At 49.6% G+C, this 115,343-nt stretch carries 101 protein-coding genes, 1 tRNA gene and 1 other RNA gene (1 of these 103 running past the window's edge); 47 read left to right on the top strand and 56 right to left on the bottom strand.

Annotated elements, in window-relative coordinates; all coding sequences use genetic code 11:
• Positions 1–147, bottom strand: partial view of a lysophospholipid transporter LplT gene (gene lplT, locus FEK47_RS00540; RefSeq protein ID WP_135487341.1) — the start only. It extends 1,047 nt beyond the left edge of the window; only the first 147 of its 1,194 coding nucleotides appear in the window; its start codon is at positions 145–147; its stop codon lies off the left edge, out of view.
• Positions 140–2,299, bottom strand: coding sequence for a bifunctional acyl-ACP--phospholipid O-acyltransferase/long-chain-fatty-acid--ACP ligase (aas, locus tag FEK47_RS00535; protein ID WP_130207748.1), 2,160 nt, complete (start codon positions 2,297–2,299; stop codon positions 140–142). Before aas ends, lplT begins: the two co-directional genes overlap by 8 nt.
• 585 nt (positions 2,300–2,884) lie before the next feature.
• On the opposite strand from aas, the gene galR reads away from it, so the two are divergent.
• Entirely contained in the window at positions 2,885–3,916 is a 1,032-nt protein-coding gene (gene galR, locus FEK47_RS00530; RefSeq protein ID WP_130207752.1) for an HTH-type transcriptional regulator GalR, read from the top strand.
• A 6-nt stretch (positions 3,917–3,922) separates the two neighbouring features.
• Here the strand turns inward: galR and lysA are convergent, their stop codons facing one another.
• Positions 3,923–5,185, bottom strand: a complete 1,263-nt coding sequence (gene lysA, locus FEK47_RS00525; protein ID WP_135405597.1) for a diaminopimelate decarboxylase — start codon at positions 5,183–5,185, stop codon at positions 3,923–3,925.
• 121 nt (positions 5,186–5,306) lie between these two features.
• On the opposite strand from lysA, the gene lysR reads away from it, so the two are divergent.
• The gene (gene lysR / locus FEK47_RS00520) at positions 5,307–6,224 is read left to right on the top strand and encodes a DNA-binding transcriptional regulator LysR (RefSeq protein WP_130221484.1); all 918 of its coding nucleotides are present in this window, start codon (positions 5,307–5,309) and stop codon (positions 6,222–6,224) included.
• A 4-nt stretch (positions 6,225–6,228) separates the two neighbouring features.
• Here lysR and ygeA read toward each other — a convergent pair whose 3' ends face one another.
• From ygeA to FEK47_RS00490, 5 genes are all read right to left on the bottom strand, one after another.
• On the bottom strand, positions 6,229–6,921 hold the full coding sequence (gene ygeA, locus FEK47_RS00515; protein ID WP_135487340.1) for an amino acid racemase: 693 nt from the start codon (positions 6,919–6,921) through the stop codon (positions 6,229–6,231).
• A gap of 118 nt (positions 6,922–7,039) precedes the next feature.
• A complete protein-coding gene (gene araE, locus FEK47_RS00510; protein ID WP_130207760.1) occupies positions 7,040–8,458 on the bottom strand; it encodes an arabinose-proton symporter AraE in 1,419 nt (472 codons plus the stop codon).
• A 324-nt stretch (positions 8,459–8,782) separates the two neighbouring features.
• Entirely contained in the window at positions 8,783–9,544 is a 762-nt protein-coding gene (gene kduD / locus FEK47_RS00505) for a 2-dehydro-3-deoxy-D-gluconate 5-dehydrogenase KduD (RefSeq protein WP_130258075.1), read from the bottom strand.
• Positions 9,545–9,572: 28 nt separating this feature from the next.
• Positions 9,573–10,409 (bottom strand): 5-dehydro-4-deoxy-D-glucuronate isomerase, encoded by an 837-nt coding sequence (kduI, locus tag FEK47_RS00500; protein WP_130207764.1) that lies wholly within the window; start codon positions 10,407–10,409, stop codon positions 9,573–9,575.
• Positions 10,410–10,687: 278 nt separating this feature from the next.
• Positions 10,688–11,875, bottom strand: coding sequence for an acetyl-CoA C-acetyltransferase (locus FEK47_RS00490; RefSeq protein WP_130207766.1), 1,188 nt, complete (start codon positions 11,873–11,875; stop codon positions 10,688–10,690).
• A gap of 254 nt (positions 11,876–12,129) precedes the next feature.
• On the opposite strand from FEK47_RS00490, the gene FEK47_RS00485 reads away from it, so the two are divergent.
• The 5 genes from FEK47_RS00485 (at position 12,130) to FEK47_RS00465 (ending at position 18,076) form a co-directional block, all read left to right on the top strand.
• Positions 12,130–13,359, top strand: coding sequence for an amino acid permease (locus FEK47_RS00485; protein WP_064529821.1), 1,230 nt, complete (start codon positions 12,130–12,132; stop codon positions 13,357–13,359).
• 460 nt (positions 13,360–13,819) lie between these two features.
• Positions 13,820–14,452 carry a helix-turn-helix transcriptional regulator gene (locus tag FEK47_RS00480; RefSeq protein ID WP_130207770.1) on the top strand — a complete coding sequence of 211 codons (633 nt, stop codon included), beginning with the start codon at positions 13,820–13,822 and terminating at the stop codon, positions 14,450–14,452.
• Between the two features lie 342 nt (positions 14,453–14,794).
• Positions 14,795–15,610, top strand: coding sequence for a transcriptional regulator (locus tag FEK47_RS00475; RefSeq protein WP_135487339.1), 816 nt, complete (start codon positions 14,795–14,797; stop codon positions 15,608–15,610).
• A complete protein-coding gene (locus tag FEK47_RS00470) occupies positions 15,597–16,079 on the top strand; it encodes a hypothetical protein (protein ID WP_135487338.1) in 483 nt (160 codons plus the stop codon). Before FEK47_RS00475 ends, FEK47_RS00470 begins: the two co-directional genes overlap by 14 nt.
• A 590-nt stretch (positions 16,080–16,669) precedes the next feature.
• Positions 16,670–18,076, top strand: a complete 1,407-nt coding sequence (locus FEK47_RS00465; RefSeq protein ID WP_138183063.1) for a winged helix-turn-helix domain-containing protein — start codon at positions 16,670–16,672, stop codon at positions 18,074–18,076.
• Between the two features lie 164 nt (positions 18,077–18,240).
• On the opposite strand, the gene FEK47_RS00460 is transcribed toward FEK47_RS00465, so the two are convergent.
• Together FEK47_RS00460 and actS are read right to left on the bottom strand one after the other, a co-directional pair.
• Positions 18,241–18,314, bottom strand: a tRNA-Gly gene (locus FEK47_RS00460).
• A 78-nt stretch (positions 18,315–18,392) separates the two neighbouring features.
• Entirely contained in the window at positions 18,393–19,151 is a 759-nt protein-coding gene (gene actS / locus FEK47_RS00455) for an amidase activator ActS (protein WP_130217906.1), read from the bottom strand.
• A 367-nt stretch (positions 19,152–19,518) separates the two neighbouring features.
• Between actS and xdhA the strand changes: the two genes are divergently transcribed.
• Genes xdhA through xdhC form a run of 3 tightly spaced genes read left to right on the top strand, consistent with a single transcriptional unit; the run spans position 19,519 to position 23,181 of the window.
• Positions 19,519–21,816: a xanthine dehydrogenase molybdenum-binding subunit XdhA gene (gene xdhA / locus FEK47_RS00450; RefSeq protein WP_138183062.1), complete on the top strand. Its 2,298-nt coding sequence runs from the start codon at positions 19,519–19,521 to the stop codon at positions 21,814–21,816.
• A gap of 10 nt (positions 21,817–21,826) precedes the next feature.
• Positions 21,827–22,705: a xanthine dehydrogenase FAD-binding subunit XdhB gene (xdhB, locus tag FEK47_RS00445; RefSeq protein WP_130207782.1), complete on the top strand. Its 879-nt coding sequence runs from the start codon at positions 21,827–21,829 to the stop codon at positions 22,703–22,705.
• The gene (gene xdhC / locus FEK47_RS00440) at positions 22,702–23,181 is read left to right on the top strand and encodes a xanthine dehydrogenase iron sulfur-binding subunit XdhC (protein WP_130207784.1); all 480 of its coding nucleotides are present in this window, start codon (positions 22,702–22,704) and stop codon (positions 23,179–23,181) included. The genes xdhB and xdhC overlap by 4 nt, the downstream gene beginning before the upstream one ends.
• Positions 23,182–23,221: 40 nt before the next feature.
• On the opposite strand, the gene FEK47_RS00435 is transcribed toward xdhC, so the two are convergent.
• On the bottom strand, positions 23,222–25,000 hold the full coding sequence (locus FEK47_RS00435; RefSeq protein ID WP_135385564.1) for a sigma-54-dependent Fis family transcriptional regulator: 1,779 nt from the start codon (positions 24,998–25,000) through the stop codon (positions 23,222–23,224).
• A gap of 478 nt (positions 25,001–25,478) precedes the next feature.
• Between FEK47_RS00435 and ygeW the strand changes: the two genes are divergently transcribed.
• The 5 genes from ygeW to arcC are packed head-to-tail and all read left to right on the top strand — an operon-like array spanning position 25,479 to position 31,609.
• On the top strand, positions 25,479–26,666 hold the full coding sequence (gene ygeW / locus FEK47_RS00430; RefSeq protein WP_001360948.1) for a knotted carbamoyltransferase YgeW: 1,188 nt from the start codon (positions 25,479–25,481) through the stop codon (positions 26,664–26,666).
• 58 nt (positions 26,667–26,724) lie between these two features.
• The gene (gene dpaL / locus FEK47_RS00425) at positions 26,725–27,921 is read left to right on the top strand and encodes a diaminopropionate ammonia-lyase (protein ID WP_135405592.1); all 1,197 of its coding nucleotides are present in this window, start codon (positions 26,725–26,727) and stop codon (positions 27,919–27,921) included.
• Positions 27,922–27,978: 57 nt separating this feature from the next.
• On the top strand, positions 27,979–29,190 hold the full coding sequence (locus FEK47_RS00420) for a YgeY family selenium metabolism-linked hydrolase (protein ID WP_064529812.1): 1,212 nt from the start codon (positions 27,979–27,981) through the stop codon (positions 29,188–29,190).
• A 53-nt stretch (positions 29,191–29,243) separates the two neighbouring features.
• Positions 29,244–30,629, top strand: a complete 1,386-nt coding sequence (gene hyuA / locus FEK47_RS00415; protein ID WP_135487336.1) for a D-phenylhydantoinase — start codon at positions 29,244–29,246, stop codon at positions 30,627–30,629.
• Positions 30,630–30,676: 47 nt separating this feature from the next.
• Complete coding sequence (gene arcC / locus FEK47_RS00410) at positions 30,677–31,609, top strand: carbamate kinase (RefSeq protein WP_130207792.1); 933 nt, start codon at positions 30,677–30,679, stop codon at positions 31,607–31,609.
• Positions 31,610–31,828: 219 nt separating this feature from the next.
• On the opposite strand, the gene yqeB is transcribed toward arcC, so the two are convergent.
• On the bottom strand, positions 31,829–33,454 hold the full coding sequence (gene yqeB, locus FEK47_RS00405; RefSeq protein ID WP_135487335.1) for a selenium-dependent molybdenum cofactor biosynthesis protein YqeB: 1,626 nt from the start codon (positions 33,452–33,454) through the stop codon (positions 31,829–31,831).
• Positions 33,455–33,501: 47 nt separating this feature from the next.
• Positions 33,502–34,272, bottom strand: coding sequence for a selenium cofactor biosynthesis protein YqeC (gene yqeC, locus FEK47_RS00400; protein ID WP_135487334.1), 771 nt, complete (start codon positions 34,270–34,272; stop codon positions 33,502–33,504).
• Positions 34,273–34,364: 92 nt separating this feature from the next.
• On the opposite strand from yqeC, the gene mocA reads away from it, so the two are divergent.
• The 8 genes from mocA (at position 34,365) to ghxQ (ending at position 47,696) form a co-directional block, all read left to right on the top strand.
• Positions 34,365–34,943, top strand: a complete 579-nt coding sequence (gene mocA, locus FEK47_RS00395; RefSeq protein ID WP_135487333.1) for a molybdenum cofactor cytidylyltransferase — start codon at positions 34,365–34,367, stop codon at positions 34,941–34,943.
• A 322-nt stretch (positions 34,944–35,265) separates the two neighbouring features.
• Positions 35,266–38,364, top strand: coding sequence for a putative selenate reductase subunit YgfK (gene ygfK / locus FEK47_RS00390; protein WP_135487332.1), 3,099 nt, complete (start codon positions 35,266–35,268; stop codon positions 38,362–38,364).
• 2 nt (positions 38,365–38,366) lie between these two features.
• Entirely contained in the window at positions 38,367–39,695 is a 1,329-nt protein-coding gene (ssnA, locus tag FEK47_RS00385) for a putative aminohydrolase SsnA (RefSeq protein WP_135487331.1), read from the top strand.
• 50 nt (positions 39,696–39,745) lie between these two features.
• Positions 39,746–40,525 (top strand): molybdopterin-dependent oxidoreductase FAD-binding subunit, encoded by a 780-nt coding sequence (gene ygfM, locus FEK47_RS00380; RefSeq protein ID WP_135487330.1) that lies wholly within the window; start codon positions 39,746–39,748, stop codon positions 40,523–40,525.
• Positions 40,522–43,392 (top strand): molybdopterin-dependent oxidoreductase Mo/Fe-S-binding subunit, encoded by a 2,871-nt coding sequence (locus FEK47_RS00375; protein WP_138183061.1) that lies wholly within the window; start codon positions 40,522–40,524, stop codon positions 43,390–43,392. The genes ygfM and FEK47_RS00375 overlap by 4 nt, the downstream gene beginning before the upstream one ends.
• Before the next feature lie 166 nt (positions 43,393–43,558).
• Positions 43,559–44,959 carry a xanthine/proton symporter XanQ gene (gene xanQ / locus FEK47_RS00370; protein ID WP_130217932.1) on the top strand — a complete coding sequence of 467 codons (1,401 nt, stop codon included), beginning with the start codon at positions 43,559–43,561 and terminating at the stop codon, positions 44,957–44,959.
• Positions 44,960–44,976: 17 nt separating this feature from the next.
• Positions 44,977–46,293, top strand: a complete 1,317-nt coding sequence (guaD, locus tag FEK47_RS00365; protein ID WP_130208049.1) for a guanine deaminase — start codon at positions 44,977–44,979, stop codon at positions 46,291–46,293.
• Positions 46,294–46,328: 35 nt separating this feature from the next.
• Positions 46,329–47,696: a guanine/hypoxanthine transporter GhxQ gene (gene ghxQ / locus FEK47_RS00360; protein ID WP_135487328.1), complete on the top strand. Its 1,368-nt coding sequence runs from the start codon at positions 46,329–46,331 to the stop codon at positions 47,694–47,696.
• A 33-nt stretch (positions 47,697–47,729) separates the two neighbouring features.
• Here ghxQ and FEK47_RS00355 read toward each other — a convergent pair whose 3' ends face one another.
• Together FEK47_RS00355 and ygfT are read right to left on the bottom strand one after the other, a co-directional pair.
• A complete protein-coding gene (locus FEK47_RS00355; protein WP_130221466.1) occupies positions 47,730–48,218 on the bottom strand; it encodes a 4Fe-4S dicluster domain-containing protein in 489 nt (162 codons plus the stop codon).
• Entirely contained in the window at positions 48,218–50,137 is a 1,920-nt protein-coding gene (ygfT, locus tag FEK47_RS00350) for a formate-dependent uric acid utilization protein YgfT (RefSeq protein WP_135487327.1), read from the bottom strand. Before ygfT ends, FEK47_RS00355 begins: the two co-directional genes overlap by 1 nt.
• Positions 50,138–50,573: 436 nt before the next feature.
• On the opposite strand from ygfT, the gene uacT reads away from it, so the two are divergent.
• From uacT to idi, 3 genes are all read left to right on the top strand, one after another.
• Positions 50,574–52,022 (top strand): urate/proton symporter UacT, encoded by a 1,449-nt coding sequence (gene uacT, locus FEK47_RS00345; protein ID WP_138183060.1) that lies wholly within the window; start codon positions 50,574–50,576, stop codon positions 52,020–52,022.
• A gap of 1 nt (position 52,023) precedes the next feature.
• Positions 52,024–52,149 carry a hypothetical protein gene (locus FEK47_RS00340; protein WP_130217940.1) on the top strand — a complete coding sequence of 42 codons (126 nt, stop codon included), beginning with the start codon at positions 52,024–52,026 and terminating at the stop codon, positions 52,147–52,149.
• A gap of 122 nt (positions 52,150–52,271) precedes the next feature.
• Positions 52,272–52,820, top strand: coding sequence for an isopentenyl-diphosphate Delta-isomerase (gene idi, locus FEK47_RS00330; RefSeq protein ID WP_135487326.1), 549 nt, complete (start codon positions 52,272–52,274; stop codon positions 52,818–52,820).
• Between the two features lie 219 nt (positions 52,821–53,039).
• Here the strand turns inward: idi and lysS are convergent, their stop codons facing one another.
• The 5 genes from lysS to xerD form a co-directional block, all read right to left on the bottom strand.
• Positions 53,040–54,557 carry a lysine--tRNA ligase gene (gene lysS, locus FEK47_RS00320; protein WP_135487325.1) on the bottom strand — a complete coding sequence of 506 codons (1,518 nt, stop codon included), beginning with the start codon at positions 54,555–54,557 and terminating at the stop codon, positions 53,040–53,042.
• A gap of 9 nt (positions 54,558–54,566) precedes the next feature.
• A protein-coding gene (prfB, locus tag FEK47_RS00315; protein WP_096179399.1) for a peptide chain release factor 2 occupies positions 54,567–55,665 on the bottom strand; the annotation gives its coding sequence in 2 pieces (ribosomal slippage) (positions 54,567–55,589 and positions 55,591–55,665; 1,098 coding nt in all).
• Between the two features lie 90 nt (positions 55,666–55,755).
• Positions 55,756–57,489: a single-stranded-DNA-specific exonuclease RecJ gene (gene recJ / locus FEK47_RS00310; RefSeq protein ID WP_135487324.1), complete on the bottom strand. Its 1,734-nt coding sequence runs from the start codon at positions 57,487–57,489 to the stop codon at positions 55,756–55,758.
• Between the two features lie 5 nt (positions 57,490–57,494).
• Positions 57,495–58,205, bottom strand: coding sequence for a bifunctional protein-disulfide isomerase/oxidoreductase DsbC (gene dsbC / locus FEK47_RS00305; protein ID WP_130207826.1), 711 nt, complete (start codon positions 58,203–58,205; stop codon positions 57,495–57,497).
• Positions 58,206–58,229: 24 nt separating this feature from the next.
• The gene (gene xerD, locus FEK47_RS00300) at positions 58,230–59,126 is read right to left on the bottom strand and encodes a site-specific tyrosine recombinase XerD (protein ID WP_064529792.1); all 897 of its coding nucleotides are present in this window, start codon (positions 59,124–59,126) and stop codon (positions 58,230–58,232) included.
• 111 nt (positions 59,127–59,237) lie between these two features.
• Between xerD and fldB the strand changes: the two genes are divergently transcribed.
• Positions 59,238–59,759 carry a flavodoxin FldB gene (gene fldB, locus FEK47_RS00295; protein WP_130207828.1) on the top strand — a complete coding sequence of 174 codons (522 nt, stop codon included), beginning with the start codon at positions 59,238–59,240 and terminating at the stop codon, positions 59,757–59,759.
• Between the two features lie 39 nt (positions 59,760–59,798).
• On the opposite strand, the gene FEK47_RS00290 is transcribed toward fldB, so the two are convergent.
• A complete protein-coding gene (locus FEK47_RS00290; RefSeq protein ID WP_135487323.1) occupies positions 59,799–60,206 on the bottom strand; it encodes a protein YgfX in 408 nt (135 codons plus the stop codon).
• Positions 60,187–60,453: an FAD assembly factor SdhE gene (gene sdhE, locus FEK47_RS00285; RefSeq protein WP_000354046.1), complete on the bottom strand. Its 267-nt coding sequence runs from the start codon at positions 60,451–60,453 to the stop codon at positions 60,187–60,189. Before sdhE ends, FEK47_RS00290 begins: the two co-directional genes overlap by 20 nt.
• Positions 60,454–60,704: 251 nt before the next feature.
• On the opposite strand from sdhE, the gene ygfZ reads away from it, so the two are divergent.
• Entirely contained in the window at positions 60,705–61,685 is a 981-nt protein-coding gene (ygfZ, locus tag FEK47_RS00280; RefSeq protein WP_135487322.1) for a tRNA-modifying protein YgfZ, read from the top strand.
• 433 nt (positions 61,686–62,118) lie between these two features.
• Here the strand turns inward: ygfZ and FEK47_RS00275 are convergent, their stop codons facing one another.
• A complete protein-coding gene (locus FEK47_RS00275; protein WP_130217956.1) occupies positions 62,119–62,778 on the bottom strand; it encodes a hemolysin III family protein in 660 nt (219 codons plus the stop codon).
• Between the two features lie 163 nt (positions 62,779–62,941).
• Positions 62,942–63,253, bottom strand: coding sequence for a N(4)-acetylcytidine aminohydrolase (gene yqfB / locus FEK47_RS00270; RefSeq protein ID WP_138183059.1), 312 nt, complete (start codon positions 63,251–63,253; stop codon positions 62,942–62,944).
• A gap of 44 nt (positions 63,254–63,297) precedes the next feature.
• Between yqfB and bglA the strand changes: the two genes are divergently transcribed.
• The gene (gene bglA / locus FEK47_RS00265; protein WP_138183058.1) at positions 63,298–64,731 is read left to right on the top strand and encodes a 6-phospho-beta-glucosidase BglA; all 1,434 of its coding nucleotides are present in this window, start codon (positions 63,298–63,300) and stop codon (positions 64,729–64,731) included.
• Positions 64,732–64,787: 56 nt separating this feature from the next.
• On the opposite strand, the gene FEK47_RS00260 is transcribed toward bglA, so the two are convergent.
• From FEK47_RS00260 to gcvT, 4 genes are all read right to left on the bottom strand, one after another.
• Entirely contained in the window at positions 64,788–65,531 is a 744-nt protein-coding gene (locus tag FEK47_RS00260) for an SDR family oxidoreductase (protein WP_135487320.1), read from the bottom strand.
• Between the two features lie 233 nt (positions 65,532–65,764).
• A complete protein-coding gene (gcvP, locus tag FEK47_RS00255) occupies positions 65,765–68,638 on the bottom strand; it encodes an aminomethyl-transferring glycine dehydrogenase (protein WP_138183057.1) in 2,874 nt (957 codons plus the stop codon).
• A 118-nt stretch (positions 68,639–68,756) separates the two neighbouring features.
• Positions 68,757–69,146, bottom strand: coding sequence for a glycine cleavage system protein GcvH (gene gcvH / locus FEK47_RS00250; RefSeq protein ID WP_001295377.1), 390 nt, complete (start codon positions 69,144–69,146; stop codon positions 68,757–68,759).
• A 22-nt stretch (positions 69,147–69,168) separates the two neighbouring features.
• Positions 69,169–70,263, bottom strand: a complete 1,095-nt coding sequence (gene gcvT, locus FEK47_RS00245) for a glycine cleavage system aminomethyltransferase GcvT (RefSeq protein WP_135487319.1) — start codon at positions 70,261–70,263, stop codon at positions 69,169–69,171.
• Between the two features lie 288 nt (positions 70,264–70,551).
• On the opposite strand from gcvT, the gene FEK47_RS00240 reads away from it, so the two are divergent.
• The gene (locus tag FEK47_RS00240) at positions 70,552–70,635 is read left to right on the top strand and encodes a hypothetical protein (protein WP_123057965.1); all 84 of its coding nucleotides are present in this window, start codon (positions 70,552–70,554) and stop codon (positions 70,633–70,635) included.
• A 72-nt stretch (positions 70,636–70,707) separates the two neighbouring features.
• On the opposite strand, the gene ubiI is transcribed toward FEK47_RS00240, so the two are convergent.
• The 4 genes from ubiI to ygfB are packed head-to-tail and all read right to left on the bottom strand — an operon-like array spanning position 70,708 to position 75,037.
• Positions 70,708–71,910 carry an FAD-dependent 2-octaprenylphenol hydroxylase gene (gene ubiI, locus FEK47_RS00235; RefSeq protein ID WP_135487318.1) on the bottom strand — a complete coding sequence of 401 codons (1,203 nt, stop codon included), beginning with the start codon at positions 71,908–71,910 and terminating at the stop codon, positions 70,708–70,710.
• Between the two features lie 22 nt (positions 71,911–71,932).
• Positions 71,933–73,111 (bottom strand): 2-octaprenyl-6-methoxyphenyl hydroxylase, encoded by a 1,179-nt coding sequence (ubiH, locus tag FEK47_RS00230; protein ID WP_135487317.1) that lies wholly within the window; start codon positions 73,109–73,111, stop codon positions 71,933–71,935.
• A complete protein-coding gene (pepP, locus tag FEK47_RS00225; RefSeq protein WP_135487316.1) occupies positions 73,108–74,433 on the bottom strand; it encodes a Xaa-Pro aminopeptidase in 1,326 nt (441 codons plus the stop codon). The genes ubiH and pepP overlap by 4 nt, the downstream gene beginning before the upstream one ends.
• Before the next feature lie 25 nt (positions 74,434–74,458).
• Positions 74,459–75,037, bottom strand: a complete 579-nt coding sequence (gene ygfB / locus FEK47_RS00220) for a UPF0149 family protein YgfB (RefSeq protein WP_001295378.1) — start codon at positions 75,035–75,037, stop codon at positions 74,459–74,461.
• 167 nt (positions 75,038–75,204) lie between these two features.
• Between ygfB and zapA the strand changes: the two genes are divergently transcribed.
• The 3 genes from zapA to FEK47_RS00205 all read left to right on the top strand — a co-directional run bounded on the left by zapA (position 75,205) and on the right by FEK47_RS00205 (position 76,382).
• Positions 75,205–75,534, top strand: a complete 330-nt coding sequence (gene zapA / locus FEK47_RS00215; protein ID WP_001276008.1) for a cell division protein ZapA — start codon at positions 75,205–75,207, stop codon at positions 75,532–75,534.
• Positions 75,535–75,575: 41 nt separating this feature from the next.
• Positions 75,576–75,759, top strand: a non-coding RNA gene (gene ssrS / locus FEK47_RS00210) — 6S RNA.
• A 20-nt stretch (positions 75,760–75,779) separates the two neighbouring features.
• Complete coding sequence (locus FEK47_RS00205; protein ID WP_130258052.1) at positions 75,780–76,382, top strand: 5-formyltetrahydrofolate cyclo-ligase; 603 nt, start codon at positions 75,780–75,782, stop codon at positions 76,380–76,382.
• Positions 76,383–76,406: 24 nt separating this feature from the next.
• On the opposite strand, the gene fucO is transcribed toward FEK47_RS00205, so the two are convergent.
• The 10 genes from fucO to rpiA all read right to left on the bottom strand — a co-directional run bounded on the left by fucO (position 76,407) and on the right by rpiA (position 85,653).
• On the bottom strand, positions 76,407–77,558 hold the full coding sequence (gene fucO / locus FEK47_RS00200) for a lactaldehyde reductase (RefSeq protein WP_135487329.1): 1,152 nt from the start codon (positions 77,556–77,558) through the stop codon (positions 76,407–76,409).
• A gap of 56 nt (positions 77,559–77,614) precedes the next feature.
• On the bottom strand, positions 77,615–77,881 hold the full coding sequence (locus FEK47_RS00195) for an HPr family phosphocarrier protein (protein WP_135487315.1): 267 nt from the start codon (positions 77,879–77,881) through the stop codon (positions 77,615–77,617).
• A gap of 33 nt (positions 77,882–77,914) precedes the next feature.
• On the bottom strand, positions 77,915–78,568 hold the full coding sequence (locus FEK47_RS00190; RefSeq protein ID WP_135487314.1) for a class II aldolase/adducin family protein: 654 nt from the start codon (positions 78,566–78,568) through the stop codon (positions 77,915–77,917).
• 20 nt (positions 78,569–78,588) lie between these two features.
• The gene (locus tag FEK47_RS00185; protein ID WP_138183056.1) at positions 78,589–80,646 is read right to left on the bottom strand and encodes a BglG family transcription antiterminator; all 2,058 of its coding nucleotides are present in this window, start codon (positions 80,644–80,646) and stop codon (positions 78,589–78,591) included.
• Positions 80,647–80,687: 41 nt separating this feature from the next.
• Entirely contained in the window at positions 80,688–82,055 is a 1,368-nt protein-coding gene (locus tag FEK47_RS00180; protein ID WP_135487313.1) for a PTS transporter subunit IIC, read from the bottom strand.
• A 31-nt stretch (positions 82,056–82,086) separates the two neighbouring features.
• Complete coding sequence (locus tag FEK47_RS00175; RefSeq protein WP_064529775.1) at positions 82,087–82,365, bottom strand: PTS sugar transporter subunit IIB; 279 nt, start codon at positions 82,363–82,365, stop codon at positions 82,087–82,089.
• Positions 82,366–82,385: 20 nt separating this feature from the next.
• Positions 82,386–82,868 carry a PTS sugar transporter subunit IIA gene (locus FEK47_RS00170; protein WP_135487312.1) on the bottom strand — a complete coding sequence of 161 codons (483 nt, stop codon included), beginning with the start codon at positions 82,866–82,868 and terminating at the stop codon, positions 82,386–82,388.
• 339 nt (positions 82,869–83,207) lie between these two features.
• On the bottom strand, positions 83,208–83,267 hold the full coding sequence (gene ibsC, locus FEK47_RS00165) for a type I toxin-antitoxin system toxin IbsC (protein WP_071524576.1): 60 nt from the start codon (positions 83,265–83,267) through the stop codon (positions 83,208–83,210).
• 239 nt (positions 83,268–83,506) lie between these two features.
• On the bottom strand, positions 83,507–84,739 hold the full coding sequence (gene serA, locus FEK47_RS00160; RefSeq protein ID WP_130217979.1) for a phosphoglycerate dehydrogenase: 1,233 nt from the start codon (positions 84,737–84,739) through the stop codon (positions 83,507–83,509).
• A 254-nt stretch (positions 84,740–84,993) separates the two neighbouring features.
• Complete coding sequence (gene rpiA, locus FEK47_RS00155; RefSeq protein WP_000189743.1) at positions 84,994–85,653, bottom strand: ribose-5-phosphate isomerase RpiA; 660 nt, start codon at positions 85,651–85,653, stop codon at positions 84,994–84,996.
• A gap of 392 nt (positions 85,654–86,045) precedes the next feature.
• Between rpiA and argP the strand changes: the two genes are divergently transcribed.
• From argP to scpC, 5 genes are all read left to right on the top strand, one after another.
• Positions 86,046–86,939 (top strand): DNA-binding transcriptional regulator ArgP, encoded by an 894-nt coding sequence (gene argP / locus FEK47_RS00150; RefSeq protein WP_000828349.1) that lies wholly within the window; start codon positions 86,046–86,048, stop codon positions 86,937–86,939.
• 203 nt (positions 86,940–87,142) lie between these two features.
• Positions 87,143–89,287 carry a methylmalonyl-CoA mutase gene (scpA, locus tag FEK47_RS00145; protein WP_135487311.1) on the top strand — a complete coding sequence of 715 codons (2,145 nt, stop codon included), beginning with the start codon at positions 87,143–87,145 and terminating at the stop codon, positions 89,285–89,287.
• Positions 89,280–90,275, top strand: coding sequence for a methylmalonyl Co-A mutase-associated GTPase MeaB (gene meaB / locus FEK47_RS00140; RefSeq protein ID WP_138183055.1), 996 nt, complete (start codon positions 89,280–89,282; stop codon positions 90,273–90,275). The genes scpA and meaB overlap by 8 nt, the downstream gene beginning before the upstream one ends.
• Positions 90,276–90,285: 10 nt before the next feature.
• A complete protein-coding gene (scpB, locus tag FEK47_RS00135; RefSeq protein ID WP_130258048.1) occupies positions 90,286–91,071 on the top strand; it encodes a methylmalonyl-CoA decarboxylase in 786 nt (261 codons plus the stop codon).
• A 25-nt stretch (positions 91,072–91,096) separates the two neighbouring features.
• Positions 91,097–92,575: a propionyl-CoA:succinate CoA transferase gene (scpC, locus tag FEK47_RS00130; protein ID WP_130217987.1), complete on the top strand. Its 1,479-nt coding sequence runs from the start codon at positions 91,097–91,099 to the stop codon at positions 92,573–92,575.
• Here scpC and FEK47_RS00125 read toward each other — a convergent pair.
• The 3 genes from FEK47_RS00125 to argO all read right to left on the bottom strand — a co-directional run bounded on the left by FEK47_RS00125 (position 92,572) and on the right by argO (position 95,107).
• On the bottom strand, positions 92,572–93,468 hold the full coding sequence (locus FEK47_RS00125) for a LysR family transcriptional regulator (protein WP_135487310.1): 897 nt from the start codon (positions 93,466–93,468) through the stop codon (positions 92,572–92,574). The two genes, scpC and FEK47_RS00125, sit on opposite strands and share 4 nt — an antisense overlap.
• 170 nt (positions 93,469–93,638) lie before the next feature.
• Positions 93,639–94,379, bottom strand: a complete 741-nt coding sequence (locus FEK47_RS00120) for an oxidative stress defense protein (RefSeq protein ID WP_064529765.1) — start codon at positions 94,377–94,379, stop codon at positions 93,639–93,641.
• Positions 94,380–94,471: 92 nt separating this feature from the next.
• Positions 94,472–95,107, bottom strand: coding sequence for an arginine exporter ArgO (gene argO / locus FEK47_RS00115; protein ID WP_130217989.1), 636 nt, complete (start codon positions 95,105–95,107; stop codon positions 94,472–94,474).
• Positions 95,108–95,321: 214 nt separating this feature from the next.
• Between argO and FEK47_RS00110 the strand changes: the two genes are divergently transcribed.
• Positions 95,322–96,251 (top strand): hypothetical protein, encoded by a 930-nt coding sequence (locus FEK47_RS00110; RefSeq protein ID WP_135487309.1) that lies wholly within the window; start codon positions 95,322–95,324, stop codon positions 96,249–96,251.
• Between the two features lie 54 nt (positions 96,252–96,305).
• A complete protein-coding gene (dctP, locus tag FEK47_RS00105) occupies positions 96,306–97,349 on the top strand; it encodes a TRAP transporter substrate-binding protein DctP (protein ID WP_135487308.1) in 1,044 nt (347 codons plus the stop codon).
• A gap of 41 nt (positions 97,350–97,390) precedes the next feature.
• Here the strand turns inward: dctP and mscS are convergent, their stop codons facing one another.
• The 4 genes from mscS to epd form a co-directional block, all read right to left on the bottom strand.
• A complete protein-coding gene (gene mscS, locus FEK47_RS00100; protein WP_130217995.1) occupies positions 97,391–98,266 on the bottom strand; it encodes a small-conductance mechanosensitive channel MscS in 876 nt (291 codons plus the stop codon).
• Between the two features lie 190 nt (positions 98,267–98,456).
• A complete protein-coding gene (gene fbaA / locus FEK47_RS00095; RefSeq protein ID WP_000034372.1) occupies positions 98,457–99,536 on the bottom strand; it encodes a class II fructose-bisphosphate aldolase in 1,080 nt (359 codons plus the stop codon).
• Between the two features lie 141 nt (positions 99,537–99,677).
• Positions 99,678–100,841 (bottom strand): phosphoglycerate kinase, encoded by a 1,164-nt coding sequence (gene pgk, locus FEK47_RS00090; protein ID WP_130217997.1) that lies wholly within the window; start codon positions 100,839–100,841, stop codon positions 99,678–99,680.
• Positions 100,842–100,890: 49 nt separating this feature from the next.
• Positions 100,891–101,910 carry an erythrose-4-phosphate dehydrogenase gene (gene epd / locus FEK47_RS00085; RefSeq protein WP_096121752.1) on the bottom strand — a complete coding sequence of 340 codons (1,020 nt, stop codon included), beginning with the start codon at positions 101,908–101,910 and terminating at the stop codon, positions 100,891–100,893.
• A gap of 371 nt (positions 101,911–102,281) precedes the next feature.
• On the opposite strand from epd, the gene FEK47_RS00080 reads away from it, so the two are divergent.
• Genes FEK47_RS00080 through FEK47_RS00060 form a run of 5 tightly spaced genes read left to right on the top strand, consistent with a single transcriptional unit; the run spans position 102,282 to position 105,358 of the window.
• Positions 102,282–102,713, top strand: coding sequence for a PPC domain-containing DNA-binding protein (locus FEK47_RS00080; RefSeq protein ID WP_135487307.1), 432 nt, complete (start codon positions 102,282–102,284; stop codon positions 102,711–102,713).
• Positions 102,714–102,735: 22 nt separating this feature from the next.
• A complete protein-coding gene (locus FEK47_RS00075; protein WP_135487306.1) occupies positions 102,736–103,314 on the top strand; it encodes an ECF transporter S component in 579 nt (192 codons plus the stop codon).
• Complete coding sequence (locus tag FEK47_RS00070) at positions 103,315–104,022, top strand: energy-coupling factor transporter transmembrane component T (RefSeq protein ID WP_138183054.1); 708 nt, start codon at positions 103,315–103,317, stop codon at positions 104,020–104,022.
• Complete coding sequence (locus FEK47_RS00065) at positions 104,010–104,687, top strand: energy-coupling factor ABC transporter ATP-binding protein (RefSeq protein ID WP_135487303.1); 678 nt, start codon at positions 104,010–104,012, stop codon at positions 104,685–104,687. The genes FEK47_RS00070 and FEK47_RS00065 overlap by 13 nt, the downstream gene beginning before the upstream one ends.
• Positions 104,681–105,358, top strand: a complete 678-nt coding sequence (locus FEK47_RS00060; RefSeq protein WP_135487302.1) for a sulfate/molybdate ABC transporter ATP-binding protein — start codon at positions 104,681–104,683, stop codon at positions 105,356–105,358. The genes FEK47_RS00065 and FEK47_RS00060 overlap by 7 nt, the downstream gene beginning before the upstream one ends.
• Here FEK47_RS00060 and FEK47_RS00055 read toward each other — a convergent pair.
• Genes FEK47_RS00055 through cmtB form a run of 6 tightly spaced genes read right to left on the bottom strand, consistent with a single transcriptional unit; the run spans position 105,330 to position 110,684 of the window.
• Positions 105,330–106,043 carry a nucleoside/nucleotide kinase family protein gene (locus FEK47_RS00055; RefSeq protein WP_135487301.1) on the bottom strand — a complete coding sequence of 238 codons (714 nt, stop codon included), beginning with the start codon at positions 106,041–106,043 and terminating at the stop codon, positions 105,330–105,332. The two genes, FEK47_RS00060 and FEK47_RS00055, sit on opposite strands and share 29 nt — an antisense overlap.
• Complete coding sequence (gene fumE, locus FEK47_RS00050; RefSeq protein ID WP_135487300.1) at positions 106,040–106,549, bottom strand: fumarase E; 510 nt, start codon at positions 106,547–106,549, stop codon at positions 106,040–106,042. The genes FEK47_RS00055 and fumE overlap by 4 nt, the downstream gene beginning before the upstream one ends.
• Before the next feature lie 21 nt (positions 106,550–106,570).
• A complete protein-coding gene (glpX, locus tag FEK47_RS00045; RefSeq protein ID WP_135487299.1) occupies positions 106,571–107,536 on the bottom strand; it encodes a class II fructose-bisphosphatase in 966 nt (321 codons plus the stop codon).
• Positions 107,533–108,810, bottom strand: a complete 1,278-nt coding sequence (locus FEK47_RS00040; protein ID WP_135487298.1) for a zinc-binding dehydrogenase — start codon at positions 108,808–108,810, stop codon at positions 107,533–107,535. Before FEK47_RS00040 ends, glpX begins: the two co-directional genes overlap by 4 nt.
• 14 nt (positions 108,811–108,824) lie before the next feature.
• On the bottom strand, positions 108,825–110,213 hold the full coding sequence (gene cmtA / locus FEK47_RS00035) for a PTS mannitol transporter subunit IICB (protein WP_135487297.1): 1,389 nt from the start codon (positions 110,211–110,213) through the stop codon (positions 108,825–108,827).
• A gap of 27 nt (positions 110,214–110,240) precedes the next feature.
• Positions 110,241–110,684, bottom strand: a complete 444-nt coding sequence (gene cmtB, locus FEK47_RS00030) for a PTS mannitol transporter subunit IIA (protein ID WP_135487296.1) — start codon at positions 110,682–110,684, stop codon at positions 110,241–110,243.
• Between the two features lie 377 nt (positions 110,685–111,061).
• Between cmtB and FEK47_RS00020 the strand changes: the two genes are divergently transcribed.
• On the top strand, positions 111,062–111,970 hold the full coding sequence (locus FEK47_RS00020; RefSeq protein ID WP_135405561.1) for a prohibitin family protein: 909 nt from the start codon (positions 111,062–111,064) through the stop codon (positions 111,968–111,970).
• Between the two features lie 219 nt (positions 111,971–112,189).
• On the opposite strand, the gene tkt is transcribed toward FEK47_RS00020, so the two are convergent.
• Positions 112,190–114,181: a transketolase gene (tkt, locus tag FEK47_RS00015; protein WP_000098613.1), complete on the bottom strand. Its 1,992-nt coding sequence runs from the start codon at positions 114,179–114,181 to the stop codon at positions 112,190–112,192.
• 277 nt (positions 114,182–114,458) lie between these two features.
• Here tkt and loiP point away from each other — a divergent pair, with 277 nt between their 5' ends.
• Entirely contained in the window at positions 114,459–115,217 is a 759-nt protein-coding gene (gene loiP, locus FEK47_RS00005) for a metalloprotease LoiP (protein WP_130218025.1), read from the top strand.
• Positions 115,218–115,343 lie beyond the last annotated feature (126 nt).

Genomic DNA, 115,343 nt, shown 5'->3' with positions numbered 1-115,343 from the left:
CCAGTCTGGGTAGAACTGCGCTTTCAGTAGCGCCAGAGTGGCAAACAGCAGCGCGTTATCGCCAAACGCAGAGAGAAACTGCGCGGCAATAACTGCTTTCATTCCCTTCGACCATAGCGAAGTGTTAGTGTGCACTGACTCACTCATCGTGTTTTTCCGCTTCGTCTACCCAACTTTTCAACGTGACAAAGTCAGGCTTGCCGCTACCCAGTAATGGCATCTGTTTCAGATAGCGAATGTCACGCGGTACGGCAAGTTCCGGTACGCCGTGCTCGCGGGCGTATTGCTGTAGTTTATCGCGCGTCAGTTCGCTGTCTGTAGTGAACAATACCAGCGCCTCGCCTTTACTGGCGTCGCTCTTAATCGCGGTGGCATGGACTTTATCTGGAGAAACACCAAGTGCCAGTTGTTCCACCATTTCCAGTGAAACCATCTCTCCGGCAATTTTGGCGAAGCGTTTTGCCCGCCCCTGAATCTGCACAAATCCCTGTTCATCAAAACGCACGATATCGCCAGTGTCATACCAGCCGCGCTCCATCTCACCGTGGATGTTCTCAGCCGTTGGCACTTCCAGCACGCCTGGTTTCTCTACCCGCAGGTAGCCGTTCATTATGTTCGGCCCTTTTAGTTGCAGGCGACCACCTTCTTCAATACCCGGAACCGCCAGCAGACGTGCATCCATCCCCGGCAAAATGCGCCCGACGGTGCCGGGTTTCGCTGCCATCGGTACGTTGATGGACACCACTGGCGCGCATTCAGTCACGCCGTAGCCTTCAAGAATACGCAGGCCAAATTTATCCTGCCAAAGTCGTTTGGTGCTTTCTTGTAGTTTCTCCGCGCCAGCCACCACATAGCGTAGACGATAGAAGTCATACGGGTTGGCGAAGCGCGCGTAATGACCAAGGAAGGTCGAAGTGCCGAAAAGCACAGTACAACTGCGGTCGTACACCAGTTCAGGCACAATGCGGTAATGCAATGGACTGGGGTAAAGGAAGACTTCTGCGCCCGTCAGCAGGGGCGTAAACAAGCCAACAGTTAAACCAAAGGAGTGAAACAGCGGTAACGCCGACATAAAGCGATCGTTGGTGGTGAAATCGGCAATCGTTTTAATCTGCTCGACGTTCGCCAGAATGCTTTTATGGCTATGGACGACGCCTTTCGGATGGCCTTCAGAACCGGAGGTAAAGAGGATCAGCGCCTCTTCTTCTGGCTGCTGTTTTACCTGTGCCAGACGCGGCATCAACAGATGGGCGAAGATCCACACTTTGTCGGCAGTGGTGACATCCGCTTTTAAATCTTCCAGATACACCCAGCGTACCTGAGTCAGCTGCTCCGGCAGATGCCAGAGTTTGCCTTTGTCGAGGAACTGGCGGGAAGTGAAGATAGTTTTGATTTCGGCGGCAGTAATAGCACTGGTCAGCCCTTTTACCCCGGCGGTGTAGTTCATCATTGCCGGAATACGGCGACGGGCGATGGCCCCAAAAATCACTGCCGCACTAATGCCCGCATTGGGCAGCATTAAGCCGATTCTTTCCCCTTCAACGCTATATTTTTCGAGGATGCGACCAACAAACAGTGTTTTAGTGAGCAACTTGCGATAGGTATCTGGGGTAAAGTTGACGTCTTCGACACACTTTTTCCTGGCCCCAAAACGGTACATTGCGCTCAGTAGTGATTCGTACAGCGTTTCACGTGGGCGTACCGCCATACGCGCTTCCATCATAATTTGGTGCAGCATTTCCCCCGCGATTTTACGGCGGTCACGGGCGCGCGGCGCATCTGGCATCGGCACCTGCGTGGGAGGCAAAATATGCAGATGAATTTGCGGGAACAAGCGCCGTTTAACCAGACCTTTCAGGCGACTGAAGTGCGTAAGCTCCGCCCCTTCAATTCGCACCGGAATAACCGTCGCGCCTGACTTCGCCGCCACAAAACCGGCGCCATCGTAAATTTTCATCAGCGAACCGGTGGTCGTGATGCGCCCCTCCGGGAAAATCACTACCGGACGGCCTTGTTCCACCAAACGAACCAGATGTTTGATTGCCATCGGCTGTGTCGGATCGAGAGGAACGAAGTCGATAAATGATTTCAACCAACGCATATACCACTGCTGGCTGATGGAGGTGTAAACAGCAAACACCGGGCGAACGGGTAAAAATAGCGCCAACAGAATGCCATCAATAAAAGAGACGTGATTGGGCGTGATAAGAACGCGCTCGCCCTTCAGCGCCTGGGTGTCACCTGTCACGCGAACGCGGTACAGAGCAAGGCACAAATTTCGAAAAAAGCTAAAAAGCATTTCAACTCCCTTTGCTCATTATTCATTAAATGCGAATGCGGTGAGATTACACGAGATGAAGAGCTCGAGCGATAGTAAAGTCGGTGCGAAAAAAAACCTGCGCATCCGCGCAGGTTGGTGCAAGAGACAGGGTACGAAGAGCGTACCGAATAATCTCACCAATCAATACCTCTGGGATCTTGATTGTGGTCCGCACGACGACGCTTCGCCAGCGAGAAAAAGCAAAGGAATGAAGGGAAATGCAACGAGGTGTGTAAATTGTCGGTTACTGTTACAGATTTGCGACAGGCAAAAAAAACCTGCGCATCTGCGCAGGCTGGTGTAATTCATGTGCTCAACCCGAAGTTGACTTCACCTATCAATACCTCTGGGATCACCACTTTATCAACCTGTAGACAAATGCCACCAGCAGTCAATCGCAACAGCGTTTCGCAAAGTGTAACCAAAGGTTTGCAATCTCTTTTTTTCCTTACGTATTCTCGTTTCGCGCACACTTCCCACGCTGAAATCACAACGCCCCTTGAACCAACGGGCGTTTTCCGTAACACTGACAGAATGTAAGCGTTTACCCACAAAGGTATTTTCATGGCGACCATTAAGGATGTAGCCCGACTGGCAGGCGTTTCAGTCGCCACCGTTTCCCGCGTCATTAATAACTCTCCAAAAGCCAGCGAAGCTTCTCGTCTGGCTGTGCATAGCGCAATGGAATCTCTGAGTTATCACCCGAACGCTAACGCCCGCGCGTTGGCTCAACAGACCACTGAAACGGTTGGCCTGGTCGTTGGTGATGTTTCCGATCCGTTTTTCGGTGCAATGGTGAAAGCGGTCGAACAGGTGGCTTACCATACCGGTAATTTCTTATTAATTGGCAACGGTTACCACAACGAACAAAAAGAGCGCCAGGCCATTGAGCAGTTGATTCGCCATCGCTGCGCCGCGCTGGTCGTCCATGCCAAAATGATCCCGGATGCCGATTTGTCCTCATTGATGAAGCAAATACCCGGCATGGTGTTAATCAACCGGATCCTTCCGGGTTTTGAGAGTCGTTGTATCGCTCTGGACGATCGCTACGGTGCCTGGCTGGCGACACGCCATTTAATTCAGCAGGGTCATACGCGCATTGGTTATCTCTGCTCTAACCACTCTATTTCTGATGCCGAAGATCGTCTGCGAGGGTATTACGATGCCCTTGCCGAAAGCGGTATTCCTGCTAATGATCGGCTGGTGACTTTCGGCGAACCGGACGAAAGCGGTGGCGAACAGGCGATGACTGAACTGTTGGGAAGAGGCAGAAATTTTACCGCCGTGGCTTGTTATAACGACTCAATGGCGGCAGGCGCGATGGGCGTGCTCAATGACAATGGGATTGATGTACCGGGTGAAATTTCGCTGATTGGTTTTGATGATGTGCTGGTGTCACGTTATGTACGCCCACGGCTGACCACGGTCCGTTACCCAATAGTGACAATGGCGACCCAGGCTGCAGAACTGGCATTGGCGCTGGCGGATAATCGCCCACTGCCAGAAATCACCAACGTCTTTAGTCCTACGCTGGTACGTCGCCATTCAGTTTCAACACCGTCGCTGGATGCAAGTCATAACGCAGCCAGCGACTAGCCGCGATTAAAGCAACTCGAGCGCCAGTAATTCCTCAATGGTCTGGCGGCGGCGAATCAGCCGCGCCTGACCATTATCAAACAGAACTTCTGGCAACAGTGGGCGACTATTGTAGTTAGATGACATTGACGCACCATATGCGCCGGTATCATGCAGCACCAGATAATCGCCCGCCTTCACTTCCGGTAAGGCACGGGTTTCGACATTCCCCCCTTCCTGCTGGGTAAAGACATCGCCCGATTCACATAATGGCCCTGCGACAACGGTTTCCACCGTTGGCGCATGTTCAAGAGAGCGACCATCAGCCGCCAGCGCGCTAATATGGTGATAACTGCCGTACATTGCCGGGCGCATCAGATCGTTAAATCCAGCGTCAACCAGCACAAAGTGGCGACTCCCCATTTGTTTGACGCTCCGCACCTGGGTAATTAACACACCAGACTGCGCTACCAGGAAGCGGCCCGGTTCGATTTCCAGTTTCACAGGGTGACCGAGATGGCGGGCGATTTGCTCACGCGCGGCATTCCACAGACCATAATAATGTTCAGTATCAACCGCCTCTTCTCCCTGCTGATACGGAACAGAAAGCCCGCCCCCCGCAGAAATAGCCTGTAAATCCTGACCGAATTCGATGACCTGATGCACCATCGCGCCACACACCTGCTCCAGATGCGCATAATCAACACCAGAACCGATATGCATGTGAATGCCAACCAATTGCAGATGATGACGTTGTATGACTTCCAGCGCGGCCGGAAGATCGGTATACCAGATGCCGTGCTTGCTGTTTTCGCCACCGGTATTGGTTTTTTGGCTATGACCGTGACCAAAGCCTGGGTTAACGCGCAGCCATACCCGATGCCCTGGCGAAACCTGGCCTAGTTGTTCGAGCATATCAACGGAGCCGGCGTTTACTGGAATTTGTAATTCACTGACGCGATCGAGCGTCGCCTGATCGATAACATCCGCAGTAAAGACAATGTCATCGGGATGCGTTTGCGGATTATATCCCGCCGCCAACGCGCGTTCGATTTCCCCCAATGAGACGGAATCCACTTTCACGCCCTGTTCGCGCATTAAGCGCAAAATATGGATATTGGAACAGGCTTTCTGCGCGAAGCGCACCACATCAAACTGTTTCAGCGCTGCAATCTGCCGACGAATAATTTGCGCATCGTAGACCCACACCGGGCAGCCAAATTCTGAGGGCAAACGCAGTAGATTTTCGGCGGTGAGATCGGTATCGGGGCTGAACAGTGAATGTGGCATAACAAACTCCAGATAAGTGCTTTTTTATGATTACGCCACATCATAAAAAGAATAAAAAATATCGATTTATGTCGAGTCTATGCAAAAATGATATGGATTACCGGATTGCGAGAGAGCGCCAATGGCCGCCGTTAACTTACGTCATATTGAAATTTTTCATGCGGTTATGACCGCCGGCAGCCTGACTGAGGCGGCACAACTGCTGCATACTTCACAGCCAACCGTCAGCCGCGAACTGGCGCGCTTTGAAAAGGTGATCGGATTGAAACTGTTTGAACGCGTACGCGGTCGATTACACCCTACCGTTCAAGGGCTGCGTCTGTTTGAAGAGGTTCAGCGCTCCTGGTATGGGCTGGATCGCATCGTCAGCGCCGCCGAAAGTCTGCGCGAGTTTCGTCAGGGAGAACTGTCTATTGCCTGCCTGCCGGTCTTTTCGCAGTCTTTTTTGCCGCCGCTGCTACAACCGTTTCTGGCCCGTTATCCTGAAGTCAGCTTAAACATTATCCCGCAGGAATCGCCGCTACTTGAAGAGTGGCTTTCGGCACAGCGTCATGATCTCGGACTCACCGAAACGCTGCATACACCTGCGGGTACGGAACGTACCGAATTACTGTCTTTAGATGAAGTGTGTGTTTTACCGCCAGGTCATCCGCTGGCGGTAAAAAAGGTATTAACACCGGAAGATTTTCAGGGTGAGAACTACATCAGCCTTTCCCGTACTGACAGCTATCGCCAGCTGTTGGATCAGTTGTTTAGTGAGAATCAGGTTAAACGACGCATGATAGTAGAAACCCATAGCGCCGCGTCAGTTTGCGCGATGGTACGGGCGGGGGCGGGAGTTTCGGTAGTTAACCCGCTCACCGCTCTGGATTATGCGGCAAGCGGATTAGTGGTTCGACGGTTCAGTATTGCGGTTCCCTTCACCGTCAGCCTGATTCGCCCCCTGCACCGCCCGTCATCAGCACTGGTGCAGGCATTCAGCAAGCATTTACAAACCGGTTTACCAAAACTGGTTGCTGCTCTTGAGGCTATTTTGTAGCGAATTACGACAGCATAAAGGCTACTGCATCCTCGGCATGAATAGCTGCAGTATCAAACACAGGCAGAACACTGCGCTCTTCTGGCACCAGTAAACCAATTTCCGTACAGCCAAAAATGACGCCCTGCGCGCCCTGTTCTGCAAGGCGAGCAATCACTTGCGCATAATAAGTGCGTGATGTTTCGCTAAAATGCCCCAGACACAGTTCTTCAAAAATAATCTGATTAATTTTCGCCCTTTCATCCGCTTCAGGGATCAGACAGTCGATGGAAAATTGCGCCGCCAGTCGCCCACGATAAAAATCCTGTTCCATGGTGTAGCGTGTACCCAGCAGCGCCACGCGAGTCATTCCGGCACGGGTAATTGCACGTCCAGTGGCATCCGCAATATGTAAGAAAGGCAGTGAACAACGGGATTCGATAGCATCCGCTACTTTGTGCATCGTATTGGTACATAACACAATGCCTTCAGCCCCCGCCCGCTGTAAGCCAAGCGCCGCTTCAGCCAGAATTTCTCCTGCTTTGTCCCACTCCCCGCGACGTTGACACTCTTCTATTTCATGAAAATCAACGCTATGTAGTAGCACTTGCGCCGAGTGAAGCCCACCAAGTCGCTGTTTAATGCCTTCATTTATCAGACGATAGTAAGGAATAGTGGATTCCCAGCTCATACCCCCTAGCAGACCAATTGTTTTCATTCCTTTCTCCTGACTTGTGAGTTAATGCTGCAAGGCTGAATAAGGAACTCAACGGCCTGGCGCCTGATCTCTATTAGCGAAAAAAAGGCCGGATGTACAGCACATCCGGCCAGAGACATCAGATGCCAATATTTCTCAACTTCTCGCCTGCCATCAGTTTGCGTTCGATATGTTCCAGCGTGACATTCTTGGTTTCCGGAATGAGCCAGAAGGTAATACCCACAAACGCAATGTTCAGCGCGGTGTAGAGCCAGAACGTACCGGCAGCACCAATGCTGTCGAGCAGCGTCAGGAAGGTCGCGCCGATAATCATGTTCGACACCCAGTTCGTGGTGGTCGAACAGGTAATACCAAAATCGCGGCATTTCAGCGGCTGAATTTCAGAGCACAGGATCCACACCACTGGCGCGGCACTCATCGCATAACCGGCAATACACATCATCGTCATGCCAACAGAGAGCCAGGACAGGCCACTGGAAGCCGTGCCGTTATCAAACTGCATCAGGCAATAGCCCAGCACCAGAGTGCCTAACGCCATCACGCTGAAACCAATTTTCAGTGCCGGTTTACGCCCGGCTTTATCTACCGTAAACACCGCAATGAAAGTAGCAAACATAAAGGTTAGCCCCACGACCAGAGTCGCAATCATCTGCTGTTCGGTCGTCGTAAAGCCCGCCATTTTGAAGATGCGCGGCGCGTAGTACATGATGATGTTCATACCGGTAAATTGTTGCATCGCCTGCAACAACATACCGAGGAATACCGCACGACGGACGTTACGGTTGATTTTAAACAGCGCCCAACCGCCCTGTTTTAACTTCAGGCTTTCACGAATTTCGTTAAGTTCTTCTCGCGCTTTTTCTGATGTATCGCGCAGCATACGCAGCACTTCTTCCGCCTCGATATGACGCCCTTTCTCCGCCAGCCAGCGCGGGCTATTTGGCAGGAAAACAACCAGAATAATCAGCAGGACTGCCGGTAAGGCAAGAACACCTAACATTGCACGCCAGTTACCGCTATAGCTGAATGCCGTGTCGGATAAAAACGCCAGCACGATGCCCAGCGTTACCATCAACTGGTACATACTGATCATCTTGCCACGTACATTTTCACTTGCCATTTCAGAGAGGTACAGTGGAGCTGTATAAGAGGCAATCCCCACGGCAATACCAAGCACCACACGAGCGGCGATTAACATTTCTACGCTGGTCGCAAAAGCTGACCCTATCGAACCGAGCACAAACAGGATAGCCCCTGCCATCAAACTGTATTTACGTCCCAGGCGGAACGACAGCCAACCATTGAACAGCGCACCAATTGCCGCGCCGAGCATCATGCTACTGACCACCCATTCCTGCAATCGACTGGTTAGCACAAAGTGATCGGTAATGAACGGCAACGCTCCGGCGATGACCCCGATATCAAGACCGAATAACAATCCTGCGACCGCAGCAGCTACCGAAACAAACATATTCATACGACGCGTATCTCGCAGAGGACGCGGCGTTAAAGCAGATTCCGTATTGATAGTAACCATTTTTTTCCTGCCAGCAGAGAATAAGACATAGTGAAAAAATACGTGAACAACTCATTCTGGTGTCAGGTCGGAATCAGTATAAATATGGATTAAATTGCTACGACATGCGGTTATGTGATGGATATTCCAATTTTCAAATTAAGTAAAATTATTAACGTTATTATTAACTACCTAATTTTAAAGCAGATAAAACTCATAAAGTTTATTAATTGATAATTGATATGGATTTTTTCATAACCGAGATATGGATTATGATGATCTACAGGTATAAAAAACCCTGCCATACTGAATGAACGGCAGGGTCATAAAAGTGAATTGAGTAAATTAACGCGCCAGCCAGCCGCCATCTACAGCGATGGTATAACCATTCACATAGTCTGAAGCACTGGAGGCAAGGAACACCACTGGCCCCATCAGATCGCTCGGCAATCCCCAACGCCCTGCCGGGATGCGGTCAAGAATTTCCGCACTACGCTGTTCATCAGCCCGCAGTTGTTGGGTATTGTTGGTCGCCATATAGCCCGGAGCAATCGCATTAACGTTGATGTTATGTTTTGCCCATTCGTTCGCCATCAGACGGGTCACGCCCATCACGCCGCTTTTTGATGCGGTATACGAAGGTACGCGGATCCCGCCCTGGAATGAGAGCATGGACGCGATATTGATAATCTTGCCGCCGTTGCCCTGTGCGATGAAGTGTTTCGCCGCCGCCTGGGACATGAAGAATACACTTTTGATGTTCAGGTTCATCACATCGTCCCAGTCTTTTTCACTGAAATCGAGTGCATCTTCACGGCGAATCAATCCGGCGTTATTGACCAGGATATCAATATGGCCGAACTCTGCTACCGCACGATCCAGCAATGCAGGAATGCCATCAATCTGACGTAGATCGGCGGTCAGGCTTAAAAAACGACGCCCCAGCGCCGTGACCTGTTCAATGGTTTCTGTCGGTTCAACGATATTAATGCCGACGATATCACAGCCCGCTTGCGCCAGTCCCAGCGCCATCCCCTGCCCCAGTCCTGTGTCACAACCAGTGACTACCGCGACTTTACCATCAAGAGAAAATTCTTTTAAAATCATGATAATACCTTATTCATTTTGCCCGCAACTAGCGCAGGTCTTTAACGGCAACGTGGTCCATATCATCGAAGACCTGGTTTTCACCGACCATGCCCCAGATAAAGGTATAAGCTTTGGTCCCTACGCCGGAGTGGATAGACCAACTCGGGGAAATGACTGCCTGCTCGTTATGCATCACAATGTGACGCGTTTCTTGCGGTTGCCCCATCATGTGGAAAACGCAGGCGTCATCATCCATGTTGAAATAGAAGTAAACTTCCATCCGACGCTCGTGGGTGTGGCATGGCATGGTATTCCACAGGTTTCCCGGAGCCAGCTCCGTTAGCCCCATGCTCAACTGGCAGGTTTCCAGCACATCTGGCACAAAATATTTGTTAATTGTGCGACGATTACTGGTGATGTTATCGCCCAGCGTAACCGGAGCGACTTCAGCCGGGGTCACTTTTTTAGTGGGATACGTCGTATGAGCAGGTGCGCAGTTGTAATAAAACTTCGCCGGAGTGGCACTATCAATGCTGGCAAAGACCACTTCTTTTGCACCTTTGCCAACATAGAGAGCGTCGCGGTGACCGATTTCGTAGCATTGACCATCGACGGTAATCGTACCAGCGCCGCCAATATTAATAACGCCCAGCTCGCGACGCTCCAGGAAGTAGCTCACGCCCAGTTGTTTTCCAACTTCCCCGCCAACAGAAACCGTTTTTGCTACCGGCATAATGCCGCCAACAATAATGCGGTCAATGTGGCTGTAAACCATCGTGTACTCATCCGCGACGAATACCTTTTCAACCAAAAATTCATTGCGCAGCCCCTGTGTATCCAGCGTTTTTGCATGCGCACTGTGGATGCTCTGTCTTACGTCCACATCAACCTCCGATAATCATTGAACTGTAAAATTACAACGATTGTGAAACATCGTTTCGTTTTATTCTTTAAAGGATGATATGCCTGCACAGTGCGCTTTTCAATCAAAAATAAAACATTGTTTCATTTTTCGATAAGGGATTGAGAAAAGTGTCGCGTCGATCACGAATAAGTCAGGTGAAGGAAAAACTCAGAGTCTATGGGGTATGTGCGCAGACGTGCCAACCATCATCATGAAATGGCTTGATGGCGGCAGATGTTTAACGAATAGAAAGGAATTTAGATCGGGTCGTCACGTTCAATAGTTAACGCCACGCCCTGACCACCGCCAATACAAAGTGTAGCCAGCCCTTTACGCGCGTTGCGTTTTACCATTTCATGGACCAAAGAAACCAGAATACGGCAACCGGATGCGCCAATCGGGTGACCCAACGCAATTGCGCCACCGTTAACATTGACCCGACGTTCATCCCATTCGAGCATTTTGCCAACGGAAAGCGCCTGCGCGGCAAACGCTTCATTAGCCTCAATAAGATCGACATCAGAAAGCTGCCAGCCCACACGCTCAAGGCAACGGCGAGTCGCATATACCGGAGCAATCCCCATCAGCGCAGGATCAACACCAACACTGGCAAAGGCGCGAATACGTGCCAGCACGGGTAAATTCAATGCTCGCGCTTTGGCTTCGCTCATCATCATTACTGCTGCAGCACCATCATTAATAGATGAAGCATTACCCGCAGTAACAGAACCGTGGCTATCAAATGACGGATTTAAGCTCGCCAGCCCTTCTGCACTGGCATCCGTACGCGGCTGCTCATCGGTATCAACAATCAATAGTTGCCCATTGTTTTGCGTTCTTACCGGGACAATCTCATCGTTGAATCGTCCAGCGTCAATGGCCGCCCGCGCTTTTTGTTGTGAACTAAGTGCATAGGCATCTTGTAATTGACGGCTGATACCATATTCACGCGCCAGATTTTCGGCAGTGACACCAATATGGTAATCATTGAATGCATCCCATAAGCCATCATGCACTAGACTATCAACCAGTTGGCTATCGCCAAGCTGTGCTCCGGTACGGCTATCTGTCAGGACATGTGGTGCGCGACTCATGTTTTCCTGACCACCGGCGATGACAATATCAGCCTCGCCACACTGGATCGCTTGTGTGGCAAGATGCAGTGCTTTTAACCCGGAACCACAAACATCATTAATCGTAATTGCCGAAACACTGTTGGGTAGACCACCTTTAATGGCCGATTGCCGTGCTGGATTCTGCCCAGCCCCTGCGGTCAGAACCTGCCCCAGAATCACTTCATCCACCGCATGTGCAGCAACGCCAGTGCGTTCTAATAACGCTTTCACGACCAGGCTACCAAGTTCTACGGCAGAATGGCCAGCCAACGCTCCACGAAAGCAGCCGATAGGTGTTCGTAACGCCCCGACAATCACAACGTCTTTCATCACAACCTCGCACAGATTAACAGCGCAATAGTAAATGATTGTTAATAAAAATTATTTTAAATGTTTAAAAATAGTGATTTTTATCACAAAGGAAATTCACCGGAATGAGGGATGGATACCCAACTGGCACGCAAGGTTTGCATCTACTAACCCATGAATCCATGAGCTGATATAGCGTTAATCTCCCATGTTTGACCTGGTTTATGGTAAATTGCCCTCCATTTTTCTTAATTTGTAGATGATACGTTCAAATAATGTCTAAAATTTGGTCAAAAGAAGAAACTCTCTGGAGCTTCGCACTTTACGGCACAGCCGTTGGCGCAGGCACGCTCTTTCTCCCTATTCAGCTAGGTTCAGCGGGAGCGGTAGTCCTGTTTATTACAGCACTGGTCGCATGGCCTTTAACATATTGGCCACATAAGGCCCTGTGCCAGTTCATCCTTTCTTCAAAAACATCCGCAGGCGAAGGGATTACTGGCGCAGTAACTCATTACTATGGCAAGAAGATCGGCAATCTGATTACCACTCTTTACTTCATTGCTTTTTTTGTCGTCGTGTTGATATATGCAGTGGCAATCACCAATTCGCTGACAGAACAACTGGCAAAGCATATGGTCATCGACCTGCGCATTCGTATGCTGGTGAGTCTGGGTGTTGTGTTAATTCTGAATCTCATCTTTCTGATGGGGCGCCATGCCACAATTCGGGTAATGGGATTTTTGGTGTTTCCACTAATTGCCTATTTCTTATTTCTTTCTTTCTACCTCGTCGGTAGCTGGCAACCCGCTCTATTAACTACCCAGGTAGAGTTCAATCAGAATACCCTTCACCAGATATGGATATCGATTCCCGTGATGGTTTTCGCCTTTAGCCATACGCCCATTATTTCTACGTTTGCTATTGACAGACGTGAAAAATATGGCGAACACGCTATGGATAAATGCAAAAAAATTATGAAAGTCGCTTATCTCATCATCTGTGTGAGCGTGCTTTTCTTCGTCTTTAGCTGCCTGTTATCAATACCACCTTCTTATATTGAAACAGCTAAAGAGGAAGGCGTTACCATTTTATCGGCACTTTCTATGCTGCCAAATGCCCCTGCATGGTTGTCGATTTCCGGAATAATTGTCGCGGTTGTAGCAATGTCTAAATCATTTTTAGGTACCTATTTTGGTGTTATTGAAGGTGCAACGGAATTAGTCAAAACAACGCTACAGCAGGCAGGGGTTAAAAAAAGCCGTGCATTTAACCGCGCGCTATCAATTATGTTAGTATCACTGATTACTTTCATCGTTTGCTGCATCAACCCTAATGCAATTTCGATGATTTATGCGATCAGTGGTCCACTTATTGCCATGATTCTTTTTATCATGCCAACGCTGTCAACATATCTCATCCCGGCACTTAAGCCCTGGCGCTCCATCGGAAATCTAATTACGTTGATCGTCGGTATCCTGTGCGTATCGGTAATGTTCTTTAGCTAATCACTGACGTGAATGGTTCAAAATAACCACTATTTTGAACCATTCCAATTCTTACAGTGCACATCTTGCATTGTTCCCCCTCCCCAAACGCTCCATAACTTAAACGAACATTATCAAGCTGTTATCCTAAATAAAAATCTGAACATCTTAATTAAGACTATTTAAGATGCATCACTTAGATTTACAAGATATCTTCTGGTCATTCGAAAACAATTTGCAGTATAGATATTCTTAATACATTAGGCACTTGTCTGATTTGCAATAAGGTCAACATGATTAACTGAGTGAAATCCAATCACATTTAAAGCTTAATGATGCACGCTTAAATATGTCATTAAGAATAATATCAAATACGGATTAAACACAATTTTTCATAAAAAGCTTACTAAATCAGAGTGTATTGACATCATCAATAACCAATGAAATTATGCAATTATCTATGAATAGGGAGGTTATTAACATGAGGCTTTGTAGTCGCTATAAAAGTCTTACATGCAATAGTTGCTCAATGCATTGCCAAATAATGCCAGAAAAATCACCACGTTTGCAGTATTGTGCAAATGCATGTTTTTGTATGTGGCCCGAAGAGAGTTCGTATTTTAATCGTGGCGTGGTTGAAGGTATATTAAGTAAAAACCACAATGCGCGATTAAGCGGATATATTTTTGTAGATTTTTCAGTAAGCTTTTTACGCCTTTTTTTAGAGAGTGACTGGATCGACTATCTTACGAGTACTGAGATGGGAATAGTGTTAGTAAGCGATCGAAATATGCAATCTCTTGCTAATTACTGGAGGAAACACAACTCCGCGATATCAGCCATTATATATAATGATGACGGACTGGATATTGCCAACGAAAAGATCAGGCAACTATTCATTGGTCGTTATTTGTCATTTACCAGAGGCAATACGTTAACTCAAATGGAATTCACCATTATGGGACATATGGTTTCTGGTTATAATCCATATCAGATTGCAGAGGTTCTTGATATGGATATCCGTAGCATCTACGCCTACAAGCAAAGAATTGAAAAAAGGATGGGTGGTAAAATAAACGAATTATTTATCCGTTCACACTCCGTTCAGCACTGAAACGTAACTGTCAATAATAATAAGCATTGTATATACGGGCACTTATAAAGATGCCCGTATTTTATCACATGAACTTTTAATTCAGTTTATTTGAGCGCTTATTTAATTATGTCACCTTACGCGCTACCGCAAAAATGAAAAGATATTGCGAGAAGAAGGCATAAAGACAACGGTTAAGAGTGTTAAATTTGTTAATTCACATGGAATTTTAAGTTGCATTGATATGCTATAATTATAGTTTGCATGATAAATATAAAATTAATATATATTTATTACATGAATACTAATATACTTATCAAACTATATAATTTCAATTTACTTAATTTTGTGTTTCATTGACGTATGTACTGGATTATTAACGATAATATTGAGTTCTGGCCAGAGCACAGAAAATTAATTTCGGTACATGACGCCGAGCTTAACGCCGTTCTGACAACGCCAGCAAGCAGGTGCTTATCGCTGCTACTTGAAGCCTTTCCTGATGTGGTTGCACAACAGGATTTTTTCTCCAGAGTCTGGGAAGAAGAAGGCATGCGAGTACCGGTCAACACGTTATATCAAAATATATCGATTATCAGACGCGGGTTTCGCACGGTTGGTGAAACCAACCATTCGCTTATTGCAACCGTACCGAGAAAAGGTTTTAAGCTCAGTAATGATGTAAGCATAGAAAACCATGTAATAATCCCTTCTGCAGATGCACAAAAGACCATATCTCCCCAATCCTTGAATGTTAAAGATGAGTTTAAAGAGACAAGTGCTCATCCAGATAATTATCTCAGAAATATAGTCAGGCGATCTAAAAATTATTTACCCATGCTAAGTGCATTTTCCGTAGGTTTGCTTACCGCATTTTTTCTCTGGCACAATAGTCAGCCCAAATCATTCTTTAAAGATTACAAAACTGTTGCACAAATAAATGGTTGTCATTTCAATGTTACAGAAGATAGCATTGATGGGCTGAAAGATCTCGATAAATATAAGAACCGTATATTAGGATCTGGAATTGATTGCAAAAAATACCCCTGGCTATATTTCCCTCTCGATAAGTCATCTCCCGGATTGATTGTTATGGCATGCAAAAAAAACTATAGTAATAACACAGCTGCAGACTGTTTAACTCTATCGTATCGTGGAGTTAACCATGACTCGTTATAAAAAAACGCTGTTTATTATCTTATGCTTTCTCAGTGGCTTCATTTTTTTTATTGCCTATCATTATTCCAAAGAGCAAATAGTATACAATGAGAAATGCACGGCCAATTGGATTATATTTAATGACCAGGGAAGGGCTAATCTCACTATTGACTTTATGTATAATAAAAATAAAAAGACAGGAACTGTTGCGCTTAGCGGCACCTGGAAACAAAACACGAACACTTATAAATCATTTCGCCGAGATATTGAATATACGTGGGTCGAAAATTATGACACTTTGCATCTTACCTCTACCAAAATAAATAAATTTGATATTATCGATCAAATTTCAGATGATAATCTGGCACAACTCCTGCCTGATTTTTATATATTCCCGGGAAAAATGATAAGCTATAATGTTCAAAAACAGAACAATCATGATTTTCTTTTAAGCATTGGCAATAGAGCAATTATGTATTGCGCAAGGTAACAAAACAACTTAATGCTGTATCTGTAATTAAAAGTCCAAACAACAAATGTAACATTTCAGGCATTGGAATACAATCTTTATATATTCTTATAGCCATCTTCATCTCTGATGGTTCATGCGGTAATCCCCTCCCCCATTCAAATTACATCCGTCATTAAAAAATCATTCTGCACGCCACTATGACAATAATGGTGTAAAAATAAACGCTGGTTCGCACAGAGATGTTTAATAGAGCACATAAACATAATAGCCATCAATAAATAAAATTACTCTTGCAATAATTCTTTCACACCAGATTGTCAGTCGACGAATAACTATTCCTCACAGCCTATCATTTTATCTTAAATGAACAATTACATTAAATTAAGAAATGTGATAAGCAGAACTTTATCAATGATTTTCAATGGGTTATATACATACATGATTAACAAATCATTAATTAAGAATATTTCAGATTACAATCACATCAAGCTAATATAAATTAACTTAAACAATCATGATGAATTTCGTTAAATGAAATATATGAATATCAGTTATATCTGTTACTCATGCAGGATGCCAAAAACCACAAACTTAATAGAGGTGAGCTAATGGATTTAGAAAATAAGTTCTCATATCATTTCCCTGATGGAATCATACTTACAGAAGATGGCATTCTTACAAAAGGGAATGAGGAATTTTACATCCCGCCGAAAGAACTCGGTGTATTATTTGTATTGCTTGAATCGGCGGGAAATGTTGTATCCAAAGATGCGATCATCGAATCTGTATGGAAAAATGTAATTGTAAGTGACGAATCCCTTACACGATGCATCTATTCATTAAGATGTATTTTTGAAAGAATTGGCTACAGCCGTTGCATTGAAACCATATATAGAAAAGGTTATCGATTCAGTGGGCAAGTATTCAAGATAAAAGAAAATCAAGATAATGTTCCAGGCAGCACTATTGCTTTATTTCCATTTACAATATCTCACAGTAGTCAGGATCCATTAGCGCTTAATCAGGAACTTGTACAACTAATCTCAGATAAAAAAACCGATGATCTCTATATATATCCAATGGCTGCAACCCAGTATTGCATAGATAATAAATCTCAGACAACCTTCCTGGCCAGGTTCAAACCCGATTATTTTGTCACAGGAAGAATCAGCAAATATGATGCTTCAAATAGTTTATATATTGAAGTAATCGATGCAAAAAGTTTTTATCTTATTGCCAGTACACATCTTCAGGCAGATGACATACAAAAAATCTCACACTTTATAATTAGTAATTTATATCTGGCAATGAAAAAACCTAAAGTAGAACCAGGTTTTATGTCCCGACACTTACCTTCTGATGAAAATATTTTATCAGCCGAAATGTCTGCCGGGAAAAATGAACTGAATGAATTCACGCCTGAAAGCATTGCCAATGCAATAACTATATTTGAAAGTGTTAAAAATAAATCTAATGCTCAGTCAATAACCAATGAATGCTATTGCCTGTTGGCTGAATGTCATATGTCTATGGCACTTCATGGTCTATACGAACTTAAACATGCAACTCAAAAAGCATTGGCCTTTATAGATAAGGTATCTGATAAAAATATTTTCGATGGGAATGTTTTAGGAATTATGGGACTGATAACCGGTCTTTCCGGACAAACGACTGCATCACGCATTTTTTTTGACCATGCACAGACACAAGTATTAGATGTCGCCTCCTTGTATTACTATAAGACACTGGTAAATATATATAACGAAAGAATTGAAGATGCTATCGCTTGTATAGACCAGTCACTGCTACTTGAACCCAAAAGACATAAAGCCGCTATAATAAAAAAATGCATTGATGTATATGTTTCCACAACACACAATGAAAGAAATGCGTTCTCTTATCACGGAACAGAGAAAGAATATCATTTAGTTATTATCAATAACATTCAAAAATTGAAGCAATTGACAAAAGTTAACAGCATTATTGATTTTAATGCTCAATATGAGGTCGCTTGATCTGAAATAAATATCATAAGCATAATAGCGCTCTATATTTTGAGCTATACACTCTATTTTTATAGGGGATATTGGATTTATCTACATCTGACGTGAACGTATCAACAATAACGGAAGAATTCGATGACTACGGAAAAAACTGAGAAAGAGAAAAAGTAAGAAACTGGAGCGGGCGAAGGGAATCGAACCCTCGTATAGAGCTTGGGAAGCTCTCGTTCTACCATTGAACTACGCCCGCTTCGAGATGCGTAAGGCATTATAAACCTTACGCTCTCCTAAGCAAGTGCCTTGCTACTGACTGCTGAATAATTCGCCATCAGCACTTTGGCTTGCTACCCTGTGGCGGCAAGTAGCGCAAAGGATCTATTGCCGTAGCACGGTAGCGAATCTGGAAATGTAGCCGTACGGATTCCGCATCAGTACTTCCCATAGTCGCTATCTTTTGCCCGGCTTTAACACTTTGCCCATTGTTCACCAGCATCGTGTCGTTATGGGCATAAGCAGTAATGTAATCTTCACTGTGTTTAATCATTATAAGATTACCGTAACCACGCAGCTGATTACCCACATATACCACTTTCCCGGCACCTGCAGCGTATATTGGCGTCCCGCGTGCCGCCGCAATATCAATCCCTTTATTGCCGCCATCTGCCATTGAGTAAGGCATAATAACCTTTCCACTCGTTGGCCATAACCAGCAACGTTGCCCAACCGGCGGCCATGAAGATTTCGAAACGGCCGAAGACGGTGTCACTGACGCTGTTTTTGTCGTCGATTTGCCGGTGGATTTACGCGTGCCGTTACTACTTTTTTTCGCCCCACCCAGTTTCAGCTTTTGGCCGATTTCTATGGTATAGGGGGGGGAGATGTCGTTGAGTCGGGCTAGCTCTTTTACGCTGGTTCCCGTGGTGCGTGAAATACGATAAAGCGTATCCCCCCGTTTCACGGTGTAAACGGAGCCGGAATACGTTCCTGTATCTGATGATTTGCTACCCGAGCAGCCAGCCAGAAGCAGCCCTACCGATAACAGCATCACGATACCCAGAGTTTTTTTATTCAGGCGTCCTGCGCTCAAAATCTTTCCTCGCTAAAAAACAAGACGCTATATCATAGCAGTCCCCCGTCAGATCCCCAATCCATTGCGTGGGAACAGGCATGTACGAATCAATAACTGTTAAAGAATCAATTAGCATCGTTGGCAAACATCGGAACCATCCTGATTGACCTCTAATACTCATTTATCACAATGATTTTTATCACGCTCATATTGATAAACTGCACTCACTTTCTTTGCTGATAAAAATGCATCATCCGTAGCGTTTTTTTAACGACATCACACTTCCCCCCTCCCCTCGTGTTTATAGTCGTTTCTGGCGTAATTCTTGCCTGCAAAGACTTAATCATTGCCATAAGAACCAAATGTTCAAATCAAGGGGATTTCTATGGAAGCGCGGGAAGCAACCGCTACAGGTGAATCATGCATGCGCGTCGATGCCATTGCGAAGGTCACCGGGCGGGCACGATATACTGACGATTATGTTATGGCGGGCATGTGTTACGCGAAATATGTACGTAGCCCAATAGCACATGGTTATGCGGTGAGCATTAACGATGAACAAGCCAGAAGTTTACCAGGCGTACTGGCCGTATTTACCTGGGAAGATGTCCCTGATATTTCCTTTGCCACGGCGGGCCATGCCTGGACTCTGGATGAGAATAAACGCGATACTGCCGATCGCACTCTGTTAACACGCCACGTCCGCCATCATGGAGATGCGGTTGCTATTGTCGTTGCCCGTGATGAACTCACAGCGGAAAAAGCAGCGCAACTTGTTCACATCGAATGGCAGGAATTACCCGTCATTACCACGCCAGAAGCGGCACTGGCAGAAGACGCTGCGCCAATCCATAGCGGCGGCAATTTACTGAAACAAAGCACGATGTCGACAGGGAATGTCCAGCAAGCAATCGACGCCGCCGATTATCAGGTGCAGGGGCATTATCAGACGCCGGTCATTCAACATTGTCATATGGAAAGCGTGACCTCATTGGCGTGGATGGAAGACGATTCACGAATTACCATCGTTTCCAGCACCCAAATCCCGCATATTGTCCGCCGCGTTGTCGGTCAGGCGCTGGATATTCCCTGGTCGTGCGTGCGGGTTATCAAGCCCTTTGTCGGCGGTGGTTTTGGTAATAAACAAGATGTACTGGAAGAGCCGATGGCGGCATTTCTGACCAGTAAACTCGGCGGCATTCCGGTGAAAGTTTCCCTAAGCCGCGAAGAATGTTTTCTGGCGACCCGCACTCGCCACGCTTTTACCATTGACGGACAAATGGGCGTCAACCGCGATGGTACGCTAAAAGGCTATAGCCTGGATGTTCTGTCTAACACCGGCGCTTACGCTTCACACGGTCATTCCATCGCTTCTGCAGGCGGCAATAAAGTTGCTTATCTCTACCCGCGCTGTGCCTATTCTTATAGCTCAAAGACTTGCTATACCAATCTGCCCTCAGCGGGTGCGATGCGTGGTTATGGCGCACCGCAGGTAGTTTTTGCTGTTGAATCCATGCTGGATGACGCTGCCGAAGCGCTGGGTATCGACCCTATCGAAATTCGTTTACGCAACGCCGCTCGTGAAGGCGATGCAAATCCACTCACAGGCAAACGCATTTACAGTGCCGGATTACCAGAGTGCCTGGAAAAAGGACGGGAAATCTTTGAATGGGAAAAGCGCAGTGCGGAGTGCCAGAAGCAACAAGGCAATCTGCGCCGCGGCGTTGGCGTTGCCTGTTTTAGTTACACCTCTAACACCTGGCCTGTCGGCGTAGAAATCGCGGGCGCACGCCTGTTGATGAATCAGGATGGAACCATCAACGTGCAAAGCGGCGCGACGGAAATCGGTCAGGGTGCCGACACGGTGTTCTCGCAAATGGTAGCTGAAACCGTGGGCGTTCCGGTCAGTGATGTACACGTAATTTCGACGCAAGATACCGATATTACGCCATTCGATCCCGGCGCATTTGCCTCACGTCAGAGCTATGTTGCCGCGCCTGCGCTGCGCAGTGCGGCACTGTTATTAAAAGAGAAAATCATCGCTCACGCCGCAGTAATGCTGCATCTGTCGGCGATGAATCTAACCCTGATAAAAGGCCATATCGTACTGGTTGAAAGACCGGAAGAGGCGTTACTGTCGTTAAAAGATCTGGCAATGGATGCGTTTTATCATCCTGAACGTGGCGGGCAACTTTCTGCCGAAAGCTCGATCAAAACCACCACGAACCCACCAGCGTTTGGCTGTACCTTTGTTGATCTGACAGTCGATATCGCGCTGTGTAAGGTCACCATCAACCGCATCCTCAACGTTCATGATTCGGGCCATATTCTTAATCCGCTGCTGGCTGAAGGTCAGGTTCACGGCGGGATGGGGATGGGCATCGGCTGGGCGCTTTTTGAAGAGATGATCATCGACGCGAAAAGTGGCGTGGTGCGTAACCCAAATTTACTGGATTACAAAATGCCGACCATGCCAGATCTGCCACAACTGGAAAGTGCGTTTGTCGAAATTAATGAACCACAATCTGCATACGGACATAAGTCACTGGGTGAGCCGCCAATTATTCCTGTTGCCGCTGCAATTCGTAATGCGGTGAAGATGGCTACCGGTGTCGCAATCAATACGCTGCCGCTGACACCAAAACGGTTATATGAAGAGTTCCATCTGGCAGGATTGATTTGAGGATAACATCATGTTTGATTTTGCTTCTTACCATCGCGCAACGACCGTTGCCGATGCAACCAACCTGCTGGCTCAAAATCCGCAGGCCAAACTGCTCGCCGGTGGCACTGACGTACTGATTCAACTCCACCATCACAATGATCGCTATCGCCATATTGTTGATATCCACAATCTGGCGGAGCTTCGGGGAATTACGCTGGCGGAAGATGGTGCACTACGCATCGGCTCTGCGACGACCTTTACTCAGTTAATAGAAAATCAGTTAACGCAACATCATCTCCCGGCATTATGCGCTGCGGCTTCGTCTATTGCCGGCCCGCAAATCCGTAACGTCGCGACCTACGGCGGAAATATTTGCAACGGCGCCACCAGCGCAGATTCAGCAACACCAACACTGATTTATGACGCGAAGCTGGAAATCCATTCACCGCGTGGGGTCCGTTTCGTCTCGATTAATGGTTTTCATACCGGACCAGGCAAGGTTTCCCTTGAGCATGATGAAATTCTGGTCGCGTTTCATTTTCCTCCGCAGCCAAAAGAACACGCAGGTAGCGCACATTATAAATATGCCATGCGCGATGCGATGGATATTTCAACAATCGGGTGTGCCGCTCACTGTCGATTGAACAACGGCTACTTCAGCGAGTTGCGTCTGGCATTTGGCGTTGCTGCGCCTACGCCGATCCGCTGCCAGCACGCTGAACAGGCTGCACAAAATGCGCCATTAAACCAGCAAACACTGGAGGCCATCTGCGAATCTGTCCTACAGGATGTCGCACCACGTTCTTCATGGCGAGCAAGTAAAGAGTTCCGTCTGCATCTCATTCAGACGATGACCAAAAAAGTGATTAGCGAAGCCGTCGCTGCGGCGGGGGGAAAATTGCAATGAATCACAGCGAAAGTATTACTATTGAATGCATCATTAACGATATGCCTTTTCAGCTTCACGCCGCGCCAGGCATGCCGCTTTCGGAACTGCTCCGCGAACAAGGGCTGCTTAGTGTCAAACAAGGATGCTGCGTTGGTGAATGCGGTGCCTGTACGGTGTTGGTTGACGGAACCGCGATAGACAGCTGCTTATACCTGGCCGCATGGGCAGAAGGAAAACAGATCCGCACGCTGGAAGGCGAAGCGAAAGGCGGCAAACTTTCTCATGTACAACAGGCTTATGCGAAATCTGGCGCTGTACAGTGTGGTTTTTGTACGCCGGGGCTTATTATGGCCACGACGGCAATGCTGGCAAAACCTCGAGAGAAACCGTTAACCATTACGGAAATTCGCCGTGGTTTGGCTGGGAATCTGTGTCGTTGTACCGGATATCAAATGATTGTGAATACTGTCCTGGACTGCGAAGAAACGAAGTAATACGCAATCCGGCCTGAATTCAGGCCGGATTTATTGATGACTATGCGCTTAACAATTCATATTTCTTAATTTTACGATAAAGCGTGGCGATGCCAATTCCCAACTCATCAGCGACTTGCTTCTTACTGTTATGCCGTGAGAGCGCTTCGCGAATCATCTGCTTTTCCATCTCCTCCAGCGCTGTGCCGCCAGCATCATCAAGAGCCAAATGTGCCTCGCTGGCTTCTGGCATCTCACTTTGCTCCGTCGTACCGTTATTAACCAGATTTGGTGGTAGTAGCGTACTGTCGATGACTTCGCCCGAAGGAACGACGTTGACCAGATACTCCATCAAATTACTTAACTCTCGCAGGTTTCCTGGCCAACGATGCTTACGCAGTAACTCAACAACATCGGGAGCAATACCCGGGTAAACCGATCCCAGGCGACGGGTATGGAGATGTAAAAAGTAATGCACCAGCAGTTCAATATCTTCCTGACGCTCACGTAGCGGTGGCAGAGTGATAGGAATAACGTTAAGTCGGTAGAAAAGATCTTCGCGGAATTTACCTTCGGCTATGAACTGGGCCAGATTCTGGTTTGTTGCAGAAATGATGCGGATGTCGACCTGTATTGGGCTACTGGCGCCAATAGGCAGGATCTCACGCGCTTCAATCGCCCGCAGCAGTTTTGCCTGAAGCATTAAAGGCATATCGCCAATTTCATCAAGAAACAGCGTTCCCGTGTTTGCTGCCTGAATCAGCCCTGTTTTACCGTTGGCAGAAGCGCCTGTGAATGCGCCTTTAACATAACCGAACAGCTCGCTCTCCAGAAGCTGCTCCGGAATCGCCGCGCAGTTGATAGCGATAAAGGGTTTGTTCCGTCGCCCACTCAACTTATGAATAGCACGGGCCACCACTTCTTTTCCGGTCCCACTTTCACCAACGACCATGACGCTGGAGGGGCTAGGTGCGATGCGGCTAATCAGCCGTTTTAATTGCCGCATAACACGGCACTCGCCAACCAATTGTTCAATATGCGGTTCATCAGATGCATTTGCCACGGAAAAACTGGTATGGGATTGGTGAAACGCCATTAAAAATAGCTGTCGTCCCTGAATGTTATGCAACTGACCAATTATCAATTCACTTTTATCATCCCACGAGACAATATGTTGCATATGTCCATGAGTAAAATTACTCTCAAATGTTAATGGCCTGAAACGAATAAGTTTCCCAACCATATTATTTTGCACAACGCCAAGTGTTTTTAATGCAGTCTGATTAACGAACTGAACACGATTTTCCTCATCAATAACTAATACACCTTGATCCATATTATCGATCATGGTAGCAAATATTTTACTGATGTTATCTCCCGGCCCCTGATCTTCCAGGAGTTTCGAGACAAAAATAGTCGATATATGGCGAACGTAATCTGAAAATTCGCGTAAATTATCACTGATATGTTCTTGTTGCTCATGAGTAACAGCAATCAAACTTATCACTCCGACACAACGATCCTGCAGAATAACGGGCGTCCCCAGGAATGCCTTCTCACGACAACTTTCTTTACTGTCGCAGCCTTCGCAAAGGGGATCGAAGCGAGAATGTGTCACGACCTTTTCGGTTTTCGTTTCGAGGACATAGCGGAGCAAGCGTGAGTTGCCACTCAACTGGCGACCAAGAAATTTCCCATATGCGCCGGTTCCAGCGACGCGACACAAGTTTTCATCAACGATCTCAACCTCAAGCTGCAAAACGCTGGCTAGCATTCTGGCAAAACGCTGAATTGTTGGTTGAATTTGCATCAAAACTGACTGCGTATTAGCAAGCTCCATAGCTTTACCTTCCAGAATCACTTAAAAGTCGATCATTGAAGACGTTGATGGTTCACAGATCATAACGATATTAACTCAGGCAAAAATCGCTTTGCTAAAAACATAAGATTTTTATCACTTTCTAATGAAATTATGGAAGTGATATCACATTTCTATATCAATATGAGAATTACGGGTGTGAGTTTATCAAACTGACGAGGTTTCACCTGTCCCTTTATCTTATTTCTGATACTTAGCAGCAAATAAATAACAGCATTAAAAAAGCCAAACGTTTTCGTATATTCTTAACTTCCGTAGTATGGCGATAATTTGTGATCAATCCCACATATCCCCTGTCTGATTAGCGTTTCGCGACCGCGTAGATAATTCTGGCATGTTTATTGTTAGTCCCTGGTATAGCTGTGAAAACACCAATCACTTTGGCAAGTCACAGTGAAATAAACCACTTTGCCTGTCATTCCACTACCGGGACTTTATGATGAAAACTGTTAATGAGCTGATTAAGGATATCAATTCGCTGACCTCTCACCTGCACGAGAAAGATTTTTTGTTAACGTGGGAACAGACGCCAGATGAACTGAAACAAGTACTGGACGTTGCCGCAGCATTAAAAGCACTGCGTGCCGAAAACATCTCTACCAAAGTCTTTAATAGTGGATTAGGTATTTCCGTATTCCGCGATAACTCCACCCGTACCCGTTTCTCTTATGCTTCCGCACTTAACCTGCTCGGCCTTGCACAGCAGGATCTCGATGAAGGTAAATCACAGATTGCGCACGGCGAAACTGTCCGTGAAACCGCTAATATGATCTCCTTCTGCGCTGACGCTATCGGTATTCGTGACGATATGTATCTGGGCGCGGGTAACGCCTATATGCGTGAAGTTGGCGCGGCCCTCGACGACGGCTATAAGCAAGGCGTACTGCCGCAGCGCCCGGCTTTAGTTAACCTGCAATGCGATATTGACCATCCGACTCAATCAATGGCTGACCTGGCATGGTTACGTGAACACTTTGGTTCGCTGGAAAACCTGAAAGGTAAAAAAATCGCCATGACCTGGGCCTACTCCCCAAGCTACGGCAAACCGCTGTCTGTACCACAAGGCATCATCGGTCTGATGACCCGCTTCGGTATGGATGTCACCCTTGCCCATCCAGAAGGTTACGACCTGATCCCGGATGTCGTTGAAGTCGCTAAAAACAATGCTAAAGCCTCCGGCGGCAGCTTCCGTCAGGTAACAAGCATGGAAGAAGCATTCAAAGACGCTGACATCGTTTATCCGAAGTCCTGGGCACCTTACAAAGTGATGGAAGAGCGTACTGAACTGCTGCGCGCTAACGATCACGAAGGACTGAAAGCGCTGGAAAAACAGTGTCTGGCACAGAACGCACAGCACAAAGACTGGCATTGTACTGAAGAGATGATGGAGCTGACCCGTGATGGCGAAGCCCTGTATATGCACTGCCTGCCAGCCGATATCAGCGGCGTATCCTGCAAAGAAGGTGAAGTCACTGAAGGCGTATTCGAAAAATACCGTATCGCGACCTACAAAGAAGCCAGCTGGAAGCCATACATCATCGCAGCGATGATCCTTTCCCGTAAATATTCCAAACCAGGCGCACTGCTCGAACAACTGCTTAAAGAAGCGCAAGAACGCGTGAAATAACCCCCTCGGGCCGATCGACAGGTCGGCTCTCTATTTCCAGAGGCCAAAAGGATAGGATATGTCCGTTTTCTCATTGAAGATTGATATCGCCGATAACAAATTTTTCAACGGCGAAACATCACCGCTCTTTTCGCAAAGCCAGGCAAAACTGGCGCGCCAGTTCCACCAGAAAATTGCTGGCTATCGCCCAACACCGCTTTGCGCGCTGGACGATCTCGCAAACCTTTTTGGTGTGAAGAAAATTCTCGTTAAGGACGAATCAAAACGATTCGGTCTGAACGCCTTCAAAATGCTCGGCGGTGCGTACGCCATCGCTCAATTATTGTGCGAAAAATATCATCTTGATATCGAAACGCTGTCATTCGAGCATCTGAAAAATGCCATCGGCGAAAAAATGACATTCGCTACAACGACCGACGGCAACCACGGGCGCGGTGTTGCCTGGGCAGCACAGCAACTCGGTCAGAACGCGGTAATTTACATGCCGAAAGGTTCCGCTCAGGAACGCGTTGACGCCATTCTGAACCTCGGAGCCGAGTGCATCGTCACGGATATGAACTATGACGATACCGTTCGCCTGACCATGCAACACGCGCAGCAACACGGCTGGGAAGTGGTGCAAGATACTGCCTGGGAAGGTTACACCAAAATCCCAACCTGGATCATGCAGGGCTACGCCACTCTGGCAGATGAAGCCGTCGAGCAAATGCGTGAAATGGGCGTAACACCAACTCACGTTCTGCTGCAAGCCGGTGTCGGCGCTATGGCCGGCGGCGTACTAGGTTATCTGGTGGATGTTTACACCCCGCAAAATCTGCACAGCATCATTGTTGAACCTGACAAAGCTGACTGTATTTATCGCTCCGGCGTCAAAGGAGACATCGTCAACGTTGGCGGCGATATGGCCACGATTATGGCGGGCCTGGCTTGCGGCGAACCTAACCCTCTGGGCTGGGAAATCTTACGTAACTGTGCCACCCAATTTATCTCCTGTCAGGACAGCGTTGCCGCATTAGGTATGCGCGTGCTGGGTAATCCGTACGGCAACGATCCACGCATCATTTCTGGTGAATCTGGCGCTGTCGGTTTGGGCATTCTCGCGGCTGTTCATTATCACCCGCAACGTCAAAGCCTGATGGAAAAACTGGCGCTGAACAAAGATGCCGTCGTCCTGGTTATCAGCACCGAAGGCGACACCGACGTGAAGCACTACCGCGAAGTTGTCTGGGAAGGCAAACACTCTGTAGCACCTTAATCACCCTATTGGAACAACTCCCCGCCAAACGGGGAGTAAAAAATCTGGAGAAAAATAATGGCTAAGAATATTCCATTCAAACTGATTCTTGAAAAAGCAAAAGATTACCAGGCAGACATGACTCGCTTCCTGCGCGATATGGTTGCTATTCCCAGTGAAAGCTGCGACGAAAAACGTGTAGTACATCGTATTAAAGAAGAGATGGAAAAAGTCGGCTTCGATAAAGTTGAAATCGATCCGATGGGTAACGTTCTCGGCTATATCGGCCACGGTCCGCGTCTGGTTGCGATGGACGCTCACATCGACACCGTAGGCATTGGTAACATCAAAAACTGGGAATTCGACCCGTACGAAGGCATGGAAACCGACGAGCTGATCGGTGGCCGTGGTACTTCCGACCAGGAAGGCGGCATGGCATCAATGGTTTATGCTGGTAAGATCATTAAAGACCTCGGTCTGGAAGATGAATACACCTTGCTCGTTACCGGTACGGTACAGGAAGAAGACTGCGACGGTCTGTGCTGGCAGTACATTATTGAACAATCCGGCATTCGCCCGGAATTTGTGGTCAGTACCGAACCAACCGACTGCCAGGTATATCGTGGTCAGCGCGGTCGTATGGAAATTCGCATTGATGTTCAGGGCGTTAGCTGCCATGGTTCAGCACCAGAACGCGGTGATAACGCCATTTTCAAAATGGGTCCGATTCTTGGCGAGTTACAAGAACTGTCCCAACGTCTGGGCTATGACGAATTCCTCGGCAAAGGTACTCTGACTGTTTCCGAAATTTTCTTCACCTCACCAAGTCGTTGCGCAGTAGCAGACAGCTGTGCCGTTTCCATCGACCGTCGCCTGACCTGGGGCGAAACCTGGGAAGGCGCGCTGGATGAAATCCGCGCCCTGCCTGCGGTACAGAAAGCCAATGCTGTCGTTTCTATGTACAACTACGACCGTCCGTCCTGGACTGGCCTGGTTTACCCAACCGAATGCTACTTCCCGACCTGGAAAGTGGAAGAAGATCATTTCACCGTTAAAACGCTGGTGAATGCCTACGAAGGTCTGTTTGGCAAAGCACCGGTCGTTGATAAGTGGACGTTCTCAACTAACGGCGTATCCATCATGGGCCGTCACGGCATTCCGGTCATCGGCTTTGGACCGGGTAAAGAACCTGAAGCACACGCGCCAAACGAAAAAACCTGGAAATCTCACCTGGTGACCTGTGCCGCTATGTACGCTGCAATCCCGTTAAGCTGGCTGGCAACAGAATAATTACTCTTCACCTATTTCCCTCCGGTTCGCCGGAGGGTTTTTTGGAGTTTGCTATGCGCGTATTGATCAAAAACGGCACTGTCGTTAACGCAGATGGACAAGCCAAACAGGACTTGCTGATTGAAAGCGGTATTGTCCGCCAGTTAGGCAAAGATATTTCGCCGCAACTCCCCTGTGAAGAAATTGATGCCACTGGCTGTTACGTTTTCCCTGGCGGCGTAGATGTCCATACACATTTCAATATTGATGTCGGCATCGCGCGCAGTTGTGATGATTTTTTTACCGGTACCCGCGCAGCCGCGTGTGGCGGTACAACAACCATTATTGATCATATGGGATTTGGCCCGAATGGCTGCCGATTACGCCATCAACTGGAAGTTTATCGTGGTTATGCCGCCCATAAAGCGGTCATCGACTACAGCTTCCACGGTGTTATCCAGCATATTAATCACGCCATCCTCGACGAAATTCCGATGATGGTCGAAGAAGGGCTGAGCAGTTTTAAACTCTATTTAACCTATCAATACAAACTCAACGATGATGAAGTCCTACAGGCATTACGCCGCCTGCATGAATCCGGCGCGCTGACCACTGTACACCCAGAAAATGACGCCGCAATCGCCAGTAAGCGAGCGGAGTTTATCGCCGCTGGGTTAACCGCGCCGCGCTACCACCCCTTGAGTCGACCTCTGGAATGCGAAGCCGAAGCCATCGCCAGAATGATTAACCTGGCACAAATCGCCGGTAACGCCCCGCTCTATATCGTGCACCTGTCTAACGGCTTAGGTCTGGATTATCTGCGCCTTGCTCGCGCGAATCACCAGCCAGTCTGGGTTGAAACCTGCCCGCAATATCTCCTGCTGGACGAACGCAGTTACGATACAGAAGATGGCATGAAGTTCATTCTTAGCCCACCGCTGCGCAACGTTCGCGAGCAGGACAAGCTGTGGTGTGGCATCAGCGATGGTGCGATTGACGTGGTGGCGACCGATCACTGCACCTTCTCGATGGCCCAGCGCCAGCAAATTTCTAAAGGCGATTTCAGCCGCTGCCCAAATGGCTTGCCCGGTGTGGAAAATCGCATGCAGTTGCTGTTCTCCAGTGGCGTGATGACGGGACGTATCACACCGGAGCGTTTTGTTGAATTAACCAGTGCGATGCCCGCAAAGCTGTTTGGCCTGTGGCCACAAAAAGGATTATTAGCACCCGGCTCAGATGGTGACGTGGTGATTATCGACCCACGCCAGAGCCAACAAATTCAGCACCGCCATCTCCACGACAACGCCGACTACTCTCCCTGGGAGGGCTTTACCTGTCAGGGCGCAATTGTCAGAACCTTATCCCGTGGTGAAACGATTTTCTGTGACGGCACCTTTACAGGCAAAGCCGGACGAGGCCGTTTCCTGCGACGCAAACCGTTTGTCCCTCCCGTGCTCTAACCACTGCCAGGGATCTATACACAATCAAGAATGATGAGTGAGGAAAAATGAGTAAGAAAATTGTTCTCGCCCTCGGCGGGAATGCGCTGGGCGACGATCTGGCCGGACAAATGAAAGCGGTAAAAATTACGTCTCAGGCAATTGTTGATTTAATTGCCCAGGGACATGAAGTTATCGTCACTCATGGTAATGGACCGCAGGTAGGCATGATTAACCAGGCATTCGAAGCCGCTGCAAAAACTGAAGCGCATTCACCGATGCTGCCAATGTCTGTCTGTGTTGCGTTGAGTCAGGGATATATTGGTTACGATCTGCAAAACGCCTTAAGAGAAGAACTGCTTTCTCGTGGCATTAATAAACCCGTTGCAACGCTGGTTACCCAGGTCGAAGTCGACGCTAACGATCCGGCCTTCCTCAACCCAACCAAACCGATCGGTTCGTTCTTTACCGAGCAGGAAGCAGAGCAACTGACAAAACAGGGCTATACCCTGAAAGAAGATGCGGGTCGCGGCTATCGTCGTGTCGTTGCTTCGCCTAAGCCGGTAGATATTGTTGAAAAAGAGACAGTTAAAGCGCTGGTAGATGCAGGACAGGTTGTGATCACCGTTGGCGGTGGCGGTATTCCTGTGATTCGAGAAGGTAACCATCTGCGCGGCGCCAGTGCGGTTATCGATAAAGACTGGGCCAGCGCCCGTTTAGCAGAAATGATCGATGCCGATATGCTGATCATTCTGACTGCTGTAGAAAAAGTGGCGATTAACTTCGGTAAAGAGAATGAGCAGTGGCTCGATCGCCTGTCATTGGCCGATGCAGAACGCTTTATCGAAGAAGGGCATTTTGCAAAAGGTTCTATGCTGCCGAAAGTGGAAGCCGCCGCATCATTTGCCCGCTCTCGCGCAGGTCGCGAAGCACTGATTACCGTGTTGAGCAAAGCGAAAGAAGGGATTGAAGGCAAAACCGGAACGGTGATTTCTCAGTAATTTATTGGCCGGGTGGCGATGCCATTCGGCCAAAGATTGTTAACAAAGTGCGCGTTATTGATGCCGGATGCGGCGTGAACGCCTTACTCAGTCTACAAAACATCTAATATTCAATTAATTGCAAAGCTCTTGTAGGCCTGATAAGCGCAGCGCATCAGGCAATTTGGCGTTTGTCATCAGTCTCAGGCCGGGTGGGTAATACCATCCGGCCATTTTCATTTAAGCCACTTCCAGTACTTCTTTCGTCGCTTTAACGCCCTGATGCATCAACATCATTAACGCCTCAAGTACGCCACCACCAATGGCTCGGGCTTTGTCAGAAACGCTGGTGAAATCAGCCGTTTCACCACGAGGATCGATATCACCGATTTTAAAGCCACCGACCACCGCCAGCCCGTCATTAAGTAAACCACGCACCATTCCCGTCAGCGGCGCTTTTATTTCATGCTCGCCAATCCAGGCAATAACATCGCCCTCTTGTACCAGATCGCCTAACTTCACGTTGGACCGCATGATACCTGCCGCCGGAGCGCGAATAACTCGCCGGGTGGTATGCCCCATAATATTGCCAGGAACACCGGTATTCTCCTGCGCACAACCAGAGTAAATCACCTGACCGAGCCAGTGCCCGCGATTTGTTTCAATTACCGCATGACAATCCTTCCCAGCAGTAAAGCCCGGCCCAAGCGCAATTGTCACCGGAGCCATATCCATACGCGTACCTAAATTCTGTTTCGCCAGAATAGCGTCCACCACGCAAAGTGGTTTCAGCTCATCAAGCAGTAAACAGTCGGGGTCTACCATCACGGGAATAAATCCGCGCTCAGTCAGTTTCATCGCCTCTGCAGAGCTGGTTGCCAGTCGGGCGGTGACGCCTTCAACCGTCATTTCGTCATCGAACACGGCCTGGGCAAACGCCACGGTACAACGAATCACCGTCGGTTTTTCCACTTCCAGCATGATCACTTTAAAACCCGCATGATACAGACGTAGCGCCACACCACTGGCGATATCCCCCGCACCGCGAATCACCACCAGCTGGTGTCCGGAAGGATGAGAAGGTTTCATCATCAGCCCACCCGCCGCGTGATTTTTCACCTGTAATATTTCTGCCAGAACGCTGATAGCGATCTCCTGCGGCGTTTCCGCACCTATGTTGTAACCAACGGGCGCATGTAAACGGGCAATATGTTCTTCAGCCACGCCTTTCTCACGCAATTGACGCAAGAAAAGCTGAACCTTGCGGCGACTAGCCAGTAAACCCAGCCATGCAATGGGCTGTTCAATGAGTTTATCGAGGGCTTCACGATCCTGATTATTCGTGGCAATCAGGACAAAATTATCAGGGCGAATCTCCAGTGCTTCCACTGCCGCGCCAAACGACTCAGCATGAACAAGCGCAGTTGATGGCGGGAAAAGTTCAGGATTCAGGCTTTCGCGATAAATATCGGCAACAGCAATATCAAAACCCAGCAATGCTGCGCTTTGGGCTATCGCCCGGTTAACATGCCCCGCGCCGATCAACACCAGCCGGGGTCGCATACCATGTACGCTGATAAACACTGACATTGCGCCTCCGCAATCTGACCCGACGGCATCCGCGCCGTTACGCGCCATGCGTCCATGGAATAATCGCGGCTTACGTTCCTGCAATGCCTGAAGCGACTCTTCAATCACCTTCCGCTCAACCATTCCGCCACCAATTGTACCGACGATAGAACCATCGGCGCGCACTAACATTTGTGCAGAATGGCGGGGAGTAGAGCCTCGGCTATCTACAATTTGCGCCATCGCAAACGGACAATTTTGCTCTTCGAGTTTTGCAGCCTCTGTGAAAATATTCATACCAACCTCAATGGATATCCTTTCAGTAACCCGCAATATCCGGGCCGCTAATTCACAAATCTGCGCGCGATTGCAGGATGTTCTTGTATATCGCCCAGCCAGATTGCCTCTACGTCATGTTGTTGCAGCGGCTGAAGTAGCTCGCTTTGCGCAATCGCATTCTCACATTGAGAAAAACGGTTAATGAACCAGATTCGCCGACAGCCTTGTGGTACGTTTTTAAACGCGCCCTGAGGGTGACGAACCAGCGTAACGAGATCGATCAGTTGCAAGGTTGCATCAGGTGTTAACCCGGTAATATCAGCAAACTGCGACCAGCGATGGACATTTTCTGTGCTCACTTTCGCGCCCAAAATATGTCCTCCCATCACAGCAATCACGCAGCAACTGCTTTTGGGTATGCAAGGTTCGTGCTCATCAGGCGCTTTTAACGGCATTCCACGCGAGCCATCTGCCTCAATGAGAATTACGTCACATTCTGGCCGTTGCGCCAGTGCATCAATCGCTTCTGGCGTAAATCCCTGCACTTTTCCCTGGTTCGCTTTCCAGCGGTGAAAACAAAATGAAATGGGGAATTTGAGAGACGAGCGAGGAAGCATGGCGGGATCACGGCAGAGAACCACGGGCCAGTGTGAATCTGGCATAAACATATGTGTGGTCGTAGTGATCAACACGCGCCTACCGATGGACTGAAATAACTGCGCCAGCCAAAAAAGCAGACTGGTTTTCCCCCCGGCGCCAACAACAGAAATCACAGTGGGGTGTTTCTGCGCGCCTAAATCAATGAATAACGCCGATGGGTCAATTATACTTTTCACGAGTCTTCATGGACCTCTCTGGGGTAAGTACGCATTAATCAGGGAGTAACACATTTTCAGGCGTTATTAGCCCATATAATAATGGAACCACTATGTCAGCCATCGACTGTATAATTACCGCGGCCGGATTATCATCAAGAATGGGGCAATGGAAAATGATGTTACCCTGGCAACAGGGAACAATTCTTGACGCGAGTATCAAAAATGCGTTGCAGTTTTGTAGCCGAATTATTTTAGTCACTGGTTATCGCGGCAATGAACTGCATAATCGCTACGCAAACCATAGCAACATTACTATTATCTACAATCCAGATTATGCGCAGGGGTTACTGACTTCGGTAAAAGCCGCAGCGCCAGCGGTACAAACAGAACATTGTTTTCTCACTCATGGTGATATGCCAACCATTAACAGAGATATCTTCCTAAAAATCTGGAAGTTACGAAACAGCGGAGCCATACTCCCGCTCCATAATGGTACGCCTGGCCATCCGATTTTAGTGTCAAAATCCTGCCTAATGCAGGCGGTCAAACAACCTAATGTTACCCATATGCGCCAGGCATTACTCATGGGCGAACATTATTTCGTCGAAATGGAAAATGAAGAAATAATTTTAGATATTGATACTCCAAATGACTTTATTAATGCGCAAAAAAAGTATACTAAAATTTAGAAAAGCCAGTTAAACGATTGCGTTCAAATATTAAATCCACTCAGTACGTCTTTATCATAATGATACAGAATCACTGATTTTGAGAAATGAGAAAAAGTGATAAAACTCCTGACAACAATAATACCCAGGAGTGATTTTAATTCTCATTTGACACCTGTGAGATCATTCACAAAAGTCCCTTAAGTTTCGAGGCGCTTCACATTTTTTTATATTTCCTGGCGAACATGGCAAGAGTGGTGTGATTGTTGCTCTATCCCCCTAAACCACCGGATTTCTCAATACCGGTCACTCAATGATATCTGTGTAAGCTAAGGAGAGGGTTATGGGGGATATTATGCGTCCCATTCCGTTTGAGGAACTTTTGACGCGCATATTTGATGAATACCAACAACAACGCTCAATCTTTGGTATTCCCGAGCAACAGTTTTACTCACCCGCAAAAGGTAAATCTGTCGGTGTTTTCGGTGAAACCTGTGCGACACCAGTCGGCCCCGCCGCAGGTCCGCACACGCAACTCGCACAAAACATCGTCACTTCCTGGCTGACTGGCGGACGCTTCATCGAACTTAAAACAGTACAAATCCTCGATCGTCTGGAGCTGGAAAAGCCCTGTATCGACGCCGAAGACGAGTGTTTTAATACCGAATGGTCCACCGAATTTACCCTGCTTAAAGCGTGGGATGAATACCTCAAAGCCTGGTTCGCCCTGCATCTTCTCGAAGCTATGTTCCAGCCGTCCGAGTCCGGTAAATCATTCATCTTTAATATGAGCGTCGGTTACAACCTCGAAGGCATTAAACAACCACCTATGCAGCAGTTCATCGATAATATGATGGACGCGTCTGCACATCCGAAGTTTGCACAATACCGCGATACGCTTCATAAACTACTCCAGGATGACGCATTTTTAGCCCGCCACGGTTTGCAGGAAAAACGTGAAAGTTTGCAGGCCTTGTCGGCACGTATCCCCACCAGCATGGTACAAGGCGTTACCCTCTCCACGATGCACGGCTGCCCTCCACATGAAATCGAAGCCATTTGCCGTTACATGCTGGAAGAAAAAGAGCTCAATACCTTCGTGAAACTCAACCCGACTTTATTGGGTTACGCCCGAGTGCGCGAGATTCTCGATAGCTGTGGTTTCGATTACATTGGCTTAAAAGAAGAGTCATTTGATCACGATCTCAAGCTAACCCAGGCGCTGGAAATGCTGGAACGCCTGATGGCGCTGGCGAAAGAAAAATCGCTCGGCTTTGGCGTCAAACTGACTAACACCCTCGGCACCATCAACAATAAAGGCGCACTGCCTGGCGAAGAGATGTATATGTCCGGGCGTGCGCTGTTCCCGCTCTCCATCAATGTCGCAGCAGTTCTTTCCCGCGCCTTTGACGGCAAACTGCCCATCTCTTATTCCGGTGGCGCCAGCCAGTTAACTATCCGCGATATTTTCGATACGGGTATTCGCCCGATAACCATGGCAACTGACCTGCTGAAACCTGGTGGCTATCTGCGCTTAAGCGCTTGCATGCGCGAACTGGAAGGGTCAGACGCCTGGGGGCTTAACTGTGTTGACGTCGAACGGTTGAACAGGCTGGCAGCAGATGCGCTAACTATGGAATACACCCAGAAACACTGGAAGCCAGAAGAGCGTATTGAAGTGGCAGAAGACCTGCCACTGACCGACTGCTACGTTGCCCCCTGTGTTACTGCTTGTGCCATCAAACAGGATATTCCGGAATATATTCGCCTGCTGGGCGAACATCGCTATGCCGACGCGCTGGAACTTATCTACCAACGCAACGCCCTGCCCGCAATTACCGGCCATATTTGCGATCACCAGTGCCAGTACAACTGTACTCGTCTGGATTACGACAGTGCGTTGAATATCCGCGAACTGAAAAAAGTCGCCCTGGAAAAAGGCTGGGATGAATATAAGCAACGCTGGCACAAACCAGCCGGTTCTGGTTCTCGTCATCCGGTTGCTGTAATTGGCGCCGGTCCGGCGGGTCTGGCTGCAGGTTACTTCCTTGCCAGAGCAGGCCATCCGGTCACGCTGTTTGAACGCGAAGCTAACGCGGGCGGCGTGGTGAAAAATATTATTCCTCAGTTCCGTATCCCGGCTGAGTTAATTCAGCACGATATCGATTTTGTTGCCGATCACGGCGTGAAATTTGAGTACGGTTGCTCGCCGGACCTGACCGTCGAACAATTAAAAAATCAGGGCTTCCACTACGTTCTGATTGCCACAGGTACTGATAAAAATAGCGGTGTGAAACTGGCGGGCGACAACCAGAATGTCTGGAAATCTCTCCCCTTCCTGCGCGAGTACAACAAGGGTACTGCGCTCAAGCTTGGCAAACATGTGGTGGTTGTCGGGGCGGGTAACACCGCAATGGACTGCGCCCGTGCGGCATTACGCGTGCCTGGCGTTGAAAAAGCAACCGTCGTTTACCGTCGTTCACTGCAAGAGATGCCAGCATGGCGCGAAGAGTATGAAGAAGCACTGCACGATGGCGTGGAGTTCCGTTTCCTGAACAATCCTGAACGTTTCGATGCTGATGGCACCTTAACGTTGCGCGTCATGTCACTTGGCGAACCTGATGAGAAAGGTCGCCGCCGCCCGGTAGAAACCAACGAAACGGTAACACTGCACGTAGACAGTTTGATTACCGCCATTGGCGAACAACAGGATACTGAAGCCCTGAATGCGATGGGCGTGCCGCTGGACAACAACGGCTGGCCAGACGTCGACCATAACGGTGAAACCCGCCTGACTAATGTCTTTATGATCGGTGACGTACAGCGCGGACCTTCTTCCATTGTCGCGGCTGTCGGCACAGCTCGTCGGGCATCGGATGCCATTCTTAGCCGGGAAAATATCCGTTCACACCAAAGCGATAAATACTGGAACAACGTCAACCCGACGGAAATCTACCAACGCAAAGGCGATATCTCTGTCACCCTGGTGAACAGCGATGATCGTGACGCGTTTGTCGCTCAGGAAGCCGCACGTTGTCTTGAATGTAACTACGTGTGCAGCAAGTGTGTGGATGTCTGCCCGAACCGCGCCAACGTGTCAATTGCGGTCCCTGGATTCCAGAACCGTTTCCAGACACTGCACCTGGACGCCTACTGCAACGAATGCGGCAACTGCGCCCAGTTCTGTCCGTGGAACGGTAAACCGTACAAAGACAAAATCACCGTCTTTAGTCTGTCGCAAGACTTTGATAACAGCAGCAACCCAGGCTTCCTGGTGGAAGATTGCCGAGTACGCGTGCGTCTGAATAACCAAAGCTGGGTGTTAAACATCGACAGCGAAGGCCAGTTCAACAACGTACCGCCAGAGCTGAACGATATGTGCCGCATCATTAGCCATGTCCACCAGCATCATCATTATCTGCTGGGCCGCGTGGAGGTGTAATCATGTTGATTCTGAAGAATGTCACCGCAGTACAGCTACACCCGGCGAAAGTGCAGGAAGGCGTCGATATCGCCATCGAAAACGATGTGATTATCGCTATCGGCAACGCCCTGACACACCGCTACCCTGAAGCCAACTACAAAGAGATGCATGGTCGGATTGTAATGCCGGGGATTGTCTGCTCGCACAACCATTTTTACTCGGGGCTTTCCCGCGGAATTATGGCAAACATCGCCCCCTGCCCGGACTTCATCTCGACGCTGAAAAACCTGTGGTGGCGGCTCGATCGCGCCCTTGATGAAGAATCGCTCTACTACAGCGGACTGATTTGTTCACTGGAAGCAATCAAGAGCGGATGTACATCGGTTATCGATCACCATGCTTCTCCGGCGTATATCGGCGGGTCGCTCTCAACGCTGCGCAACGCATTTTTAAAAGTTGGCCTGCGCGCGATGACCTGTTTTGAAACCACTGACCGTAACAACGGCATTAAAGAGTTACAGGAAGGGGTAGAAGAAAATATCCGCTTCGCCCGTCAGATTGATGATGCGAAGAAAGCGGCAACCGAGCCGTACCTGGTAGAAGCGCATATCGGCGCTCACGCTCCGTTTACCGTGCCAGATGCTGGGCTGGAAATGCTGCGCGAAGCAGTGAAAGCTACCGGGCGTGGTTTACACATTCACGCCGCTGAAGACCTTTACGACGTTTCTCACAGTCACCACTGGTACGGCAAAGACCTGCTGGTACGGTTGGCAGAATATGATCTCATCGACAGCAAAACGCTGGTTGCTCACGGACTTTATTTGTCGAAAGAAGATATTGCTCTGCTCAATCAGCGCGATGCGTTCCTGGTGCATAACGCCCGTTCCAACATGAACAACCACGTCGGCTACAACCATCACCTTAGCGACATCCGCAATCTGGCGTTGGGAACCGACGGCATTGGTTCAGATATGTTTGAAGAGATGAAATTTGCCTTCTTTAAACATCGCGATGCGGGTGGTCCGCTATGGCCTGACAGTTTTGCCAAAGCCCTGACTAACGGCAACGAACTGATAAGCCGCAACTTTGGCGCGAAATTTGGCCTCCTGGAAGCCGGTTATAAAGCAGATTTAACCATTTGCGATTACAACTCGCCGACGCCGCTGCTGGCAGAAAATATTGCCGGACATATCGCCTTTGGTATGGGGTCAGGCAGCGTTCACAGCGTGATGGTCAACGGCGTGATGGTCTATGAAGATCGTCAGTTTAACTTCGATTGCGATTCCATTTATGCGCAAGCCAGAAAAGCCGCTGCCAGTATGTGGCGTCGTATGGATGCATTGGCATAAATGACAAAAACCCTCTTCCTTCCGGGAAGAGGGTTAAATAAGGAAAGAAGATGATTGAACAATTTTTCAGGCCCGACTCTGTCGAACAGGCGCTGGAACTGAAGCGCCGCTACCAGGATGAAGCCGTCTGGTTTGCCGGCGGCAGCAAACTCAACGCCACGCCAACCCGCACCGATAAAAAGATTGCCATTTCTTTACAGGATCTGGAACTGGACTGGGTTGACTGGGATAACGGCGCACTGCGTATTGGTGCAATGTCTCGCTTACAGCCACTGCGTGATGCGCGCTTTATTCCTGCGGCACTGCGCGAAGCACTCGGTTTTGTTTACTCTCGCCATGTTCGTAATCAGTCGACTATTGGTGGCGAAATCGCCGCCCCGCAGGAAGAATCGGTGTTGCTTCCCGTTCTGCTGGCTCTGGATGCTGAACTGGTTTTTGGCAATGGTGAAACACTGTCCATCGAAGAGTACCTGGCCTACCCATGCGATCGCCTGCTAACCGAAATCATCATTAAAGATCCGTACCGCACCTGTGCGACTCGCAAAATTAGCCGTTCCCAGGCTGGATTAACGGTAGTGACGGCAGCCGTAGCGTTAACCGACCACGACGGTATGCGAATTGCGCTGGATGGCGTCACCAGTAAAGCACTGCGTCTGCACGATGTCGAAAAACAAAATCTGGAAGGCTATGCACTTGAACAGGCTGTCGCCAACGCCATTTTCCCGCAGGAAGATTTGCGGGGCAGCGTAGCCTATAAACGCTATATCACGGGAGTTCTGGTAGCCGACCTGTATGCCGACTGCCAACAGGCTGGGGAGGAAGCCGTATGAATATCCACTTTACTTTAAATGGCGCGCCCCAGGAGCTAAAGGCCAATCCTGGTGAGAACGTGCAAAAGCTGTTGTTTGGCATGGGTATGCACTCTGTGCGCAACAGTGATGATGGCTTCGGTTTTGCCGGTTCTGACGCGATTCTTTTTAACGGTAATATCCTTAACGCCTCCCTGTTGATAGCAGCACAGTTAGAAAACGCAGACATTCTCACCACTGAATCCTTAGGCAAATGGAATGAATTAAGTCTGGTTCAACAGGCAATGGTTGATGTCGGCGTGGTGCAGTCCGGTTATAACGATCCGGCTGCGGCTCTGATTATCACCGATCTTCTCGATCGCATCGCCACACCAACCCGTGAAGAGATCGACGACGCGCTTTCTGGCCTGTTCAGCCGCGATGCTGGCTGGCAGCAATACTACCAGGTCATTGAACTGGCGGTTGCACGTAAAAATAACCCACAGGCTACGATTGATATCGCCCCAACTTTCCGCGATGACCTTGAAGTTATTGGTAAACATTACCCAAAAACTGACGCTGCCAAAATGGTGCAGGCGAAACCCTGCTATGTTGAAGACCGCGTAACCGCTGACGCCTGCGTCATTAAAATGTTACGTAGCCCACACGCTCACGCACTGATTACCCATCTGGATGTCAGTAAAGCCGAGGCTTTACCGGGCGTTGTTCACGTTATTACTCACCTGAATTGCCCGGATATCTACTACACACCTGGTGGTCAGAGCGCACCGGAACCGTCACCGCTTGACCGCCGTATGTTCGGCAAGAAAATGCGTCACGTCGGCGATCGCGTGGCTGCGGTCGTCGCTGAAAGTGAAGAAATTGCGCTCGAAGCACTGAAGCTCATCGACGTTGAATATGAGGTGCTTAAGCCAGTAATGTCGATTGACGAGGCAATGGCGGAAGATGCGCCTGTCGTACACGATGAACCGGTGGTGTATGTTGCTGGTGCGCCAGATACTCTGGAAGACGATAACAGCCATGCAGCCCAGCGCGGCGAGCATATGATCATCAACTTCCCTATCGGTTCTCGCCCTCGCAAAAATATCGCCGCCAGTATTCATGGTCATATTGGTGATATGGACAAAGGCTTTGCCGACGCCGATGTGATCATTGAACGAACCTATAATTCAACTCAGGCGCAGCAGTGCCCTACTGAAACACACATCTGCTTTACCCGCATGGACGGCGATCGTCTGGTTATCCACGCGTCCACTCAAGTACCGTGGCACCTGCGTCGCCAGGTTGCGCGTCTCGTGGGCATGAAACAGCATAAGGTTCATGTCATTAAAGAACGCGTAGGCGGCGGTTTTGGGTCTAAACAGGACATCCTGCTGGAAGAAGTGTGCGCCTGGGCAACCTGCGTGACCGGACGTCCGGTACTGTTCCGCTACACCCGTGAAGAAGAGTTTATTGCTAACACCTCTCGTCACGTCGCGAAAGTTACCGTCAAACTGGGGGCCAAAAAAGATGGTCGCCTGACGGCAGTGAAGATGGATTTCCGCGCCAACACAGGCCCTTACGGCAACCACTCACTCACCGTACCGTGTAACGGACCGGCGCTGTCGCTGCCGTTATATCCGTGCGATAACGTTGATTTCCAGGTCACCACCTACTACAGCAACATCTGCCCAAATGGTGCTTATCAGGGTTATGGCGCACCGAAAGGTAACTTCGCTATCACTATGGCATTAGCAGAACTGGCTGAACAGTTGCAGATCGACCAGCTGGAAATTATCGAACGTAACCGGGTACACGAAGGGCAAGAGCTGAAGATTCTCGGCGCAATTGGCGAAGGTAAAGCGCCAACCTCCGTTCCTTCTGCTGCCAGCTGCGCACTGGAAGAGATCCTGCGTCAGGGGCGTGAGATGATCCAATGGTCTTCACCTAAAGCGCAGGAAGGTGACTGGTGCGTGGGTCGTGGCGTCGCCATTATTATGCAGAAATCAGGTATCCCTGATATCGATCAGGCTAACTGCATGATCAAACTGGAATCAGACGGTACATTTATCGTCCATTCTGGTGGTGCTGACATCGGTACGGGTCTGGATACTGTAGTCACTAAACTGGCGGCCGAAGTGCTGCATTGTCCACCGCAGGACGTGCATGTTATCTCCGGTGATACCGATCATGCGTTGTTTGATAAAGGCGCGTATGCCTCGTCCGGCACTTGCTTCTCAGGCAACGCCGCACGTATGGCAGCGGAAAATTTACGCGAGAAAATCCTTTTCCACGGCGCGCAAATGTTGGGTGAGCCATTGGAAGATGTTCAACTGGCAACGCCGGGCGTTGTGCGCGGCAAGAAAGGTGAAGTCAGTTTCGGGGATATTGCCCATAAAGGCGAAACCGGTACTGGCTTTGGTTCACTGGTGGGAACAGCCAGTTACATCACGCCTGATTTCGCCTTCCCGTATGGGGCAAACTTCGCTGAAGTGGCCGTCAATACACGTACCGGTGAAATCCGCCTGGATAAATTCTACGCCTTGCTGGACTGCGGTACACCGGTCAATCCAGAGTTAGCGTTGGGACAAATCTACGGCGCTACCCTCCGAGCTATCGGCCACAGCATGAGCGAAGAAATCATTTATGACGCCGAAGGTCACCCGTTAACGCGTGATTTACGCAGCTATGGCGCGCCGAAAATTGGCGACATTCCGCGTGATTTCCGCGCTGTGCTGGTGCCGAGTGACGATAAAGTCGGCCCATTCGGGGCGAAATCAATCTCGGAGATCGGCGTGAACGGTGCAGCACCGGCAATTGCTACCGCAATTCACGATGCTTGCGGCATTTGGTTACGCGAATGGCATTTCACACCGGAGAAAATACTCACCGCACTGAAAAAAATATAAATAATAAATGGCCGCTTCGGCGGCCAGTTTCCCTTGTATTAAAGATAACTAATTAGTAACTGCGAAAATGAGATAAGCCGTTCTCAAGGCGTCCTGCGCCCCAAATTCGTGGGAATTTATTTTACTGATTCAGATGATCAAATTTACTTTATAAAGGAGTGAAGGGATGTCTGATATAAACCATGCAGGCTCTGACCTTATATTTGAACTGGAGGATCGCCCTCCTTTTCATCAGGCTATCGTTGGTGCCATTACTCATCTATTGGCAATTTTCGTCCCAATGGTAACACCCGCGCTAATTGTGGGGGCGGCCTTACAACTTTCCGCAGAAACCACTGCCTACCTGGTTTCTATGGCGATGATCGCTTCTGGTATTGGTACCTGGTTGCAGGTAAATCGCTATGGAATTATAGGTTCAGGTTTACTCTCTATTCAGTCAGTCAATTTTTCATTTGTGACAGTCATGATTGCGCTGGGTAGCAGCATGAAAAGCGACGGTTTTCATGAAGAGTTAATCATGTCGTCACTCCTCGGCGTCTCCTTCGTTGGTGCCTTTCTGGTGGTCGGAGCCTCTTTTATTCTTCCTTATTTACGCAGAGTAATTACTCCCACTGTCAGTGGTATTGTTGTACTGATGATCGGCTTAAGCCTGATTAAAGTTGGCATTATTGATTTTGGCGGTGGTTTTGCCGCCAAGAGCAGTGGCACGTTCGGCAACTACGAGCACCTTGGCGTTGGTTTACTGGTGCTGATTGTGGTTATTGGCTTTAACTGTTGTCGCAGTCCGCTACTACGTATGGGCGGAATCGCCATTGGTTTGTGCGTGGGTTATGCGGTTTCATTATGCCTTGGCATGGTGGACTTCAGCAGTTTACGCAATCTCCCCCTCATTACTATTCCCCACCCTTTCAAATACGGATTTAATTTCAACCTCCACCAGTTCCTGGTGGTCGGCACCATTTATCTGCTTAGTGTACTGGAAGCAGTAGGGGATATCACCGCCACAGCAATGGTTTCCCGCCGCCCTATCCAGGGAGAAGAATATCAGTCACGCCTGAAAGGCGGCGTGCTGGCAGATGGTCTGGTTTCGGTTATCGCCTCCGCCGTCGGTTCACTACCATTAACCACGTTTGCACAAAATAACGGTGTTATTCAGATGACCGGTGTCGCCTCACGTTATGTCGGGCGAACCATCGCGGTAATGCTGGTTATCCTCGGATTATTTCCGGTGATCGGTGGCTTCTTCACCACTATTCCCTCGGCAGTTCTGGGTGGTGCAATGACGTTGATGTTTTCCATGATTGCCATTGCGGGTATCCGCATCATTATTACCAACGGATTAAAGCGCCGTGAAACACTTATTGTCGCCACTTCTTTAGGTTTAGGACTTGGTGTTTCTTATGACCCCGAAATTTTTAAAATATTACCCGCCTCAATATATGTATTAGTTGAAAATCCTATTTGTGCCGGAGGCCTAACTGCGATTTTATTAAATATTATCCTCCCTGGTGGCTACCGACAGGAAAACGTTCTGCCGGGTATTACCTCAGTGGAAGAAATGGATTAACAGTAAAGGAGTCAATGATGTCAGGGGAACACACGTTAAAAGCAGTACGAGGCAGTTTTATTGATGTCATCCGTACGGTCGATAATCCAGAAGAGATCGCTTCTGCGCTGCGATTTATTGAGGATGGTTTATTACTCATTAAACAGGGGAAAGTGGAATGGTTTGGTGAATGGGAACAGGGCAAACATCAAATCCCGGACACCATTCGCGTCCGTGATTATCGTGGCAAACTGATTGTACCGGGCTTTGTCGATACGCATATCCATTATCCGCAGAGTGAAATGGTCGGTGCCTATGGCGAGCAGTTACTGGAATGGCTGAATAAACACACCTTCCCTACTGAGCGCCGTTATGAAGATTTAGAGTACGCCCGCGAAATGTCGGCGTTCTTCATCAAGCAGCTTTTACGTAACGGAACCACCACGGCGCTGGTGTTTGGTACCGTCCATCCGCAATCCGTTGATGCGCTGTTTGAAGCCGCCAGTCATATCAATATGCGCATGATTGCCGGTAAGGTGATGATGGACCGCAACGCACCGGATTATCTGCTCGATACTGCCGAAAGCAGCTATCACCAAAGCAAAGAATTGATCGAACGCTGGCACAAAAATGGTCGTCTGTTATATGCCATTACGCCACGCTTCGCCCCAACATCTTCACCTGAACAGATGGCGATGGCGCAACGCCTGAAAGAAGAGTATCCAGATACGTGGGTACATACCCATCTCTGTGAAAACAAAGATGAAATTGCCTGGGTTAAATCACTCTATCCTGAACATGATGGTTATCTGGATGTTTACCACCAGTACGGCCTGACTGGGAAAAACTGCGTCTTTGCTCACTGCGTCCATCTCGAAGAAAAAGAGTGGGATCGGCTTAGCGAAACCAAATCCAGCATCGCTTTCTGCCCAACTTCAAACCTCTACCTGGGCAGTGGTCTATTCAACCTACAAAAAGCCTGGAAGAAAAAAGTCAAAGTGGGCATGGGAACTGACATTGGTGCCGGAACCACCTTCAACATGCTGCAAACGTTGAATGAAGCCTACAAAGTATTGCAGTTACAGGGATACCGCCTCTCCGCGTATGAAGCGTTTTACCTTGCCACCCTTGGTGGCGCGAAATCTCTGGGCCTTGATGACCTTATCGGCAACTTTTTACCCGGCAAAGAGGCTGATTTTGTGGTGATGGAACCCACGGCCACACCACTACAGCAGCTGCGCTATGACAACTCTGTTTCTTTAGTCGACAAATTGTTCGTGATGATGACGTTGGGCGATGACCGTTCGATCTACCGCACCTACGTTGATGGTCGTCTGGTGTACGAACGCAACTAATAATAAAACCTTAACATCCTCGTGAGGACATCATTATGTCTGGAGACATCCTACAAACACCGGTCGCACCAAAGCCACAGGGCGCGCTGGATAATTATTTTAAAATAACCGCTCGTGGCAGTACCGTTCGCCAGGAAGTACTGGCAGGCTTAACCACCTTTCTGGCCATGGTTTATTCTGTAATCGTGGTTCCCGGTATGTTGGGCAAAGCTGGTTTTCCCCCTGCTGCAGTCTTTGTTGCTACTTGTCTGGTCGCGGGCTTCGGTTCGCTGCTAATGGGGCTGTGGGCCAATTTGCCAATGGCGATCGGCTGCGCCATCTCCTTGACGGCATTTACCGCATTCAGTCTGGTTCTCGGACAACAAATTAGCGTTCCTGTCGCACTGGGCGCGGTCTTCCTAATGGGCCTCATCTTCACCGCCATCTCCGTAACCGGTATACGAACCTGGATCTTACGCAATTTACCGATGGGTATTGCCCATGGAACAGGCATTGGTATCGGCCTGTTCCTGCTGCTGATTGCAGCTAACGGCGTTGGTATGGTTATCAAAAACCCGATTGAAGGTTTACCGGTAGCACTCGGGGCATTTACCTCTTTCCCTGTGATGATGAGCTTGCTGGGATTAGCGGTAATTTTTGGTCTGGAGAAGTGCCGCGTACCAGGAGGGATCTTACTGGTAATTATCGCCATCTCGATAATCGGCTTAATCTTTGATCCCGCGGTGAAATACCACGGTCTGGTGGCGATGCCGAGCCTGACTGGAGAAGATGGTAAGTCGCTAATTTTCAGCCTCGACATTATGGGTGCACTCCAGCCAACAGTTCTCCCGAGTGTACTGGCACTGGTGATGACCGCCGTATTTGATGCCACCGGCACCATCCGCGCAGTAGCCGGTCAGGCGAATCTCCTGGATAAAGACAACCAGATAATCAACGGTGGTAAAGCCCTGACCAGCGATTCCGTCAGCTCGATATTTTCTGGGCTGGTGGGTGCTGCGCCTGCGGCGGTCTATATCGAATCTGCTGCAGGAACCGCAGCGGGTGGCAAAACAGGTCTGACAGCGACTATTGTTGGCTTACTGTTCCTGTTGATTCTGTTTTTATCACCGTTATCGTTTCTGATCCCCGGTTATGCCACAGCTCCCGCACTGATGTACGTGGGTCTGCTGATGCTAAGTAACGTCTCAAAACTGGACTTCAATGACTTTATTGATGCGATGGCGGGCCTGGTTTGCGCTGTCTTTATCGTCCTGACCTGTAATATCGTCACCGGCATTATGCTGGGCTTTGTCACTCTCGTAGTGGGTCGTGTTTTTGCTCGCGAATGGAACAAACTCAATATTGGTACTGTCATCATAACTGTCGCCCTGGTCGCGTTTTACGCGGGTGGTTGGGCTATCTAGAAGAACCTCCGCGCCATACAGCGCGGAGTTTTGTCAGAGTGGATTCTTGCCGCTGGCAGCAATACGCTGCTGGCGGACTCGCCTGAGTTCTCCTTCGGTTAACAACTGCAACGCCTGCGTCGGGCAAGATGCAACGCAAGCCGGTCCCTCTTCCCGCTGTTCGCAAAGGTCACATTTCACGATTTCTGGCCGAACATTTCCCGGCCACATTTGAATTGTGATCATCCCAAACGGACACGCGCTGACGCAACTCTGGCAGCCGATACAACGGGCAGAATTTGCCTGCACCACCTGCTCACCCATCGTCAGCGCCTGCACGGGGCAGGCCCCAACGCAAGGCGCGTTTTCGCACTGGTGACACATCACCGGAGCGCTAATTCGATCCAAACGCTGCACCTTTAAGCGAGGCAAAAAGAAGCTGGCATTTAAAGTCTGCTCTGACGGATGGGCGACAACACAGGCTACTTCACAAGTGCGGCAGCCAATACAGTCAGCCGGATTAACGATAATTAACGATTTCATCACGATGCCTTCGTATCAAACATAGTTAACATATCGCGCGCCGCCTGCCGTCCTGCCGCCATTGCAGTGACAACCAGATCCGCACCATGAACCGCATCCCCCCCGGCAAAGACCTTTTTCAGATGCGTCTGAGTAGTGAAATATCCCGCGTCACCGGTTTTAATCAGTCCCCATTTATCGAGTTTTATTCCACTCCCCTGTAACCACGGCATTACATGTGCCTGAAAACCAAACGCCATAATCAGAACATCGGCGGGCAGTTCAAACTCAGAGCCCGCCACCGGACGTGGACGACGGCGCCCATCTGGTCCCGGCTCTCCCATTGCGGTACGAATCAGGCCCACCGCAGTTAAACGCCCATCATCGTCACAAGCAATATATTGCGGCTGAACATTGAACTGAAACTCAACGCCTTCCTCACGCGCGTTGACTACCTCTTTCCGCGAACCGGGCATACTGACTTCATCACGGCGATACGCGCAGGTCACGCTGGCAGCATTGAGGCGGATGGAAGTGCGCAAACAATCCATTGTCGTATCGCCGCCACCCAAAACCACGACGCGTTTACCTTCAACATCCGTCAGCGGATACTCTTCAGACTCCGGCAGTCCCATAAGCTGGCGGGTATGGGCAGTCAGGAACGGTAGCGCCTGAATGACGCCTGGCGCATCTTCATGCGGCAGATCTGCACGCATCATGCCGTAAGTCCCCACGCCGAGGAAAACAGCATCATATTCCGCCGTTAATTCGTTGAAAGAGATATCGCGGCCAATTTCACAGTTGAGATGAAAGTCGATTCCCATTGCGGTGAATATCTCCCGCCGCTGGCTTAATACCATTTTATCGAGCTTGAACGGAGGAATGCCAAATGTCAGCATACCGCCAATTTCTGGATGGCGATCAAAGACATCTACATGAACACCCGCCCTCGCCAGAATGTCGGCACATCCCAGTCCCGCGGGTCCTGCGCCAATCACCGCCACTTTTTCTATGCGGGGAACAACCTGGCTGACATCAGGACGCCAGCCCATCGCCAGCGCAGTATCAGTAATATAGCGTTCCAGATTACCGATAGAGACTGCGCCAGAGTGATCTTTTAAAGTACATGCGCCTTCACAAAGCCGGTCCTGCGGACATACCCTACCGCAAATTTCCGGTAATGAACTGGTCTGGTGGCAGTGTTCTGCCGCTTCAATAATCTTCCCTTCCTGCACCAGGCGGACGTAATCAGGGATAGCGTTATGCAGCGGGCAATGCCAGTTACAGTTGGCTTTTTCTGCGCAATAGACACAACGGTCGCTTTCATACGCCGCTTGTTTTTGATCAAGGCCGCAATAAATTTCGCCAAAGTGGGTCTTCCGCTCGCTTGCTGTAACTTTATCCGCCCCTTTGCGTGGAGTGACAGGGAGCAATGCCTCGCGACGCGATGATTGTGGTTTTTCCGATGCTTTTCCCTCCGCCGTCCTGCGCTGTCGCAGCGTTTTCATCTGCTGCAAGCCGTTCTCATCCATCAGCCGCAACGCCTGGGTTGGGCAGACTTCAATACAGGCTTGCGCGCCGGAATTGCGCTGGTTACAAAGGTCACATTTCTGCGCAACAGCATCGACCATCTCAATTACCCCAAAGGGGCAAGCGATTGCGCATCTTTTACAACCAATGCATTTTTGTTCGTCCAGTTGCACGCTATCGGGCTGGAAAGTCAGGGCATTTACCGGGCAAGCCGTAACGCAGGGGGCATTGTTGCAATGATGGCAAGCCACTGGATTTGCAGCCAGACCTTTCCCAACAACGTGGATACGGGGTCGAAAATCACCATGACTCTGCGGCCAGTTTTCTTGATTATGAGCCACCGCACAGGCAATTTCACAGGCATGACAGCCTATACATTCCGCAGCATCAGCAGCGATAAACTTGTTCATTTGCATCCCTTTCATTTGATGAGTTATGTCTTCTCAAATGTCGCAATGCAATAAACGGGCATATATGAGGAAACGAGTCAGTTTTAATTATAATTTTGTGAGAGATATCAAATTATCGCCCCTCAATCTGTGCCGTTTTCAAGATTTAAACATCGCCGTTCAAAAAAATGCCATCCGGATAAAAAGTATTAAATACGAGAGTGCGACATGCCAGAATGATTAATGAAATATCAATATGAGAAAATTAAAGATAATTTCATTGTCTATTTTTATTCTCATTTTCTCGGTTTAATCCCGATTATGTGATTGCCCCCGCATTTCCATCTTGTAACGTCCCCTCCTTGTGAAAACTGGCATCCCACGAGCATGTCATTAAAGAGTTTTAGTGAACGTAAACGGTTGCTTTTTACTCTGGCGAGCGAAAGGAGAAAGACTGATGAGCGCCATAGATTCTCAAATTTCCTCATCTTCAGGGCAAGACCGCCCAACGGATGAGGTGGACCGCATATTATCACCAGGAAAGCTGATCATACTCGGTCTGCAACACGTCCTTGTTATGTACGCAGGCGCAGTCGCCGTCCCACTGATGATTGGTGACAGACTCGGACTCTCGAAAGAAGCTATCGCAATGCTGATTAGCTCCGATCTCTTTTGCTGCGGTATCGTCACATTATTGCAATGTATCGGTATCGGCCGCTTTATGGGGATCCGCCTGCCGGTGATTATGTCGGTGACCTTTGCGGCTGTAACGCCAATGATTGCCATTGGGATGAACCCGGATATCGGTCTGCTGGGGATTTTTGGCGCGACCATTGCGGCCGGTTTTATCACCACGCTATTAGCACCACTTATTGGTCGCTTAATGCCTTTATTCCCACCGTTAGTTACCGGTGTGGTTATTACCTCTATCGGCCTGAGTATTATTCAGGTAGGCATTGACTGGGCTGCTGGCGGTAAAGGCAATCCACAATATGGCAATCCGGTTTATTTAACCATTTCCTTCGCCGTCTTAATTTTCATCTTGCTTATCACCCGTTACGCCAAAGGATTTATGTCCAATGTCGCCGTATTACTGGGGATTGTATTTGGCTTCTTGTTGTCGTGGATGATGAATGAAGTGAATCTGTCTGGGCTGAATGATGCTTCGTGGTTCGCCATTGTCACGCCAATGTCGTTTGGTACGCCAGTTTTCGATCCGGTTTCCATTCTGACCATGACCGCAGTGTTAATCATCGTATTTATTGAGTCGATGGGGATGTTCCTGGCATTGGGGGAAATTGTCGGTAGAAAACTTTCTTCGCAAGACATTATTCGCGGGCTACGCGTAGATGGCATAGGGACAATGATTGGCGGCACGTTTAACAGCTTCCCGCATACTTCCTTTTCGCAAAACGTTGGCCTGGTCAGCGTGACGCGCGTTCACAGTCGCTGGGTGTGTATCTCTTCCGGGATTATATTAATCATGTTCGGGATGGTGCCCAAAATGGCGGTGCTGGTGGCTTCCATTCCGCAATTTGTACTAGGCGGTGCAGGATTAGTAATGTTCGGTATGGTGCTGGCGACGGGGATCCGCATTCTGTCGCGCTGTAACTACACCACCAACCGCTACAACCTGTATATCGTGGCTATTAGCCTTGGCGTGGGTATGACCCCGACGCTTTCTCATGATTTCTTTTCTAAGTTACCGGCGGTACTGCAACCGTTGTTACATAGCGGCATTATGTTGGCGACTATCAGTGCGGTGGTGCTGAACGTCTTTTTCAATGGTTATCAGCATCATGCCGATCTGGTGAAGGAATCTGTCTCTGATAAAGATTTAAAAGTCAGAACAGTGCGTATGTGGCTTTTGATGCGCAAGCTAAAGAAAAATGAGCATGGTGAATGATATGAACCTGTTAATACGCACTATATTCAGTCTGTTATTACTCTTAATGATCTCCATTCCTGTCATTTCTGACTGCGTGGCAATGGCTATTGAAAGTCGCTTCAAATATATGATGCTGCTTTTTTAAATGACCTTTCTCTGTCAGCATCCGTTCAAAACGGGCGGATGCCGATAAACACTCACTTGGTTAATCATTTGACTCTTCAATTATCTATAATGACGAGTGATTAGAATTACATGTGAGAAATTATGCAAACGGAACACGTCATTTTACTGAATGCACAGGGAGTCCCCTCGGGTACGCTGGAAAAATATGCCGCACACACGGCAGACACCCCCTTACATCTCGCGTTCTCCTGCTGGCTATTTAATGCTAAGGGACAACTGCTGGTTACCCGCCGCGCACTAAGCAAAAAAGCGTGGCCAGGCGTGTGGACTAACTCGGTGTGCGGTCATCCGCAACTGGGCGAAAGCAATGAAGAGGCGGTAATCCGCCGTTGCCGCTATGAACTGGGCGTGGAAATAACGTCACCCGAATCGGTTTATCCAGACTTCCACTATCGCGCCACTGACCCGAATGGCATTGTCGAAAATGAAATGTGTCCAGTCTTTGCCGCACGAATTACCAGCGCGTTACAGCCCAACGGTGATGAAGTGATGGATTATCAATGGTGTGATTTAGCAGATGTATTACACGGTATTGATGCCACGCCGTGGGCATTTAGTCCGTGGATGGTGATGCAGGCGGCAAATCACGAAGCCAGAAAACGATTATCTGTATTTACCCAGATTAAATAAAAAAACTCCGACGGTTGCCAAGGTAACAGATTGCTGACAATGTGCTCGCTGTTTTATGCCGGATGCGGCGTGAACGCCTTATCCGGCCTACAAAGTCGTGAAAATGCAATATATTGCAGAGGCGATGTAGGCCTGATAAGCGTAGCGCATCAGGCAATTTTGCATTTGCCAACAGTCACAACCCCGACATTTGCCGGGGTTGTGAGCATAACGTAATGCTTATTTTACCGGACGCATCGCTGGGAACAGAATAACGTCGCGGATGGTATGGCTGTTGGTGAACAGCATAACCATACGGTCGATACCAATACCCAGACCTGCTGTCGGCGGCAAACCATGTTCCAGTGCGGTGACGTAATCTTCGTCGTAGAACATTGCTTCGTCGTCGCCTGCATCTTTCGCGGCAACCTGATCCAGGAAGCGCTGCGCCTGATCTTCTGCATCGTTCAGCTCGCTAAAGCCGTTACCGATTTCACGACCACCGATAAAGAACTCAAAGCGGTCAGTGATTTCCGGGTTAACGTCGTTACGACGCGCCAGCGGAGAAACTTCTGCCGGATATTCAGTAATGAAGGTCGGCTGAATCAGATGTGCTTCTGCCACTTCTTCGAAGATCTCGGTAACGATACGACCCAGACCCCAGCTCTTCTCAACGTGGATGCCGATAGATTCAGCAATCTCTTTCGCAGAGTCGAAGTTGTCCAGATCCGCCATGTCGGTTTCCGGGCGATATTTCTTGATCGCTTCACGCATGGTCAGTTTTTCGAACGGTTTACCGAAGTCCAGCGTCACGTCGCCGTAGGTCACTTCCGTCTTACCGAGAATATCCTGTGCCAGAGTACGGAACAGCGATTCGGTCAGCTCGATCAGATCTTTGTAATCTGCGTAAGCCATATAGAGTTCCATCATGGTGAACTCTGGGTTATGACGTACGGAAATACCTTCGTTACGGAAGTTACGGTTGATTTCGAATACACGCTCGAAGCCACCGACCACCAGACGCTTGAGGTACAGTTCCGGCGCGATACGCAGGTACATGTCGAGATCCAGCGCGTTGTGATGGGTGATAAACGGACGTGCAGCGGCACCGCCAGGGATCACCTGCATCATCGGCGTTTCAACTTCCATAAAGCCGCGGTTCACCATGAACTGGCGAATACCAGAGAGGATCTGCGAGCGCACTTTAAAGGTGTTACGGGATTCATCGTTAGAGATGAGATCCAAATAACGCTGACGATAGCGCGCTTCCTGATCCTGCAAGCCGTGGAATTTATCCGGCAGCGGACGCAGTGCTTTGGTCAGCAGACGCAGCTCGGTACAGTGGATAGACAGTTCGCCGGTTTTGGTTTTGAACAGCTTACCTTTCGCGCCGAGGATGTCGCCGAGGTCCCATTTTTTGAACTGCTCGTTGTAAACGCCTTCCGGCAGATCGTCACGGGCAACGTACAGCTGAATGCGGCCACCCACATCCTGCAGGGTAACGAAAGACGCTTTACCCATAATACGGCGGGTCATCATGCGGCCAGCAACGGCAACTTCGATGTTCAGCGCTTCCAGTTCTTCGTTCTCTTTACCGTCGAATTCTGCGTGCAATTGGTCAGAGGTATGATCGCGACGGAAATCGTTCGGGAAGGCAATCCCCTGCTCGCGCAGGTTCGCCAGCTTCTCACGACGCGTTTTCAGTTCATTGTTAAGATCGACTACCGCGTCAGCGCCCTGTGCGTGTTGTTCAGACATGTTGGTTCCTCATAACCCTGCTTTCAAACTTGCTTCGATAAATTGATCCAGGCTGCCGTCCAGCACGGCCTGCGTGTTGCGGGTTTCTACCCCGGTACGCAGATCTTTAATGCGGGAGTCATCAAGGACATAAGAACGAATCTGGCTGCCCCAGCCGATGTCGGACTTGGTGTCTTCCATCGCCTGTTTCTCGGCATTTTTCTTCTGCATCTCCAGTTCATAAAGCTTCGCTTTCATCTGCTTCATGGCCTGGTCTTTGTTCTTGTGCTGGGAACGGTCGTTCTGGCACTGGGTCACGATCCCGGTCGGGATGTGGGTAATACGCACCGCAGATTCGGTACGGTTAACGTGCTGACCGCCCGCGCCGGACGCGCGATAAACGTCGATGCGCAGATCCGCCGGGTTGATTTCGATATCAATATCATCATCAACTTCCGGATAAACAAACGCGGAGCTGAACGACGTGTGGCGGCGACCGCCGGAGTCAAACGGGCTTTTACGCACCAGGCGGTGAACGCCGGTTTCTGTACGCAGCCAGCCATAAGCGTAATCGCCGGAGATTTTGATTGTCACGGATTTAATACCCGCCACTTCACCTTCCGACTCTTCGATGATTTCAGTTTTGAAACCGCGCGATTCCGCCCAGCGCAGATACATACGCTCAAGCATGCTCGCCCAGTCTTGCGCTTCCGTACCGCCAGACCCCGCCTGAATATCGAGGTAGCAGTCGGCGCTGTCATATTCGCCAGAGAACATACGGCGGAATTCGAGCTGCGCCAGTTTTTCTTCCAGGGCGTCCAGTTCAGCAACGGCTTCGTTAAAGGTTTCTTCGTCGTCAGCTTCTACAGCCAGTTCCAGCAGACCAGAAACATCTTCCAGCCCCTGTTTCATTTGGTCGAGGGTGTCGACAACGGCTTCGAGGGAGGAACGCTCTTTACCCAGCGCCTGTGCGCGTTCGGGTTCGTTCCAGACATCCGGCTGTTCCAGCTCGGCGTTTACTTCTTCCAGACGCTCTTTCTTGGCGTCATAGTCAAAGATACCCCCTAAGAACGTCGGAGCGTTCCGTGAGGTCCTGAATGCGATTATTTACCGGATTAATTTCAAACATGGTCTGATTTCTTTTATTGAGCTAGTCAAAATGCGGTGATAAGAGCGGGATTGTACCCAATCCACGCTCTTTTTTATAGAGAAGATGACGCTAAATTGGCCAGATATTGTCGATGATAATTTGTAGGCTGCGGTTGCCGCGAAACTCGTTGATATCGAGCTTGTAAGCCAGTTGCACTTCGCGCACGCCGTTATCCGGCCAGAGGGCGGTATCGACATTAAAAGCAATACCATCCAGCAGTGGACCGCCGCCGACCGGTTCGACCATCACCTTCAAATGACGCTCGCCTACCAACCGCTGTTGCAGCAGGCGGAAATGGCCATCAAACAGTGGTTCCGGGAACATCTGCCCCCACGGGCCAGCATCACGCAGCAGCTGCGCCACTTCCATGGTCATCTCTTCAGCGCTTAACGGGCCGTCGGAGACGACTTCACCCTGTAATAATGCGGGGTCCAGCCACTCGGTAACCAGTTCGCCAAAGCGTTGCTGAAAAAGTTCGAATTTATCCTCTTCCAGCGACAGGCCTGCCGCCATCGCATGGCCGCCAAACTTGAGCATCATGCCCGGATAGAGCGTGTCTAAGCGCTCCAGCGCATCGCGCATATGCAGCCCCTGAATGGAGCGTCCAGAACCTTTTAACGTACCGTCTCCCGCTGGCGCAAACGCAATAACCGGACGGTGAAAACGCTCTTTAATCCGCGAAGCCAGAATACCGACAACCCCCTGATGCCATTCAGGATGATACATTGCCAGCCCGCCAGGCAGCGTGTCGCGACTTCGCTCCAGTTTCTCGCACAGAGTCAGCGCCTCAACCTGCATTCCCTGTTCAATCTCTTTGCGCGTCTGGTTTAGCGCATCGAGTTCATTTGCCAGCACACGCGCTTCGCCGATGTTGTCGCACAGCAACAGCGCCACACCGACGGACATATCATCCAGTCGCCCTGCAGCATTGAGACGTGGCCCCAGCGCAAAACCTAAATCGCTGGCGGCGAGTTTTTGCGGATCGCGGTTTGCCACTTCCAGCAGAGCTTTAATCCCTGGGCGGCACTTCCCGGCGCGGATTCGGCTCATGCCCTGCCAGGTCAGGATACGGTTATTCGCATCCAGCGGCACCACGTCCGCCACCGTCCCGAGCGCCACCAGATCCAGCAATTCCGCCAGATTAGGGATTGCAATGCCACGGTCATCAAACCAGCCCTGATCGCGCAAAAAGGTGCGCAGCGCCAGCATCAGATAAAATGCGACGCCTACGCCTGCCAGTGACTTCGATGGAAAGCCACAGTCACGCAAGTTAGGGTTAATAATGGCTTCCGCCGCGGGTAACGTATCGCCCGGCAAATGGTGATCGGTAACAATAACCGGAATGCCCAGCGTGTGAGCGTGTTCAACGCCCGCGTGAGAGGAAATGCCGTTATCCACCGTCACAATCAACTGCGCACCACGGGCATGCGCTTGCTCAACCACTTCCGGACTTAAGCCATAACCGTCTTCAAAACGGTTCGGCACCAGGAAGTCGATGTTGGCGCAGCCAAGCGAACGCATCGCCAGCACGCTAAGGGCGGTACTGGTGGCGCCATCGGCGTCGAAATCTCCGACCACAATTATCCGCGTTCCTTCGCGAAAAGCGTTGTAAAGGATCTCAACGGCCTTTTCGACGCCGCTCAGTTGCTGCCAGGGCAGCATCCCTTTAACACCGCGTTCCAGTTCCTGCGCGCTACGCACGCCCCGGCTGGCGTATAAACGACGCAGCAAGGGCGGCAGATCAGCAGGCAGGTCTGCCGTTTCATCGATTTCACGGCGACGAAGTTTTATCTGTTGTTTCACGCGAATTATTTACCGCTGGTCATTTTCTGGTGTTCGTCGAGGAATTCTTTCATGTCTTTCGGCGGCTGGTAGCCCGGCACCAGAGTACCGTTGCTCAGCACAATCGCCGGAGTACCACTGACGCCAAGCTGGACGCCAAGCGCGTAATGGTTGGCAATATCCACGTCGCAACTGGCTGGCGCGACGCTTTTACCCGCCATCACATCATCAAACGCTTTGTTTTTATCTTTCGCACACCAGATGGCTTTCATTTGTTGCTCAGCCTGGCTCTCCAACCCCTGGCGCGGGAAAGCGAGATAACGCACGGTGATCCCCAGCGCGTTGTAGTCTGCCATCTGCTCATGCAGCTTGTGGCAGTAGCCACAAGTAATATCGGTGAACACGGTGATGACGTGTTTTTCCTGCGGCGCTTTATAAACAATCATATCTTTTTCAAGCGCGTTAAGTTGCTTTAACAGCATCTTATTGGTGACATTGACCGGAGCCGTGCCACTAACGTCATACATTGGCCCCTGAATGATATGTTTACCATCATCGGTGATGTACAACACACCGCTGTTAGTCAGAACTGTCTTCATGCCAGCCACGGGCGCGGGCTGAATATCGCTGCTTTTGATGCCCATTTTGGCTAACGTTTGTTGAATTGCCGCGTCATCCGCCTGAACAAAGCCTGAAAACGCCGCCAACAAAGTAAACAACATAAAACCTTTCTTCATAAATCTTCCCGTTCTTTTCAGACATCACGCCCGTGGGTGATGCTGTTGATGAAGTTGCCGCAGACGCTCGGTAGCGACATGCGTATAAATTTGCGTGGTGGAGAGATCGCTATGGCCCAACAACATCTGCACCACGCGTAAGTCCGCACCATGATTTAACAAATGAGTGGCAAAGGCATGACGCAACACATGCGGTGACAGCTTTTCGCTATCGATACCCGCCAGCACGGCATAATGTTTAATGCGGTGCCAAAAGGTCTGGCGCGTCATCTGCTGAGCGCGCTGGCTGGGAAACAGCACGTCAATCGACACACCGTTCAATAGCCATGGTCGCCCGTGTTCCAGATAGTTTTCCAGCCAGTAGACCGCCTCTTCACCTAACGGCACAAGACGCTCTTTGTTGCCTTTACCAATGACCCGTACCACGCCCTGGCGCAGACTAATGTCGCTCATTGTCAGCCCAACCAGTTCCGAGACACGCAGCCCGGTAGCATACAGCACTTCGAGCATCGCTTTATCGCGAAGCTCCAGAGGCTGATCGACTAAAGGTGCCTGTAATAATCTTTCAACCTGCGCTTCGCTTAAATCTTTCGGCAAACGCTGGGGCAATTTCGGCGAAGCCAAATGCGCACTGGGATCGTCTTCACGAAATTTTTCGCGATAAAGATACTGGAACAATCGGCGCACTGCACTCAGCAAACGCGCTGAACTGGTGGCTTTATACCCGCCCTCCAGCCGTTCTGCCAGTAATGCCTGCAAATCGTCACTTTGTGCCGTTGCCAGCGTCAGCCCACGATGATGCAACCACTCCACCATCATTGACAGATCGCGACGGTATGCGTTCAACGTATTTTCGGCGAGATTTTTTTCCAGCCACAGGGCATCCAGAAACTGCTCGATGCGTGCCAGATCTTGTTTCACTTGCGCCCCTTATCGTTACTCGTTTGATCCATTATGCCTTATTGTGCCGTGACTAAAGCGATTCTGATACACTAGCCGCAAAAGCCACAGCAGAATCGAGAAGCTTACGTTATGAATATGGGTCTTTTTTACGGTTCCAGCACCTGTTACACCGAAATGGCGGCGGAAAAAATCCGCGATATTATCGGCCCAGAACTGGTGACCTTACATAACCTCAAGGACGACTCCCCGAAATTAATGGAGCAGTACGATGTGCTCATTCTGGGTATCCCGACCTGGGATTTTGGCGAAATCCAGGAAGACTGGGAAGCCGTCTGGGATCAGCTCGACGACCTGAACCTCGAAGGTAAAATTGTTGCGTTATATGGGCTTGGCGATCAGCTGGGATACGGCGAGTGGTTCCTTGATGCGCTCGGCATGCTGCATGACAAACTCTCGACCAAAGGCGTGAAGTTCGTCGGCTACTGGCCAACGGAAGGATATGAGTTTACCAGCCCGAAACCGGTGATTGCTGACGGACAGCTGTTCGTGGGTCTGGCGCTGGATGAAACTAACCAGTATGACCTTAGCGACGAACGTATTCAGAGCTGGTGTGAGCAAATCCTTAACGAAATGGCAGAGTATTACGCCTGATGTGACTGACGGCTTTGCGCATTAGCGTTGCCGTCATGTTTACCTTTGCGTCTCTTGTTGCAACAAAATTCGCCGTAAATCCCGCCATTCGGCTTCGTCCATGCTGTCAGCTGCCAGCCATAAATGCTGCCGTTTACCGCTGTCAGAACGTAAACGCAGCATCATGCCGCTTTTAATCATCCACGGCGCTTTGACGATGCTCCACTCCTGCCCTTGCCAACGCAAACGCCCGTCCATCAACAGGCGAATCTCCCCCTGGCGAGCATTAATACGCCGCTGGCTGCGAACGCAATCAAACACCACCAGCGAAAGCAACACCATCCATAACGGGGTGTAACTGAGCGGCCAGGGCATGAGTAAAATAATAGCGGCAACCAACCCATGAATCAGCAAGGAAAGCCACTGTGCGCGCCAAGAGACGCGCAGATCAGATTGCCACAGGACCACGTTCCCGGTTCCGTGTCTGGATGAGTCGGACCATCATTTCCAGTTCTGCATCGGCCGGTTTACCGTGATTCATCAGCCAGTTGAACAGGTCCGGGTCGTCGCATTCCAGCAGACGAATAAAGATGCGTTTTTCGTCGTCACTTAAGCTGTCGTACTCATGTTCGAAAAACGGCATGATTGAAATATCGAGTTCGCGCATACCACGGCGGCATGCCCAATGAATGCGGGCTTTGTTGTTAATGTCCATCTTCTTCCTGTCTCACGAAAATCCAGTACCTGGCTATTGTAACGTGTTTTTCGACTTCTTTTGCGGGAATATCGGTAAACACAATCGCGATCGCGAAATTAATCCGCAACAATTCAATAGCTTCATTTTTTTGGATGTCGCCTCGCAAAGCATATCAGAAGGCACAGATCGCGTAGTGAAAGCACTTGCATTGCCTCATAGCTCTTTTACCATTAGTCATTAATACGCCGTTTGTTACACAGGACTCCATTATGGCTTTTACACCTTTTCCTCCCCGTCAGCCTACGGCTTCTGCCCGTTTACCACTGACGCTGATGACGCTTGATGACTGGGCGCTTGCCACCATTACTGGCGCGGACAGCGAAAAATATATGCAGGGTCAGGTGACAGCAGACGTCAGCCAGATGACAGAAGACCAGCATTTGCTCGCCGCCCATTGCGACGCCAAAGGTAAAATGTGGAGCAATCTACGCCTGTTCCGCGATGGCGACGGCTTTGCGTGGATTGAACGCCGCAGCGTGCGTGATTCGCAACTGACTGAACTGAAAAAATATGCGGTGTTTTCTAAAGTGACCATCGTGCCGGACGATGAACGCGTGCTGCTCGGTGTTGCCGGTTTTCAGGCACGCGCCGCGCTGGAAAACCTCTTCAGCGAAATGCCTTCGAAGGAAAAACAGGTAGTCAGAGAAGGTGCGACCACACTGCTATGGTTTGAACATCCGGCAGAACGTTTTCTGATCGTAACCGATGAAGCTACCGCTAATACTTTGACCGATAAACTGCGCGGTGAAGCGGAACTGAACAATAGCCAACAGTGGCTGGCATTAAACATTGAAGCGGGTTTCCCGGTTATTGACGCTGCTAACAGCGGGCAGTTTATCCCGCAGGCAACTAACCTTCAGGCGCTCGGCGGTATCAGTTTTAAGAAAGGCTGCTATACCGGACAAGAGATGGTGGCGCGAGCTAAGTTCCGCGGAGCCAACAAACGCGCGCTCTGGTTGCTGACAGGTAGTGCCAGCCGTTTGCCGGTAGCTGGTGAAGACTTAGAGCTGAAAATGGGCGAAAACTGGCGTCGTACCGGTACGGTGCTGGCTGCGGTAAAACTGGAAGATGGTCAGGTCGTGGTTCAGGTCGTCATGAATAACGATATGGAACCGGACAGCATCTTCCGCGTTCGTGACGATGCGAATACATTGCGTATTGAGCCGCTGCCGTATTCGCTGGAAGAGTAAATCGCTGTATCGCTTCGGGCATCTATTGCCTGAAGCGACACTGGTGTGTCTTATCAGGCCTTCAACTTGGTGCCTTTTTCACAAGTGGGAAGCGGCCCGTAGGCCGGATAAGGCGTTCACGCCGCATCCGGCAGTTGCGCTCCGATGCCTGATGCGACGCTGGTGCGTCTTATCAGGCCTTCAACTTGGTGCCTTTTTCACAAGTGGGAAGCGGCCCGTAGGCCGGATAAGGCGTTCACGCCGCATCCGGCAGTTGTACTCCGATGCCTGATGCGACGCTGGCGTGTCTTATCAAGCCTTTAACTTGGTGCCTTTTTCACAAGTGGGAAGCGGCCCGTAGGCCGGATAAGGCGTTCACGCCGCATCCGGCAGTTGCGCTCCGATGCCTGATGCGACACTTGTGTGTCTTTTCAGGCCGACAAAGGCACAGCCATTACGGCTGTCCAATATACAAATAGATCGCCAGGAAATGGCACACACTGCCGCCGAGCACGAAGCCGTGCCAGATGGCGTGGTTGTAGGGAATGCGTTTGCAGACGTAGAAAATCACCCCGAGCGAATAAACCACGCCGCCTACCGCCAGTAAGGTAACGCTGCCCGCCGCGAGCTTAACTGCCATTTCATAAATTACCACCAGCGACAGCCAGCCCATCGCCAGATAAGTCACCAGAGATAAAATTTTGAATCGGTGCGCGATGGTCAGTTTGAACAGAATCCCCAGCAGAGCCAGGCTCCAGATAACAATCATCAACCCGCGCGCTAGCGGAGAATCCAGCCCCACCAGTAAAAACGGCGTGTAAGTTCCGGCAATCAACAAATAAATGGCGCAATGGTCAAATTTCTTCAGCCACATTTTTGCCCGTTGATGAGGAATGGCGTGATAAAGCGTCGAAGCGAGGAACAGCAGGATCATACTGCCGCCATAAAGGCTGTAACTGGTTATCGCCGTGGCGCTGGCATTAAGATCCACCGCCTGAACCAGTAGCAACACCAGCCCAACGATACCAAACACCAGCCCAATGCCGTGACTGATGCTGTTGGCAATTTCCTCTGCCAGCGAATATCCCTGCTTGATGAGAGGCTTCTGAACCATAACTTACTCCGGAGAAACGTACACGCACGTGAACACTTCTCCAGCGTAACTGAGAATAGTTCCAGTGAACACCTGTTAGCTAAAATAAATTCTGATTTGAGAATAATCTCCGAAAAATCATGAAATTAAATGTGAAATTTCAACTAACAGGCGTGAGTTCAATTTAAAGGCATTTAAATTCAATCACATAAAACTGTGTCTGACCGGGATAGATATCGGTAATGACCGTTTTCAGTTCAGCCAGAGTCATATTTTCCTGTTGTGCATGTTTTTCTGTGAGAGTATCCAGCGTTACGGTTGAAGTTGCGGCAACTTCAATGGTGCAAAAATAGCCGTTATCTTCAAAGCGCCCGACGCGAAGCACATCGCCCGATTTAAAGTGCGATTCAGACTCGTCGCGAATAGTGATGGTTTTACGCCCAGCCAGAATGTCATCCTGGAAACGTTGAAAAAAAGTGATGTCGTTTGGCTGCATGGTACTATTTCCTGTAAGAATTGACTCATTTGGAGCCTATGATAGTGAAAAAACTCACCTTACCGAAAGATTTCTTATGGGGCGGCGCAGTAGCCGCTCATCAGGTCGAAGGCGGCTGGAACAAAGGCGGCAAAGGGCCGAGTATTTGTGACGTACTGACTGGTGGCGCACACGGCGTGCCGCGCGAAATCACCAAAGAAATCTTGCCGGGCAAATACTATCCGAACCATGAATCCGTTGATTTTTATGGTCACTACAAGGAAGACATCAAACTATTTGCCGAAATGGGCTTCAAATGTTTTCGGACTTCCATCGCCTGGACACGCATTTTTCCAAAAGGCGATGAAGCTCAGCCAAACGAAGAAGGGCTGAAGTTCTACGATGATATGTTCGATGAACTGCTGAAATACAACATCGAACCGGTGATCACCCTCTCCCACTTTGAAATGCCGCTGCATCTGGTGCAGCAATACGGTAGCTGGACCAACCGTAAAGTGGTTGATTTCTTTGTCCGTTTCGCGGAAGTGGTATTTGAACGCTATAAGCATAAAGTCAAATACTGGATGACCTTCAACGAAATTAACAACCAGCGTAACTGGCGTGCGCCGCTGTTCGGTTACTGCTGCTCTGGCGTGGTGTATACCGAGCATGAAAACCCGGAAGAGACGATGTATCAGGTGCTGCATCACCAGTTTGTCGCCAGCGCCCTGGCGGTGAAAGCTGCGCGTCGCATTAACCCGGAGATGAAAGTCGGCTGTATGCTGGCGATGGTGCCGCTCTATCCTTACTCCTGTAACCCGGACGATGTGATGTTTGCCCAGGAGTCGATGCGTGAACGCTACGTCTTTACCGATGTGCAGTTGCGTGGCTATTACCCGTCCTATGTTTTGAACGAGTGGGAGCGTCGCGGATTTAACATCAAAATGGAAGACGGCGATCTGGATGTGCTGCGCGAAGGCACCTGCGATTATCTTGGTTTCAGCTATTACATGACCAACGCAGTGAAGGCCGAAGGCGGCACCGGCGATGCCATCTCTGGTTTTGAAGGCAGCGTACCAAACCCGTATGTTAAAGCATCTGACTGGGGCTGGCAGATTGATCCTGTGGGTCTGCGTTACGCGCTATGCGAATTGTATGAGCGTTACCAGAAGCCGCTGTTTATTGTCGAAAACGGTTTTGGCGCTTACGACAAAGTGGAAGAAGATGGCAGCATCAACGACGACTACCGCATTGATTACCTGCGCGCCCATATCGAAGAGATGAAAAAAGCGGTCACTTACGATGGCGTAGATCTGATGGGCTACACGCCGTGGGGCTGCATCGACTGCGTGTCGTTCACCACCGGGCAGTACAGCAAACGCTACGGCTTTATCTATGTGAATAAACATGACGACGGTACTGGCGATATGTCGCGTTCACGTAAGAAGAGCTTTAACTGGTACAAAGAAGTGATTGCCAGCAACGGCGAGAAGCTTTAAGTCGATGAAGTACCGGATGCAATACTCGTTGCATCCGGTCAGATAACTTTCCTGTTTTATTTTCCACCCGCCAAATCGATAAAACTTCCCGTGACATAAGAGGCTTTATCACTTAACAGCCAGACGATGGCCTGCGCGACCTCCTCCGCCTGTCCACCGCGTTGCATGGGGATGTTCGACTTGACGCGATCTACGCGTCCGGGTTCACCGCCGCTGGCGTGCATTTCGGTATAAATAAACCCTGGCCGCACGCCGTTAACGCGGATCCCCTGCGCGGCAACTTCCAGCGATAGTCCGGTGGTTAACGTATCAATCGCCCCTTTCGATGCCGCGTAATCAACATATTCCCCCGGCGAACCCAACCGTGAGGCTACCGAAGAGACATTGACGATAGCGCCGCCACTGCCACCATTTTTAAACGCCATGCGTTTTACCGCCTCGCGGCAGCAGAGAAAATATCCCGTCACGTTGGTAGAAAGTACCCGGTTGATTCGCTCTGCGGTAAGGTTTTCTACGGTGCACTGGGTAAACAAGATCCCGGCGTTATTGACCAGCGCGGCTAGCGGTTCATCGTGCTGATCGATTGCTGTAAACATCGCGACGACCTGGTTTTCGTCGCTGATATCCGCCTGGAGTGCAAATGCCTTGCCACCGGCTTGCGTTATTAAGTTCACCACTTCCTGAGCTGCGTGGAGGTTTTGCAGATAATTAACCGCAACCGTATACCCTTCTTGCGCCAACAGTAATGCAGTTGCCCGCCCGATGCCGCGACTGCCACCGGTCACAAGTGCTATAGCCATTTGTTTTTCCCAAAAAATAAAGGCGCCAAAGCGCCTTTCAAATTATTGATGACAAAGTACTTTTATTATGCCGGATGCGGCGTGAACGCCTTATCCTGCCTACAAGATCGTGCAAATTCAATACATTGCACAGACTATGTAGGCCTGATAAACGAAGTGCATCAGGCAATGTTGAGTTTGACATCAGTGTCAAAGGCGCCGAAGCGCCTTTAGAAGATAGTCGAATCAGTAAATTACTGGTATTCGCTAATCGGTACGCAGGAGCAGAACAGGTGACGGTCGCCGTAAACATCATCCAGACGTTTCACGGTCGGCCAGTATTTGTCTGCCACACCTGCCGGGAATACTGCAACTTCACGGCTGTACGGATGCGCCCACTCGGCGACCAGTTCGCTCTGAATGTGCGGCGCGTTCACCAGCGGGTTATCTTCCAGCGGCCAGACACCGGCTTTCACCTGGTCAATTTCTGCGCGGATAGCCAGCATCGCGTCGATAAAGCGATCCAGTTCCACTTTGCTTTCAGATTCAGTCGGTTCAACCATCAGCGTACCCGCCACCGGGAACGACATGGTCGGCGCGTGGAAACCGTAGTCGATCAGGCGCTTGGCAATATCCAGCTCGCTGATGCCGGTTTCTTCTTTCAGCGGGCGAATATCGAGAATACATTCGTGCGCCACGCGACCGTCGCGACCGGTATACAGCACCGGGAAGGCATCCTGCAGGCGGCTGGCAATATAGTTGGCGTTAAGAATTGCCACCTGGCTTGCTTTTTTCAGCCCTTCTGCGCCCATCATGCGGATGTACATCCAGCTGATTGGCAGGATAGAGGCGCTACCGAACGGTGCCGCAGAAACCGCGCCCTGACGGGTTAACATGCCTTCGATTTGCACCACGCTATGACCCGGTACAAACGGAGCCAGATGCGCTTTCACACCGATCGGTCCCATACCCGGACCACCACCGCCATGCGGAATGCAGAAAGTTTTATGCAGGTTAAGGTGTGAAACGTCCGCGCCAATAAAGCCCGGCGAGGTGATGCCAACCTGAGCGTTCATGTTCGCACCATCAAGGTAAACCTGACCGCCGAACTGATGCACGACTTCACACACTTCACGGATCGTTTCTTCATACACGCCGTGGGTGGAAGGATAAGTCACCATGATGCAGGAGAGGTTATCGCCCGCCTGTTCGGCTTTCGCGCGCAGATCAGTCAGATCGATGTTGCCGTTTTTATCACACGCCACAACCACCACCTGCATTCCTGCCATATGCGCGGAAGCCGGGTTAGTGCCGTGAGCAGAGGCCGGGATCAGGCAGATATCGCGATGCCCTTCGTTGCGGCTTTCATGATAATGACGAATCGCCAGCAGGCCCGCGTATTCGCCCTGTGCGCCAGAGTTCGGCTGCATACAAACGGCGTCGTAACCGGTCAGTTTCACCAGCCAGTCAGCCAGCTGCGCGATCATCTGCTGATAACCTTCAGCCTGTTCTGGCGGGCAGAACGGGTGCAGTTCGGCAAATTCCGGCCAGGTGATCGGGATCATCTCGGCGGCGGCGTTCAGTTTCATGGTGCAGGAACCCAGCGGGATCATCGCCTGATTCAGCGCCAGATCTTTACGCTCCAGCGAGTGCATATAGCGCATCATTTCGGTTTCGCTGTGGTAGCGATTAAACACCGGATGGGTCAGGATTTCGTCATCACGCAGCATCGCAGCCTGAATAGAGCGACTGTCGTGAGCCACGTCTTTGTCCAGCGTGTCGATCTCCAGCCCGTGGTTATCGCCCAACAGCACGCTGAAAAGCTGCATCACGTTTTCGCGCGTGGTTGTTTCATCAAGGGTGATCCCCACCGCGTTCAGAATATCGCTACGCAGGTTGATTTCAGCCGCTTCGGCACGCGCCAGTACGCCCGCTTTGTCGGCCACTTCCACACACAAAGTGTCGAAATAGTGCGCATGGCGCAGCTTCAGGCCTTTTTGTTGCAGGCCCGCCGCCAGGATATCGGTCAGACGGTGAATGCGGTTAGCGATACGTTTCAGGCCAACCGGACCGTGATAAACGGCATACAGGCTGGCGATGTTTGCCAGCAGTACCTGGGAAGTACAAATGTTGGAGTTCGCTTTCTCACGGCGAATATGTTGCTCGCGAGTCTGCATCGCCATGCGCAGCGCGGTATTGCCAGCTGCATCTTTCGATACACCGATAATGCGGCCCGGCATTGAGCGTTTGTATTCATCTTTCGCCGCAAAGAATGCCGCGTGCGGGCCACCGTAGCCCATCGGCACACCAAAGCGTTGCGCCGAACCAAAAACAATATCCGCGCCCTGTTTACCCGGCGCGGTTAACAGCACCAGCGCCATAATATCGGCGGCGACGCTGACCACAATTTTGCGTGATTTCAGTTCGCTGATAAGCGCAGTGTAGTCATGGATTTCGCCCGTCGTACCGACCTGCTGTAACAGCACGCCGAACACCTCCTGGTGATCGAGCACTTTTTGCGCGTCATCGACAATCACTTCAAAACCAAAGGTTTCTGCACGGGTGCGAACCACATCCAGCGTTTGCGGATGAACGTCAGAAGCAACGAAGAAGCGGTTGGCATTTTTCAGTTTGCTGACGCGTTTCGCCATCGCCATTGCTTCGGCGGCAGCGGTGGCTTCGTCAAGAAGAGAAGCCGATGCCATATCCAGCCCGGTTAAATCCAGCGTTACCTGCTGGAAGTTGAGCAGTGCTTCAAGGCGGCCCTGGGAGACTTCAGGTTGATACGGAGTATACGCGGTATACCAGCCCGGATTTTCCAGCATGTTACGCAGGATAACCGGCGGTAACTGCACGGCGGTGTAACCCATGCCGATGTAAGACGTGAAGCGTTTATTGCGACTGGCAATAGCCTTGAGTTCTGCCAGTGCGGCGTATTCGGTCGCCGGTGCGCCAACCTGCGGCGGAGTCGCAAGCTGAATATCTTTCGGCACAATCTGGCCGGTCAGCGCGTTTAACGATTGTGCGCCAACGGCATTCAGCATTTCTTGCTGTTGAGCGGCGTCCGGTCCGATATGGCGTTCAATAAAAGCGCCGCTGTTTTCAAGCTGGCTTAACGTCTGTGTCATGAGCGATGGTTCCTGAAACGTGCAGTGAATTGTGAACCTCTCTCCTTGCGAAGAGAGTGAGGGTGAGGCGTAAATTTCCCTCACCCTGATCCTCTCCCGCAGAAGAGGATTAAAGCCGTTACTCGTCTTCTAACAATGCTTCGTATGCGGTCGCATCCAGCAGTGATTCCAGTTCGCTTTCGTCGCTGGCTTTGATTTTAAAGATCCAGCCGCCTGCATACGGTTCGCTGTTCACCAGTTCCGGGGAATCGCTCAGTGCGTCGTTTACCGCCACGATTTCACCGCTTACTGGCGCATAAATGTCTGACGCCGCTTTTACTGATTCGGCAACCGCGCAGTCATCGCCCGCGCTAACCGTTGCGCCGACTTCCGGCAGGTCAACAAACACCATATCGCCCAACAACTCCTGAGCGTGTTCGGTGATGCCAACGGTGTAAGTGCCGTCAGCTTCTTTACGCAGCCATTCGTGTTCTTTGCTGTATTTCAGTTCTGCTGGTACGTTGCTCATCAATCAATCTCCAAAAAAGTAATCACGCGACGGCTTTGCCGTTACGCACAAAAACAGGTTTCGTCACTTTAACCGGCATTTCACGGTTGCGAATTTGCACAATCGCTGTTTCACCAATACCTTCCGGCACGCGCGCCAGCGCGATGCTGTAACCCAGCGTCGGTGAGAAAGTACCGCTGGTGATAATGCCTTCATGCTGGTTGCCCTGCGCATCGGTAAAACGTACCGGCAGTTCATTACGCAGCACGCCTTTTTCGGTCATCACCAGACCAACTAATTTTTCTGTGCCATGCTCACGCTGCACTTCCAGAGCTTCACGGCCGATAAAGTCACGATCTGCCGGTTCCCAGGCGATGGTCCAGCCCATGTTGGCGGCTAAAGGAGAAATGGTTTCGTCCATCTCCTGACTATACAAATTCATGCCCGCTTCCAGACGCAGCGTGTCACGCGCGCCCAGGCCGCATGGCTTAACGCCCGCTTCCACCAGCGCGCGCCAGAAATCGGCCGCTTTTTCGTTGGGCAGCGCAATTTCATAACCCGCTTCACCGGTGTAACCGGTGGTGGCAATAAACAGATCGCCCGCCTGCACGCCAAAGAACAGTTTCATCCCTTCCACCGCCTGACGCTGGGCGTCATTAAACAGTGTGGCAGCTTTTGCCTGCGCATTCGGCCCTTGTACGGCAATCATGGAAAGGTCATCACGAACGGTAATTTCGATGCCGAAAGGTTCAGCGTGTTGGGTAATCCAGGAGAGGTCTTTTTCGCGGGTGGCGGAGTTAACAACGAGGCGGAAGAAATCTTCAGTGAAGTAGTAGACGATGAGGTCATCTATCACACCGCCAGAGGCATTCAACATCCCCGAGTAAAGGGCTTTGCCGCTTTTGGTGAGCTTCGCCACATCGTTCGCCAGCAGATAACGCAGAAACTCCCGGGTGCGGCTGCCGCGGAGATCGACGATGGTCATATGCGACACATCAAACATTCCGGCATCGGTACGTACCGCATGATGTTCGTCGATTTGCGAACCGTAATGCAGCGGCATCATCCAGCCGTGGAAATCCACCATGCGAGCGCCGCAAAGCGTGTGTTGTTCGTACAAAGGAGTCTGTTGTGCCATCTTGTCCTCATTGAATAAGCGGGGCTGACAACTTTTCGTGGTGAAATTGTCACCACGAAACCCAGCACTGGAGCCACTCCCGGTCCCCAACGCAATCGTTCTCTTTTCCCTGAACTTACCACCGAAACAGACGGTTAACCATAAGGAAAAATTGATCATCACATTAGCTTATGGTTAAAAACCGCAAAAATGACAGCAGGACAAAAAACCAAATACCACGATACCAGCAAACAAACATAACGAATTAATAAAACAGTTTTGAATAAAGCGATATTAAGAACTAAAAAATTGTCAAAAATCACTAAATCAAAAATTAACGACATTAGAAAATATAATGCGAAATTGCGGGTGAAATTAGTTTATTTCAAATGAGGAAAATCTCCCGGCGAAAAACCGGGAGATGAAAGTGTGATGGGTATCAAATAAACAAAAGAGGAGAAATTTTTAACGCAGCCATTCAGGCAAATCGTTTAATCCCATTGCCTGGCGGATAAGTTGTGGTTTAACGCCAGGAAGCGTATCGGCCAGTTTCAGACCAATATCGCGCAGCAGTTTTTTCGCCGGATTGGTACCGGAAAACAGATCGCGAAATCCCTGCATACCAGCCAGCATCAGCGCCGCGCTGTGCTTGCGACTACGCTCATAGCGGCGCAGGTAAATGTACTGCCCGATGTCTTTACCCTGACGATGCAACCGTTTCAGTTCAGCAATCAGCTCTGCAGCATCCATAAAGCCGAGATTTACCCCCTGCCCCGCCAGCGGGTGAATGGTATGCGCGGCGTCGCCCACCAGCGCCAGACGGTGCGCGGCAAACTGGCGCGCATAACGCCCCGTCAGCGGGAACACCTGACGCGCGCTCTCAACCCTGCATAAGCCCAGGCGATTATCAAAAGCGATATTTAACGCGCGATTAAATTCATCTTCCCCTGCCTGCTGCATCCGCTGCGCTTCCTCTGGCGACAGTGACCAGACAATCGAGCAAAGATGCGGATCGCTAAGCGGTAAAAAGGCCAGAATGCCTTCGCCATGGAAAACCTGCCGCGCCACCGCATCATGCGGTTCTTCCGTGCGAATGGTCGCCACCAGCGCGTGATGCTGATAATCCCAGAAAGTCAGCGGAATATCGGCTTTGTTGCGCAACCAGGAATTAGCGCCATCCGCACCAATCACCAGACGCGCCGTTAACATGCTGCCATCTTTCAACGTCAGGAAGGTTTCGTTTTCCCCCCAGGCGACCTGCTGTAATTCTGCGGGGGCCAGCAGGGTGATATCTGATGACTGCTGTGCTTTGTTCCACAGCGAGTAATGAATCACTGAGTTTTCAACGATATGCCCAAGATGGCTATAGCCCATGCTTTGATCGTCAAACGAGATGTGACCAAAACTGTCTTTATCCCACACTTCCATACCGTGATAACAGCTGACTCGGCGAGAGAGAATGTCCTGCCAGACGCCAAGACGGGTGAGTAATTTTTCGCTGGCGGCATTGATAGCCGAAACGCGCAGTTGTGGTGGTGCATCTGCCGCCAGAGGTTCCGGTACGCGCTGCTCCAGTACGGCAACGCGTAAGCCGCTCCCCTGTAAGCCGCAGGCAACCGCCAGCCCCACCATGCCGCCGCCAACAATGGCTACATCAACACTTTGCATTGTTTATTCCTTAAAACCGCCTTCAACGCGCCACCCAACCGAGGGTGCGTTGTGCCAGCACATCGCGTGCCGGGGTGAATAATTCCATCGTCATCAGCCCGATGTTGCGTCCGACAACCAACGGCGCCCAACGGTTGGCAAAAAGATGTACCAGACTGTCCGTGACGCCGATGGTTGCTTCGCGATCGCTCTGCCGACGCTGCTGATAACGGCATAATACGCCGTAATCACCAATGTCTTCTGCGCGCTCCTGCGCCTGAGTCAGGGTTTCCGCAAGGCTCATGACATCACGCATACCGAGGTTAAATCCTTGCCCGGCAATCGGGTGCAGGGTTTGCGCCGCATTGCCCACCAGCACGGTGCGATGGGTAATCGGTCTGGCGGCGCGGGTTAACGCCAGCGGATAAGCACTGCGTTTACCGGCGTGGGTAATTTGCCCCAGTCGCCAGCCAAAAGCAGACTGGAGTTCACGGCAAAACTTCTCGTCGCTCCACGCCAACACTTCTTCGCGCCGTTCCAGTGGATGACACCAGACCAGCGAACAGCGTCCGTCAGACATCGGCAACATCGCCAGCGGGCCATGTTTCGTGAAGCGTTCAAACGCACGTCCTTCGTGCGCAACGGAAGTCGCAACGTTCGCAATCACAGCCAGTTGTTCGTAGGGCTCCTGCTGCCAGTCAACGCCGCACGCGGTGGCTAACGCTGAATGGGTGCCATCAGCGGCTACCAGCACGCGGCCCGTCAACGTCTCGCCACTCTCCAGCGTCACTTCAACGTTAGCTGGGGTACGAACAACATTAGCAATGCGATCCGGGCAATGCAGCGTTACGCCAGGCGCTTTGCGCAACAGCGAAAACAGCCGCTGCCCGACATTATGCAATTCGACAACCTGCCCCAGCGCCGCCAGTTGGTAATCTTCTGCGGCGAGGGTGACGAATCCGGCATGACCGCGATCGCTGACATGCACGGTGGTGATGGCGGTTGCGCAATCCGCCAGAGATTGCCAGACGCCAATGCGCGCCAGTTGCTGGCAGGTACCCGCCGCCAGCGCAATCGCTCGCCCATCAAAGCCCGGATGAGCATGTGACTCTGGCGCGGTCGCTTCAATCAAATGTACCGGCAGCGCCCCGTGACTTAACCGGGAAATAGCCAGCGCCAGCGTCGCGCCCGCCATGCCGCCACCGACGATGATTACGCTCATTGCTTTCTCGCAGCTGCCATCAACGCTTCAATTTCTTCCGGCTTTTTCACCACGCTGGCGGTGAGGTTTTCGTTGCCGTTTTCGGTAATCACAATGTCGTCTTCAATACGAATGCCGATCCCACGATATTGTTCTGGTACATCCGCATCCGGCGCAATATACAGACCAGGCTCTACGGTCAGCACCATACCCGGTTCAAGAATGCGCGAGCGCTCCTGGCCATAAACGCCCACATCATGGACATCCAGTCCTAACCAGTGACTAAGGCCATGCATAAAGAAAGGACGATGGGCGTTCTGAGCGATCAGTTCATCAACATCACCTTTCAGGATGCCGAGTTTTACCAGGCCGCTAACCATGATACGCACAACTTCCCCGGTGACTTCCTGAATGGAGGTTCCCGGACGATACAGACGCAGGCTGGTTTCGAGAGATTCCAGCACAATGTCGTAGATTTCGCGCTGGGCCTGGGTGAATTTGCCGTTGACCGGGAAGGTACGGGTGATATCGCCCGCGTAACCTTTATATTCACAACCAGCATCAATCAACACCAGGTCGCCGTCGCGCAGTTCACTCTCGTTTTCGGTGTAATGCAAAATGCAGCCGTTTTCACCGCTGCCGACAATGGTGTTATAGGAAGGATAGCGCGCACCGTGGCGGTTGAATTCGTGGTGAATTTCGCCTTCCAGATGGTACTCGAACATCCCCGGACGGCATTTTTCCATCGCCCGGGTATGCGCCAGTGCGGTGATTTCACCCGCGCGGCGAAGTACGGCAATCTCTTCCGGCGATTTGAACAGGCGCATTTCATGAACAATGGGACGCCAGTCGATCATCGTTGCTGGCGCGGTGAGATTTTGCCGCGAGCCTTTACGCAGTTTTTCCAGCGCACTATTCACGATTTCATCAGCATATGCATATTCGCCCTGGGCGTGGTAAACCACATCCAGACCATTAAGTAGTTGATAAAGTTGCTGATTGATTTCGCTGAACGCCAGAGCGCGATCAACGCCCAGTTTCTCTGGCGCGGCCTCCTGACCTAAACGACGGCCAAACCAGATCTCCGCCGTCAGGTCGCGCACGCGGTTAAACAAAACGCTGTGGTTATGAGTGTCATCGCTTTTAATCAGCACCAGCACCGCTTCCGGTTCATTAAAGCCGGTGAAGTACCAGAAGTCGCTGTTCTGACGATAGGGGTATTCGCTGTCGGCGCTACGGGTCACTTCTGGTGCCGCAAAAATCAGCGCGGCGCTGCCGGGTTGCATTTGCTCCACCAGGGCCTGACGGCGGCGCTGAAATTCCTGCTGAGATATCTCACTCATAACACTCTCCTTACGTTTTTTGTTTTTAGTGTAGAGTTGGTTTTTGTACTTCTGGTGCGGTCGGTTGCGGATGAGTAAAGGTGTCGTGGCATAACAGCGCGGCAACACGGACGTACTCGATGATCTCTTCAAGCGACATTTCCAGCTCTTCTTGATCTTCGTCTTCGTCGTAGCCCAGTTGCGCGATGTTACGCAGATCGTCAATGGCTTCGCCAGTTTCACCGGTCACTTTATCCAGCTTCGGCTGAGTGACGCCAAGACCGAGCAGGAAGTGATTTACCCAGCCTGCCAACGCATCAGCGCGATCGAAAACGCTAACGTCATCGCCATCAGGCAGATAAAGCTGAAAAAGGAAGCCGTCATCTTGCAAGGCATCACTGGTGGCAGAGTGCATTTTGCGCAATGCCTGGGCAAGTTCATGCCCGAAAGCCATACCTTCGTTCGTCAGGTCGTGAAGCAGCGGCAGCCAGGAGCTGTCATCATTACCGCCACAAATCATCCCACTGATTAAACCATGCATCTCAGCAGGGGTCAGACCTGTCCCTTGTTGGTTCAGATACTGGTTCATTTCATTGTAACCAGGCATTTCGTTCTGTATTGACATAAGCATTCGGCATCAAAGGGAGGAAGATTCATGATATGCTATCACTTTGGACCCTGGTGGACCAGAAAAGGGCTTGTCTCATTGCACCAGGGTAGCTATAGTTTCGCCCCTTCGCAGACCAAAGGTCTGAAGGCGAAGGCAGCGCAGTCAATCAGCAGGAAGGTGGCATGTCTGCACAACCCGTCGATATCCAAATTTTTGGCCGTTCACTGCGTGTGAACTGCCCGCCTGACCAAAGGGATGCGTTGAATCAGGCTGCGGACGATCTGAACCAACGGTTGCAAGATCTGAAAGAACGCACTAGAGTCACAAATACTGAACAGTTGGTCTTCATTGCCGCATTGAATATCAGCTATGAGTTAGCGCAAGAAAAAGCGAAGACTCGTGACTACGCGGCAAGTATGGAACAGCGTATTCGGATGCTGCAACAGACCATAGAACAAGCGTTACTTGAACAAGGTCGCATCACCGAAAAAACGAACCAAAACTTTGAATGACACTTTCCGGTTTACTGTGGTAGAGTAACCGTGAAGACAAAATTTCTCTGAGATGTTCGCAAGCGGGCCAGTCCCCTGAGCCGATATTTCATACCACAAGAATGTGGCGCTCCGTGGTTGGTGAGCATGCTCGGTCCGTCCGAGAAGCCTTAAAACTGCGACGACACATTCACCTTGAACCAAGGGTTCAAGGGTTACAGCCTGCGGCGGCATCTCGGAGATTCCCTTCTTATCTGGCACCAGCCATGACACAACTACCAGAACTCCCACTGACATTATCCCGACAAGAAATCCGTAAAATGATTCGGCAGCGTCGTCGTGCGTTAACGCCGGAGCAACAACGCGAAATGGGCCAGCTGGCTGCCATGCGGATGATGAGTTATCCCCCTGTTGTGATGGCGCATACGGTCGCTGTATTTCTCTCTTTTGATGGCGAACTCGACACCCAGCCGCTCATAGAGCAACTCTGGCGCGCAGGTAAGCGCGTGTATCTTCCAGTTTTACATCCCTTTAGTGCCGGTAATTTACTGTTCCTGAATTACCATCCTAAGAGTGAACTGGTGATGAACAGGTTGAAGATCCACGAGCCAAAACTGGACGTGCGTGACGTGCTACCCCTTTCCCGATTAGACGTCCTGATAACGCCGCTGGTCGCCTTTGATGAGTTCGGTCAACGCCTCGGAATGGGCGGTGGATTTTATGATCGGACATTGCAAAACTGGCAGCACTACAACATGCAGCCAGTAGGTTATGCCCATGATTGCCAGTTGGTGGAAAAACTCCCCGTAGAAGAATGGGACGTCCCGCTGCCTGCGGTGGTTACGCCATCGAAAATCTGGGAGTGGTGAGGGCAAGGCACTCCCAGTGCGTAATTAATACAGTCGGCGATAAAGCTGCAGGATATCCGTCAAGGTTACAGGCCGAGGATTGCCTCCAGTACAGATGTCAGCCAGAGCAGCCGTCGCTAAAGCCATCGCATCCTCTTCTTTCATTCCAATGTCACGTAAGCGTGATGGTATGCCGATATCCTTATTAAGCCTTCGAACTGCGTCCACCGCCTCGCTACGCGCTTCGGATAACGGCATGGTATACGCTTGCGGTATATCAAACGCTGCCGCAATACTGCGATATTTTCCCTCGGTAAATTCCGCATTCCATTCCATGATATGCGGGAGCAGAACAGCATTCGCCAGGCCGTGAGGCGCGCCGTAAAATGCACTTAAGGGATGCGCCATGCCGTGCACCAGTCCCAAACCAACATTTGAAAATCCCATTCCGGCAATATACTGCCCCAGCGCCATATCTTCGCTTGCCTGTGCATCTCCTGCCACGGAAGCCCTTAGCGAAGCAGCGATGAGCTCAATCGCTTGTATATGGAACATATCAGTTAATGTCCACGCCCCGAGAGTGATGTAACCTTCAATCGCATGCGTGAGGGCATCAATCCCGGTCGCCGCTTTTAATGATGGAGGCATAGAAGACATCATGTCTGCATCAATAATTGAAACCACCGGCACGGCATGAGGATCGTAACAAACAAATTTGCGCCTATTTTCTACATCAGTGATGACATAGTTAATGGTCACTTCTGCCGCTGTGCCTGCCGTAGTTGGTACCGCAATGGTCGGTATGGCAGGGTTATCTGTAGCTGCTGCACCCTCCAGTGAACGCACATCGGTAAAGTCAGGATTAGCAATAATGATTCCGATTGCTTTAGCGGTATCTATTGACGATCCGCCCCCTACCGCAATCAAATAATCCGCATCGCTGCACTCAAAAGCGCTGACGCCAGCCCGCACATTTTCAATTGTTGGGTTAGCTTCAACACCATCAAATACTATGTAAGCCAGATTATTTTGTTCTAATAAGCGGGTTATTTTTTCACTTACGCCGCACCGAACAATCTGTGAATCAGTTACAATAAATGCTTTAGATAATTTTCGTGTTTGTACTTCATCTATAATATGTTTTATCGCCCCACTACCAAAATAGGCAATAGGATTAAATACGTTTCTATTTATCACAATAGCTTCCTTATTAAACGGATACTGTGTTATCAATGCATTAATCAACCTTTTCCTTAATCATGCCCAAACCCTATTGCAAATAATCTTTTCAATTCCAAAATTGCTTGTTTTTCATCTACACCATCACAAACCAATTCAATTTGGGTATTAGCTTTAATGCCTGCCGTCAATAAGGCCATGGCACTATGTGGGTTTATGGCTTTATCCTTATAATTTAAAGTGATGACACAGCGAAATTGTTTTACAGCTTTAGCCAGCACACTCGCTGGTCGAGCATGAAGCCCTGTTTTGTTTGTCACCCACACTATTTCCTTAATCATAAACCACCTTATTTCCTTGTAATTAATAATGGTTCATCTAATCACCTGTGGGTACGACCAGCGTGCAAGATCCTCGCCGCTAAATACTTTCGGTTCCTGCAACCCATTTACCAGTAGCATGTGATAATAAATTTCAGCCAGTTCTTCCAGATAGGCTGATTTTAAAACAGCATCATAAGACGATACATCAACGGTCATCGCGCCATGACGCCCCAATAAAATGGCATCAGATTGTTGCAGGGGCTCAATAATACTTAATGCCAGTTCTTGAGTACCAGGTAGTGCAAATGGTGCAACGGGTACAATCCCCTGTTGCAGATTCAATATTGCACATTCATAAATAACCGCCGGAATACTTTTTTCCAGTGCTGCGAAAATTGAAGCAAAGCGCGAGTGCGTATGACAAACAGCGTGGATATCCGGCCGTGTCCTGTAAGCCTGTAGGTGCATCATACATTCACTGGTGGGTCGGAGTCCGGATAGGTTTTCGACAATATCACCCTGTGGAGAAAGTACAACGATATCCCGAACAGTTAATTCATTTTTATCAACAGTGGTCGGTGTAACACAAATAAGTCCCGTTTCGGGGTCGCGGACACTAGTATTCCCGGCTTTGTGTTTACACATCCCCCATAGTTGGGTTGTTTTTGCCATTTCTACAACTTGCTGCTTTAATATTTCTAACATAATAACGTTCCTTTTGTTGATTACGAATAATACTGTAACGCACGTACGATCTCTTCTTTATCTACCGAGTCACGGATGAATTTTGCACCATTGCACTCTTCAAGATAATTATTTAACTGTGATAGAGCTTTCAAATGACCTTGCGTATTATGGGTTGCACAAGTAATGATAATGTCTGCATATATATAATCATTTATCAGCACCGGATGCGGCAACCGACACAATGAAAAACCAATTTTATTAACGCCCTCATCTACTCCGGCATGAGCAATTACCACACCTTCCTCTAACATAATATAGGGCCGCTCGTTCATTATTTTATTTATAATCGCAGATATATAACATGGCTCGATTACATTATTTTTCAGTAATGGCGACGCGGCCAGATGAATCACTTCTTGCCATGTCTCCGGGATATCCATCTCAAGAGTGATAAAATCTTTCTGCAACAAGCTGGCCAAAGAGGGTAAAGGATGGGATGTCACTAAATTACTAACAGGTCTTGAATGGCTGTAGAGGTAATCTTCCAGAGCTGTTCGAAGATCTTTTCGTTGTTGGATAGTGCCATACCGTTCAATAATTGCCAGGACATTCTCAACCTGCACAGATTCATTATCCTGATATCCCAATAACGAAAGAGTCTGACTGCGCAGCGTATTTTTTTGTCCATTATCAAAAGGTAAATTAATCAGTAGTAAAGGGCGATGGGTAGAAAAAAGACTGGTGCTAAAAATAACGTCATGCTCTTTGGTATATTTTTCATACTCACGAAATGACAAGATATCCTGAAAGTAGATTTCCGGCAGTAGCGACTGTAACGTTAAGAAAATCCATGTAGAAACAGTGGCATTACCCGAACTCACCACAACTCCAGACTTTTTCACTTTAACCTTGTACAGTAATCCCTCACGAGTTAGCCATCCCCCCAATATGACCGTCAATGAGGCAACTTCCTCTTCCGGTAGTGCTTGCTGAAGCAAACTCTCCAGCGGACTAATCGAACGAATGACAAGCTGATGAAGATAGTTAAACTCCTGAGCAATTAATTCATAAACCCCAGAATCATAAGTAAAGTTATAAATAATGCGATAATAAGCTGGCTTCCAGTGTTGATAAATTTTATTAATCAACTCATCTTTGTCACGAAAGGCAATGCAGCATAATTTTTCAAAGTTATTGACAACAGCCACTATCCCTTCTAACAACAATGGCTCCAGATTAAAATAACGATCTGAAATAGTCTGAATGTTTGCACTACGGATTATCGCTGTCAAAAATAATTGTTCTGAAACCTGGTTAATACCTGCTTTGTTTAAAATACCACCAATAATTAAAAATTCACGTGTCCGGCAGACTTCATGAATATGTTCTGGCAACACATGGAGAATTTTTCCAGCACTAATTCTTAGAGTGACCAGACTCATGTATAAAGTAAGTTGCTGAACTTTCTCATCAGTCAGAAATATTTTGAATTCTCGCTCAATTAAGGTCAGCGCATCAGCAAAAACTTTCCGGTGCTGTTCAATATTTTTAGTTGTCTCCGCAGTGAAGTCCTCAAAAAATGGACTCGATAGACAATAAGTCACGACTTCCAGTAATAGATATCTTTTTTGGATTTCACTGCCTTCAATAAAATAACCTTGTTTCCTTTCGTAAACGATCTGAACATCATAGCGATCAGTTATTGAATTAACTTTCTTAATATCATTAAGAATAGTATTCTGGCTTACATGTAATGTTTGAGTGAAGTGAAAAAGTTTGATTTTTTCGCTACGGCACAATAGTAAAAACAATATAATATAATGTCTTTCTTTTTCACTATAAACATAACGCTCGTTAAGCTGATATTCAACATCGCTGTAAAAAAGCGATAATACATTCGTATCAACACTGAAGCCACCGTGGCGCTGGCGAGAAACAGGCAAAAGTTCTTTCGTCGCCAGATAGTCATTTAGTTTATGTAATGTATAGCTGAGTTGTTTCCTGGTTAATTCAAATTTCTTACACAACTCTCCACTGGTAATAAGAGGTTCACGTACTATGGCATTCAGCACAGCATAAATACGGTTATCAATCATAGTAGTAACCTCTTTATTATTAGCATTGAGAATCAGGATTTTCACTCTACACGTTTTGAGTCCTGTGATAACTCTCGACAATAAAAGTAAAAACAAATACTCCAGATTATCGCCATCACTAATGGAACAAAATTCCCTTGCATAAATTGAAATAGATGAGAAAAAGAATATGTAAATACAGGTGCATCAATACTGCTATTAGAAATAAGCTCACCAGGGGGAATATCGATCGCTTTGGTCGCGTTACCTAATTCAGTAATTATGGGTGCAAATTCAGTCCCTACAAATAAAAAGAACGGAATACCAATAAAACTAAGGATGACCATGCGTAAAGTGTTACCTTGCGTTAATAGATATGCAGGAACCACTAATACTATATTGATAATGCCAGCAAAAGGCAGGATTTTATTACCCGGTAAAACTATAGCCCAGAACAAGGTGAGAGGAATCGCAACAATGATAACGAACCAAATTTCACTCGCACCGCCAAGAAATGGCCAGTCAATACCGACAAAGAGCTTGCGTCCTGAAAATCGCTTATTCATGTAATCGCTAATAGCTTCAGAGAGTGGTGATAATGCCTGCATAAAAAACTTAGAAATGACGGGAAATAGATGTAACGCTGTAGCCGCCTGTATTCCTAACATCAGTGTTTTCGCTACATCGTAACCAGCTACTATGCCAAACAGTATCCCAAGGATAAATCCAATAACATGGTTTTCAGCAAAGATCCCAACTTTCTTACGTAGAGCCGCAGCATCCATTGGTTTATTCAGTAAAGGAATTTTACGTAGCAGTACATCAAAAGGATAGTAAATGGCACCGAGAAACATCATCCTGTGCGTACAGGTAATTCCCGGGATCCCTGTCATTTTTTCAATGCGATACTGGTGCAGGTCACCAGACTTCAGTTCGAGGATTATTTGCAAAGAGGAAATAATAAATGCCATCACCAATGCCCATGTTGAGCCAAACAGTGGTGTTACCGATCCCACGACAATAAATGCGGTAAATATTTTCCCCCAGACATTCCATAGATCGGCATTGAAAGTATCGGTCTTTTTCAGTACCAGCATCACGATATTAATACCAATCTGCAATGGAAACATTAAAAAAGCATAAGGCCAGGCCCAGGAAATATTCGCCATAGTGGTCCAGCCACCATCAATGATGCTAAGTTCAATCCCTGTTCGCTTCATCATTGCTTCAGCAGCAACGCCGATTGCCCCAACCATAAAGCCAATGAGCATGCTCATGCCCACAAAAGCTACACCAAGTGTTATTGCAGCTGAACTGGCTTCTTTAAAACGCATTTTCACACATAGCCCAGCCAACAACATGATAAATGGCACAAAAACCGGTGCGCCCAAGTTCAGGATGTAATTAATAATTTGCGCAAGAAAATCCATAATATTGATTCCTTGTAGATGGGATTATTATCTATTGGCAAAGATTAATAATTTTTTGTAATTCTTGTTCCATACCTATCCCTGTTAGAAATGCAATACCATTTATAACAGGTACAGGATACTCTTTATCTATTTTTGTAATCGCCACATAAGCCACCGAATCACGCAGATGGCTATCCAGCGATTTTAGATCGACTACCTCAATTCTAATATCTTCAAATCCTTTTTCTTTTAACAAGCGTCCTACTTTACTTGCTACTGTTTGAGACGTTGCAACGCCACTGCCACAGGCCACGACAATCTTTTTCATGATGATTCCTTATAGTTTAATTAAATATACTTATTAAGGTAATTAGTAGCATCATGGCTACTTTGGGTTTCGCTTAACCAATAAGCATGATTTTCAGTTGAAAATAAGGTGATCAGATTTTGCAGAAAATCAATATGACTGGAAGTATCTACAAGACCTAACAATATAATAAACTTTACTTTTATCTTATTTTCATCTGCGCCCATTTCATTCCAACACATCTGATCTGCAAGTTGATAAAAAGCGATAAACGGTTCTTTTACAAACTCAGTATCAGTATGAGGTATCGCAATTGAAAATGGATTCAATACCAACCCGGTAGGATATTCGCTCTCACGCAAAGCAATGCGATGAGGAAAGTTGCTCGTTACCAAATTCGCAGCCAGGAATTTTTCGCTTGCTTTTAGAAAGAAATCATCAGAATCGGCGAATTGTTGATTCAAAAAAACCAACTCCTCTGTAAACTTTATGATATTTGTCGAACTCTGATTAATTACCTTCATAATAATACCCCGTCAGCTCTTAATAACTGGATAATAAATTCACCACCTAAAATCACAAGATTATTTGATCACAAATTTTCGGCACCTCGTTGTGCATCATTGTGATGAAAGGCACGATTGAAATCACATATTTACGAATATGAAATCTCAGACACATTCATAATATGAATAATATGCTGACGAACGAAATACGACTTATAAAATTTTGAATGTGGTTTACTGAACAAAAAATCAGTTCAGGGCGACACACCTGCATCGCCCTGATTGACATCGTTGATTCTTTGACCTAATTTAGTGAGTAAGGGTAAGGGAGGATTGCTCCTCCCCTGAGACTGACTGTTAATAAGCTCCGAAACTTATGAGTAACAGTACAATCAGTATGATGACAAGTCGCATCATAACCCTTCTCCTTTAAGCCCTCGCTTCGGTGAGGGCTTTACCGTTACAGCCCTGTGCTGCCCCGTCATCGTAAATCCTCTTTGAATAAACACAACGCATTGATCTGGCTTTAATTTATTTCTTCGAGCAGGCTCGCAAAGGCGATTACACAGCGATGCAAATGCCGTAATTAGCGCGGTAAAAGGGATAAAAAAACGGGCAAGTCAGTGACCTGCCCGTTGATTGTCAGAGAAGGAAAATTAGTACAGCAGACGGGCGCGAACAGTACCCGGAATAGCTTTCATGGCCTGTAACGCTTTTTCAGCAACGTCTTCGTCAGCTTCAATATCAATAACGACGTAACCCATCTGGGCAGAAGTTTGCAGATATTGTGCGGCGATGTTGACGCCCTGCTCGGCAAATATTTTGTTCAGCGCAGTCAGCACGCCCGGGCGGTTTTCGTGAATGTGCATCAGACGGCGTCCACCATGCAGCGGCAGCGAGACTTCCGGGAAGTTCACCGCAGAGAGTGTGGAGCCATTGTCAGAGTACTTGATTAATTTGCCCGCAACTTCCAGGCCGATATTCTCCTGCGCTTCCTGAGTCGAACCGCCAATGTGTGGCGTCAGAAGGACGTTGTCGAATTCGCACAGCGGAGAGGTAAACGGATCGCTGTTAGTCGCCGGTTCCGTCGGGAACACGTCGATTGCGGCCCCTGCCAGATGTTTGCTCGCCAGCGCGTCACACAGCGCCGGAATATCAACCACCGTTCCGCGCGAAGCGTTAATCAGTAGCGAGCCCGGCTTCATCAGCGAGATCTCTTTCGCGCCCATCATATTTTTGGTAGACGCATTCTCTGGCACATGCAGACTCACTACATCGCTCATATTCAGCAGGTCGGAAAGATGTTGCACCTGAGTGGCGTTGCCCAACGGCAGTTTGTTTTCAATATCATAGAAGTAAACATACATCCCCAGCGATTCCGCCAGAATGCCCAGTTGCGTACCAATATGACCATAACCAATAATGCCCAGCTTTTTGCCGCGCGCTTCAAAAGAGCCTGCGGCCAGCTTGTTCCATACGCCACGGTGCGCTTTGGCGTTGGCTTCCGGCACTCCGCGTAATAGCAGCAGAAGTTCGCCAATCACCAGCTCAGCAACGGAACGCGTATTTGAAAACGGGGCATTAAATACCGGGATCCCGCGTTTTGCCGCAGCATTCAAATCAACCTGGTTGGTCCCAATACAGAAACAGCCAATAGCGACCAGTTTTTCAGCAGCGTTGATCACGTCTTCGGTCAGATGGGTACGGGATCGCAAGCCGATGAAGTGGGCATCGCGGATGGATTCTTTTAATTGTTCATCATCCAGCGCGCCTTTGTGAAATTCGATGTTGGTGTAACCTGCCGCGCGAAGGCTTTCGAGCGCCTTTTGATGCACGCCTTCTACCAGCAGAAACTTAATCTTGTCTTTCTCCAGCGATACCTTTGCCATTTACCCAATCCTGTCTTTGAAATGTTGTGTGCGGATTTGCGTCCGCCTTTCAACATATCAAAAAATAATATTGCGGCAATATGAACGTTTGCGTCGCGATGTTGAGGAAATATCACGCAAAGGTATTTCTTGGATGAATATGCTGGTTTAGAGGATTTATTTAGAGCAATCAGCAATAGCCAAGTAAAAACGTGACACATGTCACCAAATTTAACGAAGAGAATTTTTTTAACGGGGGAGGTTCCCCCGTCAGATCATTTCACAATGGTTTTGACACCGTCAGGTGTGCCAATCAGCGCAACGTCCGCGCCACGGTTAGCAAACAAGCCAACGGTCACCACGCCAGGAATCGCATTTATAGCGTTTTCCATCGCGATCGGGTCAAGGATTTCCATGCCGTGGACGTCGAGGATCACGTTGCCATTATCGGTCACCACACCCTGACGGTATTCCGGACGACCGCCCAGTTTCACCAGCTGGCGCGCCACTGCACTACGTGCCATCGGGATAACTTCTACTGGCAGCGGGAATTTGCCCAGAATATCAACCTGCTTGGAAGCGTCTGCAATACAGATAAATTTTTCCGCAACCGAAGCAATGATTTTTTCACGGGTCAGCGCCGCGCCGCCGCCTTTGATCATTTGCATGTGGCCGTTGATTTCATCTGCGCCATCAACGTAGATGCCAAGGCTGTCGACTTCGTTGAGATCAAAAACGTGAATGCCGAGGCTTTTCAGTTTTTCAGTGGAAGCATCTGAACTGGAAACGGCCCCTTCAATCTGGCCTTTCATTGTACCGAGCGCGTCAATAAAGTGTGCGGCGGTGGAACCTGTACCTACACCAACAATGGTGCCGGGCTGAACATACTGAAGTGCCGCCCATCCTACTGCTTTTTTCAATTCATCCTGCGTCATGATCGTTTCGCCTGTGGTATGAAATTTCACTCGCATTATATACAAAAAAAGCGATTCAGACCCCGTTGGCAAGCCGCGTGGTTAACTCATCCATAAAATAACGGGCAATGTTGCTCTTCAGGAAAAAGATAGACAAGGGGCCTGATATTCAGCTCCACTGCATAAACCGTTGCACCAACTCTCCGTTCTCCCGCGCAGACGCAATGGGATTATTGGCCGATAAACCAACCTTTACAACACACGGCCCAGGTACTTCACAAAGGTTTAGAAAGCACGGTATTGCCAACCAAAATGTCCACTATGACCGCTTTTGTATGCGTTAAATACTCTGTAACCAAAGCAAAATTATGTCATAGTTCGGCATGAGAATATTTGAGGAGCAGGTTATAGAAATGAAACGCCCGGACTACAGGACATTACAGGCACTGGATGCGGTGATACGTGAACGAGGATTTGAGCGCGCGGCACAAAAGTTGTGCATTACGCAATCAGCCGTCTCACAGCGCATTAAGCAACTGGAAAATATGTTCGGGCAGCCGCTGTTGGTGCGAACAGTTCCCCCGCGCCCGACAGAACAAGGGCAAAAATTACTGGCACTGCTTCGCCAGGTCGAGCTGCTGGAAGAAGAGTGGCTGGGCGATGAACAAACCGGTTCCACCCCACTACTGCTCTCGCTGGCAGTCAACGCCGACAGTCTGGCAACCTGGTTGCTTCCGGCACTGGCTCCTGTACTGGCTGATTCGCCTATTCGTCTGAACTTACAGGTAGAAGATGAAACTCGCACCCAGGAGCGTCTGCGCCGAGGTGAAGTGGTCGGCGCGGTGAGTATTCAACATCAGGCGCTGCCTAGTTGCCTGGTCGATAAACTTGGCGCGCTCGACTATCTGTTCGTCAGCTCCAAACCATTTGCCGAGAAATACTTCCCCAACGGAGTAAGCCGTTCTGCGCTGCTCAAAGCACCGGTAGTCGCGTTTGACCATCTTGACGATATGCACCAGGCATTTTTGCAGCAAAACTTCGATCTGCCGCCAGGTAGCGTACCGTGCCATATCGTTAACTCGTCCGAAGCCTTCGTGCAGCTCGCTCGCCAGGGTACAACCTGCTGTATGATCCCACACCTGCAAATTGAAAAAGAATTGGCCAGCGGAGAGTTGATTGATCTGACGCCCGGGCTATTCCAACGGCGAATGCTCTACTGGCATCGCTTTGCCCCAGAAAGCCGCATGATGCGTAAAGTCACTGATGCTTTGCTCGACTATGGTCACAAAGTGCTTCGTCAGGATTAATCAATCAGTTAACGCCTGGTAGCACATATCAGGCGTTTTTCTTTTTTTCTTTTTTATTCTTTGAATAACGTCACAAAACAGACAAATCTCACACGGCAAAAAACGACGCCCCATTCCATTTTTTTTGCTGGCGACAAACCCGTATAAAAAGCTCACCGTAAGCGCAAACACCCTCATTTTTATTGCGTTTTATGGAGCAAATAATGTCAAACGTGCAAGAGTGGCAACAGCTTGCCAACAAGGAGTTGAGCCGTCGGGAGAAAAACGTCGACTCACTGGTTCAGCAAACGGCGGAAGGGATCGCCATCAAGCCACTGTATACCGAAGCCGATCTCGACAATCTGGAAGTGACCGGTACCCTTCCTGGCTTGCCGCCCTATGTTCGTGGTCCCCGCGCCACCATGTATACCGCCCAACCGTGGACCATCCGTCAGTATGCCGGTTTCTCGACAGCCAAAGAGTCCAACGCTTTTTATCGCCGTAACCTGGCTGCCGGGCAAAAAGGTCTTTCCGTGGCGTTTGACCTTGCCACCCACCGTGGCTACGACTCCGATAACCCGCGCGTGGCGGGCGATGTTGGCAAAGCGGGCGTCGCTATCGACACCGTAGAAGATATGAAGGTGCTCTTCGACCAAATCCCGCTGGATAAAATGTCGGTTTCGATGACCATGAACGGCGCAGTCCTGCCAGTGCTGGCCTTTTATATCGTGGCGGCAGAAGAGCAAGGCGTTCCCCCCGATAAACTGACGGGTACAATTCAGAACGATATCCTCAAAGAGTACCTCTGCCGCAATACCTATATTTACCCACCGAAACCTTCCATGCGCATTATCGCTGACATTATCGCCTGGTGTTCCGGCAATATGCCGCGCTTCAATACCATTAGCATCAGCGGCTACCACATGGGCGAAGCCGGTGCGAACTGTGTGCAACAGGTGGCGTTTACTCTCGCCGATGGGATTGAGTACATCAAAGCAGCTCTCTCTGCTGGCTTAAAAATTGATGACTTCGCCCCGCGCCTGTCGTTCTTCTTTGGTATCGGCATGGACCTGTTTATGAACGTCGCCATGCTGCGTGCCGCACGCTATCTCTGGAGCGAAGCAGTAAGCGGGTTTGGTGCCAAAGATCCGAAATCGCTGGCGCTACGCACCCACTGTCAAACCTCCGGCTGGAGTCTCACCGAACAGGATCCGTATAACAACGTTATCCGCACCACCATTGAAGCGTTGGCAGCTACCCTTGGCGGAACCCAGTCGCTGCATACAAATGCCTTTGATGAAGCGCTTGGGTTGCCGACCGATTTTTCGGCTCGTATTGCCCGTAACACCCAGATCATTATTCAGGAAGAGTCAGAACTCTGTCGCACCGTCGATCCGCTGGCCGGTTCTTATTACGTTGAGTCACTAACCGATCAGATCGTGAAACAGGCCAGAGCCATCATTGATCAGATCGACGAAGCCGGAGGCATGGCGAAGGCGATCGAAGCAGGTCTGCCAAAAAGGATGATCGAAGAAGCGTCTGCTCGTGAACAGTCGTTGATCGACCAGGGCAAACGCGTGATCGTCGGCGTCAACAAGTACAAACTGGATCACGAAGATGAAACTGATGTCCTTGAAATCGACAACGTGATGGTGCGTAACGAGCAAATTGCTTCGCTGGAACGCATTCGCGCCACCCGTGATGATGCCGCCGTAACCGCCGCATTGAACGCTCTGACTCACGCTGCACAGCATAATGAAAACCTGCTGGCTGCCGCTGTTAATGCAGCTCGCGTTCGCGCGACGCTGGGTGAAATATCCGATGCGCTGGAAGCCGCTTTTGACCGTTATCTGGTACCGAGCCAGTGTGTTACCGGCGTCATTGCGCAAAGCTATCATCAGTCGGAAAAATCAGCCTTCGAGTTTGATGCAATTGTTGCGCAAACCGAGCTGTTCCTTGCCGACAATGGTCGTCGCCCGCGCATTCTGATCGCCAAAATGGGACAAGATGGACACGATCGCGGAGCGAAAGTCATTGCCAGCGCCTATTCCGATCTTGGTTTCGACGTTGATTTGAGTCCCATGTTCTCCACGCCGGAAGAGATCGCCCGCCTGGCAGTGGAAAACGACGTTCATGTGGTGGGCGCATCCTCGCTTGCAGCAGGACATAAAACGCTGATCCCGGAACTGGTTGAAGCCCTGAAAAAATGGGGGCGCGAAGATATTTGCGTGGTCGCCGGTGGCGTTATTCCGCCGCAAGATTATGCCTTCCTGCAAGAGCGTGGCGTGGCGGCGATTTACGGTCCTGGTACTCCCATGCTTGACAGCGTGCGTGATGTGCTGAACCGGATTAGCCAACATCATGATTAACGAAGCCACGCTGGCAGACAGCATTCGACGCCTACGTCTGGGTGAGCGAGCCACGCTCGCTCAGGCCATGACGCTGGTTGAGAGCCGTCACCCTCGCCATCAGGCACTCAGTACTCAACTGCTTGATGCCATCATGCCGTTTTGTGGTAACGCCCTGCGACTGGGCGTTACCGGCACGCCAGGAGCAGGAAAAAGTACCTTTCTTGAAGCCTTTGGCATGTTACTGATTCGCCAGGGGCTTAAGGTCGCAGTGATTGCCGTCGATCCCAGCAGCCCAGTGACCGGTGGCAGCATCCTTGGGGATAAGACTCGCATGACCGACCTGGCGCGTGCCGATGCAGCGTTTATTCGCCCGGTTCCGTCATCTGGTCACCTTGGCGGCGCCAGCCAGCGGGCGCGGGAGTTAATGCTGTTATGTGAAGCGGCGGGTTATGACGTGGTGATCGTTGAAACCGTCGGCGTCGGGCAGTCAGAAACGGAAGTCGCCCGCATGGTGGACTGCTTTATCTCGCTACAGATTGCCGGTGGCGGCGATGATCTCCAGGGCATTAAAAAGGGTTTGATGGAGATGGCAGATCTGATTGTCATCAACAAAGATGATGGTGATAACCACACGAATGTCGCCATTACCCGCCATATGTACGAAAGCGCTCTGCATATTCTGCGCCGCAAATATGACGAATGGCAGCCACAGGTCCTCACCTGTAGTGCTCTGGAAAAATGCGGTATCGATGAGATATGGCGCGCAATTATCGATTTCAAAACCGCACTGACTACCAGCGGTCGTTTACAACAGGTGCGGCAACAACAATCGGTGGAATGGCTGCGTAAACAGACCGAAGAAGAGGTGCTGCACCACCTGTTCACTAATGAAGATTTCGATCGCTATTACAGCCAAACGCTATTAGCGGTCAAAAATAATATGCTCTCGCCGCGCACAGGTTTGCGGCAGCTCAGTGATTTTATCCAGACTCAGTATTTTAATTAAGGGAATTTTTATGTCTTATCAGTATGTTAATGTAGCTATCATCAACAAAGTGGCGGTCATTGAGTTTAACTATGCCCGCAAACTCAATGCGTTAAGTAAAGTCTTTATTGATGACCTGATTCAGGCATTAAACGATCTCAATCGTCCAGAAATCCGCTGCATCATTCTGCGCGCCCCAAGTGGTTCCAAAGTCTTTTCCGCAGGTCACGACATTCATGAGTTGCCGTCAGGAGGTCGCGATCCGCTCTCTTACGATGATCCGCTACGTCAAATTACCCGCGTGATCCAAAAATGCCCCAAACCGGTAATTTCGATGGTCGAAGGTAGCGTCTGGGGTGGCGCATTTGAAATGATCATGAGCTCTGATCTGATCATCGCCGCCAGTACTTCTACCTTCTCAATGACGCCAGTCAACCTGGGCGTACCGTATAACCTGGTGGGGATCCACAACCTGACTCGTGACGCGGGCTTCCACATTGTCAAAGAGCTGATTTTTACCGCTTCGCCAATCACCGCTCAACGCGCGCTGGCTGTTGGCATTCTCAACCACGTTGTTGAGGCCGATGAACTGGAAGATTTCACCTTACAAATGGCTCACCACATTTCCGAAAAAGCGCCGTTAGCCATTGCAGTAATCAAGGAAGAGCTGCGCGTGTTGGGTGAAGCGCACACCATGAATTCAGATGAATTTGAGCGTATTCAAGGGATGCGCCGGGCGGTTTATGACAGCGAAGATTATCAGGAAGGTATGAACGCCTTCCTGGAAAAACGTAAACCTAATTTCGTCGGTCATTAATGATCCACGAACTAAGGAGCAAAGGATGAATATTACCCGGACAAGGATGACCGCCGATGAAGCGGCGGAAATAATCCAGCACAACGATATGGTGGCATTCAGTGGTTTTACTCCTGCGGGTTCGCCCAAGGCTCTTCCTGTCGCCATTGCCCGTCGCGCCAATGAACAACATGAGGCGAAAAAACCGTATCAAATTCGCCTGCTGACCGGAGCGTCGATTAGCGCCGCCGCCGATGACATACTCTCTGAAGCTGACGCCGTTTCATGGCGCGCGCCATACCAGACATCATCGGGATTACGTAAAAAGATCAATCAGGGATCGGTTAGTTTTGTTGATCTGCATTTGAGCGAAGTTGCGCAAATGGTCAACTACGGCTTTTTCGGCGACATCGATGTTGCGGTAATTGAAGCCTCAGCCCTCGCTCCGGATGGTCGTGTCTGGTTAACCAGTGGGATCGGTAATGCCCCAACCTGGTTGCTGCGCGCAAAGAAAGTGATCATTGAACTCAATCATTATCACGATCCGCGCGTTGCAGAACTGGCGGATATTGTGACTCCTGGCGCACCACCGCGGCGCAATAGCGTGTCGATCTTCCATGCGATGGATCGCGTCGGTACCCGTTATGTACAAATCGATCCGAAAAAAATTGTCGCCGTCGTGGAAACCAACTTACCTGATGCAGGTAACTCGCTGGATAAACAAAATCCCATGTGCCAGCAAATCGCCGACAATGTGGTCACCTTCTTGTTGCGCGAAATGGCGCAGGGGCGCATTCCGCGGGAATTTCTGCCACTGCAAAGCGGGGTAGGCAACATCAATAATGCGGTAATGGCGCGTCTGGGGGAAAACCCGGAAATTCCTCCGTTTATGATGTATTCAGAAGTGCTACAGGAGTCTGTGGTTCATCTTCTGGAAACCGGCAAAATTACCGGGGCCAGCGCCTCCAGTCTGACAATTTCTGCCGATTCACTGCGCAAGATTTACGCCAATATGGATTACTTCGCCAGTCGCATTGTGTTACGTCCGCAAGAGATTTCCAATAACCCAGAAATTATCCGCCGCCTTGGTGTTATCGCTCTGAATGTCGGCCTCGAGTTTGATATTTACGGCCACGCCAACTCAACGCACGTAGTCGGCGTTAATTTAATGAATGGTATCGGCGGTAGCGGTGATTTTGAACGCAACGCGTATCTGTCGATCTTTATGGCACCGTCGATTGCTAAAGAAGGCAAGATCTCAACCGTCGTGCCTATGTGCAGCCATGTTGATCACAGCGAACACAGCGTGAAAGTGATCATCACAGAACAAGGGATCGCCGACTTGCGTGGCCTCTCTCCACTTCAGCGCGCGCGCACTATCATCGATAACTGCGCACATCCGATGTACCGTGACTATCTGCATCGCTATCTGGAGAATGCACCCGGCGGGCATATTCACCACGATCTTAGCCACGTTTTCGATCTGCATCGTAATTTGATCGAAACGGGCTCAATGCTGGGTTAATCGCTCGTACCGTCACGATCTTCAGCAATTTGCTGTAGCAGCGTGGCGGTATAGCGATGATTTTTCAGTGAATAAAGGTATTCCTGCATATACATTGGCGTATGTGGTGCATCAAAATATTTCAACGTAGCTGGGTTCACCAGCCGCCATGCAAAATGTGGGATCACCGTAAGAAAGTGCCCGTGCTCAACGGCGCTGATTTTGGCCATAAAACTGTATGGGCGATAAATAATTGTTGGATTGATCCCACAAGGGCGCATGTTCGAATCTATCATCGCTTCATAATTAGCACGGTTTTGAAAGCGCATCTGTAACCAGGGCAACTCCTGTAATAACTCCTGCTCCTGACGCTCTTCATAACGGCGAGAAACGAGAAACCCCAGTCGCAGCGGCGGCAGTTCACTCATTGTTAGATTATCCAACCCGTGTACACGAGCGGAAACATGCTGCGGAGAGATAATAAAATCAAGCTGACGATAGAAGAGATTGTCGATAACCTCATTTTCGCTGAACTCAACCGGCTGGGCCGTCACGCCTTCGTACTTATCACCCAGGCTAATTAACTGATCAAAAATAATCGTCGGATAGGTATTATCGATACCAATCACAATTTCACGAGAACGACGTCCAGAATTATGAATTTCATTATCGATAGCAGAAAGCCGTTGGTAAACCGGGAAGAGTTTTTGATAAAGCTCCTGCCCGGCTTTATTAAGGCTGATGTTATTATCTTTACGGGTAAATAATGTATAACCAATTTGCTCCTCTAGCGCGGCAATACTTTTGCCGAACGGCGAAGCAGTCATATGTAACTTTTCTGCCGCTCGGGCAATATTATTGGTTTGCGCTAATAAAATAAAATTGCGCATCTTTTTCGAAATAAAAATATCCATCGCCGCTTCCTCCAAACATCCCTGTCCGCTTAACCGTTTCAGTAAGTTAATCCTTAATGAAATCGCAAGCAAAGATAGGTGCTTATGTCATGGTTTTACAGAAAATTACAGAAAAAAGAGGCGATATCAGATAAAGACATTAGCCCGACAAATGAGTCGGGCTACAAGTATTATTGTGCGGCAGGTGTTTTAGCGGGTTGTTGATCCACTGGTTCTAACTGGAAGACCACATCGACCTGATCATCAAACTGAATAGCGGCCTGCTCGTAAGTTTCCTGGGCGGAAACCGGTGCGGCATCGGCTTTCATCATGCGTACCATTGGGCTGGGCTGATAATTGGAAACATGGTAGCGCACGCTATATACCGGCCCCAGTTTGCGATTAAAGCCGTTCGCCAGCTCCTGAGCCTGATGAATCGCGTTATCAATCGCTGCCTTACGCGCTTTGTCTTTATAGGCATCTGGCTGTGCCACGCCCAACGACACAGAACGAATTTCGTTGAGTCCGGCCTTCAGCGCGCCATCCAGCAAGGAATTCAGTTTGTCTAACTGACGAAGCGTGACTTCCACCGTTCTCACGGCACGATAGCCTTTCAGGATACTTTTACCATCCTGGTAATCGTAGTCTGGCTGGGTACGCAAATTCGCGGAACTGATATCTTTTTTCGCGATCTGATTGAGTTCAAGGAAAGAGATATATTGCGCGACGCGCTCATCCGCCTGCTTCTTGGCAGAAGCGGCATCCTTCGCCGTCACGTTAACTTCAATAGCAAGAATAGCGATATCTGGCACCGCATCAACGCTTGCCGTTCCTGAAGTGACAATGTGCGGACCATCCGGTAGTTCATTGGCCTGCACAGCCATCCCGCTGAAACCCATCAATGCCGCCAGGGCGATAACTTTGAACTTCACGTTAGTCTCTCCGTGTTAATTGACTTGCCCAAAATTCAGGACCTCTGGAGGCAAGCTTAGCGTCTCTGTTTTATTTTTCCATCAGATAGCGCCTAACTGAACAAGGCTTGTGCATGAGCAACACCCTCTTTCGCCAGTTGTAGGGCGATAATCCACATAACGCAGCCCACCACGAGATTGATAATGCGCTGCGCTTTGGCGGTACGCAAACGCGGCGCCAGCCAGGCGGCTAATAACGCCAGACCAAAAAACCACAGGAAAGAGGCACTGATCGTCCCGAGCGCAAACCAACGTTTGGGATCTGGCTCAAGTTGCCCGCCCAGACTGCCCAATACCACAAAGGTATCCAGGTAAACATGCGGATTCAGCCAGGTTACTGCCAGCATAGTGGCAATAATTTTCCAACGTCCCTGCTTCATCACTTCAGCACTAACCAGCTCAATATTGCTGCTCATCGCCGTTTTAAAAGCACCAAAGCCATACCACAGCAAGAAGGCCACACCGCCCCAGGTCACCAGCGCCAGCAACCACGGTGACTGCATCAATAACGCGCTACCACCAAAAATCCCGGCGCAAATCAGGACCAAATCGCTTATCGCGCAGAGCAAAGCAATCATAATGTGGTACTGACGACGAATGCCCTGATTCATCACAAAAGCATTTTGCGGGCCAAGCGGCAGAATCATAGCAGCACCAAGTGCAAGGCCTTGAAAATAATAAGAAAACACGTTGAACATTCCGAACTAATTATCTGATAAAGAGACTATAGCGCGGGATTGTTATTAGATAAAATTTATAATGCTAATAGCATATAAATAATTTTAATAAAAAAATAAATAATTCTATTCGGTAACTGATTTTAGGATAAAGATCTCATCATTCCCCATAACATAAACGGCGTTATGGCTCTCTTTCCTGCTAGCGTTGTAAAGGACTAACACTATGCAAGCCTATGATCTCACTCTTCTCCCCTACCCTATCCACGAAAATATGCCGCGCCAACAAGGTTGGTGCTTTGGCCTACCGCCAGGCATAACGCCCGAACAGTGGCCGCTGGATCCAAATAATGGTTTCCCATTGAATCATGGATTTACCCTGCTGTTGCCGGAAGATTATCGGATTTATGGGCCAGAAATTGTCGCGTTATCTTTCTTTGCTGTTGCGCCCGAGCACAACGATGGCGGAACACCCTGTACAGAAGAAATATTGGATGTGTTTGAGAATTTTGAATCCTGCACCCCACCCAAAGATCCAGACCTTTATGTTTTCTGGCAGGCAGAAAAGCAACGACATCCACGGCTATTTCGGATGGAAGATATATTAGGCTGTTCTTATGCGGTAATTTTACTCACCCAGCACGAGTTCAACGGCCCATTTTGTGAGCCGCCTGAACTTATACCTAACCACTATCGCGACCAGCAAGATACGCCAGAATGGCTGACTATTGGCAGTGCGTTTAGTTATTTTCAGGCTAACGTCAGGCCAAAAGATACGCCTGAAAGCAATTTTGTATACCGTAAAATGGGCACCATTCCTGAGCAGTCGCTGGCTTTCAATCTGGCGATTTCATGCGAGCCGCGCGCTTTTGATCCTAATGCGGGAATTAGCCCCACAGAAAGAAATAATACGGAATATCAGTCCATTCATTATTGTTCTAAAGATGCAGAGGGAAAGAGTAAATGTGAAACTCACCCGTGGCATAGTGCACATCTGCCCAATCATCTCGGTGGTTCAATGGCGCCCGTGCAGTCTATACCAAACGAAATGTCGCCTTATTATATTGAGTTTGATGAGTATTTCGGCGGGTATAATTTTGGTGCGGGTAATGCCTGGCTGGACTTTAAAAATATGAAGTTTGATTTTAGTTGTTAAAGTTTACAGCTTTTAATATTAATGACGACAAATAAAATTACAGAAGGAACTGACATGATATTCAAACCATTCTTACTCTCTGTGTTATCAGGATCACTTCTGATATCTACACCCAATTTTGCCGCAGAAAAAATTCTACGCTATACCGATCATGAACCTTATGGCGGAATGCGTACCCAGCTAATTCAAAATACATTTTTTGCCGAAATTGAAAAAGAATCTCAGGGGCGTTTGAAAATCGAACCACACTGGAACGGTGAAACCGCCATCAGCTATGATGCACTGGCGACGATAAGCGATGGCAGTAAAGCTGATATGGGTATAGTGGTGCCGGAATACACAGCGAAACAATTGCCGCTTCATCAAATCTTCAAGAGCTTTGCTATTGGCCCGGATCATGGTGCCAGTCAGGTAGAATTTTTTCGTCGCGTTTATGCAGACATACCTGAGTTTAACGCTGAACTTGAGCATAACAATATCGTGAATTTACAGTTTTTCCTTGGCTACCCGGTAGGTTTTTTCTCTACCAGGCCCATTGATAAATTGACTGCGCTTCAGGGAACCACCTGGCGAACAGCCAGTTTCTGGCATCAGGCTTATTTAAATCATACGGGAGCAAAAACCGTAACTTTACCGTGGAATGAGCAAATTACGACAGCACTCCGCGAGGGAAAACTCGATGGCTTAATGGTCAATCTTGATAGCGGATATGACATCCATGCTGAACGTGCTGCGCCGAATGTGTTGCTCTCCCCTTCTCTCTGGCTTGGTCATGTCTATCTGCTGGTAATGAATAAACAAACGTGGGAAAACCTTGATAAAAGAGATCGTGAGGCGATTCAACGAGCTGCCATTACAACCGAGAAAGCGCTGGGCAAGGCATTAGATAACAACCTGATCAGCATGGTAAAAACGCTTGAGCAGGACGGTGCTCAGGTTCGCTATCTGAAAAAATCAGAACTGGACGCCTGGCAGAAAGCAATTGGTTATCAGCAAGAGCAAACTCAGTGGGTAGAACAGCAAAATAATGAAGGCGTGGAGAAAGCCGGGGAAGTCATGCAAAAAGTTGCCAAGATACTAGATGAAACAATGCGTTAAATTGGTAGTGCGCCCATGATCTTCATGGGCGCTTCACATGATTAACGTGTTACCGCTTCGCTCTCTTTATTTTCTTTCACCCGCTTAAAGTTCACATCCATTTGCGGATACGGGAAGCTGATACCAGCAGCATCAAATTCACGTTTAATACGTTCCAGCACATCCCAGTACACGTTTTGCAGATCGCCACTGTTGCTCCAGGCACGAACGACGAAATTAATCGACGATGCGCCAAGTTCGTTCAGGCGTACGGTAATTTCACGATCTTTTAAAATACGATCTTCGGACTGAATAATATCGGTCAGGATCTGCTTAACCTGATCGATATCAGAATCATACGCTACGCCAATAATAAATTCGTTACGGCGCGCCGGCTCACGAGAGAAGTTAATAATATTACCGGCAATAATTTTACCGTTCGGAATAACAATTATTTTACCGTCTGCGGTACGCATGGTGGTGGAGAAAATCTGCACACTCTGCACAGTACCAGCAACGCCGCCGAGGTCAACATATTCTCCTGCACGGAACGGGCGGAACATAACCAGCAAAACGCCAGCAGCCAGGTTAGACAGTGAACCCTGCAAGGCCAGACCTACAGCTAAACCTGCGGCACCGAGTACGGCAATGACCGATGCGGTTTGTACGCCCACGCGGCCCAGTGCTGCAATTAACGTAAAGGCGATAATTGCGTAACGGATTAATGCAGAAAGAAAATCAGCAACGGTGGCATCTATGTTACGGGAGATCATCAGGCGATTCACCGCGTTGGAAATCATCCGCGCGATAATCAAACCAACGATGATGATCGCGAGTGCCGCCACGATGTTTACAGCATAACTCAGCAACAGCGCCTGGTTATTTACCAACCAGGATCCTGCGCCGTTTATGCTATCGACAACTTTCAAATCTTCCATTCAATATTCCTTTTCAACTGACTTAAATTGGAGAAACATACTCCGCCGCCTTACGACGGGCAGTCTGACAAGGGTAAACAATAAAGCATAATTTTGCCAAATAGATCACAGATTTCTTAAGAACATCACCTTGCTTTTGGCGAAAAAAAGACCCGCAGAGCGGGCCTTGAGATAAGCAGAAAGGAATATCTTACAGAACGTCGATCGCGTTCAGTTCCTGGAATGCTTTTTCCAGACGAGCGATCATCGAAGTCTGACCAGCACGCAGCCATACGCGCGGATCGTAGTATTTCTTGTTCGGCTGATCTTCGCCTTTCGGGTTGCCCAGCTGGCCCTGCAGGTAAGCTTCGTTCGCTTTGTAGTAGTTCAGAACACCTTCCCAGGTCGCCCATTGGGTGTCGGTATCGATGTTCATTTTAACTACACCGTAGCTTACGGAGTCTTTGATTTCCTGAGCAGTAGAACCGGAACCACCGTGGAATACGAAGTTCAGGCTGTTGTGCGGCAGATTGTGTTTCTTAGAAACATATTCCTGAGAGTCACGCAGGATGGTCGGGGTCAGAACAACGTTACCCGGCTTGTAAACACCGTGTACGTTACCAAAGGACGCTGCGATGGTGAAACGCGGGCTGATTTTGCTCAGCTCGGTGTATGCGTAATCAACGTCTTCCGGCTGGGTGTACAGTGCAGAAGCGTCCATGTGGCTGTTGTCCACGCCGTCTTCTTCACCACCGGTGCAACCCAGTTCGATTTCCAGAGTCATGCCGATTTTGGACATGCGCTCCAGGTATTTAGAGCAGATTTCGATGTTCTCTTGCAGAGATTCTTCAGACAGGTCGATCATGTGAGAAGAGAACAGCGGCTTACCGGTAGCAGCGAAGTGTTTTTCACCCGCGTCCAGCAGACCGTCGATCCACGGCAGCAGTTTCTTCGCGCAGTGGTCAGTGTGCAGGATAACCGGAACACCATAATGTTCAGCCATCTGATGAACGTGATGCGCACCAGAGATCGCACCCAGGATAGCAGCGCCCTGCGGAACGTCAGATTTCACGCCTTTACCAGCGATAAAGGAAGCACCACCGTTGGAGAACTGAACGATAACCGGCGCTTTAACTTTAGCAGCGGTTTCCAGTACGGCGTTGATGGAGTCAGTACCGACGCAGTTTACTGCTGGCAGTGCGAAGTTGTTTTCTTTTGCTACCTGGAAAACTTTCTGTACGTCATCACCAGTGATTACGCCAGGTTTTACGAAATCAAAAATCTTAGACATGTCTCTTGTCCTGTATCGTCGGGCCTTATACTCGTCATACTTCAAGTTACTGTGCTGCAACTCGAATTATTTAGAGTATGAAAAAGTGCGTGCTTTAAAAGCGCGCTGCAACAAGGGCAGGTTTCCCTGCCCTGTGATTTTTTACTTCTTAGCGCGCTCTTCGAGCATCGCTACTGCAGGCAGTACTTTACCTTCCACGAATTCGAGGAATGCGCCGCCGCCAGTGGAGATGTAGGAGATTTTGTCAGCAATGCCGAACAGGTCGATTGCTGCCAGAGTGTCGCCGCCGCCAGCGATGGAGAACGCTTCGCTGTCTGCGATAGCGTTAGCCACGATTTCAGTACCTTTGCGGAAGTTCGGGAATTCGAACACGCCAACCGGACCGTTCCACAGAATGGTTTTCGCATTCTTCAGGATTTCAGCCAGTTCCTGAGCGGAAGCATCACCGATATCCAGGATCTGCTCGTCAGCTTTCACATCGTTAACAGATTTCAGAGTAGCCGGAGCGGTTTCAGAGAACTCAGTCGCTACGCGAACGTCAGACGGAACCGGGATGTCGCAGATGGTCAGCAGACGTTTTGCTTCGTCAACCAGGTCAGCTTCGTACAGAGATTTACCCACATCGTGGCCTTGTGCCGCGATAAAGGTGTTAGCGATACCACCACCTACGATCAGCTGGTCAGCGATTTTAGACAGGGAGTCCAGAACGGTCAGTTTGGTAGATACTTTAGAACCACCAACGATAGCCACCATCGGGCGAGCAGGTTCTTTCAGTGCTTTACCCAGCGCGTCCAGTTCAGCTGCCAGCAGCGGACCTGCGCACGCAACATCAGCGAATTTACCGATACCGTGAGTAGAAGCCTGCGCGCGGTGAGCAGTACCGAATGCGTCCATTACGAACACGTCACACAGTGCAGCGTATTTTTTGGACAGGGTTTCGTCGTCTTTCTTCTCGCCTTTGTTGAAGCGAACGTTTTCCAGAACAACCAGTTCACCTTCAGCAACGTCAACGCCGTCGAGGTAATCTTTAACCAGACGAACCGGGTTAGACAGTTTGTCTTTCAGGTAGTTAACAACCGGCAGCAGAGAGAATTCTTCATTGTACTCGCCTTCGGTAGGACGACCCAGGTGGGAAGTTACCATCACTTTTGCGCCTTGTTTCAGGGCCAGTTCGATGGTTGGCAGAGAAGCACGGATACGCGCGTCGCTGGTTACTTTCCCGTCTTTTACTGGTACGTTCAGATCCGCACGGATAAATACACGTTTCCCAGCAAGATCCAGATCGGTCATCTTAATTACAGACATGGTGAATCCTCTCGTTGATTCTAAAAGTTTTGCAGACGCTGCTTGCGTCTTACCTGAAAGCAACAGTAGCCATAGCTAACGTCGTGTCGAGCATTCGGTTAGCAAAGCCCCATTCGTTATCGCACCAGACCAACGTTTTGATCAGGTGTGCGCCACTGACCCGGGTTTGGGTGCCATCGACAATGGCACTGTGCGGATCGTGGTTAAAATCTACAGAGACCAACGGTAATTCCGTATAGTCAACTATACCATGAAATGCACCTTGTGCTGCTTTTTGCAGCAACAGGTTGACTTCATTGGCTTTTACAGGTTTCTTCACCGTTACGCTTAAATCGATTGCCGTCACATTTATGGTTGGCACACGTACCGCAATCGCTTCAAAGCGATCATTAAATTGCGGAAAAAATCGTGTGATACCTGCGGCCAGTTTGGTATCGACCGGAATGATCGACTGGCTGGCTGCCCGGGTGCGGCGCAGGTCAGGATGGTACGCATCAATAACCTGTTGATCGTGCATGGCGGAGTGAATTGTGGTCACAGTGCCGGACTCAATACCGTACGCATCATCCAACAATTTGATGACAGGAATTATGCAATTCGTGGTACAGGAAGCGTTAGAAACGATGCGGTGTTCCGCACGAAGTTGATCCTGATTGACGCCGTAAACAACGGTCGCGTCGAGATCGTTACTGCCAGGATGTGAAAAGAGCACTTTTTTGGCCCCGGCGGCAATGTGCGCTTCACCATGCTCGCGGGTGCCATATACGCCGGTGCAGTCGAGAACCACATCAACGCCCAGTTCACGCCAGGGAAGCGATTGCAGTGAACGTTCATGCAATACGCGGATGGCATCATCACCAACAAAAAGTTGATCACGTTCCTCACGGACTTCCCATGCAAAACGGCCATGACTGGTGTCATATTTCAACAAATGCGCCATGCCCGCAGCATCCGCCAGTTCGTTGATTGCCACCACGGTAATTTCCGCACGGCGTCCTGATTCATACAAAGCACGAACCACATTACGCCCGATGCGACCGAAGCCATTTATCGCTACGCGTACGGTCATAGATCTCCTGCAAGGCTTTCCCTGAGCAAATTTGCCAGACAGAGTAATCCAGCAAATCGTTCGGGGAAACCTTACCTGTCGCAAACTGCGACTGATTGGTTAATTGTCGAACATTTAATCGACTGAAACGCTTCAGCTAGGATAAGCGAAACATGGAATAAAAGGAATGATTGTCCAGTCAAAGAAGACAATTATCTGACTTGCGTCACGTTTTCCGGCCTGATGCGTTGGAATTTATTCCACTTTGCAGAATCACGAATAAGCGTAGCAAAATCTTTTCGTTGTGCCGTCACAAACCCTGACTTATATCAGAATATGACTGATGCAGCGTCGATATTATCCGCAATACGTCCGAGTTTCGGAGTACTCCAATGATGACATTGCCCTACCCATATTCTTCCTCCGCACGCTTTTACGCGCTGCGCCTGCTCCCCGGGCAGGAAGTTCTCTCCCAATTACGCGCCTTCGCGCAGCAACAGCAACTCCACGCCGCGTGGATTGCAGGTTGTACCGGCAGTCTGACTGACGTCGCCTTACGCTATGCCGGGCAAGAAAACACGGCCCTACTAAGCGGTAAGTTCGAAGTGATCGCACTGAACGGCACGCTGGAACACACTGGCGAGCATCTTCATCTCTACGTTTCTGACCCACGCGGCGCGATGCTTGGCGGTCATATGATGCCCGGCTGTACCGTGCGGACCACGCTTGAACTGGTGATCGGCAGCCTTGAGGAACTGGCGTTTAGCCGCCAACCTTGCGCGCTTTCTGGTTACGACGAGTTGCATATTTCCCCCGTTAAATAACTATTTGCAGAGAGGTTTTCTTATGGCGCGTCGCCACTTTTCCAGTCAGGCACTGGTGTTGATCGTTATATCTATCGCCATCAATATGATCGGCGGGCAACTGGCCAGCATGGTTAAATTACCTATTTTTCTCGACTCCATCGGCACACTTATTAGCGCGGTACTGCTTGGTCCGGTTATTGGCATGTTGACCGGCTTACTGACCAATTTACTCTGGGGATTGCTGACCGACCCGATCGCCGCCGCATTTGCGCCCGTCGCGATGGTCATCGGCCTGGTCGCCGGTTGGCTGGCGCGCGCGGGTTGGTTTCGCACTCTGCCAAAAGTCGTTGTCAGCGGCGTGATTATTACGCTTGCGGTAACGGTCGTCGCTGTACCGCTGCGTACTGCGCTGTTCGGCGGCGTGACAGGAAGCGGGGCCGATTTGTTCGTTGCCTGGATGCACTCAATGGGGCAAAACCTGGTGGAGTCGGTGGCGATAACGGTAATGGGCGCAAACCTGGTCGATAAAATTCTTACAGCAGTGATTGTCTGGCTTTTGCTCCGACAACTGCCGATTCGCACCACGCGGCATTTCCCGGCAATGGCTGCTGTGCGCTAAATGCATCCATTTACCTCATTAACACTGTGGGCATTGGCGGCCTGCACCACGCTAATCCTGCCCGCGCAGACAATATTGCCAGTCTATAGCGCGGCGACCTTTTTCTGCCTTATTGCGCTAAAGGCCACGCGGCGGCGGGCAAAATATGTCGCCTGGCTGATGTTCTCACTGGGAGCCGGGCTGTGGCTGGTACACGGTGGCTGGCTGACAGAATGGCTTAGCGGCACGCCGCGTTCGCCGGAACGTTGGACGTATGCCATTACGCTCTGGTTGCGGATTCTGGCGATTGTTTCAACCTCACAGTTGTGGATGCAGTACGTCCCCGTGCAATGTTTTATCCGCGCTCTGTTTGCTTCTCGCCTGCCGCCAGGCGTCGCTTATCTGTTTGCCGGGCCGTTATTGGTCGTTGAGCAGTTAAAACGGCAATTAGCGATTATTCATGAAGCGCAGCGTGCCCGCGGCGTGCCGCTGGATGAGGGCTGGTATCAGCGTTTACGTGCGATGCCCGCGTTAATTATTCCGCTAACACACAATGCGCTAAACGATCTTGCTGTTCGTGGTGCGGCGCTGGATATGCGGGCATTTCGGATCCACAACCGACGAACAACGTTATGGGCACCAGCCGATAGCACCCTACAACGCGTAGCGCGTTACACCATGATCTTGCTGATGCTGGCAGAATTCGGAGCGTGGATATGGTTACGTTAGAACAGTTCCGTTATTGCCCGACACACTCAACGCATCCTCCGTTCTGTTATGACTTTCACTATGTCAAACCGGGGATGGTCGCCATCTTTGGTGACAACGGCAGTGGCAAAAGTACGCTGGCACAGCTGATGGCGGGCTGGTATCCGGACTTTCTGCCAGGAGAGATAGCCGGCACGGGGACGCTTCTCGGTACGCCCATTGGGCATCTCCCGCTTAATGAACAATCCGCCACCATCCAGCTCGTTCAGCAATCGCCCTATTTGCAGCTCTCCGGCTGTACCTTTAGCGTGGAAGAAGAAGTTGCCTTTGGGCCAGAAAATCTGTGTCTTGCTGAAGAAGAGATTATGGCGCGGATTGATGCCGCCCTGACTCTGACCGAGTGCCAGCCGTTGCGTCATCGTCACCCGGCAACGCTCTCCGGCGGGGAAACCCAACGCGTAGTCATCGCCTGCGCCATCGCGATGCAGCCAAAGCTCTTAATTCTTGATGAAGCCTTTAGCCGCCTGACGCCGCAGGCCAGCGAAATGCTGTTGCAGCGCTTACAACACTGGGCGTTTGAACGTGGTTCGCTGATTATTCTTTTTGAACGTCATCGCACACCTTTCCTGAACTACTGCCAGCAAGCGTGGCAATTGCAAAACGGAGCGATCCAGCCATTATGTTAACGTTAAATCAGGTAACTTATCGCTGGCCAGGTGCGGTAACGGATTGTCTTTGCGACATTTCTCTGCAACTCAAACAAGGTGAATGGTTGGCACTGACCGGCGACAATGGCGCGGGAAAATCGACGCTGTTACGAGTAATGGCAGGTCTTCTTACGCCCACAGCCGGTACGGTTATGCTGCAACAACAGGCGATGAAAAAGCTGAAAAACCGCCAACGTGCGGCAAAGATTGGCGTACTTTTTCAGGAAGCGGAAAACCAACTGTTTCACAGCACCGTCGCCGACGAGATCGCATTTGGTTTGAAACTACAAAAATGCCCGGCGGATGAAATCACTCAACGTACCAATGCTGCCCTGCAATGCTGTCAGTTAGCAGATGTTGCCAGTGCGCATCCGTTAGATCTGCACAGTGCGCAGCGACGGATGGTCGCCGTCGCCTGCCTGGAAGCACTCTCTCCGCCACTATTGCTACTGGACGAGCCGAGTCGGGATTTTGACGAAAATTGGTTGAGCGTGTTTGAAAGCTGGCTGGAAAAGTGCCGCCAGCAAGGCACAAGCGTCGTAGCAATCAGTCATGACGCCGCATTTACCCGGCGTCATTTCTCTCGTGTGGTGCGACTGGAAGGCGGTGTAATCAGGAACGTTAATCCACCAGACGATATTCACCCGTAGCGGTCATCATTAAGGTCAAATTTGCAGGCAGACTCTCTTCAAGCACCCGGCGAACATTCGGCCCGTCGGTACGGTCATAAAAAGCTTCTGCGTCTGCCAGCGATAACCCTCCCGCCAGCTTTCGCCCCACCAGTCGTTCCCGCAACGCAGTAGCTGGCGCGTTGATAAAGATCGAGAAATCACAAAATTGCGCAAGCTGGCACCACTTCTCGTCGTCCAGCAACAACCAGTTTCCTTCGACGATGATGAGTGGTGCGGTAACGTGCAACGCATCTTCAACAGGATCATGCTTTTGTCGATCGTACTGCGGCCACGTACAATCCCCTTCCACGACCTGGCGCAGATTTTCCGCCAGTTTCGCAACGTCGAATGTCTCTGGTGCGCCTTTGAAGGGGCGCAATTGATGCGCATCCAGCCAGCTATTGTAATGGTGAAAACCATCCATCGGGAGCGTCTGGATAGCGGGTAATTCAGGGGCTTGTTGCGCGAGATATTCCCAGAAGGTAGTTAAGGTAGATTTACCCGTCCCCGGCGGAGCGCAAAGAAAAACCACCGTACGTCGCTGCGGATTTACCGCCTGTAAGGCCGCCAGCATACGCAGTAGCGGTTTATGAACACTCTCAATTTCATCATCAGAGTACTGCGCCTGTACCTTTAGTCCATTCACCGTCAGTTCGATTTTCACGGCGTTAATTCCTTTAAAGTTGTGGTTACTGCCAGCGTCAGCGCCGTTTTGACCATCCCGCTAAAACGCGCCTCTGACCAGACGGCGAAATCGGCGAACTTCATCGCTTTTAACGCATCGTAGAGCGTCGCATTGCGAGTTATACTGTTGACATTGCTGATAAAATCCCAGGTTATATCATCGGTAAATCCGGGCGTTTCATCCTGTTCGTTCAGGTAATGCCAGTACTGGGAAAAGTGCGTGATATCGGCATACAGCCATTTATCCATTTTCCCCAGCGCATAAATCAAACGCAGCGCAACATCAATATCGTCAAGCGGGCCGCTTTGGGCGAGTAACGGCTTCACTGCATATTCGACGATCTCTTCATCGTTATCGACAAACAGCGACGGCAGAAACTGGCGTATCCCCTGGAGCAAAATAGAATGCGCAGTTTTCATAAATGACAATAAATTGTCCTGTGCGTCCAGTTGCTCAAGCACATCATCTTCTGTCAGCGTCGCCATTCGTCTTCCGATAGATCACCATCAATGCAGGGAGTCTATTATATTACACGTTTGGTCCGCGCCGCCGATCAGTAATGTCTGCGTCCGCACCCCATTCGCCGTCTGTTGGATACCGTTCACCAGCTCGCCGCCCGTCACACCCGTGGCGCTAAAGAGGATATCGTTCCCCCTCACCAGTTCGTCGAGCGAGTACACACGGTTAATGTCAACGCCCATTGCCTTGCAACGCTTGCGCTCCTGCTCTGCAATTTGCCGATTTTCGGTATAGTCACCTTTGGCCTGGCAAAAATCGATTAATTCCGCCTGCATATCTCCGCCTAACGCTTTGACTGCACAGGCGGAAATCACACCTTCCGGCGCACCGCCGATGGTGTACATCACATCGTAAGGATTATCCTGCCAGCAGGTCAGCACGCTGGCGGCGACATCGCCATCCGGCAGGGCAAAAACTTTCACCCCCAGCTGTGTTGCTTCCTCAATCGCGGCACTCAGACGCGGTTTATCCAGCGTAACCATGCGCAGCTTGTCCAGCGGTTTACCTAACGCCCGCGCCACGTTACGCAAGTTGTCCGCCAGAGGCAAAGACAGATCAATCGCCCCGGCAGCCAGTCGATTAACAACCAGCTTTTTCATATACATATCGGGCGCATGTAACAGGCTATCTCGAGGGGCGAAAGCCATGACCGCCAGCGCATTGCTCTGCCCCATCGCCACCATCCGCGTGCCTTCAATGGGATCAACCGCGATATCGACTTCTGGCCCATCGCCTTTGCCCACCTCTTCGCCAATCCACAGCATCGGCGCATGGTCAATTTCTCCTTCGCCGATAACCACTCGTCCACGAAAAGCGACGTCGTTTAATGCCTGGCGCATCGCGGTGACCGCCAGGCCATCAATTTTATTTTTGTCGCCACATCCGGTTTGCGGCCAGGCAGCCAACGCTGCCTGTTCCGTAACGCGAAATAATGGCCACGCCAGGGACATCATTGCGCGGCCTCCCCGATATCAACGCCAAATTGCGCCAGCAGATATTTCTCGGCCTGTTCATTCCAGATGCCGTGCGTTTCCTCAACCAGCCGCGCAAGCTCTTTAAACAGCGGATCGGTTTTGCCTTTTTCGGCAAAATCGGCAATGGCAGTGAGCGGCATGGTCACGCCGTTATAAATGAGTTTTTTACCGCCAGGGATATCCGGCAGATTGAGCACGGTTTCAGGCACCGCATCCAGCCCACCGATATGGGTCACCATAAACGACGGCTGTAACTGCCCCGTAGCGCTAAGGGCAATCGCCTCTTTCATGTCGTCCGTTGAACCGCCGGATGTACCGACGACATGCGTGCTGTTGTAATGTACGTTGTAGAAATTAAACGGCACTTTGAAGTTTTTATCCGTCGGCCCGGCAAAGAAGTTCAGACAGCCATCTTCCGCCAGTAATTCATCAGCCATCTCAACGACAGCAGGCACCGCCGCATAAACAAAAATGTCATCGAACCCGGCATCTCCTGTCAGCGCCCGCAGCATCTGGACAGGATCGCTCATCCCTTTAGTATTCACATACACCAGTTCAATGCCTTTACTGGCCGCCAGCTCCACTGGCAGCAGCTTCTCTACCTGCGCCAGGCGTTTGTCGTCGATATCGACCACTACCACCCGCGACGGTTGTATGCCACCGTTAATGGCATAATCGATAGCGCCAATGCCCATCGGGCCTGCACACGCCAGTAGCGCAATATTGCCGCCAGGTTTGACGCCCATGCGATGCTCATAAACATATTGCGTGGTGTGATAATTGGCATGATAAGCGCCAATAATGCAGCACATAGGCTCTGCCAGCGACGCCGCAGCAAAATAAGAGCCGTGATACGGTAATACGCAGCCCAGATTAATGGCGATCTCGGGAATAATCATATAAGTGGCGTTACCGCCAAAATATTCGTAGCTGTAGCCCGCTGAATATCCGCTTGGTAACCCCATCGCCGGTTGCAATACAAAACGCTGACCTTTTTTATATTTGTCGGTGAGATTTTTACCCACTTCGACAATAACCCCGGCACATTCATGCCCGGTAATGACCGGATGATTTTCTAAATCGTCGGGTACGCGTTTATGTTCACTACCGAGTAACGCCGCTTTCCAGGTCGATAAACAGACGCTGTCAGAAATTACACTCACCAAAAGTTCGTTATCAGTAATTTCTGGCAATTCAAATTCGCGCAGACGGACATCCCGCTTGCCATAAATAGCAGCAACTTTGGTTTTCATTTTTACCTCTGCAATCAGTTTTTATGTTCGGCGGTTAATTGATTAAATAAAGTGTCGAGTTTTGGATCACCAATATAGTTATTAATCAATATCAGCGGTTTATCCGTCACACGCTTCACGCGCCCTTCCAGACTGGCGTGAGTGACGACGATATCGGCATCCGCTGGCACGTTTTCTATCGCGTAATGTTTAACTTCTATTGCCAGCCCTGCTTTTTCCAGGCGTTTACGGAAGGTGGTTGCGCCCATCGCGCTGGAGCCCATCCCCGCATCGCAAACGAAGGCAATACGCTTAACACGGCTTAACGAGAATGCGCCTTCCTGCTTCATTGCTTTAACCGCATTGGCTGACTCGGTAAATTCATCTTCGCTCTCAGTCTCCACTGTTTTTTCCATCTTCAGTATCAGGGAAGTGATGACAAAGGACACCAGCGTGCCTACCGTAACTCCGGCAATTGTCGCCAGGAACGAGCCTTTCGGCGTCAGCGCAAGGTAAGCAAAGATAGAACCTGGGCTTGGGCCTGCAACCAGACCACCGTCCAGCAAATTAAACATCCAGGTGCCAGACATACCGCCCGCAATCATGGCGATAATGGTCAACGGCTTCATCAGCACATACGGGAAATACAGTTCGTGGATCCCACCGAGGAAGTGAATAATCATCGCACCAGGTGCAGAGCGCTTACTCATCCCTTTACCAAACAGAGTGAATGCCAGCAGCAGTCCTAAGCCAGGCCCAGGGTTGGACGCCACCATAAAGAAGATGGATTTACCGTTAACCGAAGCCTGTTGCATCCCCAACGGGTAATAGACGCCCTGATCGATCGCATTATTAAGGAAAAGCACTTTCGCCGGTTCATTGATGACTGACAGCAAAGGCAGATAGCCTGCATGTACCAGTGCTTCAATACACTCTTTGACGAAAGTATTGGCAATTAACACCGCCGGGCCGATGACTTCAAAACCCAGCAGACAAAGGAGCATCCCAGCGATACCTAATGAGAAGTTATTGATAACCATCTCAAAACCAGCAGGTATGCGTTTTTCCAGTGCTTTATCGACATATTTTATGACCAGTCCACCTAACGGTCCCATGATCATCGAGCCAAGGAACATCGGAATTTCAGCACCGACAATAACGCCAATCGTCCCTATTCCTCCCATGACCGCCCCGCGTTTACCACCGACCAGATGACCACCGGTAGAACCAATCATCACGGGCAATAAATAGGTAATCATCGGGCCGACAATTTTGGCGAAATGTTCGTTAGGCAGCCAACCAGTAGGAATAAATAATGCAGTAATAAAACCCCAGGCAATAAAAGCACCAATATTGGGGATGACCATTGCCGTCAAAAAGCCCCCAAAAGCCTGGACCTTTGCACGAGCAGACTTGTTTTCCATAATATTATCCTGTAGAGGAGAGAGTAATTATCCGCGGTTGATTATGTCCGCTAATTGTTTTTCTGATGTTGCTGTTAAGAGTTGTTCGAGTATTTCTTCTTCGCACAGTAATTCACTTAACGCCTGAATAGCGCCAATGTGCGAATCAGCATCGGCAGCCGAAAACCCGATGAGTAAATTGATCGATTCATCATTTCCCGGAAAATACACTGGTCGTTCGAGTAATGTCAGTGACATCCCGGTTTTAAGCGCCCCACATTCCGGTCGCGCATGAGGCATCGCCACGCCTGGTGCGAGAATATAATAAGGACCGTTGCTAATGGTGGAATCTTTAATAGCCTGAATGTAATTCTCTCTGATATAGTTTTTATCCAGCAATGATGCCATCGAAAAATCGATAGCTTCCTGCCAGTCTTTTGCTGAATGTATAACTGAGATTGATGATTCTGGAAAATAATCACTAAGCCGCATAAATTATCCTTATTTTATTTTTAGGGTACCGTCCGGCGGTAAAAATAAAATACTCGTGCGGTTTAATGAAAGCAATTGGGTACGCGAGAAGAAAAACCCCATAAATCAAAATAATAAAACCTTAAATAACAACAATATGAGATTGATATTTTTAAAGTCAACTTTGTATTTGTTATGTTTATCACAAAATCAATATTTTGTTTGTTATTGTATTTGTGATGCATACCTCTATTTATTTATTGAATGTTCGAAAACATACTTTTCTAATGCAATGTTTTTTCGCTATACCCCTTTATAGATTCTGAATTCTCACCTGTCGGCTGTTTTCCCCTCACCTCATGTGACATATTCCCACACTTTACTCAAGGAAGATTGTCATGAAAGCACCTGTTTCTATAACCTCATTCCGCCCACAAAAATCTCTTGCCATCGCCATTGGTGTTCTTGCCATTATTGTGCTGCCTTTTCTCTCGTATTACACCGTAAATGAAGGTGAACGCGGCATTTTGCTGCGCTACGGAAAAATCGTAAAAGTTGCCGAGCCGGGTCTGGGTTTTAAGATCCCTTTTATGGAAAGCGTGGAGAAAATTTCTACGCGTAATCAGGCCGTGGTCTATCAGGGATTACAGGCATACAGCCGCGACCAGCAACCTGCACAAATGACAGTATCAGTCAGCTTCCACATTAAACCTTCAGAAGCAGGCGCGGTTTATACCACCTACAACACCATTGAAGCATTAAAAGATCGCCTGATTGTTCGCCAGTTGCCAACCCAACTGGAGAACGTTTTCGGTCAATATACCGCCATCAGCGCGGTACAGGATCGCACGAAACTGGTTCAGGATCTGCAAAATGCCATGCGCAAAGCCGTTGTTGGGCCAGTGGTAATTGACGGGGTCCAGATTGAAAATATTGATTTTTCTGACGCTTATGAAAAGTCGATTGAAGATCGAATGAAAGCGGAAGTCGCCATTGCCACACGTAAGCAAAATCTGGAAACAGAGAAAATCCAGGCGCAAATTGCGGTAACTCAGGCCCAGGCAGAAGCAGACAGTAAACTGGCGGCAGCCAAAGCAGAAGCTGAGACTATTCGCGTAAGAGGCGCGGCAGAGGCTGAAACTATTCGTTTAAAAAGTGCGGCTGAAGCAGAAGCTATCCGCCTGCGCGGTGAAGCTCTGCGGGATAATCCCGGACTTGTAGCCCTCACCACTGCCGAACGTTGGGACGGTAAACTGCCCGATACCATGATCCCCGGCAGCACAGTTCCGTTTATCTCTACTAAGTAAAAAAAGGGCCGCTTTCGCGGCCCTTAAGAGTGATGGCAAAAGCAAAACTGCCTGATGCGCTACGCTTATCAGGCCTACATACTTCCTGCAATATATTGAATTTGCACGATCTTGTAGGTCGGATAAGGCGTTCACGCCGCATCCGACATGAACAACGCGCACTTTGCCAACAATCTGAAGGGCCGCTTTCGCGGCCCTTCTCACAAAGCATCTTACCGATTACAGCAACGCTTTTGCTTTCGCAACAACGTTGTCAACGGTGAAGCCGAACTCTTCAAACAGCAGCTCAGCCGGAGCAGATTCACCGAAGGTGGTCATACCGACGATAGCGCCATTCAGGCCAACATACTTGTACCAGTAGTCAGCAATGCCTGCTTCTACTGCAACACGAGCAGTAACCGCTTTCGGCAGTACAGATTCACGGTAAGCCGCATCCTGTTTGTCGAATGCATCAGTAGACGGCATGGAAACCACGCGCGCTTTCACGCCTTCGGCAGTCAGTTTTTCGTAGGCAGCAACCGCCAGTTCAACTTCAGAACCGGTGGCGATGAAGATCAGTTCCGGCTGACCGGCACAGTCTTTCAGCACATAACCACCGCGCGCGATGTTTGCCAACTGCTCTTCAGTACGTTCCTGCTGCGCCAGGTTCTGACGGGAGAGGATAAGCGCAGTCGGGCCGTCCTGACGCTCTACGCCGTATTTCCACGCTACTGCGGATTCAACCTGGTCACACGGACGCCATGTAGACATGTTCGGGGTTACGCGCAGAGAAGCGACCTGCTCTACCGGCTGGTGAGTCGGGCCATCTTCGCCCAGACCGATCGAGTCGTGGGTGTAAACCATCACCTGACGCTGTTTCATCAGCGCAGCCATACGTACGGCATTACGTGCGTATTCCACGAACATCAGGAAGGTGGAGGTGTACGGCAGGAAACCACCGTGCAGGGAGATGCCGTTAGCAATCGCGGTCATACCGAACTCGCGAACACCGTAGTGGATGTAGTTACCCGCAGCATCTTCGTTGATTGCTTTAGAACCAGACCACAGGGTCAGGTTAGACGGCGCCAGGTCAGCAGAGCCGCCGAGGAATTCCGGCAACAGCGGACCGAATGCTTCGATAGCATTCTGCGACGCTTTACGGCTGGCGATTTTCGCCGGGTTAGCCTGCAGTTTAGCGATAAACTCTTTCGCTTTGGCGTCGAAGTCAGACGGCATTTCGCCTTTCATACGACGGGTGAATTCAGCGGCTTCCTGCGGATAAGCTTTCGCGTAAGCAGCGAATTTCTCGTTCCATGCAGATTCTTTCGCCTGGCCTGCTTCTTTCGCATCCCACTGAGCATAGATTTCAGACGGGATTTCGAACGGCGCATATTTCCAGCCCAGCTGTTCGCGGGTCAGGGCAATTTCAGCGTCGCCCAGCGGCGCACCGTGGGAGTCGTGGGTACCGGCTTTGTTCGGGGAACCGAAACCGATGATGGTTTTGCACATCAGCAGGGACGGTTTGTCGGTCACTGCGCGCGCTTCTTCTACTGCGCGTTTGATGGATGCTGCGTCATGACCGTCGATGTCGCGAATAACGTGCCAGCCGTAAGCTTCGAAACGCATTGCGGTATCGTCGGTGAACCAGCCTTCAACGTGACCATCGATAGAAATGCCGTTGTCATCGTAGAACGCAATCAGTTTACCCAGCTTCAGCGTACCCGCCAGAGAGCAAACTTCGTGGGAGATGCCTTCCATCATGCAGCCGTCGCCCATGAAGGCGTAGGTGTAGTGGTCGACAATGTCGTGACCCGGACGGTTAAACTGCGCCGCCAGCGTTTTTTCCGCAATCGCCATACCGACTGCGTTGGCAATACCCTGACCCAGCGGACCAGTGGTGGTTTCCACACCAGCGGTGTAACCCACTTCCGGGTGGCCCGGAGTTTTGGAATGCAGTTGACGGAAGTTTTTCAGTTCTTCCATCGGCAGATCGTAACCGGTGAGGTGCAGCAGGCTGTAGATCAGCATGGAGCCGTGGCCGTTGGACAGCACGAAGCGGTCACGGTCAGCCCAGGACGGATTCTGCGGGTTGTGTTTCAGGAAATCACGCCACAGGACTTCGGCAATGTCAGCCATACCCATAGGGGCGCCCGGGTGACCGGATTTGGCTTTCTGTACTGCGTCCATGCTCAGCGCACGAATAGCATTGGCAAGCTCTTTACGTGAGGACATTTTGACTCCAGATCGGATGATGAAGGGCACGCCCTTAACGACTTGACGACAGCGCGTTTTGGGCTACGCCGGAAAATTTGCCAACAATTTACCGCAAGCCGCGCGTCATGTACATGGAACATCCTTTTGCCGTTTCAGAAATCTCTGGATCATGCTCGCATGTTGCGCAATCTGCTCGCCCGTCCGCTGCGCTTTTTCTTATACTTAGGACGAGCGTCGATTCACCTGCAAACGGCGCATTTTTAGAATAATCCTGACCTTGTGCGGAAGAGAAAACATGAAAATTCGCGCCTTATTGGTAGCAATGAGCGTGGCAACGGTGTTGACCGGTTGCCAGAATATGGACTCCAGTGGACTGCTCTCATCAGGAGCGGAAGCTTTTCAGGCTTACAGTCTGAGCGATGCGCAGGTGAAAGCCCTGAGCGATCAGGCGTGCCAGGAGATGGACAGCAAGGCGACGATTGCGCCAGACGGTAGTGAATACGCTAAACGTCTGACCACCATTGCTAATGCGCTGGGAAATAACATCAACGGCCAGCCGGTAAATTACAAAGTGTATATGGCGAAGGATGTGAATGCCTTTGCAATGGCAAACGGCTGTATCCGCGTCTATAGCGGCTTAATGGATATGATGACGGATAACGAAGTCGAAGCGGTGATCGGTCACGAAATGGGGCACGTGGCGTTAGGCCATGTGAAGAAAGGGATGCAGGTAGCACTTGGTACCAACGCAGTGCGAGTTGCGGCGGCCTCTGCGGGCGGGATTGTCGGCAGTTTATCGCAATCACAACTCGGTGACTTGGGGGAAAAATTAGTCAATTCGCAATTCTCCCAGCGCCAGGAAGCAGAGGCGGATGATTACTCTTATGATCTTCTGCGCCAACGCGGCATCAGCCCGGCAGGTCTTGCCACCAGCTTTGAAAAACTGGCAAAACTGGAAGAAGGTCGCCAAAGCTCAATGTTTGACGACCATCCTGCATCCGCCGAACGCGCCCAGCATATTCGCGATCGTATGAGCGCGGATGGAGTTAAGTAAGGCCTGGTGGTGCCGAACCCAGGTCGGATAAGGCGTTCACACCGCATCTGACATGAATGGCACATTTGTACCCCGTGCGCATTGCCGGATGCGATGCTGGCGCATCTTATCCGGCCTTGTATTATC

This window comes from Escherichia sp. E3659 (genome assembly GCF_005781135.1).
In the GTDB taxonomy this organism is placed as follows: domain Bacteria; phylum Pseudomonadota; class Gammaproteobacteria; order Enterobacterales; family Enterobacteriaceae; genus Escherichia.
This window is presented reverse-complemented; position numbering and strand designations above follow the sequence as displayed.

Bases quoted from the DNA above. Each gene is read 5' to 3' on its own strand.
- FEK47_RS00470 (WP_135487338.1), top strand. From the start codon at position 15,597: ATGACTCGTTATAAAAAAACGCTGTTTATTATCTTATGCTTTCTCAGT.
- ubiH (WP_135487317.1), bottom strand. From the start codon at position 73,111: ATGAGCGTAATCATCGTCGGTGGCGGCATGGCGGGCGCGACGCTGGCG.
- FEK47_RS00485 (WP_064529821.1), top strand. From the start codon at position 12,130: ATGTCTAAAATTTGGTCAAAAGAAGAAACTCTCTGGAGCTTCGCACTT.
- mocA (WP_135487333.1), top strand. From the start codon at position 34,365: ATGTCAGCCATCGACTGTATAATTACCGCGGCCGGATTATCATCAAGA.
- ygfK (WP_135487332.1), top strand. From the start codon at position 35,266: ATGGGGGATATTATGCGTCCCATTCCGTTTGAGGAACTTTTGACGCGC.
- FEK47_RS00340 (WP_130217940.1), top strand. From the start codon at position 52,024: ATGAACCTGTTAATACGCACTATATTCAGTCTGTTATTACTCTTAATG.
- gcvT (WP_135487319.1), bottom strand. From the start codon at position 70,263: ATGGCACAACAGACTCCTTTGTACGAACAACACACGCTTTGCGGCGCT.
- dpaL (WP_135405592.1), top strand. From the start codon at position 26,725: ATGTCCGTTTTCTCATTGAAGATTGATATCGCCGATAACAAATTTTTC.
- FEK47_RS00435 (WP_135385564.1), bottom strand. From the start codon at position 25,000: ATGGAGCTTGCTAATACGCAGTCAGTTTTGATGCAAATTCAACCAACA.
- hyuA (WP_135487336.1), top strand. From the start codon at position 29,244: ATGCGCGTATTGATCAAAAACGGCACTGTCGTTAACGCAGATGGACAA.
- cmtA (WP_135487297.1), bottom strand. From the start codon at position 110,213: ATGGAAAACAAGTCTGCTCGTGCAAAGGTCCAGGCTTTTGGGGGCTTT.
- FEK47_RS00190 (WP_135487314.1), bottom strand. From the start codon at position 78,568: ATGTTAGAAATATTAAAGCAGCAAGTTGTAGAAATGGCAAAAACAACC.
- FEK47_RS00275 (WP_130217956.1), bottom strand. From the start codon at position 62,778: ATGGTTCAGAAGCCTCTCATCAAGCAGGGATATTCGCTGGCAGAGGAA.
- xdhA (WP_138183062.1), top strand. From the start codon at position 19,519: ATGGAAGCGCGGGAAGCAACCGCTACAGGTGAATCATGCATGCGCGTC.
- idi (WP_135487326.1), top strand. From the start codon at position 52,272: ATGCAAACGGAACACGTCATTTTACTGAATGCACAGGGAGTCCCCTCG.
- guaD (WP_130208049.1), top strand. From the start codon at position 44,977: ATGTCAGGGGAACACACGTTAAAAGCAGTACGAGGCAGTTTTATTGAT.
- yqfB (WP_138183059.1), bottom strand. From the start codon at position 63,253: ATGCAGCCAAACGACATCACTTTTTTTCAACGTTTCCAGGATGACATT.
- ygfZ (WP_135487322.1), top strand. From the start codon at position 60,705: ATGGCTTTTACACCTTTTCCTCCCCGTCAGCCTACGGCTTCTGCCCGT.
- FEK47_RS00175 (WP_064529775.1), bottom strand. From the start codon at position 82,365: ATGAAAAAGATTGTCGTGGCCTGTGGCAGTGGCGTTGCAACGTCTCAA.
- loiP (WP_130218025.1), top strand. From the start codon at position 114,459: ATGAAAATTCGCGCCTTATTGGTAGCAATGAGCGTGGCAACGGTGTTG.
- FEK47_RS00475 (WP_135487339.1), top strand. From the start codon at position 14,795: ATGTACTGGATTATTAACGATAATATTGAGTTCTGGCCAGAGCACAGA.
- fumE (WP_135487300.1), bottom strand. From the start codon at position 106,549: ATGGCGACGCTGACAGAAGATGATGTGCTTGAGCAACTGGACGCACAG.
- dctP (WP_135487308.1), top strand. From the start codon at position 96,306: ATGATATTCAAACCATTCTTACTCTCTGTGTTATCAGGATCACTTCTG.
- yqeB (WP_135487335.1), bottom strand. From the start codon at position 33,454: ATGAATATTTTCACAGAGGCTGCAAAACTCGAAGAGCAAAATTGTCCG.
- FEK47_RS00170 (WP_135487312.1), bottom strand. From the start codon at position 82,868: ATGAAGGTAATTAATCAGAGTTCGACAAATATCATAAAGTTTACAGAG.
- FEK47_RS00060 (WP_135487302.1), top strand. From the start codon at position 104,681: ATGTTAACGTTAAATCAGGTAACTTATCGCTGGCCAGGTGCGGTAACG.
- scpC (WP_130217987.1), top strand. From the start codon at position 91,097: ATGAATATTACCCGGACAAGGATGACCGCCGATGAAGCGGCGGAAATA.
- aas (WP_130207748.1), bottom strand. From the start codon at position 2,299: ATGCTTTTTAGCTTTTTTCGAAATTTGTGCCTTGCTCTGTACCGCGTT.
- mscS (WP_130217995.1), bottom strand. From the start codon at position 98,266: ATGGAAGATTTGAAAGTTGTCGATAGCATAAACGGCGCAGGATCCTGG.
- kduD (WP_130258075.1), bottom strand. From the start codon at position 9,544: ATGATTTTAAAAGAATTTTCTCTTGATGGTAAAGTCGCGGTAGTCACT.
- FEK47_RS00110 (WP_135487309.1), top strand. From the start codon at position 95,322: ATGCAAGCCTATGATCTCACTCTTCTCCCCTACCCTATCCACGAAAAT.
- FEK47_RS00075 (WP_135487306.1), top strand. From the start codon at position 102,736: ATGGCGCGTCGCCACTTTTCCAGTCAGGCACTGGTGTTGATCGTTATA.
- glpX (WP_135487299.1), bottom strand. From the start codon at position 107,536: ATGATGTCCCTGGCGTGGCCATTATTTCGCGTTACGGAACAGGCAGCG.
- arcC (WP_130207792.1), top strand. From the start codon at position 30,677: ATGAGTAAGAAAATTGTTCTCGCCCTCGGCGGGAATGCGCTGGGCGAC.
- FEK47_RS00355 (WP_130221466.1), bottom strand. From the start codon at position 48,218: ATGAAATCGTTAATTATCGTTAATCCGGCTGACTGTATTGGCTGCCGC.
- cmtB (WP_135487296.1), bottom strand. From the start codon at position 110,684: ATGCGGCTTAGTGATTATTTTCCAGAATCATCAATCTCAGTTATACAT.
- FEK47_RS00185 (WP_138183056.1), bottom strand. From the start codon at position 80,646: ATGATTGATAACCGTATTTATGCTGTGCTGAATGCCATAGTACGTGAA.
- FEK47_RS00465 (WP_138183063.1), top strand. From the start codon at position 16,670: ATGGATTTAGAAAATAAGTTCTCATATCATTTCCCTGATGGAATCATA.
- lysS (WP_135487325.1), bottom strand. From the start codon at position 54,557: ATGTCTGAACAACACGCACAGGGCGCTGACGCGGTAGTCGATCTTAAC.
- xdhC (WP_130207784.1), top strand. From the start codon at position 22,702: ATGAATCACAGCGAAAGTATTACTATTGAATGCATCATTAACGATATG.
- FEK47_RS00125 (WP_135487310.1), bottom strand. From the start codon at position 93,468: ATGGATATTTTTATTTCGAAAAAGATGCGCAATTTTATTTTATTAGCG.
- lysA (WP_135405597.1), bottom strand. From the start codon at position 5,185: ATGCCACATTCACTGTTCAGCCCCGATACCGATCTCACCGCCGAAAAT.
- scpB (WP_130258048.1), top strand. From the start codon at position 90,286: ATGTCTTATCAGTATGTTAATGTAGCTATCATCAACAAAGTGGCGGTC.
- fbaA (WP_000034372.1), bottom strand. From the start codon at position 99,536: ATGTCTAAGATTTTTGATTTCGTAAAACCTGGCGTAATCACTGGTGAT.
- ubiI (WP_135487318.1), bottom strand. From the start codon at position 71,910: ATGCAAAGTGTTGATGTAGCCATTGTTGGCGGCGGCATGGTGGGGCTG.
- serA (WP_130217979.1), bottom strand. From the start codon at position 84,739: ATGGCAAAGGTATCGCTGGAGAAAGACAAGATTAAGTTTCTGCTGGTA.
- ghxQ (WP_135487328.1), top strand. From the start codon at position 46,329: ATGTCTGGAGACATCCTACAAACACCGGTCGCACCAAAGCCACAGGGC.
- FEK47_RS00040 (WP_135487298.1), bottom strand. From the start codon at position 108,810: ATGAAAACCAAAGTTGCTGCTATTTATGGCAAGCGGGATGTCCGTCTG.
- zapA (WP_001276008.1), top strand. From the start codon at position 75,205: ATGTCTGCACAACCCGTCGATATCCAAATTTTTGGCCGTTCACTGCGT.
- ygfM (WP_135487330.1), top strand. From the start codon at position 39,746: ATGATTGAACAATTTTTCAGGCCCGACTCTGTCGAACAGGCGCTGGAA.
- fldB (WP_130207828.1), top strand. From the start codon at position 59,238: ATGAATATGGGTCTTTTTTACGGTTCCAGCACCTGTTACACCGAAATG.
- tkt (WP_000098613.1), bottom strand. From the start codon at position 114,181: ATGTCCTCACGTAAAGAGCTTGCCAATGCTATTCGTGCGCTGAGCATG.
- ygfB (WP_001295378.1), bottom strand. From the start codon at position 75,037: ATGTCAATACAGAACGAAATGCCTGGTTACAATGAAATGAACCAGTAT.
- FEK47_RS00070 (WP_138183054.1), top strand. From the start codon at position 103,315: ATGCATCCATTTACCTCATTAACACTGTGGGCATTGGCGGCCTGCACC.
- FEK47_RS00260 (WP_135487320.1), bottom strand. From the start codon at position 65,531: ATGGCTATAGCACTTGTGACCGGTGGCAGTCGCGGCATCGGGCGGGCA.
- FEK47_RS00480 (WP_130207770.1), top strand. From the start codon at position 13,820: ATGAGGCTTTGTAGTCGCTATAAAAGTCTTACATGCAATAGTTGCTCA.
- ygeW (WP_001360948.1), top strand. From the start codon at position 25,479: ATGAAAACTGTTAATGAGCTGATTAAGGATATCAATTCGCTGACCTCT.
- xanQ (WP_130217932.1), top strand. From the start codon at position 43,559: ATGTCTGATATAAACCATGCAGGCTCTGACCTTATATTTGAACTGGAG.
- ygfT (WP_135487327.1), bottom strand. From the start codon at position 50,137: ATGAACAAGTTTATCGCTGCTGATGCTGCGGAATGTATAGGCTGTCAT.
- FEK47_RS00195 (WP_135487315.1), bottom strand. From the start codon at position 77,881: ATGATTAAGGAAATAGTGTGGGTGACAAACAAAACAGGGCTTCATGCT.
- epd (WP_096121752.1), bottom strand. From the start codon at position 101,910: ATGACCGTACGCGTAGCGATAAATGGCTTCGGTCGCATCGGGCGTAAT.
- uacT (WP_138183060.1), top strand. From the start codon at position 50,574: ATGAGCGCCATAGATTCTCAAATTTCCTCATCTTCAGGGCAAGACCGC.
- pgk (WP_130217997.1), bottom strand. From the start codon at position 100,841: ATGTCTGTAATTAAGATGACCGATCTGGATCTTGCTGGGAAACGTGTA.
- araE (WP_130207760.1), bottom strand. From the start codon at position 8,458: ATGGTTACTATCAATACGGAATCTGCTTTAACGCCGCGTCCTCTGCGA.
- gcvH (WP_001295377.1), bottom strand. From the start codon at position 69,146: ATGAGCAACGTACCAGCAGAACTGAAATACAGCAAAGAACACGAATGG.
- gcvP (WP_138183057.1), bottom strand. From the start codon at position 68,638: ATGACACAGACGTTAAGCCAGCTTGAAAACAGCGGCGCTTTTATTGAA.
- FEK47_RS00080 (WP_135487307.1), top strand. From the start codon at position 102,282: ATGATGACATTGCCCTACCCATATTCTTCCTCCGCACGCTTTTACGCG.
- sdhE (WP_000354046.1), bottom strand. From the start codon at position 60,453: ATGGACATTAACAACAAAGCCCGCATTCATTGGGCATGCCGCCGTGGT.
- FEK47_RS00375 (WP_138183061.1), top strand. From the start codon at position 40,522: ATGAATATCCACTTTACTTTAAATGGCGCGCCCCAGGAGCTAAAGGCC.
- rpiA (WP_000189743.1), bottom strand. From the start codon at position 85,653: ATGACGCAGGATGAATTGAAAAAAGCAGTAGGATGGGCGGCACTTCAG.
- dsbC (WP_130207826.1), bottom strand. From the start codon at position 58,205: ATGAAGAAAGGTTTTATGTTGTTTACTTTGTTGGCGGCGTTTTCAGGC.
- scpA (WP_135487311.1), top strand. From the start codon at position 87,143: ATGTCAAACGTGCAAGAGTGGCAACAGCTTGCCAACAAGGAGTTGAGC.
- FEK47_RS00205 (WP_130258052.1), top strand. From the start codon at position 75,780: ATGACACAACTACCAGAACTCCCACTGACATTATCCCGACAAGAAATC.
- ygeA (WP_135487340.1), bottom strand. From the start codon at position 6,921: ATGAAAACAATTGGTCTGCTAGGGGGTATGAGCTGGGAATCCACTATT.
- FEK47_RS00065 (WP_135487303.1), top strand. From the start codon at position 104,010: ATGGTTACGTTAGAACAGTTCCGTTATTGCCCGACACACTCAACGCAT.
- lysR (WP_130221484.1), top strand. From the start codon at position 5,307: ATGGCCGCCGTTAACTTACGTCATATTGAAATTTTTCATGCGGTTATG.
- galR (WP_130207752.1), top strand. From the start codon at position 2,885: ATGGCGACCATTAAGGATGTAGCCCGACTGGCAGGCGTTTCAGTCGCC.
- xdhB (WP_130207782.1), top strand. From the start codon at position 21,827: ATGTTTGATTTTGCTTCTTACCATCGCGCAACGACCGTTGCCGATGCA.
- ssnA (WP_135487331.1), top strand. From the start codon at position 38,367: ATGTTGATTCTGAAGAATGTCACCGCAGTACAGCTACACCCGGCGAAA.
- argP (WP_000828349.1), top strand. From the start codon at position 86,046: ATGAAACGCCCGGACTACAGGACATTACAGGCACTGGATGCGGTGATA.
- pepP (WP_135487316.1), bottom strand. From the start codon at position 74,433: ATGAGTGAGATATCTCAGCAGGAATTTCAGCGCCGCCGTCAGGCCCTG.
- FEK47_RS00020 (WP_135405561.1), top strand. From the start codon at position 111,062: ATGAAAGCACCTGTTTCTATAACCTCATTCCGCCCACAAAAATCTCTT.
- FEK47_RS00420 (WP_064529812.1), top strand. From the start codon at position 27,979: ATGGCTAAGAATATTCCATTCAAACTGATTCTTGAAAAAGCAAAAGAT.
- meaB (WP_138183055.1), top strand. From the start codon at position 89,280: ATGATTAACGAAGCCACGCTGGCAGACAGCATTCGACGCCTACGTCTG.
- FEK47_RS00180 (WP_135487313.1), bottom strand. From the start codon at position 82,055: ATGGATTTTCTTGCGCAAATTATTAATTACATCCTGAACTTGGGCGCA.
- FEK47_RS00490 (WP_130207766.1), bottom strand. From the start codon at position 11,875: ATGAAAGACGTTGTGATTGTCGGGGCGTTACGAACACCTATCGGCTGC.